At 64.3% G+C, this 82,148-nt stretch carries 51 protein-coding genes and 15 pseudogenes; 22 read left to right on the top strand and 44 right to left on the bottom strand.

The genetic code is table 11. The features are described from left to right. Window positions 1–123 precede the first annotated feature (123 nt). The 18 genes and pseudogenes from OF850_RS19115 to OF850_RS19030 all read right to left on the bottom strand — a co-directional run bounded on the left by OF850_RS19115 (window position 124) and on the right by OF850_RS19030 (window position 16,553). The gene (locus OF850_RS19115; protein ID WP_301591932.1) at window positions 124–1,395 is read right to left on the bottom strand and encodes a type II toxin-antitoxin system HipA family toxin; all 1,272 of its coding nucleotides are present in this window, start codon (window positions 1,393–1,395) and stop codon (window positions 124–126) included. 31 nt (window positions 1,396–1,426) lie between these two features. Continuing rightward, window positions 1,427–1,762, bottom strand: a complete 336-nt coding sequence (locus tag OF850_RS19110; protein WP_301591931.1) for a helix-turn-helix transcriptional regulator — start codon at window positions 1,760–1,762, stop codon at window positions 1,427–1,429. A 165-nt stretch (window positions 1,763–1,927) separates the two neighbouring features. Continuing rightward, the gene (locus OF850_RS19105; RefSeq protein WP_301591930.1) at window positions 1,928–3,538 is read right to left on the bottom strand and encodes a relaxase/mobilization nuclease domain-containing protein; all 1,611 of its coding nucleotides are present in this window, start codon (window positions 3,536–3,538) and stop codon (window positions 1,928–1,930) included. Beyond that, the gene (locus OF850_RS19100; protein ID WP_301591929.1) at window positions 3,535–3,888 is read right to left on the bottom strand and encodes a plasmid mobilization protein; all 354 of its coding nucleotides are present in this window, start codon (window positions 3,886–3,888) and stop codon (window positions 3,535–3,537) included. The genes OF850_RS19105 and OF850_RS19100 overlap by 4 nt, the downstream gene beginning before the upstream one ends. A 578-nt stretch (window positions 3,889–4,466) precedes the next feature. Continuing rightward, window positions 4,467–4,832, bottom strand: coding sequence for an ankyrin repeat domain-containing protein (locus OF850_RS19095; RefSeq protein ID WP_301591928.1), 366 nt, complete (start codon window positions 4,830–4,832; stop codon window positions 4,467–4,469). Then, entirely contained in the window at window positions 4,832–5,443 is a 612-nt protein-coding gene (locus OF850_RS19090; RefSeq protein ID WP_301591927.1) for a hypothetical protein, read from the bottom strand. Before OF850_RS19090 ends, OF850_RS19095 begins: the two co-directional genes overlap by 1 nt. Before the next feature lies 1 nt (window position 5,444). After that, window positions 5,445–6,110 carry a hypothetical protein gene (locus OF850_RS19085; RefSeq protein WP_301591926.1) on the bottom strand — a complete coding sequence of 222 codons (666 nt, stop codon included), beginning with the start codon at window positions 6,108–6,110 and terminating at the stop codon, window positions 5,445–5,447. After that, the gene (locus tag OF850_RS19080; protein ID WP_301591925.1) at window positions 6,107–6,568 is read right to left on the bottom strand and encodes an ArdC family protein; all 462 of its coding nucleotides are present in this window, start codon (window positions 6,566–6,568) and stop codon (window positions 6,107–6,109) included. The genes OF850_RS19085 and OF850_RS19080 overlap by 4 nt, the downstream gene beginning before the upstream one ends. 106 nt (window positions 6,569–6,674) lie before the next feature. Beyond that, window positions 6,675–6,911, bottom strand: coding sequence for an integrase core domain-containing protein (locus OF850_RS19075; protein WP_301591924.1), 237 nt, complete (start codon window positions 6,909–6,911; stop codon window positions 6,675–6,677). 36 nt (window positions 6,912–6,947) lie between these two features. Then, a pseudogene (locus tag OF850_RS19070) lies at window positions 6,948–7,499 on the bottom strand (IS3 family transposase); the annotation flags it as partial. Further along, window positions 7,475–7,828 carry a transposase gene (locus OF850_RS19065; protein ID WP_301591923.1) on the bottom strand — a complete coding sequence of 118 codons (354 nt, stop codon included), beginning with the start codon at window positions 7,826–7,828 and terminating at the stop codon, window positions 7,475–7,477. The gene OF850_RS19065 and the pseudogene OF850_RS19070, both read right to left, overlap by 25 nt. A gap of 109 nt (window positions 7,829–7,937) precedes the next feature. Beyond that, window positions 7,938–8,795, bottom strand: a complete 858-nt coding sequence (istB, locus tag OF850_RS19060; protein ID WP_301591922.1) for an IS21-like element helper ATPase IstB — start codon at window positions 8,793–8,795, stop codon at window positions 7,938–7,940. Further along, window positions 8,792–10,063, bottom strand: a complete 1,272-nt coding sequence (istA, locus tag OF850_RS19055; protein ID WP_301591921.1) for an IS21 family transposase — start codon at window positions 10,061–10,063, stop codon at window positions 8,792–8,794. The genes istB (OF850_RS19060) and istA (OF850_RS19055) overlap by 4 nt, the downstream gene beginning before the upstream one ends. 140 nt (window positions 10,064–10,203) lie before the next feature. Next, window positions 10,204–10,605 (bottom strand): ArdC-like ssDNA-binding domain-containing protein, encoded by a 402-nt coding sequence (locus OF850_RS19050; protein WP_301591920.1) that lies wholly within the window; start codon window positions 10,603–10,605, stop codon window positions 10,204–10,206. Window positions 10,606–10,985: 380 nt separating this feature from the next. Next, window positions 10,986–11,909, bottom strand: coding sequence for a phage exclusion protein Lit family protein (locus OF850_RS19045; protein ID WP_301591919.1), 924 nt, complete (start codon window positions 11,907–11,909; stop codon window positions 10,986–10,988). Continuing rightward, window positions 11,906–13,135: a patatin-like phospholipase family protein gene (locus tag OF850_RS19040; RefSeq protein WP_301591918.1), complete on the bottom strand. Its 1,230-nt coding sequence runs from the start codon at window positions 13,133–13,135 to the stop codon at window positions 11,906–11,908. The genes OF850_RS19045 and OF850_RS19040 overlap by 4 nt, the downstream gene beginning before the upstream one ends. A gap of 2 nt (window positions 13,136–13,137) precedes the next feature. Continuing rightward, the gene (locus OF850_RS19035; protein ID WP_301591917.1) at window positions 13,138–15,423 is read right to left on the bottom strand and encodes a ThiF family adenylyltransferase; all 2,286 of its coding nucleotides are present in this window, start codon (window positions 15,421–15,423) and stop codon (window positions 13,138–13,140) included. Continuing rightward, window positions 15,423–16,553 (bottom strand): ComEC/Rec2 family competence protein, encoded by a 1,131-nt coding sequence (locus OF850_RS19030; protein WP_301591916.1) that lies wholly within the window; start codon window positions 16,551–16,553, stop codon window positions 15,423–15,425. The genes OF850_RS19035 and OF850_RS19030 overlap by 1 nt, the downstream gene beginning before the upstream one ends. 202 nt (window positions 16,554–16,755) lie before the next feature. Between OF850_RS19030 and OF850_RS19025 the strand changes: the two genes are divergently transcribed. Genes OF850_RS19025 through OF850_RS19010 form a run of 4 tightly spaced genes read left to right on the top strand, consistent with a single transcriptional unit; the run spans window position 16,756 to window position 27,301 of the window. After that, the gene (locus tag OF850_RS19025; RefSeq protein ID WP_301591915.1) at window positions 16,756–17,658 is read left to right on the top strand and encodes a WYL domain-containing protein; all 903 of its coding nucleotides are present in this window, start codon (window positions 16,756–16,758) and stop codon (window positions 17,656–17,658) included. Further along, the gene (locus OF850_RS19020) at window positions 17,658–21,167 is read left to right on the top strand and encodes a helicase-related protein (protein WP_301591914.1); all 3,510 of its coding nucleotides are present in this window, start codon (window positions 17,658–17,660) and stop codon (window positions 21,165–21,167) included. The genes OF850_RS19025 and OF850_RS19020 overlap by 1 nt, the downstream gene beginning before the upstream one ends. Further along, entirely contained in the window at window positions 21,164–23,983 is a 2,820-nt protein-coding gene (locus OF850_RS19015; protein ID WP_301591913.1) for a DUF1156 domain-containing protein, read from the top strand. Before OF850_RS19020 ends, OF850_RS19015 begins: the two co-directional genes overlap by 4 nt. 12 nt (window positions 23,984–23,995) lie before the next feature. Continuing rightward, window positions 23,996–27,301, top strand: coding sequence for a DUF499 domain-containing protein (locus OF850_RS19010; protein ID WP_301591912.1), 3,306 nt, complete (start codon window positions 23,996–23,998; stop codon window positions 27,299–27,301). Window positions 27,302–27,761: 460 nt separating this feature from the next. Here OF850_RS19010 and OF850_RS19005 read toward each other — a convergent pair whose 3' ends face one another. Beyond that, a complete protein-coding gene (locus OF850_RS19005) occupies window positions 27,762–28,142 on the bottom strand; it encodes a tyrosine-type recombinase/integrase (RefSeq protein WP_301591911.1) in 381 nt (126 codons plus the stop codon). Between the two features lie 73 nt (window positions 28,143–28,215). After that, a complete protein-coding gene (gene istB / locus OF850_RS19000) occupies window positions 28,216–28,893 on the bottom strand; it encodes an IS21-like element helper ATPase IstB (RefSeq protein ID WP_301591933.1) in 678 nt (225 codons plus the stop codon). A 40-nt stretch (window positions 28,894–28,933) separates the two neighbouring features. Between istB (OF850_RS19000) and OF850_RS18995 the strand changes: the two are divergent. Then, window positions 28,934–30,613 (top strand): annotated as a pseudogene (locus OF850_RS18995) (IS1634 family transposase); the annotation flags it as partial. 113 nt (window positions 30,614–30,726) lie between these two features. Here OF850_RS18995 and OF850_RS18990 read toward each other — a convergent pair. Then, window positions 30,727–31,083 (bottom strand): ATP-binding protein, encoded by a 357-nt coding sequence (locus OF850_RS18990; RefSeq protein ID WP_302474482.1) that lies wholly within the window; start codon window positions 31,081–31,083, stop codon window positions 30,727–30,729. After that, a complete protein-coding gene (istA, locus tag OF850_RS18985) occupies window positions 31,080–32,339 on the bottom strand; it encodes an IS21 family transposase (RefSeq protein ID WP_301591909.1) in 1,260 nt (419 codons plus the stop codon). Before istA (OF850_RS18985) ends, OF850_RS18990 begins: the two co-directional genes overlap by 4 nt. Before the next feature lie 27 nt (window positions 32,340–32,366). On the opposite strand from istA (OF850_RS18985), the pseudogene OF850_RS18980 reads away from it, so the two are divergent. After that, window positions 32,367–32,744, top strand: a pseudogene (locus tag OF850_RS18980) (integrase core domain-containing protein); the annotation flags it as partial. A gap of 531 nt (window positions 32,745–33,275) precedes the next feature. Here the strand turns inward: OF850_RS18980 and OF850_RS18975 are convergent. The 3 genes from OF850_RS18975 to OF850_RS18965 form a co-directional block, all read right to left on the bottom strand. Then, window positions 33,276–34,988, bottom strand: coding sequence for an AAA family ATPase (locus OF850_RS18975; RefSeq protein ID WP_301591908.1), 1,713 nt, complete (start codon window positions 34,986–34,988; stop codon window positions 33,276–33,278). Between the two features lie 219 nt (window positions 34,989–35,207). Further along, window positions 35,208–36,083 carry a DNA-primase RepB domain-containing protein gene (locus tag OF850_RS18970; RefSeq protein WP_301591907.1) on the bottom strand — a complete coding sequence of 292 codons (876 nt, stop codon included), beginning with the start codon at window positions 36,081–36,083 and terminating at the stop codon, window positions 35,208–35,210. A gap of 47 nt (window positions 36,084–36,130) precedes the next feature. Continuing rightward, window positions 36,131–36,685 (bottom strand): hypothetical protein, encoded by a 555-nt coding sequence (locus tag OF850_RS18965; RefSeq protein WP_301591906.1) that lies wholly within the window; start codon window positions 36,683–36,685, stop codon window positions 36,131–36,133. Between the two features lie 338 nt (window positions 36,686–37,023). On the opposite strand from OF850_RS18965, the gene OF850_RS18960 reads away from it, so the two are divergent. The 3 genes from OF850_RS18960 to OF850_RS18950 all read left to right on the top strand — a co-directional run bounded on the left by OF850_RS18960 (window position 37,024) and on the right by OF850_RS18950 (window position 40,951). Beyond that, window positions 37,024–37,536, top strand: coding sequence for a very short patch repair endonuclease (locus OF850_RS18960; RefSeq protein ID WP_301591905.1), 513 nt, complete (start codon window positions 37,024–37,026; stop codon window positions 37,534–37,536). A 1,014-nt stretch (window positions 37,537–38,550) separates the two neighbouring features. Beyond that, window positions 38,551–39,642: a hypothetical protein gene (locus OF850_RS18955; RefSeq protein WP_301591904.1), complete on the top strand. Its 1,092-nt coding sequence runs from the start codon at window positions 38,551–38,553 to the stop codon at window positions 39,640–39,642. A 274-nt stretch (window positions 39,643–39,916) separates the two neighbouring features. Then, window positions 39,917–40,951, top strand: coding sequence for an IS110 family RNA-guided transposase (locus OF850_RS18950; protein WP_301591903.1), 1,035 nt, complete (start codon window positions 39,917–39,919; stop codon window positions 40,949–40,951). 511 nt (window positions 40,952–41,462) lie between these two features. Here the strand turns inward: OF850_RS18950 and OF850_RS18945 are convergent. The 9 genes and pseudogenes from OF850_RS18945 to OF850_RS18905 form a co-directional block, all read right to left on the bottom strand. Beyond that, on the bottom strand, window positions 41,463–42,509 hold the full coding sequence (locus tag OF850_RS18945; RefSeq protein WP_301591902.1) for an IS110 family RNA-guided transposase: 1,047 nt from the start codon (window positions 42,507–42,509) through the stop codon (window positions 41,463–41,465). 110 nt (window positions 42,510–42,619) lie between these two features. After that, the gene (locus OF850_RS18940; protein WP_301591901.1) at window positions 42,620–43,147 is read right to left on the bottom strand and encodes an SDR family oxidoreductase; all 528 of its coding nucleotides are present in this window, start codon (window positions 43,145–43,147) and stop codon (window positions 42,620–42,622) included. A gap of 82 nt (window positions 43,148–43,229) precedes the next feature. After that, window positions 43,230–43,817, bottom strand: coding sequence for a M35 family metallo-endopeptidase (locus OF850_RS18935; protein WP_301591900.1), 588 nt, complete (start codon window positions 43,815–43,817; stop codon window positions 43,230–43,232). A gap of 79 nt (window positions 43,818–43,896) precedes the next feature. Beyond that, a complete protein-coding gene (locus tag OF850_RS18930) occupies window positions 43,897–44,103 on the bottom strand; it encodes a hypothetical protein (RefSeq protein ID WP_301591899.1) in 207 nt (68 codons plus the stop codon). 447 nt (window positions 44,104–44,550) lie between these two features. Next, window positions 44,551–44,739 (bottom strand): hypothetical protein, encoded by a 189-nt coding sequence (locus OF850_RS18925; RefSeq protein WP_301591898.1) that lies wholly within the window; start codon window positions 44,737–44,739, stop codon window positions 44,551–44,553. 595 nt (window positions 44,740–45,334) lie between these two features. Beyond that, window positions 45,335–45,532, bottom strand: a pseudogene (locus OF850_RS18920) (IS3 family transposase); the annotation flags it as partial. A 153-nt stretch (window positions 45,533–45,685) separates the two neighbouring features. Continuing rightward, a pseudogene (locus tag OF850_RS18915) lies at window positions 45,686–46,651 on the bottom strand (IS110 family RNA-guided transposase); the annotation flags it as partial. Between the two features lie 164 nt (window positions 46,652–46,815). Beyond that, window positions 46,816–47,796 (bottom strand): annotated as a pseudogene (locus OF850_RS18910) (IS3 family transposase); the annotation flags it as partial. Window positions 47,797–48,137: 341 nt separating this feature from the next. Beyond that, a pseudogene (locus OF850_RS18905) lies at window positions 48,138–48,671 on the bottom strand (winged helix-turn-helix domain-containing protein); the annotation flags it as partial. Between the two features lie 6 nt (window positions 48,672–48,677). On the opposite strand from OF850_RS18905, the gene OF850_RS18900 reads away from it, so the two are divergent. The 4 genes from OF850_RS18900 (at window position 48,678) to OF850_RS18885 (ending at window position 54,409) form a co-directional block, all read left to right on the top strand. Then, window positions 48,678–49,235: a hypothetical protein gene (locus tag OF850_RS18900; protein ID WP_301591897.1), complete on the top strand. Its 558-nt coding sequence runs from the start codon at window positions 48,678–48,680 to the stop codon at window positions 49,233–49,235. Window positions 49,236–50,762: 1,527 nt separating this feature from the next. Continuing rightward, a complete protein-coding gene (locus tag OF850_RS18895) occupies window positions 50,763–50,915 on the top strand; it encodes a hypothetical protein (protein ID WP_301591896.1) in 153 nt (50 codons plus the stop codon). Between the two features lie 749 nt (window positions 50,916–51,664). Then, the gene (locus OF850_RS18890) at window positions 51,665–52,912 is read left to right on the top strand and encodes a M12 family metallo-peptidase (protein ID WP_301591895.1); all 1,248 of its coding nucleotides are present in this window, start codon (window positions 51,665–51,667) and stop codon (window positions 52,910–52,912) included. A 483-nt stretch (window positions 52,913–53,395) separates the two neighbouring features. Continuing rightward, entirely contained in the window at window positions 53,396–54,409 is a 1,014-nt protein-coding gene (locus OF850_RS18885) for an IS110 family RNA-guided transposase (protein WP_301591894.1), read from the top strand. Window positions 54,410–54,952: 543 nt separating this feature from the next. Here the strand turns inward: OF850_RS18885 and OF850_RS18880 are convergent. Next, window positions 54,953–55,990: pseudogene (locus tag OF850_RS18880) on the bottom strand (IS110 family RNA-guided transposase). A 309-nt stretch (window positions 55,991–56,299) separates the two neighbouring features. On the opposite strand from OF850_RS18880, the gene OF850_RS18875 reads away from it, so the two are divergent. After that, window positions 56,300–58,045 carry a S8 family peptidase gene (locus OF850_RS18875; RefSeq protein ID WP_301591893.1) on the top strand — a complete coding sequence of 582 codons (1,746 nt, stop codon included), beginning with the start codon at window positions 56,300–56,302 and terminating at the stop codon, window positions 58,043–58,045. Between the two features lie 182 nt (window positions 58,046–58,227). On the opposite strand, the pseudogene OF850_RS18870 reads toward OF850_RS18875, so the two are convergent. The 6 genes and pseudogenes from OF850_RS18870 to OF850_RS18845 form a co-directional block, all read right to left on the bottom strand. Next, window positions 58,228–58,533, bottom strand: a pseudogene (locus OF850_RS18870) (DDE-type integrase/transposase/recombinase); the annotation flags it as partial. A 344-nt stretch (window positions 58,534–58,877) separates the two neighbouring features. Next, a pseudogene (tnpC, locus tag OF850_RS18865) lies at window positions 58,878–60,451 on the bottom strand (IS66 family transposase). 13 nt (window positions 60,452–60,464) lie between these two features. Next, complete coding sequence (gene tnpB, locus OF850_RS18860; protein ID WP_301591892.1) at window positions 60,465–60,821, bottom strand: IS66 family insertion sequence element accessory protein TnpB; 357 nt, start codon at window positions 60,819–60,821, stop codon at window positions 60,465–60,467. Further along, entirely contained in the window at window positions 60,818–61,222 is a 405-nt protein-coding gene (tnpA, locus tag OF850_RS18855) for an IS66-like element accessory protein TnpA (RefSeq protein WP_301591891.1), read from the bottom strand. Before tnpA ends, tnpB begins: the two co-directional genes overlap by 4 nt. Further along, the gene (locus OF850_RS18850) at window positions 61,165–62,247 is read right to left on the bottom strand and encodes an IS110 family RNA-guided transposase (RefSeq protein WP_301591890.1); all 1,083 of its coding nucleotides are present in this window, start codon (window positions 62,245–62,247) and stop codon (window positions 61,165–61,167) included. Before OF850_RS18850 ends, tnpA begins: the two co-directional genes overlap by 58 nt. Window positions 62,248–62,313: 66 nt before the next feature. Next, window positions 62,314–62,553 (bottom strand): annotated as a pseudogene (locus OF850_RS18845) (IS3 family transposase); the annotation flags it as partial. Window positions 62,554–62,620: 67 nt separating this feature from the next. Here OF850_RS18845 and OF850_RS18840 point away from each other — a divergent pair. Next, entirely contained in the window at window positions 62,621–63,673 is a 1,053-nt protein-coding gene (locus OF850_RS18840) for an IS110 family RNA-guided transposase (RefSeq protein ID WP_301591889.1), read from the top strand. A 221-nt stretch (window positions 63,674–63,894) separates the two neighbouring features. Here OF850_RS18840 and OF850_RS18835 read toward each other — a convergent pair. After that, window positions 63,895–64,171: pseudogene (locus OF850_RS18835) on the bottom strand (transposase); the annotation flags it as partial. 1,281 nt (window positions 64,172–65,452) lie between these two features. Here OF850_RS18835 and OF850_RS18830 point away from each other — a divergent pair. The 5 genes and pseudogenes from OF850_RS18830 to OF850_RS18805 all read left to right on the top strand — a co-directional run. Continuing rightward, complete coding sequence (locus OF850_RS18830; RefSeq protein ID WP_301591888.1) at window positions 65,453–72,868, top strand: hypothetical protein; 7,416 nt, start codon at window positions 65,453–65,455, stop codon at window positions 72,866–72,868. A gap of 776 nt (window positions 72,869–73,644) precedes the next feature. Continuing rightward, window positions 73,645–77,775: a hypothetical protein gene (locus tag OF850_RS18825; RefSeq protein WP_301591887.1), complete on the top strand. Its 4,131-nt coding sequence runs from the start codon at window positions 73,645–73,647 to the stop codon at window positions 77,773–77,775. 202 nt (window positions 77,776–77,977) lie between these two features. Beyond that, window positions 77,978–78,292: a terminase gpP N-terminus-related DNA-binding protein gene (locus OF850_RS18820; protein ID WP_301591886.1), complete on the top strand. Its 315-nt coding sequence runs from the start codon at window positions 77,978–77,980 to the stop codon at window positions 78,290–78,292. 323 nt (window positions 78,293–78,615) lie between these two features. Continuing rightward, window positions 78,616–78,738, top strand: a complete 123-nt coding sequence (locus OF850_RS18815) for a hypothetical protein (RefSeq protein WP_301591934.1) — start codon at window positions 78,616–78,618, stop codon at window positions 78,736–78,738. A gap of 173 nt (window positions 78,739–78,911) precedes the next feature. Continuing rightward, a pseudogene (locus OF850_RS18805) lies at window positions 78,912–79,194 on the top strand (transposase); the annotation flags it as partial. Between the two features lie 203 nt (window positions 79,195–79,397). On the opposite strand, the gene OF850_RS18800 reads toward OF850_RS18805, so the two are convergent. After that, entirely contained in the window at window positions 79,398–79,619 is a 222-nt protein-coding gene (locus OF850_RS18800) for a transposase (RefSeq protein WP_408906479.1), read from the bottom strand. A 106-nt stretch (window positions 79,620–79,725) separates the two neighbouring features. Between OF850_RS18800 and OF850_RS23760 the strand changes: the two genes are divergently transcribed. Beyond that, the gene (locus tag OF850_RS23760) at window positions 79,726–80,775 is read left to right on the top strand and encodes an endonuclease/exonuclease/phosphatase family protein (RefSeq protein ID WP_368044706.1); all 1,050 of its coding nucleotides are present in this window, start codon (window positions 79,726–79,728) and stop codon (window positions 80,773–80,775) included. Between the two features lie 584 nt (window positions 80,776–81,359). On the opposite strand, the pseudogene OF850_RS18795 reads toward OF850_RS23760, so the two are convergent. After that, a pseudogene (locus tag OF850_RS18795) lies at window positions 81,360–81,482 on the bottom strand (IS481 family transposase); the annotation flags it as partial. A 267-nt stretch (window positions 81,483–81,749) separates the two neighbouring features. On the opposite strand from OF850_RS18795, the pseudogene OF850_RS18790 reads away from it, so the two are divergent. Then, a pseudogene (locus tag OF850_RS18790) lies at window positions 81,750–81,970 on the top strand (transposase); the annotation flags it as partial. Between the last annotated feature and the right edge of the window lie 178 nt (window positions 81,971–82,148).

Here is an 82,148-nt window from a genome sequence, read left to right as displayed (position 1 = left end):
GAGAAGCGCCGCTCGGGCCTGCTCCGGAGCACCACGCCAGAGCCCGCGGCAGTGAAGACCTAAAACAGGGGGGAGATTTCATGGCGACAAGGGGGGCGTTTCCGGTGTCGCTTGACATCATCTTCAACCGACGTTGCCGCGTAGCTCATCCGCCAGGACTTTGAGCGCGAGCGCATCCCCTTGAAGTGCTGTGAACGCGTAAGGATTAAGGAACTGCCGCCCCCAGAGCAGGTTACGGTCGGCCTCACTCAGCGCCGCCTCCTCACAGACGAGCGTCCAGTTCTGACCGATGCAGGTCAACTGCTCCCCGATTAGCGCGAGCGCCTCCGGCTCCGAGAGCAGGAAGTGATGGGCGGCCGCAAGGCAGGTGGCGATCCGGCTCATGCGGTTGTCGCCGGTGATGAGCATCGCCTGGGTCGCTTCCTGACCGGCGCGCCCCTGCGGACAGATGTCATAGGCCGGAGTGAGGGTGAGCGCCTCTCCATCCCAGAATGCCGCATGGTTGCGGGCATGATCGTCGGTGTTACCGCAGAGGATGTTGAACACGATGCGGGCAAAGAGCTCGCGCAGCGTGGCGGCGGGGTTCGTGAACCGGTGACGGACGATCTCCGCGAAATCCTCGTAGCTCGCATAGCGCGCCATCATCTCATCGAGGCCGAGCATGGTCAGGGCCGAGACCATCGACCTGCGGTGCCAGCCGCCGTTGGCACGTACCCGGTCGAACCGCTCGACGAGCAGCACGTCCTTGCCAGCCGCCCGCACCAGCGAAACCGGCGCAGCATTGATGCCGCAAAGGGTGGCAAGGCGCATGGCGATGAACTCGCCTTTGACGACACTGTAGAGGTCTGAAGAGGAGGAGAACTTGGCAACGTGCTTGACCGCGCCGTCCTCGATCAGCGCCTTCGGGCGGGCTCCGCCAATCGAGCTTCCGTGGTGGAGCGCCTGGTCGAGGTCGGGCGAGAGCGGGATTCCCTTTTCAACCCGCTCGGCGGACTCGATCAGTTCTTCGAGCGTCGCATTGATCGGCGCGCGCGGCTCATAGACGCTCGCCGAAAACTGAAAATCGAGCGCGCCGATCCGGTCCGAGCCGGATTCCAGCAGGAAGGTGAGTTCCGAGAGATCGAGCTCGGCGACTTCATCCCCTTTGACCCCGAACTTGCGATTGAGGATCACGCGCCGTCCCCAGGCATCGGGCGCGGCATCGCGGATGCAGCCCGGCATGGTCAGCCCGGCAAGAAGGGGAAGCTCACCCGCTTGCAGCGGCAGTTCGGGGAGATAGAGCGGGATCGCGCCGCGCCGCTCGCGATAGCTTCTCCCGTAGTTGAAGGTGACGATGCCGTCATGGGCATGCAGCCGTCCGGCAACGACGGGCTCGGCCGCTCCCGGGAGCCACACCCAGACGAAGGCCTCGTCATACTTGGGGACCCTAGAAGTCATCGTCGACCTGTTTACCGGCTTTGTAGATGTGCTTGGGCAGCACGGCGATACGGTCATCCGTGCGAGCCGCAAGGGCGGTGATGCCCTTCTCGTCCGCATCGAACAGCTTGACGCCGACGATGGCGGCAGCCTCGAACATCAGGCCCACCTCGACCTTGGGGTCGCCCTTCTCGATACGCTGGAGCGTGCTGCGGGACACGCCGATCCGCTCGGCGAGCTCCTGCGCCGTCAGCCTGCGCTGCATGCGCCCGAGCCGGATCATCTTGCCCAGCAAGGCAAGCCCCTCCAGCCCGTAGCGGGAATATGTCCGCTTCGTCGTCGGCATCTCACAACACCAATTGACCCCTGCATGAGCCATATCACTATGATTTGGCTCGTATATAGGTCATTCTACACTCTACGGAGTGCATTAGTCAAGGAATGGATCATATAAACTCCAAATCATCCAGATTGGGATCATACATGGGTCACAGCGACCGAACCCGAGCTGTTAGTCGTCCCTCCTGTACCCATAGCCCTTGCGGCGGCGGTGTCTGTGACGGGGCGGCCCGCCATCGTCGTCGTCATCATCGTCGGCCTCGTTTCGCAGGTCCGGCGCGTAGCCGTCATCGCCCTCGTCGGCCTCATCCGCCCCATGCGCGAAGTCGGCAGCATCATTAAAACGCTCCCGCAAATCGCCTTCCGCGAACTCCTGTTTCTTCCAGAAGCCCTGATCGCGAGCTGCGTCATAGAAGTCCTGCATCGCCATGTCGTCCGCGCTGCGCGTCTGTTCCGCATCGCGCACCAACGCGAGGCTCGCCGCCTCCTCAAGCCGCTCCGCCTTACGCATGGCCTTCTCGAGCGATGCCCGCTCGCGCGTATCGAGGCGCGCATGCAGGCGCCGGAGCCTCTCGATTTCCAGCTTCTCGCGCGCATGACGGCGCGAGAGCGCACCGTCTTCGAGGCGATGCCGCTCCTTGGGATCGAGGTGGGTCATCTTCTGGAGATGAGAGAGGACCGAGCGCAGGCCCGGCGTGCGGGAAAGCAGGTCCGCGACCGCGCTGCGCACCCGGAACAGGAAGCCCCTGCTCTCGGTCCTCTGCGCCGCATGCAGCGCGAGCTTTTCGGCTTGCTGCCGGACGAGCAGTTCCTGCGCGGCCTGTTGCAGCGCGAGCCGCCTTGCCGCCATTTTCCTCGCGAGCTTGCTTTCCGCCTGCCGTCGCAACTCCTCCAGCCGCTGCCGCGCGCTCTGACGCTCCTGCTCGCGTTCCCGATCATGCCGCTGCTCGCGCTGCCGCTCCTCAAGCGCCTCCGCGTGCTTACGCACCAGCTCCCTTGCCTCATCGACGCTCGGCAGTTCCTCGGGACGAAGGGCGGCGAGCCGCTCCTTAACCGCGCTCGCCTTGTGGCCTTTGATGTACCGCGTGAGGCTGTGCACCTCGCCGAATTTATCCACGACCACGAGACTGCGACGGTCTCCCTTGGCGAGCACATAGCCCTTCTGCTCGAGCGCGGCCCGGAGCGCCTCGGCGGTATCCGATGCTTCGTAAGCCGCCGTGATTTCGGCGCGCCGCTCCTCGGGCGCGATGCCGGTCGCCTCCGCCTGCGCCTTCTCGGCGAGCGTCGCTTCGAGCTTCTCCTTTTCGTACTTGTGCTTCTCCTCCCAGGCCTTGAGGCCCGGCGGCATGGAAAGACCGAATTTGCGTGAGAGCGCGACCGCCATATCCATGAGCTTTCTGCGGTCGTGCGCCATGTGCACCGCGCGCATCTTTTCAAGATTGATGCGCGACCAGACGACGTGCGCATGCTCGCGCCCGTCCTTCACATGGAAGACGACGGCGCGCGGCTGCCCGGCGAGGCCGAGCCGCCCCTCGATCATGCCGATGGCCTCGAAATACTGTTCGCGCGTGAGCGGTGACGGCGGACTGATCGAGAGGCTGTAGAGATACTCGCGCGCGCGGGTGCCGAGCGACACCGCCTCGAATTCCGCGAACGCGCCGAGCAGGTCGTCCGCAACCGCGCCATACACTTCCGCCACCTCGATGGACTCGTTGTCGAACGAATTCATCAGGTGGATGGCGAGGTCCGCGCCGTTGCCGCGCTGGTTGCCTTTCAGGATCACGGCTCCCTCCCCAGCGCCTGAAAGAGCGCGGCGCGCATCTCGGCAAGATCGCGGTGGGCCGCCTCGATCCGGGCATCGGTTTTTCCCGGATTGCCTGCGTCTGCGCACGAGCGCAGCGCAGAGGCGAGCTGCCCCATTTTGCCGATAAGATGGGCGGCCATTTCTTCATTGATGGTGGGCTGGCGGCTCGCGCGCAGCGGCGGCTGGCCCAGCACGGCATAGCGGATAAGAGAGGCAACAGACACAGCGGCCCGGTTCGCCTGCTCTGTAATCAGAGCGGCTTCCTCGTCGGTGAAGCGCGCCTTCAGTGTGATCTGGCGCTGCCTCGTCTCGCTGCCGCTGCCTGACATCTCCTCTCTCCGGTTGCCGCGGCAGGGACGCTCCCTGCCCGTGGTCCAGCGCCGGAACGCTGGTCGTCCTCCAGGGCGCGAAAGCCCTGGTCGATGGGTTCCACAGGGAGAGCCGAAGTCTCCCTAGGTCGAAGCCGGTGCCGAAACACCGGTCGTGGGTCCGGGGGCGCGAAAGCCCACGGTCGATGGGTCCAGGGAGAGCGAAGTCTCCCGGTCCGGTTTCCAAAGGGCACGAAGGCTCTTTGGTCGTGATGCACCGGCGAAACGGTGCGCTCGGCTGGGATGGGCTCGATGCCCGGATCAGCCGACGCCGGGGGGATGCAACGGGGGGCGGCTTTAGCGCCCCCTTGCCAAGATGGCGCGGGGACCCCGCGCACATCTTGTATCCGGCTCTAACGACCTATTCTCTCTATTATCGGCTCTCAAGATTAAGGAAGCTTTAACCATCCTTAACGGGCAGATACAAGGCAGGAACGACAAGAGATTATCAGCACTTAGCCTCGTTGGTCAAATACTGGTCACGGCGTTTTACATGGACACTCGCCCGAGCCGATGGGCTTGTGCGAGCGGCACTTTTTTCAGGAGGGGTTTTGCCGCAGGAACAGGGCTTCCTGTTCCACGATGTAATCGGAGAGTGTCTCGTCTGCGTGACACTCAGCGGCAATCAGCGTCGGCCAGCGCCCGAACTTGTCCGGGAAGAACCGTGCACTACACTCCTCGATGAGGAAGCGGCACAGGGCCAGGTCATTATTCCCGATGGCGATGTGCAGTGCGGATATCCCCATATCGGGGTGCCTTGCATCGATGTTCGCGCCCTTCTGGAGCGCGGTGCGGATGCCGTTGACGCTGTGAGCATCGGCGGCAAGAAGAAGCTCAAGGTCGGCAAGGCGCGCATCCGGCTGGGCGACGCCTAATTGCCTCAGGTCGTCAAGTTTGGTCGGCATCAGGCGTGCTCCCGCGCTGCCGCCGCGACGAACCGCACGCGCTCCTGGATAGGGCGCATGCCATCCATGAAGGCTGGTTGATAGGCTTCGCCTGCAAGTACGCCCTCCTCGTCCGGGGACGCGGCCCGCTTCATCAGGTGGATGATCCTGAGCTGACGGGTGAGGCCATCGCGCAAGACGACGTAAATTCCGGAAGCGCTCAGAACCATCACGCCTTCGCGGGAGCGGCGGCGCACGGCAAGCTCGTCGCCCTCCCGCCCGGACTCCTGATCGGACGCCAGCAGGCAGGTCCCCAGCTCGTGGGCGTGCAGATAAGGCTGCCGCTCCACCGCTGTCAGCGTGAGCCTTGAGCTTGCCGACTCATAGGAGCCTGCAAACTCGGCAGTGAGCCGGGCCGTCAATTCTTCCCGGTCGCCCGCTTCCGCGTGCCCTTGCAGGAAGGTGAAGAGGGCGCTGCCGAACTGCGCGATATCCCGGCCTTCCCCGTACCACGGCAGCTCGCGCACGAAGGCATGACATACGGCGACATGGTGATCCTGCGTGCGGTGCGCGCCGGTGATGAAGCGCTGCAACGTCGCGAGCGGGATTTCGCGGTGGCGCGGCGGGACCACCCTATCCCGCCCCGCACGGCTCGGGCTGCGCCACCGCGTCTTTGCGATAGCGCGGCTCGATGGTGCGCAGCTTTCCCTTGAACTCTCCTCTGATGTGCCCGGCAATGACCTTCGCCGCGAACATGTCCGGCGTCAGTCCCGGCGCGGGATCGGCATGGATGCCAAGAAAGCTCCGGTATCCCGTCTCGCTGATGAACGGGCGGAGATGATCGACCGCGCGCGCGGCAAAGCCGGGCCAGTAGCCAAAGCCGCAGCCGATCCCGAACATGCCGTCCATCTCGATGCGCACGCGCATCCCGCAAACCTCGATGGTGAATTCGCCTTCCTGTCCCCAGAGCGGCACCGCACCCGGCGCGGCGGCGGTCTCCCGCGCCAGCACGCAGCCCGGCGCATCCTCGCCCGCGAGGATGCCCGGCTCGCCGTCATTGAGGCGCAACGCGAGCCGTTCGGCCTCCTTGCGCAAGCCCATCGCCGCATCGACATCGGCGGCGAACATCGCCGCATGATGCTGCCGGATCAGGAGGCGATAGAACGGGATCGCCTCCGCCATCGTCCCCGGCAGGTGGGCGGTTTCCCGCTCCACCTTGCGCTTGCGGTTCTCTTCCGAAGCTGCGGACAGCAAGGCGTCAAAGCCGAGCTGCCCGCCCTGATCCTGCGCCCTGCTCATTCTGCGGCCTCCGCGAGTTGCGAGGCTTGCAGCCCGTTCAGGTAATCGGCAGCGCGCTGCGCGTGAGACGCGGCGGTAAAGATCGCCCGCTTGTCGTTCTTCAGTACCTCCAGCCATGAGCCGATATAGGCGGCGTGATCCTCGCGGGGCTCCGGGGTGAGATCGAGATCAGCGGACAGGAAGGCTGCGCCAAGCTCGGCGACGAGCTCCTCCATCGCATAGCCTTCATCGCCCCAGCGCTTGCGGCCAAAATCCCGCTTTAGCCGCGAAGGGTGCCGCGTCCAGTGCGTGAGCTCATGCGCGAGCGTCGCGTAATTGCTCTCCGCATCGCGGAAGGCCTCGAAGGGCGGCATCTGCACCCGGTCTTCGGCCATGGTGTAGTAAGCCCGGTCTCCGCCGTGCCGCACATCGGCACTCACTGCCGCGAAGAACTCATCCGCCAGCGCATTGCGCTGCACAGGATCGAGCCGGGGTTCCGCGAGCCCATAGAAGTGCTGCGGCAGTTGTCAATGCTGAGGCCGAGTTCCTCAAAAGCGTGGAGTGACCCCTGAGGGCGGGACAGTTCTACGCCGGGGTTTTGACCCCCTCCTGGGCGTGTTGCCGTTCAAACTCGGCGGGGCTGCGGTAGCCTAGCGCCGAATGCAGTCGCCGCTCGTTGTAGATCGCCTCGAGGAACCGCGGCAGATCAGCCGCGACCTCCTCGAAGCTCTTATACTCCGTCCGGTACACCGCCTCCACCTTCAGCGTCTTCATGAAGCTCTCCGCCTTGGCGTTGTCGTACGGGTTGCCGCGCCGTCCCATGGAGCCGACCAGGCCGTGCTCGGTCAGCAGCGCCCGTTACCGCTCCGCAGCATACTGACACCCACGGTCCGAGTGATGCACGCAGCCTGCGGGCGGCCGGCGTGTCACGATCGCCGCCTGCAGCGCGGCGAGCGTCAGCCTCGCGTCGATGAAACGCGCCAGCCCATAACCCACCACCCGACGCGACCAGGCGTCGAGGACGATCGCGAGATAAACAAAGGCGCCTGAGGTCAAGCCGATATACGTGATATCGGCGACCCACAGCTGATCGGGGCCGTCCGGCGCCATCGTCCTGGCGAGGTTCGGAAAGATCGGCCCGTCGTGCGCGCTGTCGGTCGTGACGACGTAGCGCCGCCTCGGCTGCACGCACAGGCCGTGCCGCCGCATCAGCCGGGCCACGCGCTTTCGGTTGATCGGGATCCCCTCGGCCCGGAGCTGCGCGGCCATCCGCCGGTATCCGTAGCGTGGCCACTCCTCGGCGAGAACATGCAGCCGCTCGACGAGCGCGGTGTCGTCGACCACCGCTCGGCTGTCGCGATAAAAAGAGCTGCGTGGCACCCCCATCACACGGCATCCTTCGGCGATGGAAAGACCGCGGGGCCGGTGACGACGGAGGGCGTCGCGGCGCTCGGCCGGCGTGAGGTGGCCGAGGCCCCCTTTAGCAGCTCGTTCTCGAGGGCTAGGCGCCCGACCATTCGCTCGAGTGCGGCGATCCGGGCCTCGTAAAGTTCGAGGAGGTTTGCCGCCTCCGCCTCGTCGTCAAACTCGCCCTTCTCGTACTTCTCGACCCAGATCCGGATGAGGTTGCGGCAAACATCGTGACGACGGGCGAGGCCGTGGAGCGAGGTCCCGCCCGCAAGGAACTCCTGCGCCAGCTGCCGCTTGAACGCGATGGGGTAGGTGCGATGCCGTGCCATGGTCGATCCCCGATGGCCCGGGAGAACTGTCAATCCTCGACGCTCAACCTGTCCACCCGAAAGGGGTCACTCCAAGCGCTGGCTGAAAATTCCCCACTTCGGCTGGTGGCTATGTCGCGGCGCTGAGGTTGCCCGTTCGGAGCTTAGGTGGCCGCCCGCGCCGACGCGGTGCCAGTTCGGGCTGATGAGTGGATTGTGCGGCTGAGCTGTCGGGCAGCAGGTCGGCGTGGCGGCGGAGGCGATAGCTGGCGCCCTCGATGCGCACGACGATGGCGTGGTGGAGGAGGCGGTCGAGCAGCGCTGTGGCGACAACGGTGTCGCCGAACACCTCGCCCCATTCAGCAAAGCCGCGGTTGGAGGTGAGGATCATCGCGCCACGCTCGTAGCGGGCATTGACCAGCTGAAAGAACAGGTTTCCGCCGCCGGCGATGACGGGCAGGTAGTCGATCTCGTCGACCACCAGCAGCTGCGGCCGGCAGAGGAACCGGATGCGCTCGCGGAGCGTGCCCTCGCGCTCGGCCTTGGCGAGCGATCCGATGAGTTCGGCCAGCGTGGTGAAGTAGACGCTGCGACCTGCCTGCACGGCTTCGACGGCCAGCGCGATGGCGAGGTGCGTCTTGCCGCAGCCTGGCTGGCCGAGGAAGTGCAGCACCTCGTGGCGGCTGACGAAGTCGAGGCCGGCGAGGGTGAGGATGCGGTTGCGGTCGAGGGAGGGCTGGAACGAGAAGTCGAACCCGGCGAGCGTCTTGATGTTCAGCAGCCGGCCCATCTTGAGGGCCGCCTTGACGCGGCGCCCCTCGCGCAGGCTGAGTTCCTCGTCGAGCAACTGGTCGATCGCCTCGAGGGCGGAGATCTCGCCGCGCTCGAGCTGGCGCAGGAGGTGCTCCAGCACCTCGAGGGAGCGTGGCATCCTGAGGCCGACCAGATGGCGGCGGATGCGGTCGAGGGTGGCAGGGGCGGCCGTCATCGCGCCGGCTCCCCGGCGGCGAGGCGGCGGCCGATTGCCTCGTAGATGGCCAGCGAACGAGGGGCCACGCCGGCGGCCGCGGCGGGTGCTGGGGGCGATGCCACGGCACCTGCGCGGGTCGTGGTGCTGTTGTGTGGTGGCGGCAGGCTGCGATGGCCCTCGGCGATGCGACGCCGGCCGCGGCCCTCGAGCACGGGATGCGCGGCGACGAGCCGGCCATCCTCCAGGATGTGGACCTCGGAGGCGGTGACCTGGACCTCGACGGGGCGGCGCCGCGTGCCGTCGGGGACGGAATAGAGATTGCCGCCGACCGAGATCATGCCCTCGTGCGAGATGCGCCGTTCGAGGCGGATGACGGCGTTGAATGGTCCAGCCGGCAGACCCTTGAGGGTGGGCCGCTCATCGGCGAAGTGCTCGATGACGATGCGCCCCGTGGTGCCATGCAGACGGCGGTTGGCGACCTGGTCGAGCCATTGGGCGAACTGCGCGTTCATGTCCTCGAGGTTGCGGAAGCTCCGGGCAAGGAAGAAGTCCTCGCGGACGTAGCGGAACGGCCTCTCGGCCTTGCCCTTGGTCTTGGCCCTGTAGGGGCGGCAGGCTTTTGGCACGAAGCCGTAATGCGCGGCGAGACCGAGGAGCTTGTCGTTGTAGACGATGCCGCGATTGTCGACCTCGCCAAGGACGGCGGTGCGCATGCGGTCGTAGAGGATCTCCTCCGGCACGCCGCCGATCGCCTGGAAGGCGGCGATGTGGCAGCGGAGCACGGTGGCGAGGTCCTGCTGGGCGACGAAGCGGGCCCACATCAGGCGGCTATGGCCGAGAACGAGGGAGAACAGCCAGACGATGCGTTCGGCACCGGGCTCGTCCTCGAAGCGGACCCGGAAGTGGGCGAAGTCGACTTGTGCCTGGCGCCCCGGCGGGGTCTCGAAGCGCCGTTCAAAGGCGGGAGCGGCAGGCGGTCGGAGGGTGCGCAGGAAGTCGGTCACGGTGGAGTAGCCGCCGGCAAAGCCCAAATCGCGGACCTCACGCCACAGGCGTCGGCCAGTCAGGTCAGGGAAGCGGCCGACCCGCTCGCGCAGGAAAGCCTCAAAGGGCGCCAGTGGCGAAGGCGCCGGTTCGCGGGGCTTATAGGCCGGCGGCTCGAGGCCGCGGGCGATGTAGCTGCGGATGGTCTTGCGGTCGCGGCCGGTGCGGCGCGCGATAGCCGAGACGCTCAGGCCCTGCCGGGCGAGATCCAGGAACATGACGAGCTCCCCAAGGGTGACCACCGGCTGCTCCCATGATGCCGGTCGGCATCCTGGCGCATGGCCGGCGCCGCCCGCGCCCGGGGGCTCGCCCCCGGGTGCGGGCAGTCGCGCTGAACTGAGGAATTTTCAGCCAGCACTTCCGGAGAGAATTCACCCAGCCGCTACAGCAGTCCCTCGACCTGCTCCACATTGAAGACGGTGTAGCCTTTGAGGAACGGGATTTCGCGCTCGGCCTCCTCGCCGGTCGCCTCGTCGCGCTCGGTTCTCCTGATCCGGTCGGCATAGACGACAAGGCTGCCATGCTCGCCCTTGCGGACATGCCCGCCCATCTCCTGCGCCTGTTTGAAGGTCATCCAGATCGGCGCGGCAAAGCCCTTCGCCACGGACTCACCCCACAGCATCAGGACATTGATCCCCTGATAGGGCATACCGTTGAAGCGCAGCGGCCTCGTGATCCGCCCGGCGGCATGCTCCACGCTCCACGGCTTGAGCCACGGCCTGACGCCCTGCTCCAGTTCGGCCACGATCCTGCCTGTGATCCTCTCGTAAACGTCTGTTTTCACTTTCTTTCTCCTAGTCTTGAAGGCGGTTGTGCATGCAACCGGACTAGGCCCGCGCCAATGAGCGGGGGGAGGCCGTCAGGGCCGTCTCCGGCGGAGGGGGATCACCCGGCCTGCACGACCGAAGGGAGGAAGGCCGGGGATACCGCCGGGGACGCCCGCAGCGCAGCGGAGGGCTTGGCCTTGACGGAGGAAGGGGCCGCAGGCCCCAATCGAAAGAAAAGAAAGCGTCAGCGGGAGGCTGTCATTGTCTGATCGCGCGAGGGATCGTCACCGCATGGCGGAGACGGCCGCAGGCGGCTCCGCGAGCGCAGCGAGTAGAGCCCGGTGCGGCGAAGCCGGACGCGCCGAGACGAGGAGGCAGCTCGAGCTGCTGCGTTAATCTAAGGCTTTGCGAGAAGGTACAGCGCGAGTTCGCGGGCTCCGCTCTGGGGCGCATTGATCGCAATATGCCGCTGGCGCAGGATACCGATCAGCAACGAGGCGGCGAATATCCAGAAATGGTCGTTTGCGGGCAACGGCGTATTATCGAGCAGCGCGTGCAGGCGATCCGCGAGCGAAAAATACTGGCAGTTTCCGCCCTGCTCCCACAACGGCGTGATCTCGTGCAGGATCAGAGCGGCAACCGCGAGACCCATCGACCGCTTGCGCAGCACATCCTGATAGATGTGCCCATTTTTCAGGGCGTATTGGGCAAGATGCGCGGTCAGGAATGAACGAGCCCAGACATCACACGCCATTTCTTCCTCGCGGAGATCGCCGGGCCGTTCGTTATCGCGGTCCAACATGACGTGCCGGAACTCGTGAAAGTAAGTAAACGCGGCAGCAAGGCAGCTAAGGTCGAACGCTGACTTGTACTGCATGTCCTCCATAGCCTCGCGATCCGCTGACGGGCGCGGAAGATCAGGTGGCCAGGGCGAAGAGGTTGCGTCGGGTGCGGCGATCAGGTCCTGCACCGCGGCAATCCGTTCCTTGTAGGCTCGCTCGACTTCGCCAAGCTCCTCGTCGGCACGCATAAGATCGGCGACAGTCCCGCCTCCTGCCGCGGAAATCACAACATGCGGCGAATAGCATTCGATGGCCCGCCAGCCGCTGAATCCGATGAGCCAGAACACGTCCATCGTTTTCGCAGAAACGGTGATGCGCTCCTTGCAGGCGTTCAGCGTGATGTGCCTGCTGTCGTCGCTCAGCACCACGTCCGGGTCGTACCTGGCCCATAGCGAGTCGATATCATCGGCACGTTCGGGAACCGCCCCTTTCATCAGGGCTATCACGGCTTGCCTGGGTGTAACCTGGCCTTCGCTCATACAGATCCCCCTTGACCGACTGACGCAGCCTCGGGAGGTGTGGCAACCGGCGAGACAAGCTCGGGAGCGTGCTCCTTGATAAGCGCATAGGTTAGCTGTTCTCCGCGTCGGCTCAGTCGCTCGATCCAGTCCTCGCTCATCGCGCAGAAGTCGGTCGGGTACGCGTAGGACTCTCCCCTCGTCACAAGGTCGTCCGGCTTGTACTTCAGCCTGCTGTCGTCCTGCCCAAGGTAGGGAAGAATGACGCTGCGCAACCTCCCGGATTCGCGCAATTCGAACAGGCGCTTCATCGCCGCGTTCTGAGCCCGGTCGTGAATGCAGGCGATCGCGCTCTTCAGCCGCGCGATCATGAACTGGCTGGGCGGATCGTGGCGCAGCCCGTACCCCGCGCGGCAGCATATGATTGTGTCTACCGGCTCGACGTTGAGGCTTATCGACGGATCGCGATCCGGCCATAGGGGCGCAAGGCCAAGATTGTCGTAAACGCCGCCGTCAGTCAGGGTGACCCGTTCGCTGCGGCGCGCACCGTCGCGCTTGTCGAACGGAAGTTCTTCATCGAGCGCCGGCAGAAACATAGGATAGGCGGCCGACGCCGTAACTGCGTGGGCGAGCGTCACGTCCGGCGTAGCGAGACGGCCAAGCCGCCAGGAGCCGGAGTGATTTGGGGTGAAGTAGAAAGCCGATCCGGTGCGGAGTTCGGCGGCATTGATCACGAGCAGTGGCGCGCGACCCCGGAGATCGCGAAGGCTCTTGCCCCTGAACAGCTCTTTGTCGACCGCCCGCCGCAAGATCGTCGTCCGACTGGCGAAGCGCCGGAATGGCAAGTGCCAGGTTTCACTCCGCCATTTGGGGCGAATTCGACCGGGAATGAGCAACCAGCCGAACCAGAGCAGCCATGTGAGCGCAACGAACAGGATATTTGCCGCGCCAATAACCAGGCTACAGAAAAGCGCCTTCGCGCCTTCCAGTGTTGAAAAAGCCACACGGAGCGCAGGACGCACCAGGCCGGTCGAAAGTAGCGAGCGGACCCGCGCCTCGAACATTGGAAACGGCTCGTCGTTCGCGGCGTAGATGGCGCCGATCACGCTGCCCCCGGACACGGTCGAGAGTATCTTCACCCGTTCGAGTATTCCCAGATTGTGCAAGGCACGCAAACAACCAAGATGAAACGCAATGGCGCGGGAACCGCCGCCCGAGAGAGCAAGTCCAATCTTGTGATCGGCCATCTTCATCTCTCCCTTCGGGCGGCGTCTACGCAGAGCGGCGGCAAGGGCTCCGCATGCTGGTCGGCGAAGATCACGGCAAGCTCTCGCTCAGCTGCGATCACCATCAGCGCCGGCATCGAGTCCATACCCATGAGCGCGGCGAGCCAGTCAATCTGTTCCCCGTCGACGGCGCTGGGCCTTGCGGACGAGCGCGGCGGGTGAGAATGCCACTCGCCGACATAGCGCACTTGCCCCGCCGTGCGCCGCCGCACGCTCTCCATCATTTCCTCGACGCCGGCCACCCCGCGAACGAAGCTGCCCGGCTGTTCAGTGCTATCGGGCGGGGCAGCGGACGCTTCGACTATGTGAATGTGCTTGGCGGGGATGTCGACGATGCCGAATAGTACACCCCCGGTCTCCGAAGGGAGGCGTGCGTCCCTCATCTCGTGAAGGCGCGCTACCAGCCCGGCGTCGAAAGCAATTTCCCATTCGCCGGCCCGGAAGCGCGTCACTGTTTGAGGCGCCGTCGTGTCGACCGTCACACCGCCATCCGGCGTAAGGGACCAGATACAAACTACTGCCGCTTCGCTGTCGATAGCGGCAGCAAGGCCAGAGCCCGCCAGGCCGCTCAGGATCGATGCCCGCGACTGCGGAATCCGGTTCGTGATCGCGCGGCATGCGCCAGTGTAGGCGACCGTCTCTGCGGGCTGGCCAAGGTGATCGGCAAGGCGCTCAGTTCGCAAGACAAGCCCGTGATATTGAGCTTCAAGATCACGCAGCGTAAGAGCGCGGTCCGCCGGTTCCGCGAGTAGCACAGCACCGGTGCCCGCAGGATTGAAGAACACGCAGGCTCGTCGCGCCTGCGTCTGGTGATCCGAAAGATGCCGTGCGGCAAGCACCGAAGCCGTTGCATCGATGACGATATCTGCGCTTCGCAGCGCTTCTTCAATCGCGGCGCTGTCGTCTCCGTTAGCGAACAGATTGGCAGCGATTGCGCTCGCGCGAGCCGGGCCGGTGAGCGTAAGATTGATATGATCCGCGAGAATTCTCGCCTTGGGGCGGGTCACCGCGTCGCCGCGCGCAACGTGACGCGCAAGATTGTGCGGCAGGAGCCGGTCATCATCGATCACCGTCCACCGAAAGCGTCCCTCGCGCGCAAGGTCATCGGCAACATGCGAGCCGATGGCGCCCGCGCCAACCAGGACAACACTCCGGTCATCAGGCGCGCTGCGGCCAGCAAGCCGCGCCGCGAAGTCCGGCTCGAACGCAAGATACACCTCTGCGGATTGCACCTCGATAGCGGCAATGGCCGTCTCGTCTGGAGCCGCCGCGCCGAACCTCTTGACATAGCCGACTGCGCCCATGCCCATCGATTGCTGCGCGATACCGAGGGCAACGGCGATGTCGCCTGCGCTGTGCGCCGTGACGAAGGCCCGGTGGTCGAGCCCGTCCTGCTGTACCCCCCGTGGCGATACGATCGGCATTTCAACAATGACGGCAAAGCGGCCGTTCAGGCGCCACGCAGCCGCAGGCCCTTCGGCGATCCAGCCGCCGAGCCGTGTCCTGAGATCAGCGAATAGATCGATCCCGCGCTCGGCCAGCATAGCCCCGAGGCTCGCCAGCGTATGGGGCGCGAACGTCAGGCGCTTCATGCGTTCGCCGGGCACTTTGTAGGTGGCGATGGAGAAGGGCTCGGCCGATCCAAGTTTGCCCTGCTGTGCCGGGCGCACGCAGAGAATGGTACCGTCGCCCGGATCGTGCTCGGCAATGAGATCCTGCGGGGTACCCGCATCCAGCACCGAGCCCGCAATAAAGAAGCTGAGCTGGCTGCCGATCAAGACAGGATCGAGCGGCTGGCGGGCGTCGTGCAGTTCGCCGCGGCCTGCACGGCGAAACCATTTAAGGACGCGCTCGACCAATTCAGCCGGGGTCCAGGTAAGCCGCGCTTCAGCCCACGGCCGGTCGTCGATGCAGATCGCCGCCGGCATGCCCTCCGGCACAAGCTGTTGGTGCTCTGTGTCCGGAAAATCGTCCCGCAGCATCGTGACAAAGGGCTGGGCATTCTCGCGCGCGAAAAGGATGCCGATCCGCTCGGCGGGACGGATCGGATAGACGGGACGCTGTGGGGCCGCGGTCAAGAGGTCGAGGATGACGAGCTCCTGATCGCCGCGCCGTCGCCCTTCGACGAACGAGCCCGCAGGCGCCCCGTAACGGCGCATGAACTCCGCGACCGCCCGGGCTTCCGCAATGCGAAAGCCCGAGCCGTCGAAAGTCTCGCTAAAGGTGGACAGCCAGCTGTCGACGGTCATCAGCCAGCCCGCGGTGTGCTGGCTGCTGCGTAGGTGCTGACCATCGGGGCCGCTACGATGGCTGCGATCCCGTAGGCGGTGATCTCATAGCCGAACGGCGCCGGTCGCGCCTTCGAAGGGTTCTCCATCGTCACCGTGAACTGGCCCCCGAGATTACGGGTCACGCGGCGATGGTGGTTGGCTGCCTGCCGGTGCGGCGGCTGCACGTCGTCATCCTCCTTCGTCCCCTTAGCGGGAATGGGCCAGCTCGGCGACACGATGATGCCGCCCTGCCGCCCCTGCGTCTCGAAGAGCCATTTCACGTCGGGATGGGCCCTGGTTTCGTCCGTCCCCCGGTCAGGGCCGACCGAGAGGTAAGAGCAGTGGTGCGGCAGCTTCATCAGGTCCCACAAGAGGCGGTCGGAGTTGCCCTTCTTGCGGGTGACCTGCACGATCGCGGACAGGCTCTCGTAGTCGACATCCGAGCCGAGCAACGCGTAGGTGTCGCCGCCGCCCTCGCGGAAGGTGACCTGCATCACGATGGAATCCTGGTTGCGGTCGATCACGGTCTGCTCGTTCTGCCGCCACCCGAACGGGCTGTGGACGAAGAACTCGGCCTGGGCCGCACCTTCCTTGGTGTAACCGGGCACCAGTTTGCCGGCGTCGACGATCAGGTGCTTGCGGCTCTCGAAATCGATGCCGTTCTTCTCGAACCAACCCTTGAGTCGATCAGGACGCGAGAACACCCTGATCCCCTTTCCCTGCTTCAGGCGATGGCGGGCTTCCGCGCGGACCAGCCGTGCGTCCCCGTCAAGGCCTTCTTCGCAGATCGCCGCGGCCGGCACCCAGAGCTCGGTAATCCGGACGCGCTCGTCATCCTGGTACGCCTTGGCATGTTCAAGCCAGAAGAACTCGCCAAAGCCCCTGCAGTGATCATCGTCGAGATGCGTGATGCAGACGGCGTCGAAGTGATTCCGCCGCGTCTTGGCCAGATCGCGCCGCAGCTCTCCGGGCAGGTCGCAGCGCAGGTCATCGTCATCGTCGGCGCAGCGCATATTCGCGTAGTCGACCAGCACCTTGCGTCCATCCGCAAGGTCCAGGCGCAGCGTGTCGGCGTTGCCGAGCGGGAAGAAGTGAATTTTTGCAGTCATGGCCCCCTCCTTTTGTGGGAAAATCAGCCGGTTTAGAACAGATCGTGAACCAGTCCCGGCCGAGTACCCAGGGCGCGCAGTCGGGTGCCAAGCGGTCAGCACTTACTACGTTCCTGTTGACGCCGGACAGGAACGCGTATATAAAATAAACGCGCTCCTGTCAAGAGCGTATAGTTATTATCCGCATGCGGCGGGAGAGAGAATGCGCTGGGGCGTCGAGCAAAGGCTTGAATTCATTGAGTTTCGCCTGTTCTGGGAGGGGTCGATCAATCGAGCCGACCTGGTGGAGTTCTTCGGCGTCTCGGTCCCGCAGGCCTCGAAGGACCTGACCCTGTATCAAGAGCGCGCGCCGGGAAACACGGAGTACGACAACCGGAGCAAGCGCTACATCGCGGCGGACAAGTTCGTCCTGCGCTTCATCAACCCCGATCCCTACGTGTACCTGGGGCAGCTGCGTGCCGTCGCAGAAGGCTCTGCAGCGCCTCACGAGTCCTGGATAGCACGGCTGCCACAGGCCGATGCTGCGCTGACGCCCAGACGTGACATCGATATCGAGGTCCTGCGCCGCATCTTGGACGCGGTGCGCAGCAAGGGCTCGGTTGAGGTCCTCTATCAATCCATGAACAGGCAGCGGCCTGACCCGATCTGGCGGCGGATCACGCCTCATGCCTTTGGCTATGACGGCTTCCGCTGGCACGCGCGCGCCTACTGTCACATGGAGCACAAGTTCAAAGATTTTCTGCTGCCGCGTATTCTGGACATACGCAGCAAAGGCAAGCCAGGCGCGAATGCCGAATCGGATTGGCTCTGGAACAATTATTTCGATGTAATTATCGGACCGCACCCCGATTTGACAGAAAGCCAGAAAATAGTTGTCGCCAAAGATTACTGCATGGATGACGGTACCGCAGTTCTTCCTGTCCGGTATGCCATGTTGTTTTACGTCCTGAAGCGCCTCGGATTACTATCTAATCCCGAAAAAGAAGACCCCAGGCGGCAACATATAGTTGCTATAAACAAAGCAGAAGTGCTAATTGCTCTTGAGAAATCGAACATGTCGCAGGAAGTAAGCCGCAATATTCCGGCGCCGGCTGGGGGCGAGTAATGGTTACACTTGAGCACATACGCAACGGTGCGGTGGTGCGGGGGATCGCGCCGAACCAGACCGTCCAGATCGTATCGGTGGACTGGATCGGCGACCAGGCCCTCAATGTCGTATTCCGTGACCAGAACGGCTCGGTTTCCGAGAGCACGCTCTATCGCGACGACGAGCACCGGCTCGAGCTCGATGCCAGAGGCAGGCCCTGGTCCTTCGATGCCGACGGCGCGCTCCTGCGTCTCGTAACCGAAGCCAACCGCATCAAACTCGCCCACTATTTCGATCCTTATCTCGCTATCCATACGAGCCTCGTCGATCCGATGCCGCATCAGATTTCGGCGGTGTATGGCGAAATGCTGCCGCGGCAGCCCCTGCGCTTCCTGCTCGCCGACGATCCGGGCGCGGGCAAGACCATCATGGCAGGGCTGCTGATGAAGGAGCTGATCGCGCGCAGCGATCTCGAGCGCTGCCTTGTGGTCGCCCCTGGCAGCCTTGTCGAGCAGTGGCAGGACGAGCTCGGCGAAAAGTTCAGTCTCGAGTTCGATATCCTGACGCGGGACATGATCGAGACCTCCCGCTCGGGCAACCCGTTCAATGACCGCAACCGGCTGATCGTCCGGCTCGATGTTCTCGCCCGCAATGAGGAGCTTCAGGAGAAGCTCATCAAGTCGCAGGAGTGGGACCTCATCATCTGCGACGAAGCGCACCGCATGTCGGCGACCTATTTCGGCGGCGACGTCAAATACACGAAGCGCTACCAGGTCGGGCAGCGCCTCGGGCAGATTTGCCGCCACCTCCTTCTGATGTCGGCAACGCCGCATAACGGCAAGGAGGAGGACTTCCAGCTCTTCATGGCGCTCCTCGACGGCGACCGGTTCGAAGGACGGTTCCGCGACGGCGTCCACTATGCCGATACGGCCGACATGATGCGCCGTCTGACCAAGGAAGAGCTCCTGCGCTTCGATGGCCGCCCGCTCTTCCCCGAGCGCCGCGCCTACACCGTCAAGTACGCGCTCTCTCCGAAGGAGGCAGCGCTCTATACGGCCGTCACGGACTATGTGCGTACCGAGATGAACCGCGTCCAGCGCTTCGCCGAGGGCGACGGCAAGAAGCGCAACAATGTCGGCTTCGCGCTGCAGATTCTGCAGCGGCGGCTCGCCTCCTCGCCCGCCGCTATCTACCAGTCGCTCAAACGCCGGCGCGAACGCCTCGAAAACGAACTTGCCGAAGCGCGCCTCGCCGCCAAGGGCTACAAGGCCGATCTGGGTCAGCCTGCTGTGAGCAGCGAGGTGCTCCGGAACCTCGAAGAATATGGACAGGAAGAGATTGACGAGCTTGAGGACCTGATCTCCACCGGCGCGACCACCGCCGAGACGGTCGAGCAGCTTGCCATCGAGGTTGAGACGCTAAAGGGCCTTGAGCATATGGCCCTCGAAGTCCTGCGCTCCGGCGAGGACACCAAGTGGTCGCAGCTCAACAAGATTCTTGATGACGATCTGATGATCGACAAGGACGGCAACCGCCGCAAGCTCATCATCTTCACCGAGCCCAAGGACACGCTGCACTACCTGCTCGACAAGGTCCGGTCCCGGCTCGGCAACCCGGAAGCGGTCGACGTCATCCATGGCGGCGTCACCCGCGAAGAGCGGCGCAAGGTGATCGAGCGGTTCATGCAGGACCGCGACATGCTTGTGCTTATTGCCAACGATGCGGCGGGCGAAGGCGTGAACCTCCAGCGCGGGCATCTGATGGTCAACTACGACCTGCCCTGGAACCCCAACAAGATCGAGCAGCGCTTTGGCCGTATCCACCGGATCGGTCAGACTGAAGTCTGCCACCTCTGGAATATCGTCGCCGCCGACACGCGCGAGGGTGAGGTCTATGCCCGCCTGCTCGAAAAGCTCGAAGCCGCGCGCGAAGCGCTGGGCGGCCGCGTATACGACGTGCTGGGCGAGCTGTTCGACGGCGTTGCGCTCAAGGACCTCCTCTTCGAAGCCATCCAGTATGGCGAGCAGGAGGACGTAAAGGCACGACTCTTCAAGCAGGTCGATGGTGCGGTAGATCAGAACCACTTGCTGGAGCTCTTGAAGCGTCGCTCCCTCACCAATGACACGATGCCGGAAGCGAAGGTCCACGAGCTCCGGCTCGAGATGGAACGGGCCGAAGCGCAGCGCCTGCAGCCGCACCACATCCAGAGCTTCTTCGTCGAGGCCTTCCAGCAACTCGGGGGCAGGCTCAAGAAGCGCGAAGAAGGCCGCTGGGAGATCACCCACGTCCCCGTGCGCATCCGTGAGCGCGACCGGCAGAGCGGCACCGGCGCGCCGATTCAGAAGAAGTACGAGCGGATATGCTTCGAGAAGAGCTGCATCAATCAGCAGCCGGTGGCGACCTTCGTCTGCCCCGGCCACCCCCTGCTCGAAGCCGTGATCGGCATCGTCCGCGAGGATTACGAGCAGCTCATGAAGCAGGGGGCCATCCTCATCGATGACACCGACGCAGGTCAGGAGCTCTCGGCTATCTTCCTGCTGGAGCACAGCGTCCAGGACGGTCGCCGCACGAGCACCGGAAACCCGCACGTTATTTCGCAGAAGCTCCAGTTCGCCGCCATCGACAAGAGCGGCCAGACCACGAACGCCGGCATCGCCCCGCACCTCAACCTGCGGCCCGCCGAAGCCGATGAAGTCTCGCTCGTTCAGGACCTCCTCGATGAGGACTGGCTGCGCTCCGACCTTGAACGGACGGCGGTCCGGTTCGCCACGGTCGAGCTCGCGCAGGGCCATGTCGCGGAAGTGAAAGCACGCAGGCTGCCCGAGATCGAAAAAGTCGAGCGCGAGGTGAAGGCCCGCCTTAAGAAAGAGATCAATTTCTGGGACAGCCGCGCCTTCGAACTCAAGGAGGAGGAGAAGGCGGGCAAGAAGACACGCCTGAACTGGCAGAACGCGCAGCGCCGTGCCGAGGACCTGGCCGAACGCTTGAAGACCCGTCAGGCCCAGCTCGAGGAAGAGAAATTCATCAGCTCGCAGCCACCCCGCGTACGCGGCGGCATGGTGGTGATTCCGCGGGGGCTGCTAGAGGCACGCCAAGCGAAACATGCCACGAACGGCATCACATCCGGCTTCTCGGAAGACCCGGTCGCCCGCCGTGAGATCGAGCTTGCCGCAATGGAGGCGGTGATGGCCGCAGAGAAGGAGCTTGGCAACGTCCCAACGGACGTTTCCGCGCAGAAGATCGGCTACGACATCGCCTCCTACAGCCCGACCTCACAGCACCTGCGCTTCATCGAGGTCAAAGGACGGATCGTTGGTGCAGACACCATCATGGTCACCCGCCAGGAGGTCATCACCTCCCTGCATGAGCCCGAGAAGTTCATACTCGCCATCGTTCAGGTCGAAAACGGCTACGCGCGCGAGCCCCGCTACGTCCGCCGCCCGTTCTCACAGGAACCCGAATTCGGCGTCACCGCCCTCCAAGTCAACCTTAAGAGCCTGCTCGAGCGGGCGGAGCATCCCGCATGACCCACGCCTACAAAAAGAAATTGATCGAAGTTGCAATACCGCTTGAGGCGATAAATTCTGCAGCAGCAAAAGAAAAATCAATTCGCTTCGGCCACCCTTCGACACTGCACTTGTGGTGGGCGCGCCGCCCTCTAGCTGCGTGCCGCGCAGTTTTGTTTGCTCAGCTTGTTGACGACCCCTCGGGCTATCCAGAAGAATTTCCGACCCAAGAGGACCAGGACGCGGAGCGGAAAAGGCTGTTCAGCATCATTGAGGACCTCGTCAAATGGGAAAACTCAACTAACGAAGAGGTCCTCGAACGCGCCAGAGCTGAAATCAGAAGAAGCTGCGGTGGTGTGCTTCCGCCCGTCTATGACCCGTTCTCTGGGGGCGGCTCGATTCCGCTCGAGGCCCAACGACTGGGACTGCCCGCATTCGGGTCAGATCTAAACCCGGTTGCGGTCATGATCGGGAAGGCCATGATCGAGATCCCACCTCGGTTCAAAGACAGCGGGCCGGTTCATCCTGGTATCCGAGAGCGAAATCACTATCGCAATGCCGAAGGCCTCGCCGAGGATATCAGATACTACGGCGAATGGATGCGCGAGCGCGCCCGGGAGCGGATCGGCCACCTGTATCCCACAGTGCAGCTGCCGACCGAGTATGGCGGCGGAGTAGCGACCGTCATTGCGTGGATCTGGGCTCGTACAGTGCCGAGCCCAGATCCGGCGTTTTCAGATGTGCAAGTCCCAATCGCTTCCAGTTTCCTACTCAGCTCAAAGGCAGGTAATGAAGCTTGGATTCAGCCTATTGTTGATAAGAGTTCCAAGACCATCTCATATCGCATTCGTAAGGGCGGAACTAAGTCAGAAATAGAAAAGGCAAAGGATGGGACGAAAGCAGGATACGCGACGTTTCGGTGTTTGCTTTCGGATGCTGCGATATCTGGGGACTACGTGGACAAAGCTGCGGATGCGGGAAAGCTGGGCGTCACACTGATCGCGGTAGTAGCCGATACCAAACGCTCTAGGGTTTTTGTCGAGCCGTCATTGGTTGATACAACACACGTTTCTCATATGGTTCGAGAAAAGCTCGAGTCGATGAGCTTTGACATGCTGGAAGTTCCCTGCCGAGGGACATTCGCTAGCAATGCTCAGGGGCGCCGCTATGGGTTCAAGACATTCAGAGACTACTTCACCGATAGGCAGCTAGTGGCCTTGGGAACGTACTCGGACTTAGTGTCCGAAGTTCAAGAGATCATTATGAGGGACGCCCAAGCGGCGGGACTCGAATTGGACGAAGTGCCACTCCGTGATGGAGGAACAGGAGCTCTCGCGTACGCTGAAGCGGTATCAGTATACCTAAGCTTCGGAGTCAGCCGTCTATCGGACATTCAGAATTCTCTCTGTCGATGGGAGTCATCGAAGACTCAGGTGCGGAATCTGTTTGGGCGACAAGCTATTCCCATGATGTGGGACTTCGGCGAGAATAACGCTTTCGGTGATGCTGCCGGAGACTTCAGGACCAGTCTAGGCAGCATCATAAGGGTCGTTGAGAGATTTGTTCCATCGGAAGCTGGCACGCTGAGAAACGCGGATGCACAGACTGTTACATATCCAGCAGGGTCAGTGATTTCGACAGATCCTCCGTATTACGACAACATTGAATACGCAGATTTGTCGGATTTTTTCTACGTCTGGCTGAGGAAGGCACTTCGCAAGGTGGAGCCTGAGGTTCTTAGCGTACTGTCGACACCAAAGTCAGAAGAACTTGTAGCAACTCGATATCGTCACGGCGGCCAAGAGGCGGCTGACTCGTTCTTTCTAGCTGGCATGCGGCGGGCAGTACGCAACATGGCCACACATTCGAATGAAGGATTTCCGGCCACAATCTACTATGCTTTCAAGCAAAGCGAAATCGATCAGGAGGGTATTAGCTCGACGGGTTGGGCAACCTTCTTACAGGCAGTAGTTGAGGCGGGGTACGCGGTTGTAGGGACGTGGCCGCTGCGAACCGAAATGGCCAATCGCATGATTGCGTCAGGCACGAACGCGCTCGCCAACTCGGTGGTCCTCGTCTGCCGGAAGAAGGAACCTACCGCTGAGGTCGTGACCCGTGCGGAGTTCATCAGGGCTCTGAAGCGCGAACTACCCCCAGCGCTCGCTGAGTTGCAGGCGGCGAACATCGCTCCAGCCGACATGCCACAGTCAGCCATCGGTCCCGGCATGGGTATCTACAGTCGCTATAAGGCGGTCTTGGAGAGCGATGACAGCCCGATGTCCGTCAAAGCTGCCTTGCAGCTAATCAACCGCGAGTTGGACGAATACCTTGGCGGCATTCAGGGCGAGTTCGATCCAGACACCCGCTTCGCCATCACATGGTTTGAGCAGAATGGGCTGAGAGCGGGCGAATACGGAACCGCGAACAATATCGCCAACGCACGCGGAATATCGGTGGAGAGCGTGAAACATGCCGGGATCGTCGAAAGTCAAGCGGGAAAGGTACGCATCCGACGGCGAGACGAACTTGAAGAGGGATGGGACCCAGCAACAGATGGGCACCTGACAATCTGGGAGTGCCTACAGCATCTCGTGCGGCATCACGAAAAAGACGGTCTCGCGGACGGTACAGCGCTTCTACTAAAGAAGATCGGCGACAAGGCCGAAGCGGTCAAGGACCTCGCTTACTGCCTCTACGACATCTGCGCAAACAAACGTCAGGACGCCAAGGAGGCGACAGCCTACAACGCGCTGATCGCAGACTGGACTGAGTTGAGCCGGCAAGCAGCGGCAATCCACGACGTGAGCGGCGACCGCCAAGTCGCTATGAATTTCTGAGGGGGATGAGCAGTGGCGAAGAGCACGAGACAGTACGTTTTCGAAGGCATGGAGCTTCTCCCCGAAGCGCTTACCCCGTTTGTCGAGAAGCGCCTTGAGAGTTCCATCACGGGGCATTGGCAGATTGAGGTCGTTAACCGCGTGAGCGGCCTCAAAGCGAACTCTAAAGGGGATGTAGCCTGGGACCAGCAGGCACTGCTCAAGACCATGATGGCGTTCTGGAAGGATGCCTTTGCCATGGTGCTCGGCCACCCGGAGCGCTCCTATGTATCCGAACTTCTCGAGGTGCGGAACAGGCTCTCCCACAACGAGAACTTCACCTACGACGATGCCGAACGCGCTCTCGATACTATGCGCCGCCTAATGGAGGCCATCAGCGCCGGGGAGACCGCAGAGCAAATCAGCAAGATGCGCGACACGATCCTGCGCACCAAGTTCACGGAGCTGCAGCGGAACGAAGAGCGGCGGAAGACGCAGCGGCTCGACATTTCGGTTGAGACCGTGGCCGGTCTACTGCCGTGGCGCGAGATCGTCGAACCGCACCAGGACGTGGCGACGGGCGAGTTCATGCAGGCGGAGTTCGCCGCTGACCTGGGCAAAGTTCATTCCGGAAGCGCCCCGTCTGAGTACCGCGATCCGCAGGAGTTCTTCAGCCGCACCTACCTGACAGACGGGCTCAGCACGCTGCTCGTCGGCGCAGCCAAACGGCTCTCGAAGGCGGGCGGCGATCCGGTCGTCGAGTTGCAGACCAACTTCGGCGGCGGCAAGACGCACTCGATGCTCGCCCTCTACCACATGGCAAGCGGCACACCCGCACAGGACTTGCCAGGCCTTGACCGTCTTCTTGACGAGCACGGGCTCACGGTGCCCAAGAAGGTGAACCGCGCCGTCCTGGTCGGGACGTCACGCGGTCCCCAGGATGTGCTGAACGTCGACGGGCGGAAGATCCGCACGACGTGGGGCGAGCTTGCGTGGCAGCTCGGCGGGGCTGAAGGCTTCGAAATGGTTGCCGAGAACGACGCGGCTGGTATCGCGCCGGGATCAAACCTCCTGGAAGCGATCTTCAAGCGGTACGCCCCCTGCCTAATCCTTATCGACGAATGGGTCGCCTATCTGCGCCAGATCTACAAGGTCGAGGGCCTGCCGTCGGGTTCCTTCGATGCAAACCTCTCCTTTGTGCAGTCGCTCACGGAAGCGGTGAAGGCCAGCCCGGGCACACTGCTCGTCGCTTCGCTGCCGGCGTCTCAAATCGAAGTTGGCGGCGAAGGCGGGCAGGAAGCGCTCGCGCGCCTCAAGCAGACCTTCTCCCGTGTTGAGTCCTCCTGGCGTCCTGCCTCGCAGGAAGAGAGCTATGAGATCGTTCGGCGACGGCTCTTCAAGCAGATACCGGGTGACAAGTTTCACCACCGGGATAACACGCTCAAGCAGTTCGCAAAGCTTTACCGCGAAAATACCAATGACTTTCCGCAGGGCTGCGCGGACGAAGATTACCGCCGTAAGCTCGAGAAAGCCTATCCTATCCACCCTGAGCTCTTTGACCAGCTCTATACGAGCTGGGGCTCACTCGAAAAGTTCCAGCGAACTCGCGGTGTTCTGCGCTTGATGGCGCAGGTCATCCATGAGCTCTGGATGAGCAATGATCCATCGGTGATGATCATGCCGGGGAGCGTTGCGATCAGTTCCGCGCGCGTCGAGCCGGAACTGCTGCATTATCTCGATGTGAGCTGGCAGTCGATCATTGCGGCCGATGTCGACGGCACGACAGCCACACCTTATAAGATCGACCAGTCAGCCCCCAACCTCAACCGTTACTCCGCGACACGCCGCGTTGCCCGCGCGGTGTTCATGGGCACGGCTCCCACCCATCAGCAGCAGAACAAGGGCCTGGACGACAAGCAGATCAATCTGGGGGTGGTACAGCCGGGCGAGCGACCGTCGATCTTTGGCGATGCGCTGCGCCGCCTGACCAATCAGGCGAAGTTCATGCATGCGGACCTCGGGCGCTACTGGTACTCGATGTCAGCGAGCCTTAACCGGATTGCGGCAGACCGGGCAGGCCAGCTTGAAGAAGTTCTGGTCCTGATGACCATCGACAAAGAGCTTAACAAGTACATCAATTGCATCGGTGACCGTGGCCATTTCGATGCCGTCCAAGTCGCACCGGGCAGCTCGGCCGATGTACCGGACGAGGCAGGCGGTGTTCGCGCCATCGTCTTGGGCGTTGCACACCCACACACAGGACGCGACGGCTCCGAGGCCATGACGGAAGCCAAGGACATTCTGCTGCAACGCGGAAGCACGCCTCGCGTCTACCGCAACATGCTTGTGTTTATCGCCGCAGAGTCGCGCCAGCTCGATAACCTGAAGGACGCCGTCCGCTCGGCACTTGCCTGGGGCGAGATCGTTCGTGACACCAAGCGGCTCAACCTCACCCAGAGCGATAGTGCGCTTGCAGAGGCCAAGCTCTCCGAAGCCAACGAGACAGTAAAAACCCGCCTGAAGGAAGCCTGGTGCTATCTCTTGTACCCGGTTCAGGAGAGCGCACAGGCGGAGGTCGAGTGGACGTCGGGCAAGATACCTGCGCAGGACGGCCTGCTTTCACGTGCCAGCAAAAAGCTGGTGAGCGACGAGGGGCTGTTGATTGAGCTCGGGCCGACCCGGCTGGATCGTGACCTCCAGAAGTACATCTGGAACGGCAAGGCCCACCTCTCGCTCAAGGATATGTGGGAGTATCTCAACCGCTATACGTACCTTCCGCGCCTGAAGAATCAGGCCGTGCTCGTGAAAGCGGTTCAGGCAGCCATCTCCGGCATGATTCCCGGTCCATTTGCTTACGCAGAACGCTGGGACGAAGCATCACAGTCTTATTTAGGTCTGGTGATCGAGAAGGGCGGGAATGCTCTGGTCGTCGTCGACAGCGACAGCGTAATCATCAAGCCAGCTGTGGCTGAGGCTAACCGCCCGGCGCCTAAAGGCGATACGCCTGCTGCACCGAGCGGCGGCTCCGATGGGGCTGGAACCTCCGGGGCAGGTGGCAATGGCGCTACTCCTCCCGATGGCGGGAAAGGCGCACCTGCCGAGGAGAAGTTACCCACCCGCTTTATCGGGACGGTGATGATCTCACCGGACCGGCCAGCGCGGGAGATTCACCAGATCGTAGAGGCCATCATTGAGCAGTTGACGACGGTGCCGGGAAGCGAAGTCACGTTAAAGCTGGAAATCGATGCTGAGGTTCCGAAAGGACTGGATCGGTCAAAAGTGCGGACACTGATGGAGAACGCAGCGACGCTAGGCTTCATCGAGAAAGTGGTTCAATAGAGCTAAGGCCTATCAGCGCCTCTCCTGCAACCAACTCAGGCATAGTTAGGGCAAAAATGCTTCTTGAGCCGCGCATGATCGCGGCTCAAGGCTCAGATTGGCAACAACCCGAGAACCAGGACTCCGCCCGAACGATAGACAGGCTTCGGGGAAGCGGCCTGTATCGGGTCACACGAGTCACAAATCAGTCACACGCCCATTTGTGACGAGCTGGGGAGGAGCGGGTTTCCGCGGGCTACAGCGGTGAGTAAAACTGGGGGTTACTTGGTGGATAAACCGGGTTGGTAGCAGATAACTCGTTGATTTTAAATGGTGCCTCGGGGCGGATTTGAACCACCGACACAAGGATTTTCAATATCACGAAAACGGCTTCTAAGTTATTGATTTTGCTTATAGCGAAGAAAAAGAGTCACAAATCAGTCACAAGTTATTTTGAAACTTCGTCTCCGGACCGCTCAACTCACTCCGCCGCCATCAGCTCGTTTGCGATCTGGTTTGCCCGGTCCTGCCTCTTGTCCTCATGCGCCTCGAACAGGTGACCGTACACGTCGTAGGTCACCCGGATCGATGAATGCCCCATCAGGCGCTGGATTTCCTTCGGGTTTGCGCCGCTGTGGATTTCGAGCGAGGCTCGTGCGTGGCGGAGGCTCTTCGGCGGGTACTTGTGACGGCCATCCTCGTCGACGATGCCTGCCTCCTGCAGGAGGGGCTGCCAACCGCGCCGGTTCAGGTTGGACAGGAACTCGACCATGCCCGTCCAGTTCGGGAAGACGAGGTCGTGCTTGGATTTGGGGCAGAGAAGCCGCCACCGCTTCAGCTGGCGCATGTAGTGGTCGGGCATGTTGATGAAGCGGTAGGCCGCGCGCGTGTCAATGCCGGTTTGATGTTCCGCAGAAGTGCCGAGGTAAATGTCCTCAGTTGGGCGACGGCTCGGTTGTCCTGACTTTGGGTGGACGGCTGCGGCGGCGTGGTGGCGCCTGGCTGAACGCCGCGGACGGGGTGCGGATGGTGTCTGGTACAAGGTCGACGTGCTGACGCAGGCGGTAGCTTGAGCCTTCGATCTGCACCACCACGGCGTGGTGCATCAGCCGGTCCAGCAGGGCCGTGGCGACCACGGGGTCGCCGAACACCTCGCCCCACTCGGCGAAGCCCCGGTTGGAGGTCAGGATCATGGCGCCGCGTTCGTAGCGGGCGTTGACCAGTTGAAAGAACAGATTGCCGTTGCCCGGGGTGATCGGCAGGTAGCCGATCTCGTCGACGATCAGCAGCGAGGCCCGGCACAGGAAGCGGATCCGCTCGCGCAGGCTCCCCTCCCGCTCGGCGCGGGCCAGGGATGCGACGATGTCGGCGAGGGAGGCGAAGTAGACGCTGTGCCCGGCGCGCACCGCCTCGACGCCCAGGGCGATGGCGAGGTGGCTCTTGCCGGTCCCCGGTGGCCCGAGCAGGTGCACCACCTCGTGGCCGGACTTGAACAGTAAGGCGCGGCCTCCCGGAGTTGGGGGGCTGATTTCATTCAGCTTTTCGGTCCTGGAGCCGGTCTGAGACGCAAAATGTGGTGCCACGTTTGACGGTGCAGACCTAACTTTTCCCATAGCGAATCGGCCGGCGACGTGGTGCTCTCCTCGGCGCGCCATGTTCTTCCGCCTCAAGCCCTCCGGACCCCGCACCTACCTGCAGATTGTGGAGAACCGTCGGGAGGACGGCGCGCACCGCCAGCACGTCATCGCCACCCTCGGCCGTGCCGACGACCTCGCCGCGTCCGGCGCCCTGGCCAGCCTGCTCGCCTCCGGCGCCCGCCTGTGCGACCAGGTCATGCTGCTCTGCGCTCTCGAGCGAGATGTCGAGGGCCTGCGCATGTCCACCCGCCGCCTCGGTGGCCCGCTGCTGTTCGAGCGGTTGTGGCAGGAGACCGACTGCGCCGCGGTGATCCAGGCGTTGCTCGTCGGCCGCGGCTTCGAGTTCGCGGTCGAGCGGGCCATCTTCGCCACCGTCCTGCACCGGATCTTCGTCTCCGGCTCCGACCGCGCCTGCGAGCGCTGGATGGAGGACTATCTCATCCCAGGCACCGACGGCCTGGCGCTACACCACCTTTATCGCGCCATGGCTTGGCTCGGCGAGGAGCTGGACGCCGCAGACGGCGGGCAGGCGCACGCGACGCCCTTTGCCCCGCGCTGCGTCAAGGACCGGATCGAGGAGGCGCTGTTCGCGCGCCGGCGCGACCTCTTCAGCGAGCTCTCGGTGGTGTTCATGGACACCACCTCGCTCCGCTTCGAGGGCGCGGGCGGGGAGACGCTCGGGCAGCGGGGACACTCGAAGGACCACCGGCCCGACCTGATGCAGCTGGTGCTGGGCGTGGTGATCGATGCCGAGGGCCGGCCGGTCTGCACCGAGATCATGCCCGGCAACACCGCCGATGTCCGGATCCTGCTGCCTGTGGTCGATCGCCTGCGCGGGCGCTTCGGCATAGGGCGGGTCTGCATCGTGGCCGACCGTGGCATGATCTCGGCCGCCACCCTCGCGGGCCTGGAGGAGCGCGGGCTCGAGTACATCCTCGGCGCGCGCGAGCGCAGCGACGTCGTGGTGCGCGAGGTGGTGCTGGCCGACGAGGGCCCCTTCACCCCATTGCTGGTCGAGCGCGCGAATGGCGCCGAGACGCAACTCTTTGCCAAGGAAGTCCGCCACCAGGGGCGGCGCTACATTGTCTGCCGCAACGAGGCCGAGGCCGAGCGGGACCGCGCCGACCGGCAGGCGATCATCTCCGGTCTCGAGGGGCAGTTGCAGCGTGGCGACAAGGCGCTGATCGGCAACTCGGCCTACCGTCGCTATTTGCGCCGCGTCGCCCTGACCGATGGCAAGGGCGGCAAGGCCAAGCCCGGGCCAGCCTTCGAGATCGATCCTGGCAAGCTGGCCGAGGAGGCCAGGTACGACGGCATCTTCGTGTTGCGCACCAACGCCCGCGTGACGCCACTGCAGGCCATGCTGCGGTATCGCGAGCTTCTCGACGTGGAGAACCTGTTCCGCAGAACCAAGGGCGTGCTGCGTACGCGCCCGATCTACCACTCCTCCGACGCCGCCATCCGAGGCCACGTCTTCTGCTCCTTCCTCGCCCTCGTGCTGCAGAAGGAGCTGGATGCGCGCTGCCGCGCCGCGGGCTTCACGCCGGAATGGGGCGACATGCTGCGCGACCTCGACCGCCTGCAGCAAGCCGAGGTGAGCCAGGGCGGGAAGACCTGGAAGGTGCGCACCGAGGTCGGGGCGACCGCCTCGGCGTTGCTGCGGGCCTGCGGCATCGCCATCCCGCCGCGGATCCAGGGCATCCCACCGCCAGCTCCGGCCCCGCCCGCTCCACCCCCATCACCAAAGCGCAGGGGCCGTCCCCGGCGTGGTGCCACGCGCCCCTAATTTCTCGGGTTTTGCAGCCTAAATCAGCCACTTGCAGCTTCGAGGTGTTGAAGTCGGGCGTGGCGGCCAATGAAATCAAGCCCGGCCAGGGCCAGGATGCGGTTGCGGTCGAGCGAGGGTTGGAACGAGAAGTCGAAACTGGAGAGCGTCTTGACCGCGCCCAGGCGGGCCATCTGCAGCGCCGCCTTGATCCGCCGTCCCTCGCGCAGGCTCAGCTCCTCCGCGAGCAGGGCGTCGACGGCCTCCAGCGTGCCCATCTCGCCGCGCTCGACCTGACGCACGACGTGGTCGAGCACCTCGAGCGCGCGCGGCATGCGCAGCCCGACCAGGTTGCGCCGGACCCGCTCCAGGATGGCGGAGACCGGGATGTCGTCCCTCATGACCGGATATCCTCCCCGGCCAGGCGCCGAGCGATGGCGGCGTAGAAGGTGAGCGGTCGGCGGGCGACCGTCTCGCCCGGGCGGGCGGAGAGAACAGCCGTGTGGCCGGGCGCGGTCCCGCTGGCGGGCGGGCGGGAGCGGCGGTGGCCGTGGGCGACCCGGCGCTGGCCACTGCCCTCGAGCACGGGGTGGCTCGCGACCAGCCGGTTCTCCTCGAAGATGCGCAGCTCGTCCGCGAGCAGGTGCACCTCAACGGCACGGCGGCGCGTGCTGTCCGGCACGCTGTACAGGTTGCCATCCACCGAAACCATGCCGTCGCGGGTGATCCGCCGCTCCAGGCGCAGCGTGGCCTGGAACGGTCCGGCGGGCAGCGGCCCGAGGCTCGGTCGTTCCTCGGCGAAATGCTGGGCGACCACGCGGCGGGTGGTCGCGTGCACCCTGGCATTGGCCACCCCGTCCAGCCACGGCCGCAGTTGGGCATTGAGGTCGTCGAGGCTGCGGAAGCTGCGGGCGAGAAAGAAGTCCTCGCGCACGTAGCGGAAGGGCCGCTCCACCTTTCCCTTGCTCTGTGGCCGGTAGGGGCGGCACGCCTTGGGCAGGAAGCCGTAATGCCGTGCCATCTCGAGCAGGGTGGGGTTGTAGGCGATGCCTTGCGGATCCTCGCCCGTCACCGCGGTGCGCATGCGGTCGTAGAGGATCTCGGCGGGCACGCCACCGAGCGCCTCGAAGGCGGCGACGTGGCAGCGCAGCACCGTCGGAAGGTCCTGGTGCAGGACGAAGCGTGCCCAGAGCATCCGGCTGTGCCCGAGCACGAGCGAGAACAGCCAGACGATCCGCACCACCCCGGGCTCGTCGGTGAAGGCGGTGCGGAACTGGGCGAAGTCGACCTGCGCTTGCTGCCCGGCCGCGGTCTCGAACCGATGCTCGAAGCCAGGCACCGCCGGAGGGCGGACGTCGCGCAGGAAGTCGGTCAGCCTGGTATAGCCGCCCGTGTAGCCGAGATCGCGCAGCTCTCGATGCAGCCGCCGCCCGGTCAGCTCGGGAAACGCCGCGACGCGCTCGCGCAGGTATCGGCTGAACGGGTCGAGCAGGGTGGCTCGCGGCTGGCGCGGGCCGTAGACCGGCGCCTCCAGGCCGCGCTCGACGTATTTGCGCACCGTCTTGCGGTCGAGCCCCGTCCGTCTGGCAATGGCGGATACCGAGAGGCCCTGCCGGTGCAGGTCCAGGATCATGACGATCTCCCCAAGTCGGACCACCGGCGCCGCTCCCCTGAAGGACGGCAGCAGCACCTCATGGTGGCCGCCGTCGAGCACAGGTTCGGCCCGGTCAACCGGCTGCCTGGCCCCATCGAATGGCTCACCGACAACGGCAGCTGCTTCGTGGCGCGCGAGACCCGTCGCTTTGCCCGTGAGATCGGCCTGACACCGAGGACGACGCCGCTCGAGAGCCCACAATCTAACGGCATGGCGGAGGCCTTCGTTCGCACGCTGAAACGCGACTATGTCCGCGTCTCGCCGATCCCGGATGCCCAGAGCCTGCTGCGTCAGCTGCCGCGCTGGCTGGCCCACTACAGTGAGGTCCCCCCCCACCGCGCGCTGGGCTACCGCTCGCCGCGCGAGTTCATCGCCCAATCAACCCAGGAGAGCCTGTCCGGTCTTTAAGGGGCAACAACAGATGGCGCGTTGGTGGGAAAATGGGCGCTTGTCGATCTGATAATGGTCGCGCCGGCAAACGGGTCAGCACCGATAAGCCTGCGTCGTGCCGCTGCGAGCCAGCAGCGCCATAGAATGAGGATCGCAGTCGTGATGTACATGCGGCGCTCCTTCTCTTGGAAGCAAAGGCGCGGACTGCGGCCGCGCGGAAGACGATACCCTCCGGGGACCCGTCGATGTTCTCACGCTGCCCGGGCGTGACATTTCCGACGCGCCAGTTCGTCGTGAAGCGCATGATGGTGAAGTGCCCATCCGCCATTGCCTTGAGGACCCTCTCCAGCTGCCGGAGCAGCTGTGGCTCTTGGGCGATCATGAAGGTGAGATGCATCGCAGTTCTTGCTTGATGAGAAAGAGTGAAGACAATGGCGCAACTAAGGACGCGGCCGGCGAAGTTTGGAAACGGGCCGTCCGCCGCGCCCACGTGACGAGCTTCGTGAAAGTCTGAGATTCAGACTTCAGGCACGGAGCAGCCAGACGGCCTCATCGCGCGTACCCCATGCGCCCACCGGCATAGGCCCGGTCGTCGCGCGTCCTGGCGTGCTCCAGCATCACGTAGGCCACGGAGGCCGGATCCTCGCCTCGCCTGATGGCACCCATCACCTGGCGCAGCGCCACCCGCACCGTCCTTGCGCCAGACTCGCGCGCCATCGCGCACTGCAGCACCTCGGTGACGCCCGCGGGCAGCGGCGGCAGCCCCTCCGGTCCGGCGAGGCCCAGTTCCTGCGCGAGGTCGCGCAGCATGCCGCGGAGCAGGCCTGGGAGTGCCTCCGGCGGGGGGCCATCCACCTGAAGCACGAGCAGCCGGTCCAGCAGCGCGCCGGGCAACCCCGCTGTGTCGTTGGCAGTGAACACCCAGCCCACGTGCGACAGATCAGCCGGAGCCATGGCGAGCAGGTCGAGGTGATGGCGGGCGCTCTCCGGCTCGAGCAAGGAGAGGAGCACGGCCGCCACGGTCCCATGCCGGTCGTCGGCCGAGGCGCGGTCGATGTCGTCCATCACCAGCAGCGGGTTGAGCACCTGCGTGTCGCGCACCGCCTCCACCGGGAAGCAGGGCCGCGGCGAGCGCCAGCCACGCCCGTTGCCGGTCAGCGCCACGGCGGCGCCGCCGTCCGGCGCCGCGAGACGCCGCCACGGCAGCCCGCAGGCCTCGGCCAGCGCCCGGGCCCAGCGCGTCTTGCCGGCCCCGGGCGGCCCGACCAGCAGCAGCGGCGGCAGCCGGCACGCCCCGTCGCCCAGCGCGGCGAGGGCCAGCTCGCGTGCCACGGCTCGCGCCGGCGTGACCAGCCAGGGGAACTCCTCCACGAGGCGTGCCTCCACCTCCCGTGCGTCGGGCGCTGGGATCAGCGGGAGTGGCTCGGCCAGCGGGCGCAGCGCCTCCAGCACCTCGCCCTCCATCGGGTCGCCGGAGGCCGGCGGCGGCATCAGGAGCAGCGGCCGCGGCACCGGCACGGGAAGCGCCCCCGGTAACCGGGCCCCGGCCACCTGCTCCGCGGTGAGGCGCAGGAGTAACCGTGCTGCCTCCGCGCCGCGCAGCGCCTGCGTCACCTCCGGCGCGAGGCCGAGCGGCAGGCCCCAGGCGCCCAGCCCTGGGCGCGGGTGCAGCCCAGCGGCGCGGGCGAGTGGGAGGAGCCGCCGCGTACCAGGCGCGTCTGTGAGCCCGGGCACGCGCACCAGCAGGGCCGCCAGATCCACGGCGGCGTCCAGCGCCCGCCGGGCCGGGCCGTCTGGGCTGGCCGGCGTGGCGCGCAGCACCAGCGCCACGATGTCCGCGAGGCGGCGCGCCGCCTCGTCGGTGTCGTCGGCGCCTCCCTCCGGCGCCAGGTCGAGGCGCTGGCCGACCGCCCAGAGTCGGCGCACGTCGCCGCCATCAGGGATTGGACGCAGCTCCGCATGACCGGCCAGGCGCGTGCGCGCGATCTGGTCGGAGGCGGCGTAGGCCACCGGGCCGTGGATCGTGGGCACCACGTCGCGTGGAACCACGCGCAGCGCGGCGGAGGGCAGCCGCACCAGCACGAGGTCGCCGAGGTTCGGCCCCTCGTCCTCTGATGCGCAGTCGGGGCACCAGGGGCGCGGCGCGTCGGCGCGGACGAGGCACTCCAGGGCCAGGCGGGACGCGGCGACGGTGACGCCGGGGACCGGGCCAGGGTCGCAGACGGGGCGCGACAGGAAGGCGTATGGGCGAGAATGAGGCATCGGGATTTCCTTTCCTTGGGATGCCGGATCCCCCCTCCCTCCCGCCGGATGGCGGAACAGGACCGGCCAGGGCGGCCGGCGCGGGGGGTGGACGCATCCGCGCCACCCACCCGTGCCGGCGCCCAGGGCCGGTCCCCTTACCCCTTCATCCCTCTCCCCCGCCGGCAGGCGGCGGGGCGTGTGATCAGCGCGCCCGGCCGGGCGCGCCAACCGTCTCCGTCACCCATCTTCCACCCCAGACAGGGCCCGCGCCGCGGCCGCCACCGTGCGGTGGGCGTACTCCGCGCGCACGCGCGGCCCGAGCCCATCCGCCCGCGCGCCGGCGGCGATGACGTCGGTGACGAACGCGACGGACGCCCCCCGACCCAGCAGGCGGCGCGCCACCGCGAAGTCGAGGCGCGACCGGTCCAGCCTGAGCAGGGGCGGCAGGGTGAGCCGCACACGGCGCTCGGCCTCCCGATGCTCCTCCGCCGGGCTGCGCCAGCGGATCCGGCCCCGCGCCTGTGTCCTGGGCAGGAGAGACCCCGCCCCTGCCGCGCGCAGCGGTGCCGTGACGCGGCGCAGCGCCTCCTCCATCAGGGCCGCCCCACCGGGATCGACGCCACCCGGGGCGGCGCGCAGCCGCGCCCAGGGGAAGGATCCGTCGCTGCGTTGGTGCAGGAGCTTCCGGTTGGCGAGCCCCGGCAGCCGTCCCAGGTGTGTCGCGTCGGCCGCGCCGGGATCCCCGCCGAACCGCGCCGCGAGATGACGCGCGACGGCCGTCGCTACGGGAGCGGTGATCTCTTCCTCACTCACCGTCACCCAGGCCTGCAGGCAGTGCGGCGAGGTCTCGACGACGGCGGCGACGTGATGCGCGGCGCGCAGGGCGGCCAGCCCGTCCTCGCACAGGTCGTCGACCAGCACGTGGCGCATCGTCTCCGGCCGCACGAAGACGTGGAAGCCGTGCGCGTTCCGCGACCGGAGAAAGCCTGCGCCGCGCAGGAGCTGCGCCTCCGTGAAGCGCCGCCGCTCCGGTGTCACGACCTCCTCCGCCTCCGCGGGGACAAGGGCGACGCGAAAGATCTTCGACGGCAGCGCGCGGCAGAATCCGGCCACGGCCTCGCGAGTGCAGGCGAGCCCTGAAAATTTACAAGAGCTGCGCATTACGCCACTTCCATGCTGGCGGCGCGCCGGGCCATCAGGGTGGGGAAGTCCGCCGGCAGGCGCCGCACCTCATGCGCGACGAACAGGCCGAGCCCGCCCATGCGGAGGATCCCCGTCGTCGCCTGCGCGAAGCGCTCCCCCGCCTCGCCCGGCGGCTGCGCCACCGTGACCTGCCACAGGCCGCGGGTGCGGATCAGCGCCTCCAGCGCCGCCTCTGCCCGCGCGGTCCAGGAGCCGCCGGGCGAGGCGCACACCGTGCCCGGACCCGCCTCCAGCGCGTGCGCGCAGAGCGCCGCGTAGGCCCCGCTGGCGAGCAGCAGGCGCGTCACGCCCGGTGTATCGCCGAGGACGGTGAGGCCGCGCCGGCCGCCGGCGCCGAAACCGTAGCGCCCGGAGCCGGACATGGTGAGCACGCCGCAGGGAAGGCCCGCGGCGTCGCGCTCCTCGAAGCGCAACGCGTGCCGGTCGGCGCACACGTCAGGAGCAAGGCCCGCGAGGTGATGCGGGCGCAGGCCGTCACGCCGCGCGAAGGCCGGCAGTTCAATGGATTTCATGGATTGGTCTCCTTTGGAGGTGGGGTGAATCGCCCCACCGCGCGGTGCCCGGCGGGCCCGGGGCGGGGACCGGTCACGGCCCTGCCCCGGCGCCAGCGGGCGCCGCGCGGGAGGCCTCCAGGCCTCCCTCCCCCCCCCTCTGGGGGTTCTCCCTCCCGCGCGAGAGAATCGACCTGCCGCGCCTGCAGACTCTTGCGGAGACGGCGCGCGCGATTCACATGAGGGCTCTCCTCCCCGGCCGCGTGGTGCAGCGCGGCCCTCCATCGGCCCCGTCTGAGCCCAGACCAAAAGTCTGACTCTCAGACTTCCCTCGCCCGAACCGGGACGGAGATCCTCCCTTGAACCTGACCCACCTTGGCCGCGCCGCTGGCGCGGCCGCCCACGCGCCCCTGCGCCTCACCGGCCCCGAGCAGGCCACCCTCGACGCGTTGCTACGCGCGGGGCTCGGCCCGCTTCGCTGCCACGCCGTGGAGCTGCGCGGCACGCCGGACCTCGTGCTCGACAGCCACCGCGTGTGCGTGTTCGTCCACGGATGCTTCTGGCATCATCACCGTGGCTGCCAGCTGGCGCGCGTGCCCACGACGAACCGCGCGTTCTGGGAGGCGAAGTTCGCTCGCAACCAGGCCCGCGATGCCGCCGTCCTTACAGCCCTGCAGGCGCAGGGATGGCGGACGATCATGGTGCGCGAATGCGCGACCCGGCGGATGCAAGCGACCCGTCTTGGAGCGGAGCTGAAGCGTCTCCTTGAGAGTGGCGCCACTCACGCCGAGATCACGTCAGGGCCGCCAGATCCTGCCGCCGCAGGCAGCCATCTGTCGGCTGGCACCTCGCCCAGCCAGCTCCCCGCGTGACCATGACTTGGCTGCTGGAGTGACTCCCTCTGGCAGCCAAGTAGGGCCCCGGGCACCGGTCATGGATGCCAACCCACCTGTTTGACGCGCTTGCTGAAGACGATCACGAGGCTCCCGAGAGCGCTTCGGCGGTTGAAAGGACTAAGAACCGGCTGGATTTCGCCTGCACGCGGAGGGCTTTGCGAGAAACGTGAACGAGCCATTCACGGTATTGCGCCGGCACGCCCGCGCTCGGCGAAAACCAGCAAACTGAAAATTTGCGGTATTGCGCCCGCACGCCTCGGGAAGCCAAAGCCGGAGTGGAGGCTGGCTACGAGCCGAACGCGGGGTGGAAAGGATCCGCCATGAGTTGATCCGTAGTAGATCCTCAGTTGATCGCTGGTTGACGCTTGGTTGATCGCTGGTTGACGGGTGGTGGATCGCCGGTTGACCGGGAGCGAGCGTGCCGGTTCCGAACGGCGGGACGCGCATGGCGTCCTTCTAGACCGTCCCCCGTCCAGCCGGCTCGACCGCTGATCCAGATCAGGAAGCAGGGGGAATGGAGGAGAGAAGCCGGTCACGGCCCCTGCCCTTCTCATGCGCGGGATCCAGGTCATGCCGCGGGCCCGTCTGGCCTCCTGGGGACCGGTGCGGCTGCTCATCCAGCGAGTGATAGGATGGCCGGGAGCGAGGTGCCGTCACTCGGTCCTCTGCCGTCGCGAGCACGTCCGCTCGGCATCCGCCCGCCTCGACGCCGTCTTACGCCACTCCATTCGAACACCGTTGAGCGCGCCTGTCCCCAGCCGTGCTGTCGGACCGCGAAGAACTATGGGCACGTCCCGAACTAGATGTTGAGGAATTCGGCAAATGAATTCTCCGGGGTTTCGGGGAAATTTGCGAAACGCCCCAGCGAAACCTTGATCGATCTGGGGTGGGGGCGCGAAGAACAATGAAGGTCTTCGCAGTGCAAGTGGAAAGGCGCCGGTTTTGAAATGCGGAGGCCAGTGGTTCGAATCACGAAAGGATCCCAGGCAGATGGACAACACGCTCTTCAATCCGGACTCGGATTCCGAGAACCTCTCTCAAGCGGGCCCCGACAGGCCGCCCGACATCGCAAAGCCGGCAACCCCAGCTGAGGAGACAGCTGGCTCCTTCGACGGCCGCCCCGAAATTGAGAAAGAGGAAGATGGAAAGGAACAGAAGGACGGGAGCAGCGATCACGACAAGGGTGCGCTGGATGAAGGAACGCAGCGCAGTGACGGCAGTAGGTCCTCAAAAGCCGGCAGGCCGAGCGATGTTGACCAAGCATTCGATGCCCTCAGGGAAGCCTCTGAGCAGCTGACCGACACGTCGGCACGCTCGAGCCAGGCCCTGGCGTCCACGTCCGCCACCATTGCGGTGCATGCCTTGCGGCTCAAGAAGGATCCAAATGCCCTTCCCAGCCTCGTCCACAAGTTCAACGAGGCGAACAGGGCGCTGGGCAAGGACGCGCCGTCTGTCCTGTCGGTCGGCAAGCGCGCGATGGCCAATCCGTGTCTGCTCCTGGCGCGGCTCCTCATGCCGGCCGCTTACGACAAGCACCGCCGGACGACGGTCGCCCGCGCGGCCCTCCGCGCGATGGAGTACATCGTGGCCGACGCCGCGGCAAAGAACCGGACCCTGAAGAAGGCCGTACGGGCGGAATCGCTCCGGGACGATACGACCGCGTGGATCCTGGACCAGGGTGGCGTGACCTCGATCTACAACAGGGAGCGGGCCCTCACCCGGGGCAAACCGGACGGCGACACGGCAACCATCCCGTTGCGCGACGCGAGCTGCCAGGCCTACCAGGCCGGTCTGAAGACGAAGGCCTGCGCTCTGATCCTGGTGACACGCGGCGAGGACGGAAAGGTGCAGTCCCTCGTCGAGGGGCAGGACAGCGTCGATGTCGTGGCCATCAAGGACGGCTACACCCTCGCGCAGTGCAAGGAGGACCACCTGGGCCAGATCTGGGAGGACGATACGGGGTGCGAGATCTTCCGGGCGGACGTCACTTCCGCCATCCTCTGCGAGATCGCCGACGGACGGCTCGGTCTCTGGGTCGCCCCGAAGGCCGTGAAGGAGGAGGCGAAGGCCGCCCAGAAGTGACCGGGCCGGCCGGCGCGTCCCGCGGCGGTCACATGGTCATGCGCGAGCCGCGCCACGATGTCGCGGCGACCTGGACATCAATAGTACGGGACGCCGCCATCCTCTCATGATCCGGACAACCCTACGCATGTCCTGAAGCGACACCCGGGCCACAAGCACGAGGCTCACGAGCGCGCCCCCATCGTCCTAGCCTGATGCGGTGGACGGCCCCTGAGCGGCATCGCTGTGCCAGGCTCGCGGCTGTCGAAGGCTGCGAGCAGAGGAGCCGTCCACCATGGAAGTTACCACGATCGGGCTGGACATCGCCAAGCGCGTGTTCCAGGCACACGGAGTGAACGAGGCCGGCCGGGCGGTGCTCCGGCGCAAGCTGAGCCGCAGCGAGGTGCTCGACTTCTTCCGCGCTCTGCCGCCCTGCCTGGTGGGCATCGAGGCCTGTGGCACGGCGCATCACTGGGCACGGGCGATCAGCGCGTTTGGCCACGAGGTCCGGCTGATCCCAGCCTCCTACGTGAAGCCCTACGTCAAACGCGGCAAGACCGACGCGGCCGATGCCGAGGCGATCTGCGAGGCGGTGGGCCGGCCGAGCATGCGCTTCGTGCCGGTGAAGACAGCGGAGCAGCAGGCGGTGCTGGTGCTGCACCGGACGCGAGACCTGCTGATCCGGCAGCGCACCATGCTGGTGAATGCGCTGCGCGGGCACATGGCGGAGTTCGGCATCATCGCCCCGCAGGGGATCGCTCGCGTGGCGGATCTGCTGGCCGTTCTGCTCGGCGAGGATGAAACCACCCTGCCGCCCCTGGCCCGCCAGGCGCTGCGAGGCCTGGCGGCGGAGCTGGAGACGTTGAGCGCGCGGGTGGAGGAGATCGAGGCGGCGATCCTCGCCTGGCACAAGGGAAGCGAGGCCAGCCGGCGCCTCGCGGCCGTGCCCGGCATCGGTCCCATCACGGCGTCAGCAATCGTCGCGACCGTGGGCGACGTGTCGAACTTCGCCTCGGCCCGGCACTTCGCGGCCTGGATTGGCCTCGTGCCGAGGCAGAACAGCACAGGCGGCAAGCCGCGACAGGGTGGCATCTCCAAGGCAGGCGACCGCTATCTGCGGCGTCTCCTGGTGCTCGGGGCCTCGGCGGTGATCCGGCACACGCGGGCCAAGGCAAAGGGAGGCTGGCTTGGGGATCTGCTGGAGCGCCGCCCGACCATGGTCGCGGCGGTCGCGCAGGCCAACAAGACGGCTCGCATCGCCTGGGCGCTGCTGACGCGTGGCGTGAGCTTTGAACCGCAGCATGGAGGCGCGCAGCCCGTAGGCGCATAGGAAACGATAGCTTCCTCGCCGGAGGTCGCCGCGACCGGCGGGTGCGTGAGGGCGATGGTGGCGTGATGGCGAACCGGTCGAACCCGGGGCCCGGCAGAACCCGTTAGGCGTTAAGCGCCTTGAGCGCGATAGGCTGATTGGGAGCCGAGCTGCGGATTGCATCAGGGCCAGCGGCCGTGGGTGCCGCACAAACAGGCCGGACACATGACCGCACCCGACCGCGGCGCCAAACGTCAAATCGCCCTTGCGTCGAGGGGGCCGTTCTCTAATCGCCTTCTCCTTGTCAATGAGCAAAATGCTTCAGGCGCTGCCAGGCCGGGGTCACGGTTCTCTTCGCGGTCGAACAAGTCCGCCGCAACATTGGGTTCGAAGCACAGGCGCTGCAATGTCCACAACGAGCTCGCGTGCCGGGCACGTGGCTCAAGGCCCTCTTGCGCAGCCAGCCTGCACCTTCGCCCCGGGGGGCAGCCCTCACATCCGGCGTTGGGCCGAAGTGCTGGTCAGCAAACGGTCATGCGGGCTGCGGGCACCCTTGCCGCTCCTCCGCCGACCAGCGGAACGGCTCGCCAGAACGCCAGATGCTGTGCAGGATCACCGCCAGCTTTCGAGCCAGGGCCACACGTGCCTTGCCGAAGCCCGACCGGCTTGCGATCGCCAGCGCCCAATCCTTCAGGCCCGACGAGCGCTTGACGCGCGTCAGGATGACCACGGCCGCCTCGTACATGAGGGTCCGCGCGAGGCCATCACCGCACTTCGAGATCCTGCCGCTGCGATCGATGTCGCCCGACTGGTACCGCTGAGGCGTCAGCCCCATGTGGGCGCCGACCGATCGTGACCGGGCAAAGCGCGCCGGGTCCTCCACCGTGCTGATAAAGGACAGGCCGGATACGACCCCAATGCCGGGCACGCTCATCAGGAGGCGACAGGCCGGGCTTGCTCTCGCCAGCGCCCGGATCGCCTTGTCGAAGGCCGCGATCTGCTCGCGTAGCCCGCGCCAGGCAGCCAGCATGGGCCGGACGATGGGCGCCAGATCCTCGCGCTCGCCGAGCAAGGCTTCGACACGGCGGTCGAAGGGCAAGCCGCGCATGGCGCCGGGCAGCAGCCCGAACACCTTGAGCACGCCGCGGATGTGATTCGACAGGCGTGTGGTCATGCCGACCAACTGAGCCCTCGCGCCCAGCAGGGCACGCGCCCGGTGCGACTCATAGGACTTGACGTGCACGGCCCGGAACCATCCCGTCCGCATGATCTGCGCGAGACCCTCGGCGTCGTTCTGATCTGTCTTGTTGATCTGCATCTTGAGGGCTGCACGAGCATGCCTGGCGTCCAGGCAAACCACGTCGAGGTCGCGTCCGCGCAGTTCGTGGACCAGCCAGGGCGTCATCGGGCCTGTCTCCACCCCAACCGCGGCGCCATCGCCGGCATGCCGTCGAACGGCCTGTTCGATCTGCTCGGGCTGCGTGGCGCACTGGCCGCGCCAGACACGACGGCCGGTGCCGTCCACGACACAGATGGCCGTCACCTTCTGCGAAACGTCCAGGCCGACAAAATGGGTCATTGAGCGGTCTCCCATCGTGCGAGATGCCGGGCGACGCCGCCCGGATCGAGGCACCTTGAGCGGACTCCGCTCAGGCCGCGATTACCCAATGTCCACACAAGACGCTGAGTTCAGAAGGTGCCGCGGCAGGCACCGCCATCAAGCAGGACGTTCTGCCCCGTCATGTAGCCCGACAGGCTGCTGCACAGGAACGCGCAGGCTGCCCCGAACTCCTCCGGCGATCCGAGGCGGCGCATTGGGCTCTCCCTCAAGCGGAGCTGCCACATCTCCTCGAACGGGCGACCCTCCTTCTTCGCACGCGCCTCGACGACCTTGCGGATACGGTCCGTGTCGAAAGGTCCGGGCAGGAGGTTGTTGATCGTCACGCCCGTCGGCGCGAGATCGCGCGCAAGCCCAGCTATAAAGCCCGTCAGTCCGGCGCGCGCGCCGTTCGAGAGCCCCAGAACGGCGATGGGGTCCTTCACCGTGCTCGAGGTGATGTTCACAATCCGCCCGAAGCCGCGCTGGATCATCCCCGGAACCGTGCGGCGGATCAGCTCGATCGGCGTCAGCATGTTGGCGTCGAGCGCCGCGATCCAGTCATCCCTGCGCCAATCCTGGTAATTGCCCGGCGGCGGGCAGCATTGAACCAAGACCAAGTCAGCTCTCATTGAGCCTGGCACACCTCATGGATGCTTGTCGATCCAGCCCCGCGCGCCTCACGAGCAACCTGACGCCTGGTCAAAGGCCGAACACCAGGGCCTCGACGAAGTACTCGTAGTTGTCGGCAGTCCTGATCGCCCTCGCGGGGTCAGTGGTGGCGAGCTGGAGGCTGCCCCGTACCCCATAGTGCCTCCGGGAGTCAGTCGTGCCCCCGACGAGGTGGAAGTGCGTCATCTCGTGGATGACGACGCCCATCTTCGAGTCGAAGCCTGTCGTGCCGGTCTGGAAGAATGGCAGGCCGAGCAAGATTTCAAACGCCACGACGGGGTTAACATAGGCGTAGGGCACCCCATCTGGCAGCGCGGAGTTCAGGCACCGGAAGGTCACTCCATTTGCGAAGACCCGCGCGTTCGTGAGGATCTGGCGCACCCTCGCCACTGACGCGTCGGTGCGTGACCCGAACCACTTCTCCATCTGTCCTTGGACCCGCTCGTTCGGCGATGCCAAAAGTCCGATGACCTCATCTAGAGCGGTTTTAGCAGTCGCCAGGGCTGCTGCGGCGACGCCTTGCTCGGAGGCCGAGCAGGGGCCGGCCGCGGCTCGCGCCGGGGATGCCGCTGTCAACGCGATCCAGAGAAACACGAAACCCCAGATCCTCACTGCCACGGCAATCCTCCGTCCCTCTCGATCCAAGCGGCCAAAAACGATCCTCGCGCGCCTCTGCCCTGGTCCGTCGTCACCGACGTCAAAGCCGGCTTAGTACTCGCCATCTAAATGTCCCCTTCGGAAAGGTCCCATCGTTGTCGTCCATCTGGCCGTCACCTTCTGAGCCGACGCCGACCTTGTCTATGTCGAAGTCCTTCAGTACCCAGCTCGGCTGCACGGTAGGCCGCACGTCCCCGAACTGGTTCATGAAGTCGCCGCTGTTGGGAATGATGGCGTTCGGGTCCATCGCCCGCCACTCGTTCAGAGGGCCCGCTGTATCTATAAGGCGGACCTGAGTGACCGTCGAGCCGTCGCGGAACTCCACCAACCAGCTGTCCGCTAGCGCGGAAGCGGGTCTCGCAACCAGGAGGAGCAGAAGTACCGCCGCGCGGTACGCCAGGGAGAGCATGCGAGGCGCACGCCCTGGAGCGCGGACCAACGATGCACTTGTCATCGAATTTTTCCTCCTTCGCTTAAGGCGTCCGAAATCAAATGAGACAGAGCTTGCCCGGCATTTAGACGATTCCAGGCGCAAAGCAGACGGCGGGACAGCGGCTGCAGCCATTCCACGGCCGCCTTCGCGGCCACGTTCGGTGGTGCCCATCGTTCAGACAGCGACTTCGCCTCATCTGAGAGACGCGGCATAACACCCCCCCGAACAGTCCACCGCGCTATCATTCCGACCAACACGTTCCTATGGCAGGTCCAAGTCGCTGACCACGGTGGCCGTGATCTGGCCACCAATGCGCGTGCGGAAGGCCGCGACCTCCGATCGGACCTGCGCCTGCTGCACCTCAAGCGCCTGCTGCCAAGACTGCACGAGCATGATCTGATTTGAGGCGCCGGGAGTGTACTGGTCGGCCTCGCGTCGGGGGACCGACACCCGCTCGCCGCTGGATGAGCCAGGCGCGACTTTCTACAAGAACGCGATGAGGAGACAAGCCGATTGCGCACCCCTCTACCACCTCCACTGTTGGTCCGCGGTGTTTGGGTCCGACCGCCGATCGGACGGGATCAAATCTTTTTTGATGAAGGATTGTAAAGTAATTCCTTGTATGGTTGAGACCTTTTCCCGGCCGCACTGGCCAGAGGTTGGTCGCGGTGCACGATCGATCTCCGCTTTGCGAGCACGGGCGCCTTCGATCGCATTGCACGTGCTTTGGTCATGGCTGATCGGACGCAGACGGGCCGGAACGCGACGCCCGTGGCTGCGGTGGTGAATGCACGGGTGGTCCGCTCGGAGGACGTCGGGATTGTGGACCTGCGGGGATATGATGCGGCCAAGCGCGTGGACACCTCGAATAACCCGCTGATCAGGGGCTGCTGAGGACAGGTGATGGCCCGTTGGGCGCGGACCGTTCGGCTCCCAGCGCCTGATCCGCCTCGGGGGCGGATGGTATGGTCGTTCAGTGGCCGGATCGGTCGGGCGGGCACACTTTGAAGTTGCTCCACTTCCGTGGACGGTTATCGGTTAGGGATCAGTCGTTCTCGGCCATCGCTCTTGTTTCGTATTCGATGGGCGAGAGGTAGCCCAGGGCGGAGTGGCGCCTGGTGGGGTTGTAGAAGCCCTCGATGAAGGCGAACACCGCCATCCGCGCCTCGGCCTGGGAGCTGAAGCGACGGCGATCGAGCAGTTCGCACTCGAGGGTGGCGAAGAACGCCTCGGCCATGGCGTTGATGCTCCTATGTCGGTCAAGTGGTCCCGTGGGCGGCGAGACGGCGGGCATTGATGAGCGCGAAAGCCTCGCGCGCGACGTAGCGCTTGAGGCAGCGCATGATCTCGGGCTTGGTCTTCCCCTCCTTGGTGCGCCGGCGACATAGTCGATGGTCGGCCGGTGGATGCGCATCCGCGTGACGACGATGCGGTGGAGCGCGGCATTGGCCTGCCGGTCCCCTCCTCGGTTGAGCCTGTGGCGATTGGTCCGGCCGCTGGAGGCAGGGATCGGGCAGGCGCCGCAGAGCTTCGCGAAGGCGGCCTCGGAACGGATTCGCTCCGGATTGTCGCCGGCGACCAGCAGCAGGGCGGCCGCGGTCGCGTTGGCAATGCCAGGGGCTGCGGTCAGCTGCGGCGCCGCGGCGGAGACGAGAGCGTCGAGCTCGCGATCATGCGCGGCGATCTCCTTGTGGAGCATGAGCCAGCGCCGAGCCGTCGCCCGGAGGGCCGCCTTGGCGGACGCCGTGGTCGAGGTGATCAGCCCGGGCCGCAGCGCGGCCAGTCGGCGCGCCAACGCGACCGGGCCGCCAAGCCCTTCGAGCTGCTCGCGCAGCTCCGCGGGCGCGCCGACGATGATCGACTTGATCGTCAGCATGGCCTGGGTCTTTGCCTTGACCGCGGCGTCGCGCGCGATCTTGATGTGGCGGATCATCTCGACGGAGCTCGTGCCGGCCTTGGGCTCGGCCGTCGCTTGGCCGGCAAGGACGGCGCGGGCCGCGGCCTCGGCGTCGAGCATGTCGTCCTTGCCGTTGCGCCGGCGGGCGCTGCGGTCCGGGCGGTTGACCTCGACGACGCGGTGGCCGGCCTCGCGGAGCGCGCGGGCGAGGCCGGCGCCGTAGGAGCCTGTGCCCTCGACGCCGAAGGCCGACACCGCACCGAGGGACCGGGCCCAGGAAGTGATGCGCCGGTATCCGTCGCGGCTCGCCGGAGCCGTCGTGGCGCCGAGGCGGGCGCCCAACGCGCTGAGGGAGACTGCCGCATGGACGTGTTTGTGGGTGTCGACGCCGACGACGATGCCTCCGGCTGGTGACTGCAGGTCCAAGTCCGGCCTCCTGTGAATGCGGCACGGCCCGACGTTCACGGGGGGCGGACAGGACTGTGACGGGACGTCGCCCTCAGGCTCCTATCAGGTCACCTGCCCAGCGATCGGCGGGCGCCGCCCGGCAGGCCGACAGATCAACGCGAGGACACGAGGTCAGTCGTAAGGCGGGTTCAGGCCCGCCGGGCGGCCACGACATACTCACAGTCGTAGGCGTCGCCGACCGAGCCGGTGGAGGGGCGCACACCCGCTTCCTTGCATCTCAAGCCGAAGGCCAGCGACGTATATTGGCTGCCCTGGTCCGAGTGATGCACCACGTCGGCGGGCTTCCTCGTCGTCACCGCCATATCGAGCGCGTCCAGCACCAGACGCGTGCGAAGGTCCGTCGCCATCGCCCAGCCGACGAACCGGCGCGACCAAGCGTCCAGCACGACGGCGAGGAACAGGAAGCCCGCCGCGGTCGGCACGTAGGTGATGTCCGCCACCCAAAGCCGGTTCGGGCCAGCGGCGCGGAAGTCGCGGCCGACCAGGTCATTGGCGGGCCTGTGGCTCGGCTCGCGCTGCGTCGTCGTCGCGAAGCGGCGCCGGGAGACGCCGCGCAGCCCGGCCCCGCGCATCAGCCGGGCCACCCGCTTGCGGGCCACAGCCGTTCCCGCGGCCTGCAGTTCAGCGTGCACCCGCGGTGCGCCGTAGGTGCTGCGGGAAACGGCATGGATCGTGCGGATCCGGCGCAGCAGCGCCGCATCGCTCGTGGCATGGGCCGATGCTGGGCGGCTGCGCCATGCGTAGTAGCCGGAGGGCGAGACGCCCAGCACGCGGGCCATGGTGGCGATGGGGAATTCGGCCTGGTGCGCGCTCATGAATTCGAAGACCCGCCGTGGGTCGTTGATCGCCTTTGGCGCCCAACCCCGTCGCGAACCAGGCCGGCGCCTTTGCCAGGATGTCGCGCTCCTGGCGCAGGCGATGGTTCTCACGCCGGAGCTTCGTCAGCTCCTCCCGCTCGGGGCTGGTCGCACCGCCGTCCGCGCGAGACCCGCCGTCACGCTCAGCCTGGCGCACCCGGTTCCAGATCGACTGCGCCGTCGGCTCGAACTCGCGCGACAGTTCCTCCGGTGTCGCCCTGATCGGACCAACTCCACCATCTGCCGCCGGAACTCCGGCGGGTAGGGCACCCTGAATTTCGGCATCTCGGACACCTCCGTCTCAAGCCTCGGGGTGTCCACAGAAGCGGGTCAACTCCACTTCTTCCCTCGATCCAGACCAGTCGGCGCATGTTGTAGACCAGGTTGGCCAGCGTGATCCGTGCCGTGGCACGCGCCAATCCTCCGCACCCGCGCCCTGGTCGCGTTGCCGTGGGTGATGTGGTTTGGCATCGGTCGCCCTCGCGGCTTGGCGCGCTGCAACTCGAGCTTCGCCCGGCTGCGATAGCCGGTATCCGCCCAGACGTCGCTTGCGGTGTTGCCTGGACACCGTCCAGCACCATCCATCGCAACTCGCCCTTGTTGGTCACGGCCGAGATCAGGCCGAGCTCGGCCCGCTGATGGTTGACCCGCACCTCCGGCGTGCGCCAAGGGGGCGCATAGCTGCGGCCCCGCACGTCGGCGGAGCGCAGGCCGGTTTCGTCGCCCCAGAAGATGGCGCCGCCCTCGGCTTTGGCCCGGTTGGCGATCGCAGGGTAGTCCCGCCGCTGCCAGCGCCGCACCGCCACAGGGTCCTGCGCGTAGGCTCGTCGCAGCGGCTTTTGCGCCGTGAACCCCCAGCGCGCGAGGTAGGTGCCCATGGTTCGGACAGCCAGCCGCACCCCGAAGCGCCGCCCGATCAGTTCCCGCACCGCCGCCCGGCTCCACAGCGCGAAAGGCAGGTCCAGTTCGTCCGGCGTGTGGCGCCGGATCAGGTCGCGCGCCGCTGCCTCCTTAGCAGAAAGAAACCGGCCGTGCCCCGGTTCGGGCCCGCGTGGACCCGTCTTCAGCCCGGCCGCGTCATGTTCGGCATAGCGCTGGCAAATGTTGAGCACCGCGGTCGCGCTGAGGCCGACCTGGGCGGCGATCTCAGCGTAGGTCATGCCGGCTTGGCGCAGGCCAATCGTAAGCGAGGCGACGAGACCCTTGGCCTGGTGGAGATCTGCTCCGGCACCGCCGTCTGGCGCCACAGTGGCATGCCCGTGGTGCCGATCCGCTGGGTCCTGCTCCGCGATCCCAGCAAACGCTTCGATCCGCAGGCGCTGCTTTGCACCGACCCGGCGCAGGAGCCACTGCAGATCGTCTGCTGGTTCGTCCAGCGCTGGCAACTCGAGGTCACCTTCCGCGAGGTCCGTGATCACCTCGGTGTCGAGAGCCAGAGGCAGTGGTCGGACAAGGCGATCGCCCGCAGCACGCCCTGCTTGCTCGGGCTGTTTTCCGTCGTTGCCTTGCTGGGGGCTAGCCTCGACCGCCAAGCCAGAGCCCATGTTTCGGCCAGCGCCTGGTACCACAAACAGCGGCCGACCTTTGCCGATACCCTCGCCGCAGTACGACGCGAGATCTGGAGCAAGCAGGGTTTCGTCATGTCCGGACAGTCAGCCGATACCGCTAAACTCCCGCCAGCCCTCCGCGAGGGCATTGCCTACGCTCTCTGCAACGCCGCCTGATTGGCCGAAGTCGAGTTAAGACCACTGGAAAAAAGGCGGCGCCAGCCAGCCCAGCTGAGCTGAGCTGAGCTGAGCTGAGCTGAGCTGTTGAAAGCAAAACGGATGACTTGGGCTGGGGGCGGCCGATCCTCCGCGATGCCCAGCTTCGCGATTCTTTGTGTCGCCGGAAGCGATTATTGGTTCCTCGGCCTGACGAGCGGGTCAGACCCAGCCAGCGCTCCAAACTAATGACGTGACCGACCGGCCCGAATGAGATGTTGGAAAATTAATCTGAAATCACATGCATCATAATGCAATATGATACGATCTCCCCGGCAGTGAAGTGCCACAATCGCCGTCGCGGCAGAGTGCGATTAGCAGGGATCCGGACGATGCCCATAGACCGGTCAACTCCTTCAAGAGCCCAATTCTGCGCATGTCTCGCTCGAGGATTGTTGTGCAGAGAGCACCGAAATTTAGAACGCCGCCCTCTCCTTGGATTGATCTCTAGTCTAACCTCTGCGGCATCGCTTGGCATATTCCCCCACACATCGCGCTCGCAGCCAAACCCCCAAATCGAAAGGTGGGAGCAAGGGCCTGAGGGAAGTTGTGACTTCTACGCAGTAGAGCGGTTCGAGGCCGACGTCTACATTGTCGGAAGCTCACGGGATGCCGCTGAAATAATTAATTCTATTACTTCCGCCGTCGCTCTTCGACCGAATTTCGAAGCCCTACAAGCCAATGTTGGGAATGCACGAGCGGTACTTCGAAACGGCAAGAGGTACATTTTGTTTAGTGAGTCTTTTCTTAGCCAGATTCGAGCGCAGACTACTTCTGAGTGGTCCGCCTGGACTATTCTGGCACACGAGGTAGGGCATCATCTTAATGGACATACGCTAACATCCACCGGCAGCCAACCTCCGCTTGAATTGGAGGCGGACGTATTTGCTGGCTTCGCCATCGCAAGCATGGGCGGAACACTTGAACAAGCTCTACTACCATACCGACAAATACCCGACCGTGTGGCACCTAGTCACCCGCCTCGTACGGCCAGGATTGAGGCTGTCACATGTGGGTTCAACCGCGCCGCTGGCGGAGGCAGCCTTAGGCCGCGCCCGACGCAATACTCGAAACCTGGTGGCCGCTTCGAACGTCAGGGAGATCGCTGGGTTGAAATCAACGATGAGACAGGCGCCGTGTTTGCCACATTCGAGGACCAGGGAATCGTAGAGAATTATGTAAGCCTCTACGAGAGGTCACGTAATTTTTACCTTCGCTTTCCTATTGGTGGTGGTTTTGCAGAATGGAGCCAGCCGAATCCTCTTAACTGGTCAAGAGTCTATTTCGTTCGCCCCGTCCAAACTACTCGGATCTTTTCGGTAGGCTGCTGACCCTAAACACAGGAATTTGGTTTTTCAGAAGAGAAGTTCCAAAATTCCCTGACGAAGCCCCGCAACAAACTATTAGGAAGGGAGGAAAGATTATGCATAAGATACTTCTGGGCTTTTCAGCCGGCCTAGGCATGCTGGTACTGCCCGCCACGCTTTCATGGTCGCAGCCTGGGCCATCCCGACCTTCTCCGTCGCCAACGCCGTCGCCATCACCTCGTCCATCTCCATCACCGACACCTCCTTTTTCGTTTTCGCCACCTTCGATGCCCTCGCCTGGTCCCACACCCTCGCCTCAAGTCTTCGACGGTAGAGGATCGAGCAGTAGCTCCGGGTCAACAGGCGGCTCGTATCCAACGCCGAGGCCGAGCGGGGGAAACGTCGGGAGAGCGAACTAGGCCAGCACTCATTTCCTCTAAGAGAAGATACGAAGACTCTGACATGCAAGGCAGGAATGAGTGGTAGCATCTATTTTTGCGGGCGACCGCTAAACAGATTCAAGCGGAGGTAGCAGATGAAGCGCAGACGTTGCGCGAAGAAAAGCGCCTTAATTTACGCTCTTAGCCTGATGACCGCTGCGGTCGCAGGCTGTTCAAAAGTTGAAGTACAACCTTACAGTCCCGCCAGTTACCGCGAAGGCTTGAGGTTTTTCCGCCCTCGACCCTATTTGCTCGTGTCACAACTTTTGGACAACGACGGCAAGCCAAGGGGTTCTGGCATCCAGATAATCTACTTGCCTGACTACTCACAAGAATACGTCATACGTGAGCGAGTATTGTTCGGCACGGTTTCAATGAGACCGACGCTCGAGAACGGTTGGAACCTGACAAGCCTCGAGGCAACGTCCGATCCAAAGACGGCAGAGATAATCACAGCTCTTGTAGGCGCAGCACGACTTGGAGTCGCAGGGGCAGATCTACCCCCGGGCACGAGGACCGTAGAGACGAGCTTGGCGCCCGGGATTTATCCTCTGGTGTTTGATAGTGCGTCGGGCGTGCTCATCGGACTAGGCCAGAGGGTGGACTTTCGCTCTTGATCAAACCGATTCACAGGGAGGAGGACATGTTCTCCAAAATGCATTCATTAATGATTGTAGCTTTACTATCTTCCGGCGCCGCTTTCGCGCAGCCGGGAGACGTAAACATGCTTCCGAGTGCCCGGCGAGCTGATTTAAATGATGAGCAGGCGCGAAGATTACAGCAAATCGAAAGCCAGCCGTCGTCACGCCGCACAGAAGTGGTCATTGCGACTGACGAGTTTCTATCTAGACTGCAAAGCAGTAGTCAGGTCCAAATCCGGCCTTTTAATGAGAGGATGATAGCCCTCGGCGGGACCGCTGACTCAGCAGCTTCGAATTTTTCTTGGAACGGTGCTGCAGAGCCGGCCCCTCCTTCGGCCGGCGCAAATACAGCCGGCTCTAGCGACTCCGTCCTTATAATTCAGGGAGACTCGGTCACAGGCACCATAGATTTAGGCGATAGCTTCATAGAAATTCGCCCGCTTGGAAGAGGACTGCACGCTCTGACGGAGGTGGACCGAGCAACATTTCCTCCAGAACACCCACCCTCCTTTCGGAGCCGCGCAGGGCAGACACGTGACGCGCCCTCAATCCCCCTGAAAGACCTGAATGACAATCGCGTGACAGATATTAGTGTGGTAGTCGCTTATACCAACCAGGTCGCGGAGCGGGTTGACGATGTACGATCACTTGTTGCATTGGCGATAGCTCAATCCAACCGATCTTATGTTAACTCTGGAGTAAACATTCGCTTGGTTTTGGCGGGCGATCCGATCCACCTCAATTATAACGAATCCGGCTCATTTGATGTTGACTTAGATGCGTTTGCCCTTCGCGGGGATGGGAAAATAGATGAAATTCATTCGCTGCGCGACACGAGAGCGGCAGATATCGCGGTGTTGCTCGTGAATAATCGCTCTTACTGCGGACTCGCTCGCGACATTGAAGTCGGAGCCGACGCGGCGTTCGCCCTTGTGAATTTCGATTGCGCCACCCGCCAGTATTCTTTTGCACACGAAATCGGACATCTACAGGGTGCAAGGCACAATCCGGAGGCAGACTCGGCACCGGGTTATGCGCATGGTTATACTGATGAAGTGCGTCGTCGCAGGACAATAATGGGTTATCCGTGCAATTCCTCTCCTCTGTGTCCACGTGAACTTCAATGGGCACGACCTACCGAGTGGGGCAATGCCGAGAGGAGCCACGATGCTCGCCGGCTGAATGAAACGGCGGACTATGTTAGTTCGTTCCGAGGCAATCCAAATATGTCGGACTCGCCAGGGCGCTAGAGGCTAGTTTTGCTACACGGACGCGGGTATCAGACTGATCTTTGGTCCGATTTTGAATGCGTCGTGAAGGATTGCTACCGTTTGAGAGGAGGAGATGCAGCAGTCCTTCCGGTACTCTTCCATGCCATCCAAACGAGGGTTAATCATGGCCCATGGCCCATGGCCCATGGCCCGTGGCCCTCATAGGCTAATGCGAAGCGGCAGCTTAAGCGGTTTCTGTTCATTTTTGCACCGTATTCTGCGGCGGCGAATAGTTGGCCGCTCGTCGAGAGTGAAAGACGGATGGCTAACGGTCGAACCGGCGTTCCAGTAGCCTGATCAAAAATGTGGTGCCTGACACCGCGCGGTTTATGAGGCCTGGAGCGTGTGGAACCCATCTTCTCCAGGGCTTGGGCCCTGAGACCGATGGGGTGGATGGCCCCCGATCGGCATCAAAGTGCCAAGGTGAGGGTCGTCGAACACCTCAGGAGGAGGCCATCCGCCATGCAGATTGCCACGATCGGCGTCGATCTCGCCAAGCATGTTTTCCAGCTTCACGGTTTCGGTCCTGACGGCAAAGTCGTGCTGCGCCAGAAGCTGCGTCGTGCCGCGATGATGCCGTTCTTTGCAAGGCTGCCACCGTGCCTCATCGGCATGGAAGCTTGCACAACGGCGCACTACTGGGCGCGAGAACTGAGCGAGCTGGGTCACGAGGTTCGCCTAATGCCGGCGCACTACGTCAAGGCCTATGTCAAGCGAGGCAAGAACGATGCGGCCGATGCGGAGGCGATCTGCGAAGCCGTGACCCGTCCGACCATGCGGTTCGTAGCGATCAAGAGCCGGGAGCAACAGGCTGTCCTGGTCATGCATCACACGCGTGATCTGCTGGTCCGACAGCGGACCCAGGCCGCCAACTCCTTGCGTGGCCTCCTGGCAGAGTTCGGCATTGCCGAGGCGCAGGGCATTTGCCGTTTGGGACGGCTGCGCGCCCACTTGGAAACGGATACGGTCCCTGAGCCCGGGCGAAGGATCCTCGGCCTTCTTGCAGAGCAGATCGACGAGCTTGAGAAGCGCATCGATCAGGTTGATGCGGAGATCCTGGCTTGGCACCGGGCCAATCAGACCAGCCAGCGCCTCGCCAAGGTCCCGGGAATTGGGCCGCTGATCGCGAGCGCCATCGTCGCGACCATCGCCGACGCCTCGATGTTCCGCTCTGGCCGGGAGTTCTCAGCCTGGCTGGGCTTGGTGCCCCGGCAGAACTCAACGGGCGGAAAGCAGCGCTTGGGCCGGATCACTCACCAGGGAGACGGCTACATCCGCCGCCTGTTGATCATCGGGGCACAACCCGCGCTGCGGGGCTCGCGGGAGGTGAAGGCCAATGGCTGGGTCCAGGGGCTCCTGCACCGGCATGCCCGGCTCAAGGTTGCGGTCGCGCTTGCGAACAAGATGGCGCGCATCGTCTGGGCCCTGATGGCCCGGGGAGACGTATACCGGCCAGCAGCCGTTCCCGCGGCATGAAGTAAGGCAGCCGGAAGGAGGGTGCTTGCGAGAGGACGAGGCGTGATGGAGTGAGCGGCCGTCCCGAAGAGTTTGGAGCAGCCTGGAACGTATCCGAGGTCGTTGAACCCGTGAGACCGATGAGGCCCCAGTTCGCGGACACCCATCAGGGCCAGCGGCCGTCGTGCCGCGCTGAAGGCCGGACACACGACTGCAAGCGACTACCGCTGCTCGATCGCCAAAATTCTTCTTGCAGGACAGGGGGCCATCCACGCGCGCAACTATAGTGCTTCCCTAATGGGCCTTGGTGCGTCAAGCCCTCCAAGTGAGTACCGCGTCGCCGGTTTCATGCTTCCGTCCGTGGTCGGCGCGGGGCCGCCACATCATGCGGTCAGACAGAGAAGCAGCGGCCCAATCCCAGGCGCGTGGTTCGGCCCGAGAGCCTTCCACAGCATGACACCCGGCCTCGCTGGTCCCCGCGTCCCGGCGACGGGACTTCGGAGGACGGGTGCGACCCCTTCGGTCCGCCCCGCCCAAACTCCTCCTTCGCGCGTCGATGACCTCCTACGCGGCGATCTCTGCCTCCTTGCCCCAGCGGAACTCGGTACCATCGACCCACATGCGATGGAGCACGGTCCCGATCTTGCGCGCCAAGGCCACCTTCGCCCGCTTCAGGCCGCGGCGTTTGGCGACGTCCATCGCCCAGCGCTTCATGGCCGAGAAGCGCGTCGGCCGGCTCAGCACCGCATTGGCAGCCTCGTAGAGCGCGGTGCGCACCATCGCGTCGCCCACCTTGCTGATCCCGCCCGTCACATCCGTCTCGCCGGACTGGTAGCGCTTCGGAGTGAGCCCGAAATGCGCCCCGACCGCTTTGGAGGATCGGAACCGGCCTGGGTCGTCGACCGTCGCCTTGAAGGTGATCGACACCAGCGCGCCCACGCCAAGCACCGTCATCAGGCGCCGGCAAACCTCATCGGCCCGCACGATCGCCAGCATGCGCCGGTGCAGGCGCATGAACTCAGCCAGGAGAGCCTCGCGGGCGGCCAGCATTGTGCCGGTTGACCGTCTCCAGCATGTCCTGCCCGGCAGCGAGTTCGCGGATCCGCACGGCGAACTTCGCCTTGCTGACCTCGTCCACCTTCAACCCGAAGCCACGCGAGATACTCCGGATGCTCATCTCCACATCCCGCAACTTGCCCTGCAGCAGCTTTCGTCCGACCAGCAGCGCACGCACCTCCTGGGCAGCGGGCGATTTGCGGTGCACCGGCCGGAACCAACCCATCCGCAGTAACTGCGCGATACCACGGGCGTCCTTGCGATCGGTCTTCACCGTCATCGCCGAGAGCGCCGCCTTCACGTGCCGCGTCTCCAGCAGCACCGATTCAAAGCCAGCGTTCTCGAGCCCGGCATGCAGCCACTGCGACGACGCCCCCCGCCTCGAGCCCAATCCGCGATACCTGAACCCGAAGGCCGCGAAGCCAGGCAAGCAGCGCCTCAGGCTCACTCGCCACCTTCCCCCTCGTGCACCATGCGGCCAGTGGCATCGACCACGCACACGCTGCTGTCTTTCAGCGAGACATCAGTCCCAGCATAGTGCTCCATGGCTGTCCCTCGATGATGCTTGGGGCCGACCCACTCGGACCCCGTTCCACAACACCATCACTCTGAGGGACAGCCGCCCTACCGCCCAAACCTGGATGGCCGGCCCATTACGGCATCTAGTCCAGCAGTGCATTCCTTAGAATTAATTTGCTTTGCGAGCCACGATACGTGGACCCTGTTTTAAGCCGTCAGGTACATCTGGGAAATGCGGGTGCAAGTGACCTCAGAGTGCCCCTCGCATGCTGAGGATCAAGCGCGGAACAGGGCCCTAGTCGGACGGAGAAGTCTAACTCACAGAGGAGACATCTCGTGAAATCACCAGCAATCAATATGACCCTATCAGCGAGCATAAAGCGTAGACTTGGTACTTCGTTTCGAAGTAATTTCGCTGGTTTGCTGCCCGCCCTTTTGATGATCGGTGCACAGGCGATTTCAGCAACAGCGTTGAGTCAAACGATTTCTGGGGCAACGGGGCAAACAGCTAATTCCGCGGGTCTTACAAGGGTTATCGTAAGAATTCCGACAAGAAGCGATCTCAGATTCCCTTCCGCGGATGAAGTTAGCGTCGCTCAAAGCGAATTTGATGTCGTGGCCAATCAAGTCAATGCAGCATTCATGCGGCGCCTTGAAGGGTTGCCCCTTGTTGTATTGGAGGTTGACAGTAATGGTTTGCAAGAGTTATTGCGCCGAGGGCTGTCAGTTGAACGCGACACAATTGACGCACCGCTTCTCGACGAGTCCGTGCCCCTGATTGGGGGACCTCAAGCATGGACCTCGGGCTTCCGTGGCGCTGGACAAGCAATTGCGATATTAGACTCGGGTGTGGATGTAGGTCATAGCACCTTTGGCGGCCGGGTAGTCGCTCAAGCATGCTTTTCATCTGCATCTGTTGCAGACAACGCAAGTTCCTTCTGTCCTTCGCCCGATCGCCCTAATGCCAATGTCGCCGCGGATTGTCCTTTAAACATAAATGGTTGCGGGCATGGGACGCATGTTGCTGGTATTGCGGCAGGCAGCGATGCAAGATTCCCTGGTGTAGCGCCGGACGCACAAATTATTGCGATCCAGGTGTTCTCTCGCTTTGATGATCGTCAGGGGGGTGCGACGCCATGCGCTGACGCGAGAACACAATCCCCATGTGCTCTTTCGTACCGTTCAGATCAAATCGCAGCTTTAAGACACGTACAAACATTGACCACTCAATTCCGGATTGCGTCTGTGAATATGAGCCTAGGCAGCGGTCTTCACAAGGCAGCATGCGATAGTACTTCACAACAAAACATAGACACTAAAGCGATAATTGATCAGCTTCGCGCGGCCGGGGTCGCGACCGTTATCGCTTCGGGAAATGGCGGCGCCAGTGATGGTATCTCCTCACCAGCCTGCATTTCGACGGCATTTGCCGTTGGGAACACCACAAAGCAGGACGCCGTGCGTCCGACATCAAATAGTTCTCGAATGCTCCGGTTTCTGGCCCCGGGGCACGAAATCGAATCTTCCTTGAACGGAGGAGGGTTCGGCGTAAAGGGTGGCACGTCTATGGCGGCTCCTCACGTTGCGGGAGCCTGGGCCGTCCTAAGGTCAGCGGTGCCACGCTCATCAGTTGATGACGTGGCGACGGTGATTGCTGAAACAGGGCGTCAAATTACAGACATCCGCAACAATTTGGCTAGGCCCCGCCTTGATGTTGGCCAAGCGGTGTCACGACTCCTACAAAACGAACGAGAGGGCGCAAATATGGGATCCATGGATGAGGATCTGCTTGCAAGAGCTGCACGCCAGGGTGCTGTAAGGCTTTCGGTTACCGTTGGTCCTGATAGGTCTAGCGGAGCCCCGACCGGTACGGTTCCAGCAGGAGACGCACAGCCAAATCGGGCTCGTGTGACCGAGATGCTGCGCGGTCCAGGAGTGTTGCAGGTCGAGCCGCAGGCCAGCCCGCGGAACTATATAGTGGAGTTGAACGCCGAGGCGCTGACGCGGCTATACCAGCTGCGAGAGCTTGGGCTTATACAGTCGATTGAGCGTGACCAGGTTGACTCGCCACAAGGCAGGTAAAAGAAGGTGCGAGTTGAGCGCGCGCAACCTTAATGCTGGTCGTAGACGAAGCTGGCTAAATGCTGATCCCTCAGCGCAACGGCAGCTTGTTCTTCCGCGGTCGCTACAAGGTTGCTCTACGAAATTGACTATCAGTCGGTGCCTCGCCGAGCGCGGCGAGGTACTCGGCCTCTCCAAAATGGCCACAGGAATGGTCGATTGACGAGACCGAACCTGCGCTCGACGGCCTCGACCATCATGTCGCGGACATGCTCCGAAGTGATACCGCCCTTGGTGCCGACGAAGGTGATGGCCTCCCGGTCGCAGCAGTCGAGGGTGAAGGCGACCCGGACCCGCTCGCCGTTGTCGCAGGCGATCTCGAACCCATCCGAGCACCAGCGGGTGTTGCGGGCCTCGACGGCGACACGCCCGTCATGGCGGCGGTCCGCCCCGCCCACATGCCGGGCCAGAAGCAGGCCGTGCGCCTTCATGACGCGCCAGACGCGCTTGTCGTCTAATCGCGGTCAAGCACTTTGGCGTGCGGCGACCCCAGCGCAGCGGACCTTGTCGTCTTCGAGGTCGAGACCGGCTCGCCTCATCATGGCCATCGTCAGCTGGTCCCCCAATGTGATTCACGCGTTCAGGTCCGTGTCGCGTAAGCGAGTGCGGGGTGACCCTGCCGACGTCCTCTGCCGGGGACGCCTCCCGCCGGAGCGGGAGATCAGTGGGCCGGGGCGGACACAAACTCCGTGCCGTCCAGCCACATGCGGTGCAGGATCGTCGCGAGCTTTCGTGCGACCGCGGTCTTAGCCGTAAGCGCGGCGTAGAGGCCCCTGCTTTCGGCAGTTGACGATCAGCCGTTCTCGCCGGTCCTCCAGCGCCAGGGCATGAGGTCGTCGATCCGGCTGTTGGGCCAGCCGTTGACGAGGCGGGTCAGCAGGTCGGTGAAGTACCGCTGCGGGTCGACGCCGTTCAGCTTGCACGTCTCCACGAGCGAGGCGACGGCGGCCCATCGTGCGCCGCCATCATCGCCCGAGGCGAACAGCGCGTTCTTGCGGCTGAGGCAGATCGGGCGGATGGCGCGCTCGACGGTGTTGTTATCCAGCTCGATGCGGCCGTCCTCGAGGAACCGCACCAGGCCTCGCGGTGGTTCAGCGCGTAGCGGATCGCCTGCGCGGTCGGGCTGCCGCCGGGCAGGCGCGCGAGTTGCTCCTCGAGCCAGGCGAACAGGTCCCCGACGAGCGGCCGGCTCCTCGCTTGCCGAGTTGCCATGCGGAGGTCCGGCGGCTTGCCGCGGACCTCGGCCTCGATGGCGTAGAGCGCGGCGATGCGCTGCAGCGTCTCCGTGGCGATCGGCGCAGCCTTGCCCGTGGCCAGCTCGATGAACTCGCGCCGCACGTGGCTCCAGCAGAATGCCAGCGTGAGGCCTTCGCTCGCCGCGGCCAGCGCCTTGTAGCCGCCATAGCCGTCGCACTGCAGGGTGCCCTGGTAGCCGCTGAGCAGGTCCTTCGCATGCTCGGCCCCGCGGCCCGGTGCGTAGTGGAACACCACCGCCGGCGGGTCCGCCCCGCCCCAGGGCCGGTCGTCGCGCGCAATTGCCCAGGCATAGCCCTTCTTCGTCTTGCCGCGTCCGGGGTCCAGCACCGGCATCGTGGTCTCGTCCGCGAATAGCCGCGGCGAGGCGAGCAGGATCTCGCGCATGCGCCGGACCACGGGGACGATCTCCAGCGCCCCGGTGCCCGTCCAGTCGGCGAGCACCTCGCGGCCGATCTCGATCCCCTGCCGCGCCAGGATCTGCGACTGGCGATACAATGGCAGGTGGTCGGCGTAGCGCGAGACCAGGACGTGCGCGACCGTCGCCTCGGTCGGCACGCCCCCCTCGATCAGGCGGGCCGGCGCGGGCACCTGCAGCACCACGCCAGGGCAGGCCCGGCAGGCGAGCTTCGGCCGTTTGGTCACGAGCACGCGGAACTGCGCCGGGATCACGTCGAGGCGCTCCGCGGCATCGCAGCCGATCTCGACGAGTGGGCCCTGGCAGCAGGGGCAGACCGTCGCCGCCGGGGCCAGGACCTGCTCGATCCTCGGCAGATGGGCAGGCAGCCGGCCACGTCCCCCGCGGCGACGCTTCGCCTGATTCTGGCGCAGCGTCGGCGAGGCCTTGCCCGCCTCGGCCGCGTTGCCGGCCAGCGTCGCCTCGATCTCCTCGAACGCGAACAGCAACTGGTCCTCGGGCAGGCGCTCCGACTTCGCCCCAAACTGCCGGCGCTTGAGCTTCAGCAGCAGGTGGTGGAGCTGCTCGTTACGCGCCGCCAGCGCGTCGCGCTCGGCAGCCAGATTGTCGCGCTCAGCGATGACCGACAGCAGCAGCGCGCGCAGCGCCGTTGGATCTTCCGGCAGGCTCGGCATGTCGGCGGCCGCGACGCGCATCGTGCGTGCGATTCTATGCAGGTGCGCTCGGCTTGGGAATCTCCCGCGATGCCTGCACGCGTCGCCAATCGATCCCGTCGAACAACGCGGCGAACTCGACCGGCGTGAGACGCAGCACGCCATCCACCACCGCCGGCCAGCGGAACGCGCCACCCTCCAACTGCTTCCAGATCAGCACGAGGCCACTGCCGTCCCAGACCAGGATCTTGACCCGGTCGGCGCGGCGCGACCGAAACACCAACACCGCGCCCGAGAACGGATCCGCGCCCAGCATCTCGGCGGCCAGCGCCGCTAGGCTGTGCGCGCCCTTGCGGAAATCAACTGGCTTGCTCGCCAGCAGGATCCGCGCGCCGGCCGGCAGCGCGATCACGCCGCCGAGGCCCGGATCGCCCGCAGCACCGTGGTCAGCAACGCCTCGTCGGTGTCGGGCGCGACCCGCAGCACAGCGCCCGCGAGCTTCACCTCGATCGCCGGGGTGCCGCGCGCCGGTGTGCACGCGTCTGCAGGTTTGGAAGTCGCCTCCACGACGACCGGCACGAAATCCAGCGGCTCGCCGATCCCGGCCCGCATCTCCCGCCGCCACGTGAACACCTGCTGCGGACAGATCTGCCAACGACGCGCCACCTCGGCCACAACCGCGCCGGGTTCGAGCGTCTCCGCCACAACCTTCGCCTTATCGTCGTCCGACCACTTCCGACGGCGACCAGGCCCCGTCAGCACCTCGAGCCGGCGATACCCGCCGGCCTTCGCGTCGTCATTAATGTCGACCATAATGTCGGCTCGAAGCTCCCAATCCCAGGCCGACCCAGCACAGTCCCAGCCCGCGACGGAAGACGGGCCTCTACGCCGCGCTTACTCTTAGCCTTTCGGCTGCCGATGCGCGCGGCGAGGCGTGCTCCCCAAAGTCCCAAGGCGCTGTCTTTGCCGACCCGCGTCATCAGCGCGTTCGCCGCCTCGAACAGAAGGCTTCGTGCCATCCGGTCGCCGGATTTCGAGATCCGCCCGGCCAAGTCCACCTCGCCGGATTGATGGCGTTTCGGGGTAAGGCCGAGATAGGCCCCAACATCGCACGAGCGCCGGAACCGCTTCGGATCGTCGAGCGTCGAGACAAAGGTGAGCGAGGTGATCGCACCAACGCCGGGCACCGTCGCCAACCGGCGGCAAACCTCGTCCTGCCGCGCCAAGTGAATGAGCTGGCGTTCGAGTTCCGTTTTCTGATCGCCGGCTGTCTTCCATGCACCGAGCAGGGCGTGGATCGCACTCTGGACCAGGGGGTCGTCCGGGCATCTCTCGTGGACCGCCCGCTCGAACGTGCCCCCTGTGCCAGGACCAAGCACCACCCCGAACGTCTTCAGCAAACCGCGGATCTGATTGTAGAGCGACGTGCGCACGCTCACGAGATGGCGTCGCGCGGCGAGCATTGCCCGCATCTTGCAGCTTGCCAGGCTCTTCACGGCGACCGGCCGGTACCAGCCAGAGCGCACCACCTGGGCGATGCCATGGGCATCGTTGGCATCCGTCTTGTTGACCTGCAGCGACAGGGCCGCGGCAACATGTCGCGCGTGCAGGCAGTCGATCGGAACATTGAGCGCCTTGAGCCCGTGCCAAAGCCATATGGCGAGCGGGCCCGTCTCCATTCCTACCCGCGCGGCGCCAGGGGCATGCTGTTCCAATGCGGCGGCGACCGCCTCTGGCTGGGAGGCGCATTTGCCGCGCCAGATCCGACGCCCCTCAGCGTCGACGACACAGATCTCCGTCTCCTTCTGGGACACGTCGAGGCCTACATAAAGCAGCATCGCTTCCTCCCCATTGGGCTGGTCAGAGGCCAGAGCTTACCGGAAGCCCCAATGCGATTAGGCCATGTGATTCACCGGCCAGCCCTCGCGCCGCAGCAGCACGTGCAGACGCCGGTAGCCGTAGCGAACCCGGGCCGCGGCCAGGTCACGCAGCCGCATCCGCAGTTCCACCTGCGGATCCCGCCGCGAGCGGTATCGCTGCGAGGATCGGTGGAACCCTGTGGTCTGGCAGACCCGCCGCTCGCCAATGCCGTAGGCGTCCTGCAGGTGGCGCACCACGTCCCGGCGAAGAGCGGGCCTCACCATTAATGAGATGGTCCGCCCCGCTCTCCACCACCAGACTGGGCCTGGGTAACCAGAAGGAGGAGCACCCATGAAAGTGCGCAACGCGCCGCGTGACGCCGCGATCTTCGGTGTCGACATCGGCAAGAACGTCTTCCACGTCGTTGGCCTCGATGCGGTCGGCACGCCCGTGCAGAAGGCGACGTTCCGACGTGACACGGTCCTGCAGTTCTTTGAACGGGCCTCGCCGACCGTGGTGGGCATGGAGGCCTGCCCCGGCTCCCAATGGCTGGCCCGCAAAATCATGGCCTTCGGTCACACGGTGCGCATCGTCCCGGCCAAGTTCGTGAAGCCCTACGTGAAGTCGAACAAAAACGACATCATCGATGCCGAGGCGATCGCCGAGGCCGTCTCGCGTCCGACGATGCGGTTCGTCGAGGTCAGGAGCCCCGAACAGATCGACCTGCAAGCGCTCCATCGCGTGCGCGACCGTCTCGTCGCCCAGCGCACGCGCGTGATCTGCCAGATGCGAGCGTTCTGCCTGGAGTACGGCATCGCGATGCATCAGGGGGCGGGGAAGTTCAAGGCCGATCTGCCGCGCGTCCTGGCGGATGACACGAACGACCTGACGCCCGCCATGCGGCGCCTGCTCGCGGCGCTGTTCGAGGACGTGAGGCAGCTCGAGGGGCGGATTGCCGAGGTCAGCGGCGACATCGAGGCAACCGCCGCGTCCAGCGACGTCGCTCGGCGCCTCATGACGATCCCCGGCATCGGGCCGCTGGGCGCGACCGCCCTGCTGGCGGCCGCTGGGGCGGGCCGGCAGTTCCGAAAGGCGCGCGACATGGCGGCCTGGCTCGGCCTTGTGCCGCGGGAGCACTCGACCGGCGGCCGGACGACGCTGCTCGGCATCAGCAAGCGGGGCAGCTCCTATCTGCGACGCCTGCTCGTTCACGGGGCACGATCCTGCGTGATGCACCTCGACCGGTCCCGGGACCGCCTGGGCGGCTGGATCGACGGGTTGGAGAAGCGCATGCATGGCAACAAGGTGACCGTGGCGCTTGCCGCGAAGATCGCCCGCGTTGCCTGGGTGGTGATCACCAAGCCGGGTGCGACCTACGAACGGCGCGGTCCGGCCATGGCCTGACGGCACCTACGACAGACTGCGAGGTTCGGGAACGTGATGACGAGACAGTGGATCGGCGCAGCGTAAGCTCTGAGCAAAAAAGCGGGCCTTGTGCCCGAAGCGTTATTCGAGAACGGTGCGCGCGGATCTCATCATGGCCTGGCTGCAACAGCAGCTCACTCGCGAGAGGCCGGATACATTTATGCAGACTGGAACCGTCGGAGCGATCACGACCCTTGCACGGGCGGGGCCGACCATACATTTTTTGACAGCACGTCCTGCAGCACGGCTTTGTCCAGGCTGAGCTCCGCCACCAGCTTCTTCAAGCGGGCGTTCTCTTCGGCGAGCTGCTTGAACTCCCGGACCTGGTCGGTCTCCAGCCCCGCATACTGCTTCTTCCACCGGTAAAAGGTCTGCTCGGAAATGCCGAGCCTGCGGATCAGGTCGGCCACCGGCAGGCCCAATTCGGCCCTGCTTCAGCGCCGCCACGATCTGCTCCACCGAGTATCGCTTTTTCATGGCCAATCTCTCCATCCAATCTGGGGAAATCCGCCGAAAAGCCAACATCAGGACCGGACCACTTCCGCCGTGTCACCTCAACGCTTCGACGGCACTTCACTTTGAAGCCGTGTCGACGTTTTCGCGCTGTACTAGATCACCACCGGCGCAGTCTCGTGGCTCCGGTGGCACAACTTGAATTGTGCTCCAAGCAGTCGACCAACCTAGGCGCGATCAGGTTGACTTTGCACCCGATAGCCGACAGAAGCTCAATCAAATTTTTGAGGAACAATGTTCTTGCGGCGCCAAGGGTCGCATGCTTTCCTCGCTTTGACAAAAGGAAGAGAGCAATGATCCGCCACACCTTGGGTGCTTTGCTGCTCGTATGTGGAATGCACGGTCTTGCTTCGGCACAAGGAGCCGCCTGCGCTTACGAGCAGAGGGCTTACAGTCTGGGGTTTGAATCCTGCTTTCGACGCGTCTCTCACCAATGCACGGCACCAAACGCGTGGCGTCAGCGCGGTTCATGTGCGTTTCCAGGTGTTCCTGGCGGGGGCTCTGACTTCCCTCCTGGTTCTTACCCGGGAACGCTTTGCACCGGCCACTTTTCTCCCGGCGCCGAACTCTGCCTTGGAACAACTTATCAGCAGTGCGGAGACAATGGTCAGTGGCGAGAAGTGACCCCGCCAATCGGCCATCCTGGCTGTGGCTAAGGCTGAGGCTTCACAGGACTCGGTCTTTCGCTTCTGTCCTAGGTCATCACAGGTGCTGGTAACGATAGGATGTCCCGAGGCTTCGGCCACGGAGAGCATTGTCACGCTGGCGTCAAGAGGCACCCGTACCGCCACACATTCTTATTGAGGAGAGCTTCGGGATGGTATTATGCGCCACACTTCTCCTTTCCTCTCTCGCCCCAGGAAGACGCTGCACTCGCGACTTCCGAATTATGGTGTGAGTACGAACGTAGAGAGTCGAGAGCCGTCGTCCGAGATCTCACCCGGGACAGGCCCAATGCCGCTATGAATGCATCGACCGGACGAGCGGCACCGATCAAGTGAGCTGCGGCGACGTCGGGCTCAATCCAGGATAGCAAGTCACTCAATCGGGCATGACCACAGCGGTCATATTTGAGGCGAAGACGCGCAAGATCGATTGCGACTAATTGCATCCGTCTGGAGAGGCTTGCTGTTACGTGCTCAGGTTAACCCGATATTTAAGTATTGATCCAGAGCTCGGCAATCGATCGCGGTTAGAGAGCAAGGCGCTTTCAAGCGGTTGGATCATTGAACAGGGAGCTGTCGCGTGACGCAAAACCTCTTCATCCGGCGACGAGAAGTCCTTGTCTCCCTTGCTGCCGCTGCTGTTCCTGCGAGCGCAGCAGAACCGCTTGACGTGAATGTGACGGCTACCGGTTTCACCGTGAACCGCGACGGTATCCCCGTCTGGGCAGTTCCCAGTCAAACGCTCAGGAATGCGTTCGGTGAGGAAGTGACGGTCGAACTCGTTAGTGGAGTGGCTAACAAACTCCTTTTGGTCAACGGCCGCCTTCTCGATCGCCCGACTCTGCTTAGGATCGCATTCGAGGAGCGAAACACATCCTGGTTTGTAAATGCAACGCTCACGATAGGGAGCGGTCCTCTTATCTCTTTCATACCCGCTCCTGTCCCATCTACCGCTGAAGCATCATTCGAGCTCGGGCGTGCCCTCACGGCCGCCATGGCGCGGCCCCTCGCGGCGATCTTGCCAGCTGAGACGAGGCTTGCCGGCGCTCGGCTCTGGCTGCGCCGTGACCTTTCCACTCACCTAGATCTCCCAAATGCAGGCGAGGTTTGGCTGGGGGTTCCTCGCGTCACGCAGTGGCGACTGCTTCCAGGGATCGCGGGAGACGGCGACGTGACCACCCTGGCGCGGGCGGAGTTGCCGACATCCATGCCCTTTGACGTTGAGATTGGGCGGCGGGCGGAGCGCACAGTGCGGCTCACTGGTAGGACGTCCACGGTCCGAGCCATCCGCTCACCCATTCTCCAGTCGGGTTTGGTGGTAGAGGGGACCGAACTGCGGCTCTCGGTGGGGTCGTTCGGGCTTCGCCTTGCCGATGCCGCAGGGGGACCGGAGCGAGCAGCATTCGGTCTCGACTCCTCTGGGAGTAAGGCGGCTGAAATCGTCCTGCGGGTGGCCGTGCGGGACCAACGAGTTTCGGCTCCCGGTGGCAACTTCATCGTAACGGGAACGCGCGACGGTCCCGCAGACGTGCGGCTCTCCGCACGGGCCGGCGCCGTCACGAAGTTTGATGTCAGCGCGGCGCTTACGCACTACGATATTCGCCTGCCGCTAGGTGACGGTGTGCCGGGGTACGCCGACCAGGGGCGGCTGGACTTTACAAACTACCCGCGCCTTGCGTTCTGGCTCGGGGCCGGGTCGGATGCGGGAATGGCGGGCATCGCGCGGCTTTCCGGGAGCGGGCCTGCTGTCGAGCTATCGCTGGATCAAGCGAGGTTGCGCGTTCGGCGGGAACGCGACCTTCTCAGCCTGGTCTTCGGGTTCGATGGTGTCGGGCTGGTGGTTGGGGACCGTGGCGCTATGTTGCGGCTCCCCAGTGGTGTGGGTGCATGCCCGACCGGTTCGGTCCGCTCCCCACTGCTGCGTGTGGAGTTCCCGCCGCAGCATGTGTTAGAACACGCCTACGCTCGCCGCCGCCCGCAGGTTCCCACTCCGGAGATTTCGGCTGATGCTCAGGACGGCAAACCGTCCGAGGCGGCCCGTGCCCGCTTGCCAGGGGAGCGGGCCGCGCTGGACAAGGAATTACGGGATAGCGGGCGCTACACGAAAGAGTTTGAGGATTTCCTCGTACGTTACCGTGAGCGCCTGAAGGCGTTGCTGATCGGCTCCACCGAGAGTCACCCCGACTATTACTGGTTCGGCGCCGATTTTGCCTTTACACCGCAGGCTCGCCGCGCAGCGCGCGAGGTAGTGACTGTACCTCGCCCGAGCCTGAGCCAATTGACCCTCGGCGTACCGCGTATCGTCGTCGCTGACCTCGTCGCCACCTACCCGCCGACGGACGAGGCAGGGGCTTCAGCGCTGCTACAGGCGCTGTTGCTGGAAGCAGAGCGACGCGACGACGATCATGCTCTAGTCCAGGCAGCGTGGCGGACTCGTCGAGCCGCCGACGTCGGGCGTGCGGGCATGCCTGCGCAGTTCTTCGATAAGTCGGCCTGGGGCGCCCCCAGCGCTTCGGGGGCGACGCCTTGGGAGGCAGAGTTTAGCGATCCCGCGATCGCCACCTCCATCCGGACGATGTGGGCCGCGACGAGGGACTTCCCCGATCCCGGCGCGTCGGCTGCGGTGGCGTCGGCGCTGCACGCGGCCTACGCGGAACCTTTCCCGTGGTGCGGTCAGAATCAGGGTGATTGCGTTCCTCACCAGCCACCAAACACGATCCTCCCGGTTGAGGCGCGCGCCGCGGGGGTTACCCATCTCGTGTTTGAGTGGCCCTGCTCCCAGGGGAGCGCCGCTACTGGCGTATCCGAGCGGAACTATACGTTGGCAGACCTGCTCAAATGGGACGATTTGCAACTGCGCGTCACGCGCCGCGCGCAACGCTTCGAACCGCGCTCCCCTTTCGAACTTGCCTTCGCCCTGCGCCATCAGGAGATCAGCGCCGGGGACAACCCACGTGCTCGCCTCGCAGAGGTTACCGCCGCGGCGGCTCGCAACGGCGAGCCGCCGCAAGTCGAGGACTGGGCCTCGACGGAACCCGCTACTTGGAGAGACTCCCCAAAGCACACGCGCATCACGCTACCCGCGCGAATGCACCTGTCTCCTGCCGCGGACGCCCGGTTTCGCACGTCGCCGACGCCAAGCGCTGATGGGCCGGTACCGCTATGGCGCGCGGAGTTGCGCGAGCAGCCGGGACAGCCCCCGACACTCCGCGCGATCGGCTCGCCCGACTTCGTCGCCGCAGCGCTCGGCGCAGGCGCGCCGACGCCCGACCGCGGTCCGAGCGCGAGTTGGACTCGAAGCGCCGGGGGCGCTCGCTTCCGCGGATCGCTCGATGCTTACGATCGACACCAAATCGTTGGCTTGTCTAGCGTTCACGGCCTTCCTGTTATCCCGCGCCGCGGACCAGATGGAAAGCTACACCTTAGCCAAGTGGCGCCCCCGCCTGCCTACCGGCTGAAGGATCTGCAACCCAACGATGTACGGGATCAAGCGCTCTACATTCCACAGGCTCTTTCAACGCGGCATCTCAGCCTCTCGGCAATGGGCGCAACGCTCGATCTCGACGCCCGCTTCACGCCACCTGCAGCGCTACGTGACGCGCTTGGACGTAACCTGTTTGAGGCGTTCAGCGTCGAACGGTGGCGCAGCCATGTTGTGCTCGGCCGCGAGGTGGTGACTGAAGTCCTATACAAGGGCTTTCTCTATCCACTCGGGCACAAGGCAACGCTTGTGAAGGTGACGGAGCGTCGCTTCGAGCCGCCGCCCGAGGGCGTTCCTGGGGGGCCGGTGGCTTACCTCAGCCAGCGCCTATTCATTCAAGTGGCCGCCGCGACGAAGACATACCGCGCGCTTGGCCAACCTTTCGAGGGGCGGGCGTGGCCCGCGCGCTCCGTGGAGATATTGACGTTACAGACACCAGATCTGATTGAGCCGTTCATATCGTCTTCGGCTGACAATGACGAATACGAAGAGAAGCCTCGTGGCACGCTCCGGCGAAAGGGCGGAATTGGCCTCGTCTTCTGGCCGCGCACGGCTCTTGGGAAGGAGAATGACGTGCGGTTTCGTTTGCGAGTCGATCGGTCATCCGACGTGCTCGATCTTCCGTTACTATTCGTGGATAACGCCGCCGCGCACGAGCCCGTAGAGATGCGGCGGGTGCAAGATTACTATAATGGAACGTACGACAAAGCATTGAAGTCGCACGACAGCCGCCGCCGCCTCAGCCACCGGGGCGCGGCACGTCGCTACGCCCTGGAGCGTCGTCCTGGAGACACAGTGTTCGAAACTCGGGCATGGGTGCTGCGCGCCGACAGCCGTGCCGGGGAGATCGAGCCAGGCGATGCACCGCATCCCTGGGACGATGTCGCGATCCGCCGCGACCACGCAATGGATTCGGCGCTAGAGAGCGACGACCAACCTCCCTTTTACCCCCGCCTCCACGAGTCGCTCCTTCGCCATGGCCCGGCCGCGCGCTTTTCTGGTAGCGATCCCGGCGAACTTACGGTCCGCTACGCGGCAGATTATCTACGGGACGGCTTCACCACTTTGTCTGAGGAGGAAGCCCGCAAGGGTGGTGGTCTCCGGAACGATACGTTTCTGCACGTCATCGCTCCGGTCAGCGCCAGCATGACCTTCGGCGAGGCAGGAGACCGCGGCGGTGCTATCGGGCGGCCAGAGCAGCAGATCAAGGGTGTCGCGCGCGTCGGCCCCGTCGGCGCACTTCCGGACTCCGGTGCGGGAGGGCTCCCACAAAAGTTCTTCGGGAACGGCGCGAAGCTGCTGGGCCTCATCAGCTTCGAGGAACTTTTGGAGAAGGTGGCAACGAACGCGGCCGCACCGCTTCTGCGAGAAGTTACGGAGTTCACTTGCTCCAACGAGGTCCAGAACGGCTTCGGTGCCCTCGGCGACATGCTGCACACGTTCCACGGCGCCATCTCCGGCAATGTGGTCGCGAGCGAAGTATACGGCAATCTTCTTAACTTAGTTGGGGAAGCGCGGGACAAAGTGCGTGCGGTCGCGGCGTGCGATGCGGGCGACTCGACCGGTCTTGTCTCTGCTGTAACTAGCGCTACGCTCGCGCTCAGAACCCTTTCGGCGGAACTAGAACGACTAGCAGCAGCGCCGCTCGCGCCGCTAAGCGAATTTGCGCGCGAGAGGCTGGAACGGGAGCGCCAGGAGATCGCCTCGAAACTCGAGACGGCGTCCAAAGAGATGCTCGCCGCCACGGGAATTGGGGAGCAGATTAAGCTCGCCCTGAACAGAGCGCGCGACCTCCTTCTGCCCGTGCGCGAAGCATGGCTTCGCGCCGCCTTCGTGGCATCGGAAGCAGAGCGCGCGCTGCTGAACGGGGTCCACCAGAAGATCGCAAAAGCTCTCGACGACTCGTTCGAAGAAGCCATTAAGGGTATGCCGCCGACCCTACCTGACCTCCGCACCAAGACTGCGGACGAGGTCCGTACGCGCCTTTTGACTCTCGCGGAAGAGGAAGGCGGGGCAGTCGAGCCTATACTGCGGCGCTTCGCAGCGGCGACGCGAAACACCATCAACGGGATGGCCATTCCTCCGGCCGTCGCAGGGATTTACGCGCTGGCAGTCGCATTGGCGAGAGCGGATTTTCCAGAAGTCGTCCGGCGCCTGAGGGCAGAGGTGGGACAGCACCTCTCGCAGTGGGCGGCGGGTGTCGCCCCTGCCGTATGTGAGAAGGCAACAGCCGTCCTCATACCGCTTCGCACGTTAATCGAGTCACTGGGGGACGGACTTGGCGTATGCAGCACGCACGATCGTTCCTGCGCCGCACCTGAGGCGGCGCCGGGAGGTCAATGGTGCACGGATCTCTGGGTAGCAACCTGTGGACTGGGGAACGAGGTCGCCGGCAAGACGGACCAACTGGTCATTGCGTTCCGTGATTTCGGGGACGCGAAGAACGGCCTCGCCGCAGCCATCCCAAGTGAGCCGAACTGCGTACCGGGCCTTCCTGTGGCAGAGTGGGACCGCGTCGTCGCCACATGGCGCAACTTGGCGACGGCAGCGAACGAATGGTTCGATGAGCTTATCAAGCGGGCGAATGAGTTGCGAACCGAAGTGGAGACAAGAGCGCGCGACGAGGCGCTGGAGCATGTCAAGGCTGTAGTTGACGTCGCCCGCAGGATGCTTGCGGCTCTTGTATTGCCATCCACTAGTGTTGACGCAATACAAACCGCTCTGGAAGTTTTGGTAGGCAGTGTCGAGGCCAAGAATGCGGTCGAGCCGCTGAGGACTGCCTCGACAAAGCTGACTGCGGCGCTAAGCAAGCTCAGCAACGACCCCGCGGACGCGGGCGCCGCGCTTCAGGCTGCACGAAAAGCTCTCTCTGATTTGCCAAAGACCCTTGAGGGAATTGGCACCAAGATTCTCGAACGGATTTTTTTCCTCCACGTCGCGCCAGCTGTAAAGGAGTGGCTGGAAGGCGTGGCGAGGCCTCTCCTCAAAGCGGCGGCGAAGGCATACGACGCATTTGCAGACGCGCGCGACATCGTTGCAACCAATCTTGCGGCAGCGGACCAAAGGCTAGGTGCGACAGGCGATGCGCGCCTTGCCTGCACGGTGTTCCTCGGCCTGCCTCCGGGCGCGGCCTGTGAGACGGGCGCTCTAGACGGATTGCGAGCGGAAGCCATGCGGTTCGAGGAGGCGTCGAAGGGCGCAGCGCCCGCCACGGCCTTCCTCACTGTGCTTAGGGAATGGGATTCTCGCCGTGCTGCGCCGCAACGCATCCTCGACAACCTGTTGCGAAATCTCGCAGGAGCCGCCGTCGCACAAATTGTGCAGCTTCTTGACATCGGCGACCTTCGCAAGCGGATCGAGGACCAACTTGCCGAACTCGTACCTAGCCGAATCACCCGGAGCTATGATTACAAGCTGAATCTGGCAGAGAATTACACGCTCGGCTCCATTATCTTCAAGCCAGGCGACGATAAGCTACTCTCACTCACGGCCACCGCGCGCGTCGCCGTGAAGGGCACGGGTGCCGATGCCAGCTTGGCAGTGGACGCCTCACTCACGCCATTCCAAATCGAGCTCAAAGACTATCTCACGCTGCACTTCAAGAAGTTTACCTTCACCGCAGGTACAGGCCGGTCACCCCATTTCGATGCTCCCTTCGACAAGGTCGTTCCCTCGGGACAACTCGTCTTCCTTGCCGCGCTCGCGGCTTACCTCGGCTACAAGAGTGGTGGCTCGACGGGTGCGAAGGCCAACGGACCCTACGTGGAGCCGCGGTTGGCCGGAGCAGGACTACGTGCCGGGTTCCGGCTCGCCGTCCCCAGCATGAGCATCGGCACCATTGGCTTTGCCAACATTGCCTTTGACGGACACGTTGAACTCCCCTTCGACGGCAAAGAGGGCGTCGCGCGCATCGCCCTTTCTTCGCGCAATGCTCCCTTCGTCATCTCCGCTGCGCCCTATGGCGGCGGCGGATTTGTCTACCTCGAGGCCGACGCCAATAGAATCCGCAGGACAGACATTAGCCTGGAATTCGGCGGAGCCGCTGTAATTAGCTACGGCCCGCTGGAGGGGGTGGGGCGGATTATGACCGGCCTCTACGTCACTCAAGCGGGAAGCCAGAATCCTCAGCTGTTTGGGACCTTCACCGCAGGCTTCAACGGTTCGATCGCTGGCTTCGGCATCGCTTCCGCATTCTACCTGCGCATGACCTACGAAGGTGGCGCGATGGCTGGACAAGCAATTCTTGAATACTCGTTCGACCTTGGCATCACCGATATCACGTTCCGTGTCGAGGTTTGGCGCAGCGAGGGCAGCTCTCTTGGGAGTAGCCCGAGCGATCAAAGTCGTGAGAACGTCTCGTGGCGCGGCGCAACTCCTCGTGTGATGCTCGCTTCGACGGGAGCCGTGCGGTCTGGTGCGGGGATAACCGAGGTACCCTCCCAATTGGAGGATTGGTCCAAGCACCGAAGCCTCTACGACACCAGCCTTCGCCTTCCACGGAGGAACGCCACGTGAGCGTCCAGGCCCATCCCTACGTCCAGATTGTGCCTGCCGGACTCGGTCCCGGACACAAACTTCGCGCGGCAATCGTGCTCATGCCGCGGCGCAACGGATCGAACCTCGCGTTCGCATTGCCGTCTTGGCCCTCGGCGGGTCATCGCTTCCTCGACGGGTTGCTTGGCAAGACGGTGAGCGCGCAGCAATGGCTGAACGGCGCCCCCCGGCAGGCTGTGCCATCGGCCTGGACCATCCAGCGCCCGGCGAACACCTCATCTCCCGATCAGAAGACCGTCGAATACCTAGACAGGTTGTGGGTACGGATCATGGCGGGAGGTCGGAGCGATCGGCCAATATGGGACGAACTCCTGAAGATCTGGCATCCTGAAGAAACGCCCACGGCAGCAACGGAGGCCACCTTGAGGCTTCCGACAGCGGAGGCAGGACTTGCCGTCCCGCTGGAACGCGGCCGGGGCGCGTTGGAGGCTCTGGCTGAGCCGGATAGCCCGCTCCTCTCTCGTCCGCCAACGCGACCCTTACCAACCGCCCTTGCGAGCCTTGGCCGTCCCTGGCTTGGCTCACCTAGCGAGACCGCGCTTCTCGCCGCGCGAAGCCCCAACTCGCTCTCGGATAGTCATCGCGAGCGTCTGTTCGGGCCACCCGATATCGGCGATTGGCTCGACGCACGCCGTCGCGGCGACCACGAGGCGAGCCGAGCTGGGAACCGCGCCTATGCGAACCCGCTGGACCCTGCTGCACTCGCGCGCGCCGCTATAGGAATTGACGGTGCAAACATGCTGGATGTGTTCGATCGCATGCACGCGTTGCACCACGCAGCGACCGAAGGTGTTTCCGGTGGAGCGGCAGCGGGTAAAGGGGCGACGGTGCAAGAGAAACCAAGACCGTCCTCCGACGATCGCCGACGCGTTACCCAGTTGATGTCATCACCGTCTCTGCTCCGGCTCTTCGGCTTCGTGCGCGATGTACTTCTTGACCCAGGCGAGCCGAAGACTGGTGTGACCTATTGGGCCCTTGGCCTGACAGGCATTAATGGGGACGGTGCGGCGAGATCAGCCGCCAAGTTAGTACCTACAGGTGGGGGCACAGGCGCCGCGCCTGCTCCGACGCCACCCACGGCGACACCCGAGGGCTTCTATCCCGTACCTCAGGCGGAGTGGGCGAAGGGCGCCCCAGCGGAAGAGGACGGCAAAGTTTTTGAGCGAGACGGCGTCGTCGTTCTTGGCGGCAAGCGCGCCGGTTGCCCAGACCACGCAATCATCACGTTGGAAGCGGCGCTCGCACTTCAATCTGACCTCAATGCACAGTGTACGGCGAACGATGCCGCTGTGCAGAAAGCCGATCCGCTCTCTGGCGGTCTAGCGCTTGTTCGACTTCGCGGCGAAATCGCGAGGGCGCAGTCTCGATCAAAGGACGATATTCTCTGCTCCGAGCACCTTCGTGCCTTCCACCGCCTGGACATCGGACTCGTCCTGCCGGACGGGACATATTGGCGAGGCGCCCAACACCGAAGAATCCGTTGGGCCGACCCGGACCGGGATGTCAGCGATGAGCCACTCGAGGACATCCTTGCCCGCCTCGGCACAGGGGGCCTGAAGCGTTACGAACTGGATGCAGCCTCATGCACTGAGTCGACCATCACGCCGTTACGTGGGGCCGGAACGAACATTAGATGTACCGATCCTCGGATAGCCATCTACGATGGCTATCCGGCCGGGGCCCCGGCGAGGGTGCCCATGTGGGAAGGCGTAGTCGGGTCACAGGAACGACGCCCAGGCTGGAAGCAGAATGAACTAAAACTTGAGTTTCCGCGAAACCTAGCCTTGAGCCAGACTGTGACCGTGCCGGACACCTCGGACGGGGCCGAAGCGCTCGCAGTGACTCTGCGCCTCCGCCATGCCTACCGGATGGCGCTGAAACTTGTCTGGATCGGTGGCATCACACGGCCGCTTAAGGAGGCATGGACGACTTACGAGGCAGTCCCCGAAGCGCCAATCCCGCCTCTATACAAGGTGGTTCCTAACCCGACTTCCCCACCGCTGCGCGAGGGCGGCCGCGTATACCTCCGGCACGAGGCAATTGGCGCCCCGCTCGTCGCATTGCCGCCGTCAGTTCCCAGTATCACCGAAGTCTCCCCGTACGAAGACATGTTGCAGACGGCCGAGCAGGCCGTAGTGGTGACATGGTCGTCGCCCGTGCCTCCCCAACATCGGACCGTCACCACCACCGCGCGCGTGCTCGTCGTGCCGCCTGTCTCCCTTGAACTAGCTGCGCTGCACGAGGTGTTCGACGATGATCAGGACATGCGACAGTATCTCGTGCGAATAAACGACCCCGCTGCAGCCCCGAACGATTTCACGCGGTCACTGCGAGTCAAGGTCCCCCGCGACATGCTGGGCCGCCTCGCGTTGGAGGGGCAGGTGGCGCCCGTCCCTCCCACTGAGTTAGGTGCTGAGCGCCCAAATCGGACGGGAGATATGCCACGTATTCGTGCTCTTCCCGCGAACGCCCGGCACGACAGGCCAGTGCCGTATTACCCCGATCCGGCCGCTGCCTACATTGCGGTCAGACTTCGAGAGGAAGCTAGCCAGAACTGGCTTTCCCCACCACGGCTTCTCCGTGTGCGCGGCGGCGTCGCATCCTTGCCTACCCATCGCTGGCCGGACGTGCTTCCTGTGCACGTGGAACTCCACGCCGCTCCGTCGGGGACGGATATACGGCTGGATGTCGAGCAACACCCGGTGCTGATGAACCTACCCGCGCCGAACGCAACTCACTTGCGCGTCGTCCGAGCCTATCTGCCACCGGGCCAGCGCACGGTGCTAGAGGCTTGGTTCGTGCCTGCGGTGGAGGATATCGCCGACTGGTTCGATATCTGCGATTCTGCAGCGCAACTTGCCATCACTGCTGCAACAGGTGGAGGCATTGCCGCTGAAAGGGACCTTGGAGCATCCTGCCGCGAGGGACTTGAAGCGCTTCTCGGGCGCAAGGCTTGCGCCGCCCTGGCCGCCCATGACACGGACGGCGGCATGGCCTCTGCTCGACGACAGGTCGCCTCACTTATTTGGGCGCGTCTCTCTGAGGAACCAGTGGCCGCGATTGCAAAAGTGCGCTCGGTGACGTTGCTGCATGCGGTCAGAGACCCAAGTATTGCGCCTGTACTAGTGCCCTCTGCGCCCTTGTCGCTCGCCCGCCGACGTGACACGGGAGACGAGGCGGTTGCGCGCTTCTTATCGAGTCTGCCGCATGAGCATCCAGACGAGGACGGGGCCGTCCAGCCGATTGTCTGGGGTGACGTGGAACTTGACCTTGCGACGACCTCTGGCCTCGTCGTCGAGGCTCTCATCGCGGAGCCAAATGGTCCACTAGACCCGCCGCCCCCCCCAACGCGCGACTCTCTCGTGCCGCTGGCTCCACCACGGCTGCGAGGTTACGATCCACGTAACGCGATGCCGTTCCGAGAGCGGGAGGCCGTGGTAGAACTCTTGACGATCAAAGGTATTCCGGCGCCGCAGGATGGCTGGTCGGGCAAGACTCGAGTCAGCCTTGCACAGCTTCAGCGCGACGCGGCACTTCGACGCGTACCAGGGCTCACCGCCGTTCGCGGTGCCCCGCTTGCCGACGGGGGCGCTCGTAGGGCGAGGCTCCGCGTAGTGGCGCTGCCGCGCCATGCAGCGAGCTTGGAGCGGCCGCCAGGGACTTTGCGCTTCGGCGAGACCGAGCCGCCTGCTGTGCGCCGCGTCTCGATGGAAACTGAGCCAGTCTGGCTTAAAGCAACTATTCGTCCTGCAGCGCCGGCTCCGAAGGAGCTTGTCCCCACCTTTACTTGGACAGAGCAGAAGCCGTCGCTTCTGTCTGATCGTCCGCTCGTTTGGACGAAAACGCGTGACGTGGGTGCGCGCATTTCGTTCCGACCGCCCTTCTTCTCGTCGGGGGAGGGCGAGCAGATCGCGATTATCATTTGGCCTCCAACGGGCCCAAGCATTCGCACCGCGGATGCATTAAACGAGTTGGACGACGCGACGCTCGCGCGCCTTATTGAATCGGACATCGGCCCTCTTGGACCTTTTGTTTCATCTTGGGGACGCGATCCTATGCGCGATCCCGAGCCTTCTGGAGCGCCCCCTGTGATCCCGCTCCGGCACAGCCACTTCCGCCCTGCGGCCGGTGAGACCGAAACTTGGGTGAACTCGGCCCTCATCCCGGTCGCTGGAGGCGAACTCAGTCGCGGTCTCGCAGAGGAGGCATCCGTGAGCCTCCTGCGCTTGACTCCAGAGCACGACGATGTCACGCGCACGTGGTGGGTTGACATCCCCTTCGCGCCAAATGCGTTAAGGCACCTAACAGATAGGTTCGTTCGCCTCGGAGTTGTGCGGTTCCAGGCGCATGCTCGGCCAAACCGAGATTCCGGGACGGACGCACGAAGCATCCGCTGCTCTCCGCCCGTGAGCGTCTGGACAGTGCTACCGCCTCGCCGTCGCGCCACAGTGACTCTCATTGAAATGGAAGGGGGCAAGGCGAGCCTTCTCACCGTCCAGCTTTCAGGACCTGGCGACGCGGTCCGCCGAGCAGCGGGGGACTTGAGCCCGGCGACTTCCATCACGATGACCGTGCTCCGCGTTGATGGTCGCCACGAGGCGCCGTCGAGAGGTGAGAACGAGCAAAATCTGACTGCTTCGACAGGCTCGGCAGACACGCTACCTGTGATCATGGGCCAGGATGGTGGCGACCGGACCTGGACGGCTGCTTTTAGAATTCCTCTTTCCCGGGACCAATTGCTCGGACGCTTTGCGGTGGTGGTAGAGGAAGCGGACGAGATGCCTGCAGCGGACGCCAAAGAAAGACCCTCCGGGCGGGTGACCGCCGGTACGCGGTTCTTCGCGCGTATCGAATTGCACCCGAGATGATGTCCGCAGCGCCTACGCTGGACGTCAGAGATAGCGTGCTGCACATGCCCTTGCGGAAGCGTGCTAGAACATTTTCGTCTTGCATGGATTCGAATGATCTGACTCGACGCTGTTGATGAAGCTGTCTCGCGACCTGGAATGTCCCGCCCTTGGCGACATGAAATCGCCCCCTGGAGAGAGGGATGTCGATGGCCGAGCACGAGTGATCCAGGCTTCCGTGCTGAACGAGGCGCCGAGGGTGCGGATGCGGACGGCGAACGAGGTGGCGGCGATGCTGGCGCTCAAGGCACGGGGCTGGGGCGTCAAGCAGATCGCCCGGGAGCTTGGCACCTGCCCCAAGCCGGTGCGGCGCTACGTCCGCACGGGGAGCTGGGCCGGCTACAGCCGGACCCAGCGCAGGCCCAGCCTCGCTGATCTGGCGGGCTGGCAGGAGGAGCGCCTGGTCCGGCACGGTGGCAACGACGACGTGGTGTTGCAGAAGCTGGTGGCCGAGCACCGGCTGGTGGTAGGGCCTTAAGGCCTGCGGACGGTGGAGCGGGCCTGCGCGCCCTTCCGTCAGCGGCTCCTGGCGGCGGCCCGGGCGACAGTGCGGTTCGAGACGCCGGCCAGGTGACAGCTGCAGATCGACTTCGGCGAGCGGCATGTGCGGATCGGGGGCCTGCCGGTGCGGGTGCACCTGTACCGCGACGCTCGGCCATTCGCGGTGGGTGCGTGCGGGCCTTTCGGGGCGGCCTTTCGGGTCGAGGCGCAGGTGAGCTGGTTCGAGGGGATCGAGGGCGCCTTCCACGCCTTCGGCGGCGTGCCGGAGGAGATGCTCTGTTCGGCCATGCCCGCGCCCTGGTGGACCGGCAGGACGCGGCGACGCGCGAGGTGGTATTCAGCGCCTTCCTCGACGCCTTTGCCCGGCACTGGCGCGTGCAGCCGCGCACCCGCGCTCCCTACCGTGCCCGCACCACGAACTGAACCAGGGCTTCGCGCGACACCCGCCGTCGCAGGACCACCGCGCCCCTGGCGTCAAGCCCTGTGAGACTGCAGCTCTTTTCTCCCAGCTCGATGCCGAGCACGGCGATGGGAGACTCCTTCAATCCCGGCGCAGCCCTGCGCCGGTTGGTGAGGGGCGGACCATCCCATAAGTCGCGCACGCGGCCGAGCAGGACAGGCCCGACGTCGCCGCGCGGCGCCAGGCCTGGTTCGACGCCCAGCCTGACCTCGACCCGCAGCGCCTGGTCTTCATCGATGAAACCGGTGCGACCACCAAGATGGCCCGCCTTCGCGGTCGCTCCCCGCGCGGGCAGCGCTGCCGGACCTCGGTGCCGCATGGGCACTGGAAGATCACCACCTTCACCGGCGCGCTGCGGCTGTCGGACCCGACCGCGCCCCATGGTGCTGGACGGACCGAGGAACGGCCGGGCCTTCCGTAAGCGTCCACTGATGGCTACCTTGTTCCCGCGCACACCCGCGACGCAGGTGCCGCCTGAGCGGGCCGTCTGCGCATCCACCGCCGCGCCGGTCGGCGAGGCGCCGCGCCCGACCCGCTCGCGGTCGGCCATCGTCAGCCCGTGGGCCATGCGCTCGAGGGCACCGCTGCGAGCCAGGCGCAGGAGCCAGCGCAGCGTCGTCGATCAGGGCGGGAAGTCGCGCGGCAGGTGCCGCCAGGCGCAGCCGGTCCGCAGCACGTAAAGCATGCCGTCCAGCAGCGTGCGCATCGGCCAGCGGCGCGGCCTGCCACAGCCGGCCGGGCCAGGAAGGAACGCCTGCGCGATCTGCCACTTGGCATCAGTCAGGCACGCTGCATATGGCTGGGCCGGACGCGCAAGCTCGGCCCGGGCGGCGGGGGTCCACATCGGCGGCCTCGGAGGACACACAGACATCCCTCGAACGCTGCGGACCGCCGCCGCTCACCTTGCCTCAGATCCAATCGATCCCGTTCCGAAGCGGGTTCTTTAACGGATGATACTGTGCAGGATTCGGTGCGAAGGCGCGCTAAGAACTCCGCGAGTTCACGGAGCGCCCTGCACACTTAACAATATTTCATCGATAGAGTATTTGTTTGACATTCACCTTGCGAAGCTGCGCGATGGGACTTGGCCCGGATGGAGGCATACCATGCGTAGTGTGCTGCTTAGCCTTGTGCTACTATTCGCATGCTCCAGCAAGAGTCCGGGTTCGCAGCCACCAGTCTTTGAGGATATTCGACTAATCACTTGGAACATTGCCTGGGCGACGGATCAGGTGAATCGTATACCTAGCAATACACCGTTTCGGAGATCCGATCAGGATTGGGCCAGTCTATCGAGCTTCATTCGTGGCTTACGTGGAGACATTTTCGCGTTACAGGAAGTCGATGGAGTTAGTGCTGCGCGCCGCTTCTTACCAATGGCCAATTTCGAAACCGTTCTCACAACACCTTCCGATCTAAACCAAACGCTCAGGCCGATACTCGCTGCAAGAAGAGGTATAGAAGTTCGACAAATGCCCGATTTAGCGGAAATTGGCAAAGGAGGCTTAAGGGCTGGGTTAGATGCCTCTGTCGTCACGAACGGTGTGGTATTTCGGCTTCTGATCGTGCATTTGAAGGCCGACTGCCGCAACGGCGAAGTGCCGTTGCACACGCCGGCTTGTCGTGAACTGCGCGAGCAGATACCCCACATTGTAGCTTGGATAAGGGAACGACGCTCAGACGGGACACCATATGTCATATTAGGTGATTTCAATCGGGAGCTAAACGGACCTGGGGACGAACTATGGCAGCAATTGAATGCTGCTGACACCCTCCACCTCGTGAGCCAACCTACCCACGATGGGTGTGCAGTGAGTGGCATTCGAGGCCGCCAGCCCGATGGTCGGCCGTGGCCCGCGATTGATCACATCATTTTAAGCAGTCAAGCTGCAAGTTGGCTGATCGGTGAGCCACAGGGACATCCCCTACCGAATCCTGATCCAGGACGGCCCGCATACTCTGATCACTGTCCATTAAGTCTAGTACTTCGGCCCAGGTAGCATTCTGATCGACTGATTTTATTTGCGCAATCGAAGTTGTAAAAGCATATATTCGGCTTAGGAGATGCTTCCTTGCTAAGGACAGTGATCCGTATTTGAAAGTCTACAACTTAGGGCAAGTCAGTTAAACACCTTAGAAAAGCTTTGGTGCTGATGGCTACGGGCGGCTTCGCTCTCGCTGGTGATAGTGGGAGCGAGGCATGAAGGGACAGCGCGGCTTCGTTTACGCGCAGGAGCGGCTGCAATCTGCGGCGGAGGCGATGCGCTCCGCACGGAAAAGGGGGGCCTCGCGCGCGCGAACCACGGCCTTGACGGTCGTCCCCCGCTGGCGAGATGCTGATATTTTGCATCTTGGCGTTGCAGGCTCTATACACTATCCGTCAGTCAAACCGAGTGCCAGCGGCGCATCCAGCTCGGTTACATACTGCTTTTCTGCCCTTCGCTTTAGGATCCGCTGCCTGATGCTAAGCCGATATGGCTGTTTCGCGCGTGTACAGCTGTGGCGCATTCAGATCATAGACCCTGGTGTTGCGGTGAGGCTTGGCCGAATGGTCGAGGCAGTCATTCGGCCCACGCTTGCGTTACTTGCGGACCGTCTCGGTGTTCACTCCGAAGCGGCGGGCCAGCACGCCGGACGGCTTGCTTGAGCGGGCGATCTCGGCCCGGACGGCCGGGGTGGTGCGGGCATTGGGGTGAATCTGGTGCATGGCTCACCTCCAGGCCGGTTGTGATGAGTGCAGGGCTTGGCAGCCGGGCGGACAGGACTGTGACGGAACGACCCGATCAAGCTCCTATGAAGTCACGCCCTCCTGACCAGCAGGCACCGCCTGGAGCGCCGACGGATCATCCGAATGACATGGGGTCGGTCGCACCAAGGGTCAGGCGCCCCAGACGGCAATCCCATACTCACAGTCGCACCATACGCCAGGACACGGAGGCCGTCCCAGCCGGACAAGGCAGGAACCGCGATCTACATACCGGTTACGAACCCGCTCGAACGGGTGAACTGCGAGATCAAGCGCCGCACCGATGTCGTGGCATCTTTCCTAACGAGGCCGCCGTCACGCGGCTCGCCGGCGCCACCTTGCTCGAGCAGATCGACGAATGGGCGGTGCTGCGACGTTACATGACGCTGGAAACCGTCGCCGCCGTCAGCGACACTGGCTACCTCAGCCTGTCCGCCGTGCCAGCCTGAGCAGCGGCCCAGACCGGCCAGGAGCCATCGCTCCTACATCACGTCGCGGGACACAACCTCGCTCCTACACCACATAGCCTAATCGCGCTTGGCGCCGCTGGTGCTGGCGTCGGCATCCTGATGGGCCGGGCCCCATGCCCGGTCGATGGAAAGCCGGAGGCGTGCAATGAAGACCTTT

Origin of the sequence: Sabulicella glaciei (assembly GCF_026183895.1) — a bacterium.
Lineage (GTDB): Bacteria > Pseudomonadota > Alphaproteobacteria > Acetobacterales > Acetobacteraceae > Roseococcus > Roseococcus glaciei.
The sequence above is the reverse complement of the archived record's forward strand: the minus strand, read 5'-3'. Positions and strand labels throughout refer to the sequence as shown.

What these genes read in the sequence shown, in the direction of transcription:
- OF850_RS19095 (WP_301591928.1), bottom strand. Translation starts at nt 4,832, where the DNA reads ATGCCGACCAAACTTGACGACCTGAGGCAATTAGGCGTCGCCCAGCCG.
- istB (WP_301591933.1), bottom strand. Translation starts at nt 28,893, where the DNA reads ATGGGAAAAGTTAGGTCTGCACCGTCAAACGTGGCACCACATTTTGCG.
- OF850_RS18950 (WP_301591903.1), top strand. Translation starts at nt 39,917, where the DNA reads ATGGAAGTTACCACGATCGGGCTGGACATCGCCAAGCGCGTGTTCCAG.
- OF850_RS19015 (WP_301591913.1), top strand. Translation starts at nt 21,164, where the DNA reads ATGACCCACGCCTACAAAAAGAAATTGATCGAAGTTGCAATACCGCTT.
- OF850_RS19110 (WP_301591931.1), bottom strand. Translation starts at nt 1,762, where the DNA reads ATGCCGACGACGAAGCGGACATATTCCCGCTACGGGCTGGAGGGGCTT.
- OF850_RS19025 (WP_301591915.1), top strand. Translation starts at nt 16,756, where the DNA reads ATGCGCTGGGGCGTCGAGCAAAGGCTTGAATTCATTGAGTTTCGCCTG.
- OF850_RS19085 (WP_301591926.1), bottom strand. Translation starts at nt 6,110, where the DNA reads ATGAGCAGGGCGCAGGATCAGGGCGGGCAGCTCGGCTTTGACGCCTTG.
- OF850_RS18885 (WP_301591894.1), top strand. Translation starts at nt 53,396, where the DNA reads ATGCAGATTGCCACGATCGGCGTCGATCTCGCCAAGCATGTTTTCCAG.
- istB (WP_301591922.1), bottom strand. Translation starts at nt 8,795, where the DNA reads ATGACGGCCGCCCCTGCCACCCTCGACCGCATCCGCCGCCATCTGGTC.
- OF850_RS19040 (WP_301591918.1), bottom strand. Translation starts at nt 13,135, where the DNA reads ATGGCCGATCACAAGATTGGACTTGCTCTCTCGGGCGGCGGTTCCCGC.
- OF850_RS19030 (WP_301591916.1), bottom strand. Translation starts at nt 16,553, where the DNA reads ATGACTGCAAAAATTCACTTCTTCCCGCTCGGCAACGCCGACACGCTG.
- OF850_RS19035 (WP_301591917.1), bottom strand. Translation starts at nt 15,423, where the DNA reads ATGACCGTCGACAGCTGGCTGTCCACCTTTAGCGAGACTTTCGACGGC.
- OF850_RS18895 (WP_301591896.1), top strand. Translation starts at nt 50,763, where the DNA reads ATGGTCGCAGCCTGGGCCATCCCGACCTTCTCCGTCGCCAACGCCGTC.
- OF850_RS18990 (WP_302474482.1), bottom strand. Translation starts at nt 31,083, where the DNA reads ATGAGGGACGACATCCCGGTCTCCGCCATCCTGGAGCGGGTCCGGCGC.
- OF850_RS19005 (WP_301591911.1), bottom strand. Translation starts at nt 28,142, where the DNA reads ATGCCCGACCACTACATGCGCCAGCTGAAGCGGTGGCGGCTTCTCTGC.
- OF850_RS19075 (WP_301591924.1), bottom strand. Translation starts at nt 6,911, where the DNA reads ATGGGACGGCGCGGCAACCCGTACGACAACGCCAAGGCGGAGAGCTTC.
- OF850_RS18850 (WP_301591890.1), bottom strand. Translation starts at nt 62,247, where the DNA reads ATGCTGCTTTATGTAGGCCTCGACGTGTCCCAGAAGGAGACGGAGATC.
- tnpA (WP_301591891.1), bottom strand. Translation starts at nt 61,222, where the DNA reads ATGGTCGACATTAATGACGACGCGAAGGCCGGCGGGTATCGCCGGCTC.
- OF850_RS18965 (WP_301591906.1), bottom strand. Translation starts at nt 36,685, where the DNA reads ATGAAATCCATTGAACTGCCGGCCTTCGCGCGGCGTGACGGCCTGCGC.
- OF850_RS18975 (WP_301591908.1), bottom strand. Translation starts at nt 34,988, where the DNA reads ATGCCTCATTCTCGCCCATACGCCTTCCTGTCGCGCCCCGTCTGCGAC.
- OF850_RS18930 (WP_301591899.1), bottom strand. Translation starts at nt 44,103, where the DNA reads ATGGACCCGAACGCCATCATTCCCAACAGCGGCGACTTCATGAACCAG.
- OF850_RS18825 (WP_301591887.1), top strand. Translation starts at nt 73,645, where the DNA reads ATGCTGGATGTGTTCGATCGCATGCACGCGTTGCACCACGCAGCGACC.
- OF850_RS18955 (WP_301591904.1), top strand. Translation starts at nt 38,551, where the DNA reads ATGGACAACACGCTCTTCAATCCGGACTCGGATTCCGAGAACCTCTCT.
- OF850_RS19045 (WP_301591919.1), bottom strand. Translation starts at nt 11,909, where the DNA reads ATGAGCGAAGGCCAGGTTACACCCAGGCAAGCCGTGATAGCCCTGATG.
- OF850_RS18890 (WP_301591895.1), top strand. Translation starts at nt 51,665, where the DNA reads ATGTTCTCCAAAATGCATTCATTAATGATTGTAGCTTTACTATCTTCC.
- OF850_RS18840 (WP_301591889.1), top strand. Translation starts at nt 62,621, where the DNA reads ATGAAAGTGCGCAACGCGCCGCGTGACGCCGCGATCTTCGGTGTCGAC.
- OF850_RS19020 (WP_301591914.1), top strand. Translation starts at nt 17,658, where the DNA reads ATGGTTACACTTGAGCACATACGCAACGGTGCGGTGGTGCGGGGGATC.
- OF850_RS19065 (WP_301591923.1), bottom strand. Translation starts at nt 7,828, where the DNA reads ATGGCACGGCATCGCACCTACCCCATCGCGTTCAAGCGGCAGCTGGCG.
- OF850_RS23760 (WP_368044706.1), top strand. Translation starts at nt 79,726, where the DNA reads ATGATACTGTGCAGGATTCGGTGCGAAGGCGCGCTAAGAACTCCGCGA.
- OF850_RS18945 (WP_301591902.1), bottom strand. Translation starts at nt 42,509, where the DNA reads ATGACCCATTTTGTCGGCCTGGACGTTTCGCAGAAGGTGACGGCCATC.
- OF850_RS18800 (WP_408906479.1), bottom strand. Translation starts at nt 79,619, where the DNA reads ATGTGGACCCCCGCCGCCCGGGCCGAGCTTGCGCGTCCGGCCCAGCCA.
- OF850_RS19100 (WP_301591929.1), bottom strand. Translation starts at nt 3,888, where the DNA reads ATGTCAGGCAGCGGCAGCGAGACGAGGCAGCGCCAGATCACACTGAAG.